The sequence below is a fragment of the Mangrovicoccus ximenensis genome (genome assembly GCF_003056725.1).
Taxonomy (GTDB): domain Bacteria; phylum Pseudomonadota; class Alphaproteobacteria; order Rhodobacterales; family Rhodobacteraceae; genus Mangrovicoccus; species Mangrovicoccus ximenensis.
Window position 1 is genome coordinate 55161 of sequence record NZ_QBKZ01000016.1, and the last position, 111336, is coordinate 166496.

Sequence of the window (111336 nt, forward strand, 5' to 3'; positions counted from 1 at the left end):
CCGCCGATCTGGCCGTCGTCGGCCGGATCATGCTCCGGCGTTCCCGCCAGATGATCGCCAGCCCCGCGGCTGCCAGGATGGCGCCGCCATAGATCGTGCTGCCGTCGGGGATGTCGCCGAAGACGGCGAAGCCGAAGGCGGTGGCGAAGATCAGCGACGTGTATTCGAAGGGCGCGGTGGTCGAGGCCGGGGCGGAGCGCAGGCTTTCGGTCAGCGCCAGCTGCGAGAGCCCGCCGACCAGGCCGATTATTGCCAGGATGGCGGCCTGGCGCGCATCCGGAACGACCCAGCCGAAGGGGATGGTGAAGGCGAGGATGGCCGAGGCGTAGATGCCGAGCCAGATCGCGATGGTCGTGGATTTCTCGGTGCGCACCAGCTGGCCGACCAGCAGAAGCGTCAGCGCCAGCGTCGCAGCGGCGGTCAGCGCGGCGCCGGCGCCGATCAGCTCGGCATCGCTGGCAATGGCGGTGCCGCCGCCGAGCAGCGTCAGCTTCGGCCAGGTGACGACGAGCACGCCGAGGAAGCCGAAGCCCACCGCCGCCCAGCGGAACAGCCGCACCGTCTCGCCCAGGATCAGCGCCGAGAGCGCCACCACGAAGAGCGGCTGGGTGTATTGCAGCGTGACCGCCTCGGGCAGCGGCAGCGACCGCACGGCGAGAAAGGTCAGGCCCATCGTCGTCAGCGACAGCAGCGCACGGGTGAAGTGGCCGAAGGGACGTCGGGTGCGGATCGCATCGCGCAGCTGGCGGCGCAGCGCCAGAATGGCGACGATCGGCAGGATCGCGAGGAGCGAGCGGAAGAACATCAGCTGGGTGACCGGCATGCCCTGGACCAGCTTGACCAGCGTGAGCATCGCAGCGGTCAGGAAGAGATGGAGGATCTTGAAGCCGATCGCGCGGATCGGACTGTAGGGGTCGGCCGTCATTGGCGGGGTTCCGTGGATGGGGCGGAGGGCAGGCGGCTGGGCCGCCGGGAATGCGGCAGGATCGCAAGCGGCTGGGGCCGCCCGGTGCGGAGGCCCCGCCGACCAGAGGGACCGGCAGGGCAGGGGCTCAGCGGTAGACCATGTCCGGCAGCCAGGTGGCGATCTGCGGGAAGGCGATCAGCAGGAGCGCCATGGCCAGCATCGGCACCAGGAAGGGCAGCGCGCCGATGGCGACATCCGCGAACTTGCCGCCGCGCGTTCGCACCCCCTGCGCGACATAGAGATTCATGCCGATGGGCGGCGTGATCAGCCCGGCCTCCATCAGGATCACGGTGAGAATGCCGAACCAGACGCCGGTGAAGTCCTCGGCGCCGAGCTGCACGACGATCGGGAAGATCACCGGCACGGTGGTCAGCATCATCGACAGCGTTTCCATGAACATGCCCAGCACGATGTAGAAAAGCACGATGATCAGCATGGTCTCCACCGGGCTCAACCCGAGGCCGCTGATCACCGCGAGGATCGCCTTGGTCACGCCCATGAAGGCGAAGACGAAGTTCAGGAACAGCGCGGCCAGCACGATGAACAGGATCATCGCAGTGGTCTTCATCGTCCCGAGCGCGGCTTCGGCGATCATCGACAGGGTCAGCGTGCGGTTCACCGCCGCCAGCAGCAGCGCCATGCAGACGCCAACGGCCGCCGCCTCGGTGGGCGTGGCGATGCCTGCATAGATCGAGCCGACGACGGCCAGGAACAGCAGCAACGGCGCGGCCAGGTCCGGCAGGCAGGCGAAGCGTTCCTTCCAGCTGGTCCTGACCCGCGTCCCGCCCCAGGACGGACGCAGCGAGCAGGCGACGAGCACCGCGAGCATGAAGGACAGTGCCAGCAGCAGCCCGGGAATGAAGCCCGCCAGGTAGAGCTCGGGAATCGAGGTCTCGGTCAGCACGCCGAAGAGGATCAGCGAGACCGAGGGCGGGATCAGGATGCCGAGCGTGCCGCCGGCGGCGAGCGAGCCCATGAACAGGCTCTCGTTGTACTTGTGCCGCTCGATCTCGGGATAGGCGGCGACGCCGATCGTCGCCGTGGTCGCAACGCTGGAGCCGGAGGTCGCCGCGAAGAGCGTGCAGGTGCCGATATTCGCATGGATCAGCCCGCCGGGCAGCCAGGTCAGCCATTTGCTAACGGCGTTGTACATCCGGCTGGCGATGCCCGAGCGCAGCATGATCTCGCCGAGCAGGATAAAGAGCGGCGCCGAGACCAGCAGGAAGTCGATGCTTTTCTCCCAGTAGATGTTGCCGATCGCCCGCGAAAGGCGGCCGTTCATGTAGACGTCGTCAAGCCCGAAGCCCAGCAGGCCCAGAACGGCGCCGACCGGAATGGCGGCGACCAGCAGCACGACGATGGCGATGACAATCCAGAGCGCGGCCATTACCGGGCCTCCTTCTTCTGGTGATGGGAGACGTCGATATGGGTTTCCTCCTCGATCGCTTCCTCGATGCTGGGGATGCCCGCGACGCGGTTCACATGGGCGTAGTCGCGGCGCAGCAGCGAGACCACGGCGCAGATTGCCAGGAACAGCGCGGTCAGGAAGAACAGCACATAGCCGAGCATCCAGAAGAACTGCGGCATCCAGAGCGGGATGCTGACCACGCCGACGGTCATCGTGCCCGAATTCCAGGACTTGGAGAACACGCCGTAGATCGATTTCGTCAGGGTCGCGACGAAGATCAGCAGGAGTACCATCGCGACAGCGTCGAGCACGGCGCGGATGCGTGGCGGAAGGTGGGTGTAGACCGGGTCGATACGGATGTTGGCGCGGTCGATCAGGGCATAGGGATAGGCGACGGCGGTGGCGGCGGCGAAGACGAAGCCGGCGATCTCGGTCGCGCCGCCCAGCGTGACGGGCGTGAACTTGCGCAGGATGACGTCGATCGTGATCATGACCGCGACCAGGATCATCCCGAGCCCGCCCGCGATTGCCGCGGCGCGCGCGACCTTCTCGAGCCCGGCATGGGTTTTTCTGAGAGACATGGGGGAACCTGAATGGTGAGTTCGGGGAAGGTGCGCCCCGCGGCGCACCCTGCTGTGGCGCCTGCCGGCCTACGGGGCGGCCGTCAGTCCGAGCGTGCCGCCGACAAGTTCGTTCCATTCCGCCGCGCAGCCGTCGCCGCAGCGCTCGGCCCACCGCTTGAGGACATAGGTCTCCACCGTCGGCTTCAGCGCCTCCTCTTCGGCGGCATCCATGCTGATCAGCGTCATGCCGCCCGGCTCTCCGATTCCGCAGGGGCCGTCGGTCAGGCAGGCGAGCGCTTCCTCGGTGGCGGTGACGGTGAACTCTTTGTAGCGCGCTTCGAGATCGGCGAACTGCTCCGTCATGAAGGCCTGGGTGTCTTCGTTCAGGCTGTTCCAGGTGTCGCCGTTCATCGCGAGGAAATGGGTGGAGTAGCCTGCCGGCAGGTCGACGATGGCGTTGGTGATCTGCTGCATCTTGGCGCCATAGGCCGCGTTCGGCGCGGTGATCGCGCAGTCGAGCACGCCGCGCTCCAGCGCCGGCACGATGTCGGCGAAGGCCATGGTGACCGGGACGCCGCCGAGACCTTCGACAAAATTTGCATAGGCGGTGCTGTGGACCCGCATCTTCTTGCCGCGCAGCGTGTCGAGCGTGAAGCCCTCGGTCTCGGCCTCCGACAGCTTGCAATAGGCCTGCAGCTTGGGCTGGACGTAGAGCACCATGAGCTTGGCGTGGTGGTTCTCTTCGAACTGGGTTTCGAGAAGCGGGCGGTAATCGGCAAGGGCCGCGCGGAACGTCTCGAGATCGTTGGTCAGGCCGGGCAGTTCAAGGCCCTCGACGATCGGGCTGGTGCCGGAAATATAGCCGATCACGCCGAAGCTGATGTCGCTGGTGCCCAGTTCCAGCAGTTCGAGGATCTCGAAGCCGGTCAGTCCGAGTTCGGTATAGGGCACGGCATTGGTGGTGATCTTTCCGCCGGAGCGTTCCGGAAGCTCTTCGTTGAAGAAGGGCAGTTCCAGCGTCGTGACGAAGTTGTTGGTATGCGTTCCGGTCACGATCTCGAAATGCCGCTTCTGAACTTCCGCTTGGGCAGAAGCTGCCCCGAAAAAGGCGAGTCCTGCGCCTGCGAGCGCAAGGCTGCGCAGGATTGGAGATGTGGTCATTTTCTGTCCTCCCTGGGTGCCATGGTGGAAAGGGCACTCCTGTATTTCCGGTGCCTCCGGGGGCCGGCTGGCGGCGGCTTTCCATGCATAACTGATACCATTGCCCGGGGCTCCGGTCATCGGGGACAGCTATAGGTGCACCCCGTCCTGACCATCGCCTGGACCAATGGAGAATTTTCACTCCGCGAAAGAACGCGGCATCGTTCCAATAAATGGACAATGGAGAGGACGGGTTCGGGACGGGGTGAAGCTTCTTTTTTTCCTAATTTCATATTCTTTTGGGCAGAATTCATTCCGTTGTTCAGTTGGCAAGCGGCGCCTTCCTGTCGGTTCCGGATAGGAAAAACCGATAATTTCGACAGGCGGGGCCAACGCGCTCCTGCACGGACCCGCATGCTGGCGGAAGAACTTCGAAAAGCTTGCCTTGATGTTTTCGAGCCGTTACCAAATTCGGAAGGAAGATGCCCCCGGAACCGTGCGAAAAAATTTCCACAATGGAAAATTCTGGGGGCGTGAAAGGGTTCGTCGCGTTTCGCCGGAGAGCTGAAAACGGGGTTGCAGGAATGGTTTCGGCCATTGGGGATTCCTTGGTATGGAGAGCGAAAGGCCAGTCCAGCGCTGCGAACGCGCAGGGCGTGCGGTCGCTTTTCGCCGCGATGGGCGGTTCGGGATTCTACGGGGCACTCACCCGGATGCTGTCGGAACTCGCCGGGGTCGACGATTATCACGTCTTTTCCTTGGATGCCGGAAAACCGGAGCTCATTGCCAAGGGCAGTCTCGACGGCGGCTGCGGGGCCGGGCGCCAGTTCGAGATCTACATGCAGCGCCGTCTCTGGCAGCAGGACAGCACCATCCTCCAGCTCTGTCCCCCGGACGGCGCCGAAACGCTCCTGCTGCGGACCGACGCAGCGACCGTGCCCTGCCGCCGCCTGCGCGAGCATTGGCGGCAGGAACAGTTCGCCGAACGGCTGATGATGTGCTGCTGCGAGGGTGGCAGGCCTCTCGCCATGACCCTTGTCCGCCGGGAAAACCGGCCCTTCGCACGTGACGGGCTGGACCGGCTCGCTTTGGCGGCGCACCTGCTGCTGCCGCTGCTGGCGCGCCACGAGGAGCTGGCCTCCGAGCGGGGCAGCCACATCCGTGCCCTGACCTCGCTGCCCGTGATCGAGGGTATCCTCGCGTCTGCGGACACAGGATTTCCGCCCCGCGAAAGCCAGGTCTGCGCCCGGCTGCTCTACGGGATGAGCGCGGGCGCGATCGCGGCGGATCTCGGTCTCGGCACGGAAACGGTCGTGTCCTACCGCAAACGGATCTACCAGCGGCTTTCGATCGGCAGCCACCGCGAAATGCTGCTGTGGTAGCTGCAGCTCTCCGGCGGGGCTGCCGACCGTTCCCCGCCGCAATGACGCCATGCAGGATGGCAGGGCGGCCGAAGGGCCGCCCCGTCGCTTTCAGGCCATGGCCGGAGCGAAGTCCCGCGAGGGCACGTCGACGCGCACGGCCTGGATCTCGCCCTTCGGGTCGGCGATGCGGCGGCCGGGATCGAAATCGGCCGGGGTGGCGCACAGGAACAGCGTCCGCCCGTCCGCGCCGCCCAGCGTGCAGGCATAGCAGTTCAGCGCGCCGGTAGAGACCTCGTCGAGGATTGCGCCGCCCTCTGCGACGCGCAGGGCGCGCGGCCGCAGGAAGTCGGCGACCCAGATCGCGCCCTCGGCATCCGGGCAGGAGATCCCGTCGGGCGCCACGGCCAGCTCGTCCATCGCCTCGTGAAGGTCATCATGTTCGGCCACCGGGCCGAAGCGGGCCCAGTCGCGGCGTGCGGACAGCGTGCCGTCGGGACGGATGTCGAAGGCCGAGAGGCACTGGCCGAAGGATTCCGCGACGACCAGCGTCGTGCCGTCGATCACGGTCGAGCCGTTCGGGAAATGCAGCGGGTCGCTTGCCGGACGGAAGCTGCCGTCGGGATCGACCCGCAGCACGGCGACCGGCTCGCGCGGGGCGCCGCCCATGATGTCGAAGCCGTGCCCGCCCACCCAGGCGCGGCCCTCGGCATCCACCACCATGTCGTTGAGGTCCCACCGGGTGAAATCCGACGCATCGGCATGGACCGCGAGCGTGCCGTCATGTTCGCGGCGGATGATCTGGCGGTGATGCATCGCGACGACGAGCAGGCGGCCGTCGGGCAGCCAGCCCAGGCCGGAGGGCGGGCAGTCGAGCTGCACCTCGGTCCTCAGATCCGAGCCGTCCTCCAGGCAGGAATGGACGCGGTGGCGGTAGAGGTCGACGAACCAGAAGCGGCCGTCATGCCAGCGGGCATCCTCGGTATGGGTGAAACCGTCGGCGATCGTGACAGGTGTCTTCACATCTCTCTCCCTTTTCCATGTGAATCCGGATGTCAGGCCCGGCCCGTCTCCCCGCGGACCAGATCTGCAGCTTTCTCGGCGATCATCACCGTCGGCGCATGGGTGTTGCCGCCGATGATGCGGGGCATGACCGAGGCGTCGGCGACGCGCAGTCCCGCGATCCCGTGCACCCGCAGCCGGGGATCGACCACGGCCATCGGGTCGCGGCCCATCTTGCAGGTGCCGACCGGATGCCAGGAGGTGCCGCCGCTGCCGCGGATATAGCCCTCCAGCGCCTCGTCGGTTTCGAGCCCCGTGCCGGGGGCCAGCTCCGCCTCGATCCGCGTCGCGATCGGCGCGGCGCCGAGCACCTTGCGCATCAGCCGGATGCCCGAGATCAGCCGCCGGACATCCCCCGGATCGTCCAGGTAGTTCGGATGGAACTCGGGATCGGCCATCGGGTCGGGGCTGGCGGTGCGCAGCTCGCCGCGCGAGTCCGGATGGACCAGCACGCAGGCGCCGCTGATGCCGGGCAGGGGGTCGATCTCGACCTTGCCGCCGGGCAGGAACTGCGAGGTCATCGGCCGGATTGCCAGCTGCAGGTCGGGCTGCGGCCGGTCCGGCGTGCTGCGCACATAGGCGCTGACCGCCGAGGAGCCCATCGCGAGGAAGCCGCCCCGGGTCGCCAGGTAGCGCGCGCCCTCGAGATATTTCCGCCAGCCGCGGAGCCGGTGGTTGAGCGAACTGTCCGGCGTCACGCGCAGCGCGAAGGGCGCGTTCCAGTGATCCTGCAGGTTCCGGCCGACGCCCGGCAGATGGGCGGCGACCGGGATGCCGAGCCGCTGCAGCTGTGCGCCGTCGCCGATGCCCGACAGCGCCAGAAGATGCGGCGAGGCCAGCGCGGTGGGCGCGCCGTTCGTGCTGGGCAGGGCCGGGGTGATCGCCGATCTGGCTCCGCAGCTCTCGCCGGAGGAAGCGCGCGCGCTGGCGTCGAGCGCGCGGCTGCTGAAGGACACGCTGGACGCGGTGCCGGCGGCGCCGCTCTGAGCCCGCGGCTCAGTCGGCCAGGTGATCTTCCTTCTTCTCCTCGACAAGGCCCATCTCGGTCTTCTTGCGGTCGAGGAAGGCCTTGCCGAAGCTGTCATTCTGCTCCTTGCCGATCACCTTGCGGGCGCGGGCGAAGACCTCGTCCTCTTCCTCCTCCATGTGGTGCTCGTAATCGTGCTTCATCGTCTTGAACCGCGTCAGCCAGCCCGGCGAGGCCATGTCCATGCCGTTCAGCTCTTCGAGAATTTCGTCGATCTCGGCATGCTCATGCACCGAATGGCGCGCCGCATCCTGGCCCCAGGTCTCCGACATCAGCTTGGAATAGAAGGTCTCTTCCTCCGCGGCCGAGTGGGACTTGATGTCCGTGTAGAAGGCGGCCCAGGCCTCGCGGCGCTCCGGCGTGTCGCCGGAGGTCTCGGCGATGGTGTCCAGCAGCTTGCGGTGCTTGTCGTGGTCGGCGGCGATGGCGTCGTAGATCGAGGTCATGTCGGTCTCCGTTCTGGCTGTCGGAGCGGCAACGCTTCTCTCGCCGCGCCGGTTCCGCCCATCGGAGGGGCATGTTCCGCCGGCGGTCAGCGGTAGAGGCCGATCTTCAGGGACGGACCGGCGGCAGTCTCCGCCAGGTCGAGCGTGCCAAGGCACAGCGCCGCCTGCCAGACGGCGCCGGGCGGCAGCGTGCCCCGGGCGACCTCGGCGCGGAAGGGCGGGGGCAAGCGCGCCCCGCCGCCCGATGCGGCTCCCCCGCCGCGAGATGGCCGCGCAAGGCATGGACGGTGCGCGCGCGCTGCCGGATCGGGAGCAGCCGGTCCTTGTCGTTCGCACGGAACCGCCTGTTGCCCGGGGGTCTCGATCCCGGCGAAACCCGGTCTGCACCATTGAAAGATCCCACGGTCGTTCCATCCGCCGACGCGGACAGGCTGGAGCCGGAGCGCGTGACCGCCTCGCGGGTCGCTCCGGCGTCGTTCGCCGGCTTTCATGGCCGCAGCGCAGCGACGGCCCGGCTCACCATCTGTCTTCTCCGGTTCGGCGCTTGGCGCGACACAGGCCTGCGGCATGAGCAGCGCATGTCCGGACGCGGCGCGGTCCCGCGACGATGACGGGCCCCGCAGGCTTCCGTGCCGATCCGCAGAGAAGGTCGTCCGGAGTAGAGTACCAGCCGGCCGGCCCGTGGCCGCGTCTTGCACGGAACGACCGTCCCGCCGGTTCTGGCTCCGAGGGCCCGGAACACGTTCGTCGCAATCTCCATTCCGGCTGCTCCTCCTCCGTTGCCGGGCGCTGCAGGAACTGCAACGCTGCGGCCAGGAGGGGACAGGGCGCCAGACAAGGCACATCCACCTGATCAAGCGGACCCGGCCCGCCTTCCCTTCCGCTCCGGCGGGGCCATGCCGGGGTCGTTCGAGCGCTGCCAGGCGGTGCCCCGGATCGCGAAAGACACGCGACAGCGCGGCTCCTGTGGGGGCCCTCGCTGCGGCAGAGCGACCGGTCCCGGCGCCGGGGACAAGCGCGCCGGAGGCGCGGGCCGGACCCCGGACGCAGAGAATGCCGCGTGGCGGCCACACGCGATTTGCCTTGGCCCCGGTCCGGGTGCTAACCTTGCCGCAGCGTAACGGAAAGGGCGAAAGGCAGCAGCGCATGCCACGGAAGCTTGGCGTTCCATTCATCCCGGTGCTCGTGCTGGCCTCGGCTGCGGCAGCCGGGGACGATCCGACGCGGCGCGCCGAACGGCTGGAACCGCTGGAGCTGAACGCCGCCGAGGGGTTCTCGGTCGCGCGCTACGAGATCGAGGCCGGCGTCTATTACCGCTGGCGGATCCGCAGCGACGGCCTGGAAGAGTACAAGATCCTCGCGCCCGGACTGTTCCGCGACAGCTGGATCGACCAGGTCGTCATCGAGGACAAGGAGGTCAAGCCCTACGGGCTGCACGCGGTCGAGTTCGATGACGCGGGCGAGATCGACATCTGGTTCATTCCGCAGCGCCCGGGAGAGTATCCCTTCTTTGCCGAAGGCCTCGACACCCAGGGGTTCCGCGGCGTGTTCGTCGTCCGATGATGCGCGCCGCCGGGTTCGGGGCCGGGATTCTGCTGGCCTGCGCCGCCGCAGCCTCCGCCCAGCCGGCCGCGCAGGCCGGCACCGGTAGGGGCGCAGGCGGAACCTCGGGGAGCGGTGCGGGCGCGGCCTGTTCCGGCGGGGCAACGGGGTCCGGCACCGGCGGGTCCGCGGGCGCGTCGACGGAGCCTTCCTCCTCGACGATGGCCTCGAGCCCGTCCTCGATCTTCGAGGAGGACTTGAACATCCGGTCTTTCATTTTCTTGAAGAACGACATGGAAACGGCTCCGTCTGGGTCCGGGACTGCCTAAACGTCCTTGCGGGCCAAGGGAAGACCCCCGGGACGGAGCAGGCACAGCCCTGCGTTAACCTTTTGGCAAGAATTGACCGCCGACGGCACAACCAAAGGTTTCAAAAAATTTGGATAAACTTATTCACGACTTTTCCACATGAACCAGTTGAAAGAGATATTTCCCATGCGGACCCTCCTTGCAGGCCTTGCCTGCGCCGCCGCGCGGCCGCCCCCGCCTCTGCCGCAACGATCGGCCGGAACAACTTGGCCGTCACGGTGAATGACCGCAGCGGCACCATCTCGGGCTTCCGCTTCGGCGGGACCGAATTCTTCGCGCTCGGTGCCTGGGTGTCGGATTTCGGCTTCCAGATCGGCACCGACACCGCAACCTTCGCCAAGGCAACCGCCACCGGCGGCCTCGTCGGCATGGCAGCGCCGAGCATGTCCTCCGACGGCGGCAGGATCACGGCCAGCGGCACCTATCGCGGCCTGTCCTTCACCCGCAGCTACGAGATTCTGGCGGACGATCCGGTCCTAAAAATCGAGACCATCTTCCGCAACCCGACCGGCAGCAGCGTCTCCCTCCGGGCCTTCGAAAACACCGATCCCGACCAGCAGGGTTTCAGCACCCGCAATGACGTCATCTCGGTCGACGGCCACGCTGCCACGCTGGCAAGCGCGGCAAGCGGACTGAGCGTCGTCATGGGCACCGCCCCGGGCCAGGTTGCCACGGTCCGCGATTTCTCCGTCGACAACGGCCACGAACTGAACGCCTTCTTCGGACCCGCGATCGATCCGAACGGCGCCCATGGCGATACCGGCCACATCATCGGCCTCGACCTGGCCGTCGGAGCGGGCAGCTCGGCGGGCTACACGAGCTATTACGCTGCCGGGTACAGCGCCTCTGCCGCCGCCGGTGCCTTCGCCGATGCCCTGGCCTCGGCCGAAGTGCCGCTTCCCGCCGCGCTGCCGATGCTGCTGGTCGGACTGGGCGGCCTCGCGGCCGCCAAAAGCCGCTTGCGAATGACGGATGCTCGCTCCGCAACGCCCCCCCTAAGCGCTCGGAGGAAAGACAGCGGTCCGGGCGCAGGAGCCCCCCGCCTGAAAGCGGCGGAATGACCGACCGGCAAGCCTGGCGCCGCCGCAAAACTGTCCGGGACATGGCGGCAACCTCACCTCGCGTCCCCGGATCGCGGCAGCGATCCGAAGGGCCCGCCCCCTGCCCCGTGAAAGGAATGCGCGCCGCGCCAGCGGCGCGCTCCGCTGGATCAGGCGCGCACCCGGACCGGCACCGGGTTCTCGATGGTGATCTGAGTCACGTCGCAGACCCCGGCCGCAAAGGAGGAGGCGCAAGAGGTCAGGTAGAAATTCCACATCCGCCGGAACCGCTCGTCGAAGCCGAAGCGCGCGACCTCCTCCCAGGCGCCGTTGAAGCTCTCGTGCCAGCGGCGCAGCGTCTGCGAATAGCTCTCGCCGAATTCGAAGCTGCGCGCCACGCGCAGCCCGGCCCGCTCGGCCTCGGCGCGCAGCACCGACGGGCTCGGCAGCATGCCGCCGGGGAAGATGTATTTCTGGATGAAATCCACGCTCTTGCGGTAGGTCTCGAAGCGGCGGTCCTCCACCGTGATCACCTGCAGCGTCGCCAGCCGTCCGGGCCGCAGCCGCTGGCGCAGCACGTCGAAATAGACCGGCCAGTAGCGCTCGCCGACCGCCTCGAACATCTCGATCGAGGCCACCCCGTCATAGAGCCCGGTCTCGTCGCGGTAGTCCTGCAGCTTGATCTCGACCATGTCCGACAGGCCCGCCCGCGCGATCCGCGCCCGCGCGAACTCCGCCTGGCGTTCCGAGATGGTCAGCCCGGTCACCCGCAGCCCCCGCTCCTTCGCCGCGTATTCGGCGAAGCCGCCCCAGCCGCAGCCGATCTCCAGCACATGGTCGCCGGGCGCGACGCCGATCTGGTCGACGAGATGGGCGTATTTCGCGGTCTGCGCCGCCTCCATGCTTTCCTGGCCGGTCGCGAACAGCGCCGAGGAATAGGTCATGGTGCCGTCGAGCCAGAGCCCGTAGAACTCGTTGCCGAGATCGTAGTGATGGGCGATGTTGCGGCGCGCCTGGCGCCTGGAATTCGCCTGCAGCCGGAAGCGCAGCTGTTCCCAGAGCCGCACCAGCGCCAGCCCCGGGAAGCCGTTGAGCAGCGCGTCGTTGTCGGCATGGATGAAATCCATCAGCGCCTGCAGGTCGGGCGTCGTCCAGCCGCCCTCCATATAGGCCTCGGCAAAGCCGACATCGCCGTCGCGAAGGATGCGCGAGAACAGGTCGGCATCGTGGATCGCCAGCCCGGCGACCGGCCCGGGCGCCGCGCCCTCGACGCGGAACACCCGCCCGTCCGGCAGCTCCACATCCAGCCGTCCGCTGTTGATGCCCTGTGCCTGGCCGAAGACCCGGGCAAAATACCGGGGCAGATCCGCCTGCCCCTCGACACTGGTGTGAACCGCCATCACTGCTCCTCGCTCGGGTATATTGCGTGATACGGACCGGCGCGGCCCGCGGATCACTTTATTTTCGTTAAAACTTCCGGCCTTCATAGGCCCCGAGCGCGCGCTTGCGCCCCGCCTCGGGCGTCACCACCGGATCGGGATAGGGATCGCCCGCCGAAAGCCCCCAGGACAGCGGCGCGGCGTCGAAATAGGCAAGCGCGGTCTCCGACGGGTTGCGCCTGCCCTCGGCAATCCAGGCATCGGCATAGCGGCGGTTGCGGTCGAACTTGTCGAGCTGCGTCACCGGGTTGAACACCCGGAAATAGGGCGTCGCATCGGGGCCGCAGCCCGCAGACCACTGCCAGCCGAGCGCGTTCGACGCCGGATCCCAGTCGGTCAGGCAGTCCTCGAACCATTTCTGGCCGATCCGCCAATGGGTCATCAGGTGCTTTGTCAGATAGCTTGCCACGATCATGCGCCCGCGGTTGTGCATCGTGCCGGTCACCCACATCTCGCGCATCGCCGCATCGACGAAGGGGATGCCGGTGCGGCCCTGCTGCCAGGCCTCGACCTCGGGCGTCACGTCCTCGTTCCAGGGGAAGGCCGCCCATTCCTCGCGCCAGTTGTCCCGGACGATATGCGGCGTGTGCCAGGCGAGGTGATAGCCGAATTCGCGCCAGACCAGCTCCTTCAGGAAGGTCTCGGCGCCTTTCGAGCCCTCCTCGCGGCGGCGCAGCGCGGCATGCCAGCAGGTCAGCGGCCCGATCTCGCCCCAGGCGAGGTGCGGGCTCATCCGCGACGTGCCGTCCTCGCCGGGAATGTCGCGCGCCGAGTCGTAACCCTCCACCGGCCCGTCGAGGAACCAGCCCAGCCGGTCGCGCGCCTCCGCAGCGCCTACCCGCTGGTGGCTTTCGAGGATCGGCAGCGCCCGGCGCATGTCGGCGCCGAGCGCCCAGTCCTCCAGCTTATCCGACCCGGGCCACGCCTCCGGCGCGGGCCATTTCGACGGGGCGCGCTCCGGCTCCGGCAGGTCGGCGCTCCGCACCGCCTTCCACATCGGCGTGAAGACCTTGTAGAAGCCCCCCGTTTTCGTCTTCACCCGCCAGGGCTCGAACAGAAGGTGCCCGGCATGGCTCTTGGCCGTCAGCCCGGCTTCTTCCAGCCCGGATTTGACCTCGGTGTCGCGGGCGATGCAGTCCGGATCGTAATGCCGCGACCAGACCACGGTCCCTGCCCCGGTCTCTCCGGCCAGCGCCCTGAGGATCTCCAGAGGCTTGCCGCGGCGCAGGATCAGCCGTCCGCCGATGCCCGCGAGCGTTTCGGCGAAGCGGCCGAGCCCCAGCCCCCAGCGGAACCGCGGCGCCGCGCCCCAGCTTTCATGCAAGGGATCGAGGATCGCCACCGGGATCACCGGGCCGCCCGCTGCGAGGGCGGCCGCGAGGCAGGGATTGTCCTCCAGCCTCAGATCCTTCCTGACCCACCAGATCACCGCCTTGCCGCTCATCCGCACTCTCCGACATGTCTTGCGACATGTCAGCTAGCGCGCGGAAGCCAAGGTCAAGCGCCGCCGATCAATATCCCCGCGGCCAGCACCAGCCCGCCGCCCAGCACGACCTGCAGCGCGGCGCGCAGGAACGGCGTCTCCATGTATTTCTTCTGGATCCAGGCGATCGCCCAGAGCTCGCAGAACACGACGACGAAGGCGATGATCGTCGCCGTCCAGAAATGCGGGATCAGGTACGGCAGCGCATGGCCGAGACCGCCGATCGTGGTCATCACGCCCGAGGCAATGCCGCGCTTGAACGGCGAGCCGCGCCCGGAAAGCTGGCCGTCATCCGAGGCGGCCTCGGTGAAGCCCATCGAAATGCCCGCGCCGACCGAGGCGGCGAGGCCAACGAGGAAGGTACTCCAGGTGTCGCCGGTGGCGAAGGCCGCGGCGAAGATCGGCGCCAGCGTCGAGACCGAACCGTCCATCAGCCCGGCCAGGCCCGGCTGCACCCAGGTCAGGATGAACTGGCGGCGTTCGGTGTCATCCTCGGCCTCGCGGGTCTCGGGATCGAGATGCTCCTGCTCCAGCGATCCGGCCGCGCGCACATGCCCGGCCTCGGCGGCTGCCAGGTCGCCCATCAGCTTGCGGGTGGAGGCATCCTCGGAGCGGCGCGCCGCCAGCGCATAGAAGCGCTGCGCGTCGCGCTCCATGATCTTCGCCTGCGAGCGGATTTCCTCCAGCGGCATCGCCTCGGCCAGCCAGACGGGCCGCCGGTTGTAGAAGCCGGTGACATGCTCGCGGCGGATCAGCGGGATCACCTCGCCGAAGCGCGACCGGAACAGGTCGATCAGCATCTGCCGGTGCCCGGTCTCTTCCTCGGCCATGCCGTCGAACACCGCCGCCGAGGCCGGATATTCCTGGCGCAGGTAATCCGCGTAGCCGCGGTAGATGCGCTCGTCATCCTCCTCCGAGGAGATGGCGAGCGCGATGATTTCCTTGTCCGAAAGGTCGGCAAAACGCTTCTTGGAGGCGGGTAAGAGTCGCATGGCTGGTCTCCAAACTTTGGAATCGTTCTAAACCAGAGCCCCTGCCCCTGCGCAAGCGCCGCATTGCCGCATTGCCGCCCCGGCGTGCATGGCCCGCCGGGGCGGCATGGCGATCAGGCGTCGTCCTTGGCGTCGGCCCAGGCCGCCTTGTCGATCTGCAGGTCGGGGAAGGCCGCCGGATCGAAGACCGGGGATTTCCCTGCCGCCAGCTGCGCGCGGTAGTCGTTGAGCACGCGCATCGCCGTCGGGAACAGCATCGCCAGCGCGATCAGGTTGACCAGCGCCAGAACACCCATCATCGGGTCGGAGAAGCTGAACACGAAGAGCGCGTTCGGCGCCGTCGCCCCGAGGAAGACAAGGAAGATCACAAGGCCGCGCAGGACGTGCAGCGCCATCGGATTGCCGGTCATGAAGCTCAGCGCGTTTTCCCCGAGATAGTAGTTGTAGATGATCGAGGAGAAGGCGAAGAGCAGAACCGCGATGGTCAGGAAGTAGCTCGACCAGTCGCCGACATGGCTGGCCAGCGCCTGCTGGGTCAGCACCACGCCGTCCATGTCCGCGGCGCCCGGCTGGTAGACATCGCTGAGCAGGATCATGAAGGCCGTGCAGGAGCAGATGATGATCGTGTCGATGAAGACCGAGAAGGACTGCACGATGCCTTGCGTCACCGGGTGCGGCACATAGGCGACGGCGGCGACGTTCGGCGCCGAGCCGAGCCCCGCCTCGTTCGAGAAGAGGCCGCGGCGCAGGCCCTGGGCGATCGCGGCGCCCATGCCGCCCGCCACCGCCTCGCGCAGCCCGAAGGCATTTGCGACGATGTCGATGATCATGCCCGGCACGTGGATGATGTTGATCAGCACCACGACCACCGCCATGCCGAGATAGCCGATGGCCATGATCGGGATGATCACGTCGGCGACCTTGGCAATGCGCCGGATGCCGCCATAGACCACGAGGCCGGCGATTGCCGCGAGCGCGATGCCGGAATAGAGCCGGTCGACGCCCATGCTCTCCTCGAAGGCGCCGGCCACGGTGTTGCCCTGGAAGGCGTTGAAGCCGAGCGCGAAGGCGGCGATCAGGCAGACCGCGTATACCACGGCGAGCCAGCGGAATTCCGGGCCGAGTCCGTGGGTGATGTAGCGCGCAGGGCCGCCGCGATAGGTGCCGTCGGGCTGCGCCTCCTTGTAGGTCTGGGCGAGCACGCATTCGATCAGGCTGGTGGCCATGCCGACGAGCGCGATCATCCACATCCAGAACACCGCGCCGGGGCCGCCGACGGTGATCGCCACGGCGACGCCCGCGATGTTGCCGCCGCCGACGCGGCCGCCGACCGAGACCAAGAGCGCCTCGCGCGAGCTGACATGGCCGTGCTTGCCGGCCTCCTTGTCGCCCTTGAGCACGGCGAACATCTTCTTGAAGTAGCGGATCTGGACGAAATCCGAGACCAGCGTGAAGAACACGCCGAGCACGACGAGAAACGGGATCAGCGCCCACCCCCAGGTGAGGTCGTTGATCAAATTGAAGAAGCTATCCAAAAGACCCATTCGGGATCCTTCCCTGTTCTGAACTGCGCGGAATCCTAGCCCGCAGGGGGCCCGTAACGAGTCATTAACAAGCCCGGCAGGTTGGCGCAGCGGAAATTTCCGCCATCGGCAGCTTTTTTGGGCATTCGCTCCCAGGCAGGGACAATGCCCGCCACACGGGCGCATTGCCGGAGCATCGGGCAGATTGCGGATTGCCACTTGAACCGGACGGAGCACCGCCTTATCTTCAGGATGTCCTTCGGGACTATGGGCATAAACGCGCACGTAATAAACGGATCGGACCCGGGGGCGGTACCCGGCGGCTCCACCAAATATCCCTTGTTGGGGGACAATGGGGCCGAAATAGGATCGACGGACGTCTAAAGGTGTTAGCTTTGTCTCGGTGAGATACCACCGTTATCGGTTCGCTAAGCATAATTGCCAACAACAATCGTGCTCCGGTGGCTCTCGCAGCGTAAGCTGTGCGAAACATCGATCTTTAAGCCCTTGCGCCTAGCAGCGTAAGGCGGGGTTCGCAGGTACCTGGCAACAGAAACCTGCACTCACCCCCTGCTAAGCATCTGTTTTTCCATCACTTCTGCCTTCCATTTTTCAGCGGTTTTACAATCTCGCCCGGCGTTGTTGGATAAATCAGGCGTTGTTGTCCGGCGCGGCAAGGCCCCGATCGCGATCTCCGTCCTGCTGGCGGTGGTCGGGCTCGCCGCCTTCGACTTGGCGCCGATCCTGTCCCTGGCGCTCGTCGGCGCGGCGGCGGTGCTGGCTACCGGCTGCGTCGACGGCGAGGAGGGGCTGGCCTCGGTCGACGGGCGGCTCCTCTTGCTGATCGTGTCGATGCTGGTGATCGGATCGGCGCTGGAGCGCAGCGGCGCGGTCGCGATGATCGTCGACTGGCTGGCGCCGATGCTGGCCTCGGGCCATCCGCTGATCGCGCTGGCGCTGATCTATGTCGTCACCTCGGTGCTGACCGAACTGGTCACCAACAATGCCGTGGCGGTGCTGATGGTGCCGGTGGCGGCAGGGCTGGCCGACCGGCTGGGCGTCGATCCGCGGCCGTTTCTCGTCGCGGTGATGTTCGCCGCCTCGGCGAGCTTCGCGACGCCGATCGGCTACCAGACAAACACGCTGGTCTACAATGCCGGCGGCTACCGGTTCTCGGACTTCCTGCGGGTCGGGCTGCCGATGAACCTGATCGCCGGCGCGGCAACCGTCCTGCTGGTGCCGGTGTTCTGGCCGTTCTGATCCGCGCAAGGCGATTGCAGCGCGGACGGAATTCCGGCATTTTGTGGAAACGGGCGGCCGGATTGACCATATCGTCAGAAGCCGGCCGCCCATGCCCCAAGCCGGAAGGACCCCCATGAAGCCCTCAGCCCGCCGCGACATGATCCTGCAGCTCGTCGAGGAGAGGGGCGAAGTCCAGGTCCTGCATCTCGCCGAGCGCTTCGAGACCTCGCGCGAGACGATCCGGCGCGATCTCAACGAGCTGGATGCCTCCGGTTTGGTGCGCAAGATCCATGGCGGCGCGCGCCGCGCCGCGCCGGTGCCCGAAGGCGCGCCGGTCGAGGGCAGCTTCGACGCCCGGATGACCACGCAATCCGCCGAGAAGGCTGCGATCGCCCGCCGTGCGGCCGAGCTGTTCGAGGAAGGCGCGGTGCTGTTCGTCGATACCGGGTCGACAACCATTGCCTTTGCCCGGGCGCTGGCCCGCCGCCGCGGCCTGACCGTGATCACGAATTCGACCGAGGTGGCGGGGATCCTGTCGCGGGCCGAGGCGCATCACCGTCTGTACCTGCTCGGCGGCGAGATCGCGGCCGAGGGGCGCGAGACGCTGGGCGCGCTGGCCATCGAGCAGCTGTCGCGCTTCAAGGCGGAGCATGCGGTGCTGACCATCGGCGGCATGACACGGTCGGAGATCATGGATTACGACCTGCGCGAGACCGAGATGGCGCGGGCCATGGTGGCGCGGGCGGCCAAGGTCACCGTGCTCGCCGATCACGGCAAGCTCGACCGGGCCGCGGTTTTCGAGGTGGCGCCGCTCTCCTCGATCGACCGGCTGGTGACGGATCGCGAGCCGCCGCCCGAACTCGGTGCCGCGCTGCGCGCCGCCGGGGTTGACATTGTCGTTGCCGGGCCCTGACCGCGGTCAGCTTGCTGAAATATGACGCATCTGCGCCGCGGTTCCGCTCAATCTGTTTGTGGAAGCCGCTGCAATATTGTGGAAACGGTCAAAAAAGTGCACGAGTCAACTTGAGCGGAGTCCCGAAAGGGACCGGAGAAGATGACGGAGGCCGATCGTGGCTGAGGCAGAAGCAGATGTTGCCATCATCGGGGCCGGCGTGGTCGGCTGCGCGATGGCGCGGAGATTTGCGCTGGAAGGCGCGACAGTCGCGGTGCTCGAGGCGGGGTCCGACATCCTGTCGGGGGCCTCCAAGGCCAACAGCGCGATCCTGCATACCGGCTTCGACGCGCCGCCGGGTTCGCTGGAGCTCGCCTGCATGCAGGCGGCCTATGGCGAATACATGGAAATTCGCGGCGCGATGAACCTGCCGGTGCTGGAAACCGGCGCCATGGTCGCGGCCTGGACGCCCGGGGAAGAGGCGCGGCTGCCGGACCTTCTGGCCCAAGCGCATGAAAACGGCGTCACAGATGCCGAAATCATCCCGCGCGAGGCCGTGCTTGCGCGCGAACCCAACATCGCCGCGACGGTGCGCGCCGCCCTTCTGGTGCCGCGCGAGCACCTGATCGATCCCTGGTCGGCGCCGCTGGCCTATGCCACCCAGGCCAAGATGCTGGGCGCGCGCTTCCTGTTCAATGCGCCGCTGAGTTTCGCGGAGCGCCGGGACGGCGTCTGGCACCTTGATGCGGGGGGCGCGACCGTCACCGCCCGCAGCGTGATCAACTGCGCCGGCAACCAGGGCGACCGGATCGAAACGCTGCTCCTCGGCGCGTCGCGCTTCGGGATCCGCCCGAGGAAGGGCCAGTTCGTGGTCTTCGACAAGGCCTCGGGCGCGCTTCTGCGCACGATCCTGCTGCCGGTGCCGAATGACCGGACCAAGGGCGTGGTGCTGACCCGCACCGTCTTCGGCAACCTGCTGGTCGGCCCGACCGCCGAGGAACAGGAAGACCGCGAGCGTCCGGACGTGACCCGCCCCGAGCTGGACATGCTGGTCGCCAAGGCAGCCGAACTGGTCCCGGCACTGGCGGACATGCCGGTGACGGCAGTCTATGCCGGGCTGCGCCCCGCCACCGAGAAAAAGGAATACCGGGTCCATGCCGAGCCGGACCTCGGCTATTACTGCGCGGGCGGCATCCGCTCGACCGGGCTGACCGCCGCGCTCGGGATCGCGCGCCATGTCTTCGCGCTCTGGGACGGCGCGGCCGAACCGCCCGCCGATCCGCCGGTGCCGGTGATGCCGAACCTCGCCGAGCACCTCGCGCCGCGCTCAGTGGCAAGGCCGCCGGTCCCTGCAGTGCGGACGCGGAGGCGGCACTCCGCCCGATCATGGGCACCGGCGACCGGAACGGCATGGCACTGGCCGGAAAGCGCGCGATCGGGACGAATGCCCGCGGCCCGGCGCAATGCAGGCCGGGCAGGATCCGATGCCATGGACAGCGATCCGTCCGCCGGCAACAAGGGCGGACGCCCCCGGCATTTCGCCGTTGGGCATCAGGTCCGGTCAACGGGAACCCAACCCTGAGGATGTTCGGGTTTTCCGGCAAGGCGTCGCCCCCGGGCCCGAGCCGCGGCCGCCTCGGGGTCCGGGAAGGTCTCCCGTGAAAAGGATGGTTCCCGCACCGCTTCGATGGGGGCACCTCGCGGGGACGGCCACGGCCGGACTCCGATCTCCGGCTGCATGCTGTCCCGCCCGGCCTTCAGCCGGAAAACCATCGGGGCGCCTCGGCATCCGCTCCCGGGAGGAAGCCGGGCACATTGACTTGCCGGCCGTCCCCGGACCATCCATCGCGCCCGTGCCTTCCATCCGGGCCGGACCGGCCAAGGCGGAACAAAGGAGCTTCTGGCCGCCGCCCCGGCGCGGTGCGGGACAAGCGCTGTGCTTGCCGGCGCGGGGCTGCATCGGCGGCCTGCCGCGCCGTCATCCCCCGGAAGACCCCGCACCCAATGGCACCTCCATGCGGATTGCCCCACAGCACCTGCACTGCCGCAGATGAAGCAGCCCCGGCGTGTACCCGCGCGCGCGGCCTCCGAGCCTGCAGCCAAGGGCGAAGCGGTCGCCGAAGGTCAGCGGCACCAGGCCGGGGCGGGTGTCCGTGACGGCCAGCCCGAACTGGTCGGCGATCCGGTAGGCGAGGCCGGTGGCGCCGATCTTCGGGATCGACTTGCCCCCCGTCGCCAGCGCCAGCGCGTCGCAGGTGACCTCCATCCCGCGCCCCTCGCGGGCGAGCCTCAGCCGGAACCGCGTGCCGTCATGGGCGACTTCCTCGACCGAGGTCGAGAGCCACAGCTCGGCGCCCGCGGCGGCCATCTCGGCAGTGAGCAGGTCGATGATCTGCCCCGCGCTGTCGTCGCAGAACAGCTGGCCCAGGGTCTTTTCGTGCCAGGCGATGCCGTGGCGCTGCACCAGATCGAGGAAATCCCACTGGGTGTAGCGCTTCAGCGCCGATTTGGCGAAATGCGGGTTGCCGGAGAGGTAGTTCTCCGCCGAGGCATGCATGTTGGTGAAATTGCAGCGCCCGCCGCCGGAGATGCGGATCTTTTCGCCCGGGGTGGCACGGTGCTCGATCACGACGCTGCCCGGACCGGCATGGGCGGCGCACATCATCCCGGCAGCGCCGGCGCCGAGGATCGCGGTGGGGACATGTCGGGTCATGGGGCTCTCCGGATTGCGGCCCCGCTGTAGCGCGATCGGACCGGGACGGAAAGCCGCCCCGCGCGGACTTGACCCGCCGCGGCCGGGCCGCAGATGGTGGCCGGGAAAACGGGAGCAGCATCATGACCGATCTTCGCTGGGGCATCCTCGGGGCCGCCAAATTCGCGCGCGAGCACATGGGGCCCGCCATCGCCATGGCGCCGGGCGGGCAGCTCTGCGCGCTGGCAACCTCGGACCCGGCCAAGGCCGCGCCGTTCAAGGCCTTCGCGCCGGGGCTGCGGGTCCATGACAGCTATGACGCGCTGCTCGCCGATCCGGAGATCGACGCGGTCTACATCCCTCTGCCGAACAGCCTGCATGTCGAGTGGTCGCTGAAGGCGATGGCGGCGGGCAAGCATGTGCTCTGCGAGAAGCCGATGACGATGCAGGCCGACGAGTTCGACCGTCTGATCGCGGCGCGCGACGCGTCAGGCGTGCTGGCCGCCGAGGGCTACATGATCGTGCATCACCCGCAATGGCAGCGGGTGCGCGCGCTCATCGCCGAAGGCGCGCTGGGGGAGCTGTGGCGGATCGACGGGGCGTTCAGCTTCGACAATCCGGACATGGCCAATATCCGCAACCAGGCGGCCGCCGGCGGCGGCGGGCTGCGCGACATCGGGGTCTACACGCTCGGCTGCGCGCGCTTCGCCACCGGGCTGGAGCCGGAGGAGATCGAGGCGCGGCTGCGCTGGGAGAACGGCGTCGATACCTATGCGCGGGTCAATGCGCGCTTCGGCGGCGCGGATTACAGCGTCTTCACCTCGATCCGGCTGTCGCCGCGCCAGGAGATGACCTTCCACGGCACCGAGGGCGTGCTGCGCGTCACCGTGCCCTTCAATGCGCGGGTCTTCGGCGAGCCGCAGCTGCATCTGTCGCGCGGCATGGCCACCACGGTGGAGCGCTTCCCGGCCGATCCGCAATACGAGCTGCAGGTCGCGGCCTTCAACCTCGCGGCGCGGGAGGGCACGCCCTATGCCTGTCCGCTGGAATTCTCGAAGGGCACGCAGGCCGCGATGGACGCGGTCTTCGCCGCCGACCGTCCGTTCTGACGGGAGAGGGGGAGGGGCCGGGTCGAGCCCGGCCCGGGACAGGGCTCAGAGCTCGATGGCGGCCATCACCTCGGGCTCGATCACGTCGACCCCCGGCAGACCGGCCTTCAGCGCGTCGGCCGATTGCTCCAGCAGCGGGAAGGTCTTGTAATGGCAGGGGATCACCGTCTTGAAGTTGAAGAACCGCTTGGCTGCATAGGCCGCGCGTTCCATGTCCATGGTGAAATGCCCGCCCGCGCAGAGGATGCCGATCTCGGGCTGGTGCAGCGCCTCGACCAGCTCCATGTCCATGGTCACGTCGGTATCGCCCGAAACGTAGACCCGGCGGATGCCGTCATCGAGCACGAAGCCCGCCTCGGTGCCCGCAGCGACCGGACCGGCATCGGAGGGCAGGGTGGAGGAATGCACGGCATTGACCATGGTCACCTTGACCGAGCCGAGCGCCACGGTGCCACCCTTGTTGAAGCCGACCGCCTTGATGCCCTCCTTGCCCTCGAGATAGCCGACGAGATCGAAGATGCCGACCACGGGGATGTCGAGTTCCCTGGCGATCGCCGCCACGTCATTGGCGTGGTCGAAATGGCCATGGGTCAGCAGGATATGGGTGGCGCCGGCGATCGCCTCGGCGCGCTTGTCCTCGGGGAACATCGGGTTGCCGGTGAACCAGGGATCGAGCAGCAGGACCTGGTCGCCGATCTCGATGCGGAAGCCGCTATGGCCCAGCCAGGTGAATTTCATGGGACTCTCCATAAGTTTGTCACGGGGCAGACCCTAGTGCGGAGTGCGGAAAATGGAATGGACAAGACAGGTCGATGCCTATTGCGAGCGCATTGACGCATCCTTCTGGTCGGAGCCGGTCAATGCGGCGACCAATCTGGCATTTCTCCTGGCTGCCTGGATCATGTGGCGGCGCTGCCGCGGGCAGGGACCGGCCGAGGCGTTCCTGCTGATTGCCCTGCTGGCGGCGATCGGCATCGGCTCGGGGCTGTTCCACACCTATGCGACGGTCTGGGCGATGCAGGCCGACGTGATCCCGATCGGCTGCTTCATCCTGGCCTATGTCTATGCCGCGAACCGGCATTTCTGGCGGCTGCCGGTGCGGGCGGCCTCGGCGGGGACGATGATGGTCGTGCCCTATGCCTTCCTGGCGGTGCCGGTCTTCGAGGCGCTGCCCTTCTTCCGCATTTCGGCGGCCTACTGGCCGGTGCCGCTCCTGATCGCGGCCTATGCGGTCGCGCTGCGGCGCCGGGCGCCGGCGACGGCGCGGGGCCTCGGGATCGGCGGCCCGACCCGGCAACCGGGGCGCACCGGTCCGGCCTGTCGCGGTCGGGCCGGTTCTGCAGTTCGGGGGGCTGTTCTCAGGCGCGGGCGCGGTTGCGCTCGGACGGGAGGACGGGGCGGGGCAGGCCGGACCGGTCCGCGGAGCCGACTTCGGAGGCCGAAACACAGGGCGGACGATCGGGATTTGTTTCCCGGTAGATTGCCAGCGACTCGCCGACGGCCTTGTCGGGATCGCTGCAGAGAAGGGCCGCCAGATTGGCGACGCTGCGCCGCGACACCGGCTCCGCCGCATTCGGCAGCGCCTCGCCGGTCCGGGCGATGGCATAGGCGATCTCGTCGGCATCGTTCAGCTAGGCCGGGCAGAGCAGCGTATGCGCGATCCCGGCCGCTTCGATCAGCTCGGCGGCCCGCTGGTGCGGCGCGAAGCCCGCGCCGAGCTGCATGCCGGGCACGCCGCCATGCACGCCGAGCGCGGAGGCGAAGATCAGCCTGCGCAGGCCGGTGCGCCGCATCGCGGCCAGGATCGCGGCGGCCTGGCGATCCACATCGCCGGAGAGATTGGCATAGATCAGATCCTGCCCGTCCATGGCCGCTTCCAGCATGATCGGGTCGAGCACGTCGCCTTCATAGACGCGGGTTCCGTCCCCCGCGGTGGCCAGCGCCCGGGTCGCGTCGCGCAGGAACAGCGACATCTGCACTTGGCCGCCGTCGCGCAGCGCCCGCGCCACATGGCGCGCGACCTGTCCGTTCGCTCCGAGAATCAATGCCTTGGTCATGGCCGAAATTCCTTCTTTCCGGGGTCGTCCCGTCCTGCAGGCGCGCGGGCCGCAGCGTTCGGGCAGGGGGAGACGCGCAGAGTGCCTCGCATGCGACCATAGAGGGATCAAGAAGCGGAGGAAACCTCCGCTTAACTGCGGGCCGGACACGTTTGCGGGAGCGCCGACGGGCGGCGGGTCAGCCGGGACTGCCTTCGAAGGCGTGGGGCACGGCCTCGCGGATGGCCGGAAGCTCCTCCAGAACCAGGCGGAGATGCGCGCGCATCAGGGTTTCCGCCGTTGCGGCATCGCCGACCTCGACGGCCTCGGCGATGGCTTCGTGCTGGTCGACCAGCGTGCCGACCGGAAAATGCGTGACCGACAGGTGGCGGATGCGGTCCATCTGGCGGTTGAGCCCTGCCGCCATGTCCCAGGCCTGTCCGCGGCCGACGGCTTCGGCAAGGCTGCGGTGGAACAGGTTGTCGAGCGGCAGGAACTCCGCCGAACTGCCTGCGCCGAGAGCGCGCTGCCCTGCGATCTGGCGGCGCAGCTCGGCACCCAGCCCGGGCGGCCTGCACTCGGCGCAGAGCCGCACCACATCCGCCTCGAGCGCCTCGCGCAGGAAGCGGGCATCGAGCAGCCTGTCGAGGCAGATCGGGCGCACGAAGGTGCCGCGCTGCGGCCGGATGTCCAGAAACCCCTCTTCGGAGAGCTTGATGAAGGCTTCGCGCACGGGCTGCCGCGAGACCCCCATCGCCTTGCCGATCTCGGTTTCCGTCAGCCGGGTTCCGGGCGGCAGCCGGTTGCGGATGATCGCCTCGCGCAGGATATGCGCCAGCTGGGGCACGACGGCCCGTGCCGGATCAAGGGCGGGTGCACCGAGCGTCAAGGGATCCATGTGCAACTCTCCTTCCGGTACCTGCGGGTTGCGGGGCCGCCATGGCCGGAACGCTGCCCGAAACTTGATCGCGCTGCGGGTTTTTCCGCGTGCGGCAGGGCGCTTCATCTGGCACAAGCAGCACATGACCGCAACCCGGAACGAAAGGACCCCCATGACCCCCATCCTGAGGAGCCTGACCGCCGGTCTTCTTCTGGTCCTGGCCGCCGGCTGCGGCGGTCCGCCTGCGTCTCCGGTTCCGACCGGCCCGGTCTCGGCGTCCAACCTGTCCGGAATCCTCGGCATGTCCTACAGCCCGGCCATCGACCAGGTCCGGGCGCTCGGCTACCGGCAGGTGCGCAGCCGCGGGGCGACGAGCTATTGGCAGGAGCCGCGCAGCGGCCGCTGCACCCGCATCGGCAGGGCGCGCGGCCGGCGTGACCCGCCCGGCGGCGCGCAGCGGGCGGCGTCTCCTTGTTTTGGGCCGGGATCGGCATGGGAGCTGGACCGCGCGCCCTGCATCAGCTCGCATCCCCGGCGGATCGGGAGTCCCCGGGACGGACAGTCCCGGATATTGGCCCGTTTCCCGGCGAGCGTCCGGAGCGCCTGGCGCCCGGAACGCCGCTCGAGCGCGGCAGTCCGGGCTTCGCATTCGGCCATCGTTCCCGAACCAATGGCGAACAAGGCCCCGCTCCCCGTCGCGCGCGCCGGCTCCGGCCTGTCCGCTCCGGACACGGATCAGGTTGCGCGACAGGTCGTGGCGGCGGCCGGGCGCTTGAATTCAGTGCCATGGCTCCAACGGCGTCTGGGCATGGGCCTCCTCCTCTGAAAGCCCGCAGGGGATCAATTCAACCGGCCCTCCTGGCCCACCCGCAGGAGCGCGCTCCACTCGCCTGTCAACCAGCAACCCCATGGAACGCCCCGAAGAGCACAGCCCATCGCGGCATCGGAACCGGGTCCGGCAGCGCCCTCGCGGCCAGCACGGCCCCCAAGGCCAGGCGGGCGGCCCGGCTGTGACAGCGCCAGATACGGAAACGGCGGCAGGGAGTTCACCCTGCCGCCGCCGGAACCGGAAGCCCGCATTGCGGGCGGAGCCGGGCTCAGGAGGCCAGCTTCGCGCTTTCCTCGATGTAGATTTCGCGCAGGCGCTTCGCGACCGGGCCCGGCTTGCCGCCGCCGATCTCGGCGCCGTCGATCTTCACCACCGGCATGACGAAGGTCGTGGCCGAGGTGATGAAGGCTTCTGCCGCGTCCTTGGCCTCTTCGATGGTGAAGGGGCGTTCCTCGACCTGCATCTGCGCTTCCTTGGCCATCTTCAGGACGGCGGCGCGGGTGATGCCGTGCAGGATGTCGCTCGACAGCTGGCGGGTTACGATCCGGCCGTCCTTGGTGACGATATAGGCGTTGTTCGATGTGCCCTCGGTGACGAAGCCGTCCTCGACCAGCCAAGCGTCGTCGAAGCCGGCCTTCTTGGCCGCGGTCTTGGCCATCGACGGATAGAGAAGCTGCACCGTCTTGATGTCGCGGCGCGCCCAGCGCTGGTCGTCGGTGACGCCGACCGACATGCCGGTCTCGGCCTTGGGCGACTCGACGAGGTTCATGTGCATGCCGAAGAGCACGACGGTGGGCTTCAGCCCCTCGGGCATCAGGAAGTCGCGGTCGGCGACGCCGCGGGTGATCTGCAGGTAGACGCCGCCTTCGACGATGGCGTTCTTCTCGACCAGTTCCTTGTGGACACCGAGCAGCTCTTCGGCGGACATCGGCATCTCGATGCCGAGCTCGCCCAGCGAGCGCTCCAGCCGCCGCACATGGCCGTCGAAATCGATCAGCCGGCCGCCGAGAACCGAGGTCACCTCGTAGACGCCGTCGCCCATCAGGAAGGCGCGGTCGAAGATCGAGACCTTCGCCTCTTCCGCGGGCAGGAATTCTCCGTTCAGGTAAACGATGCGGGTCATGGATGGGTCCTCTCGGTCAGCCCCAGAGACCGGGCTCTGGCGGATGGATGCCGTCCCCGTCATAGAGGATCGGCGTGTCGCGGTCTTCGGCCAGCAGGAGCGGCGCGTCAAGATCGGTCACGCGGGCGCCCTGCGCCAGCAGCACGCCCGGCGCCATCGCGAGCGACGAACCGACCATGCAGCCGACCATGATGCCGTAGCCTTCGGCCATCGCGGCCTGCTTCAGCTTCAGCGCCTCGGTCAGGCCGCCGGTCTTGTCGAGCTTGATGTTGATGACGTCGTATTTGCCCTTCAGCTTGTGGAGCGAGGCACGGTCATGGGCGCTCTCGTCGGCGCAGACCGGCACCGGGCGGTCGAGCCCGATCAGGGCGTCGTCCTCGCCTGCGGGCAGCGGCTGCTCGACCAGCGTGACGCCGAGCCGGGTCAGATGCGGCGCGAGATCGGCATAGACCTCCGCGCTCCAGCCCTCGTTGGCGTCGACGATGATCTCGGACCCGGGCGCGCCCGCGCGGACGGCTTCGAGCCGCGGCATGTCGTCGGGCGTGCCGAGCTTGATCTTCAGCAGCGGCCGGAAGGCGTTCTTCGCGGCATTGGCCCGCATCGCCTCCGGCTCGTCGAGCCCGAGCGTATAGGCCGTGATCACCGGTCCCGGCGCGGGCAGCCCGGCCAGGTCCCAGGCACGGACACCGGTCCGCTTGGCTTCGAGATCCCAGAAGGCGCAGTCGACGGCATTGCGCGCGGCGCCCGCGGGCAGCAGCTCCTGCAGGCTCTCGCGGGTCACGTCCGGGGCAGGCCGCGGATCAGCCCCGCGACGCTGTCGAGCGACTCGCCGTAGCGGGCATAGGGCACGCATTCGCCGCGCCCGGCATGGGGGCCGTCCCGCAGCGTGACGGTGATCACCTGCGCCTCGGTCTTCGCCCCCCGCGAGATGCGGAAGGCCTGGGCAAGGCGGAAGCTCTCGGCCTGCACCTCGATCTTGAGCGTCATGGCATGTCCTCTCGCGCTGACGCGCGCCGGGCCTGACCCGGCGCCTCCTGGTGGTCGGGTGGGGCCCCGGGTCAAGCCCGGGGCGGGACAGGGCTCAGAGGCCCGCGAGCGCGTCGACCAGACGGCCCGCGCCCTGGCGGAACGGGTCGACTGCCGGCAGGCCCATCTTGGCTTCCAGCTCCGCCAGATAGGCATCGCCCTCTTCCGGCGTCATGCCCGAGGTGTTCACCGAGATGCCCACCACCTTGCAGGCCGGGTTCGCGACCTGCGCCAGCTGCAGCGCGACATCGCGCAGGGCCTCCAGCGAGGGAAGCTGGTAGTCCGGCAGGCCGCGCATGTGCGGGCGGGTCGGCTCGTGGCACAGCACCAGCGCATCCGGCTGGCCGCCATGGACCAGCGCCAGCGTCACGCCGGAATAGGAGACGTGGAACAGGCTGCCCTGCCCCTCGATCAGGTCCCAGTGCTCCGGATCGTTGTCCGGCGTCAGCGCCTCGATCGAGCCCGCCATGAAATCGGCGACCACCGCATCGAGCGGCACGCCGCCGCCGGTGATCAGGATGCCGGTCTGGCCGGTCGCCCGGAAGGTCGCGTCCATGCCGCGCGCGCTCATTTCCTTTTCCATGGCCAGCGCGGTGTACATCTTGCCGACCGAACAGTCGGTGCCGACGGCCAGGCAGCGCTTGCCCGGGCGCTTCACGCCGTTGGCGATCGGATAGGGCCGGTCGGGCAGGCGCACGTCATAGAGCCGGGTCCCGGCCCGCGCCGCCGCATCGACCAGCGGCTGCTGGTCGCGCAGCAGCGTGTGCAGCCCCGAGGCGATGTCGAAGCCCTTTTCCAGCGCCTCGACCAGAATCGCCATCCAGCTGTCGGAAATCACGCCGCCGCGATTCGCCACGCCGATCACCAGCGTCTTGGCGCCGGCCGCCTTGGCCTCGTCCAGCGTCATGTCGGGGATCTTCATGTCGGCATTGCAGCCGGCCAGGCGCAGCTGGCCCACCGCGAAATCCGGCCGCCAGTCGCGGATCCCCTGGGCCACCTTCGCAGCCAGCGGGTCGGGGGCATCGCCGAGGAAAAGCAGATAGGGGTGCTGGATCATCATTCGCTCCGTCATTCGCATTCGCGGCGATCATGCGCCGCCTTCCGTCCGTTTCAACATGAACCCTGCACTGGCCCGATGAAACCGCCCATATGGACCTATCCGCAGGAGAATCTGCCGTTTTTCCGGCAGGGCCTGGCATCTTTCGCTGCAGCTGCGACACCTTGCGCCGCAGCTGCGAAATTCCCGCTTGCAGACAGTCGCGCAAGGATATAACCAGCGGTGGACAAGATGAGCAATAAAATGACCGAGAGGCCCGAATGAGTTTCCGCATCCAGCCCGCGGCCCCTGCCCGTCCCAACCGCTGCCAGCTTTTCGGCCCGGGCTCCCGCCCGGCCATCTTCGAGAAGATGGCAGGATCGGCCGCCGATGTCATCAATCTCGACCTCGAGGACTCGGTCGCACCCGACGACAAGGCCGAAGCCCGCAAGAACATCATCCAGGCGATCGGCGACATCGACTGGGGCAAGAAGACCCTGTCGGTGCGGATCAACGGGCTCGACACGCCCTACTGGTACCGCGACGTGGTCGATCTGCTGGAGCAGGCCTCGGACCGGATCGACCAGATCATGATCCCGAAGGTCGGCTGCGCGGGCGACATCTATGCCGTCGATGCGCTGGTCACCGCGGTGGAGCGCGCCAAGGGCCGCACGAAGCCGATCAAGTTCGAGGTGATCATCGAATCCGCGGCGGGCATCGCCCATGTCGAGGAGATCGCCGCCGCCTCGCCCCGCATGGAGGCGATGAGCCTCGGCGCCGCCGATTTCGCGGCCTCGATGGGGATGCAGACCACCGGCATCGGCGGGACGCAGGAAAACTACTACATGATCCGCGAGGGCGCGAAGCACTGGTCGGATCCGTGGCACTGGGCGCAGGCCGCCATTGTCGCCGCCTGCCGCACCCATGGCGTGCTGCCGGTCGACGGGCCGTTCGGCGATTTCTCGGATGACGAAGGCTATCGCGCGCAGGCGCGCCGCTCGGCGACGCTGGGCATGGTCGGAAAATGGGCGATCCACCCCAAGCAGATCGCCATCGCCAACGAGGTCTTCACCCCCTCCGAGGAAGCCGTGGCCGAGGCACGCGAGATTCTCGCCGCCATGGAGAAGGCCAAGGCCGAAGGCGCCGGGGCCACCGTCTACAAAGGCCGCCTGGTCGACATCGCGTCGATCAAGCAGGCCGAAGTCATCGTGGCGCAAGCCGAGCTGATTGCAAGCAGCTGAGCCAGCGCCCGGGCCGCGCGGCGTTGGGAGGCAACGCGCGGCCCCATTTTCCCGGATCAGTGCCTGCGCGACTGACACCCTCCCGCGGCGCTGCCAGCCTTTCGGCGAACGGACATCGCCCGCAGAGGACAGCACGGAGAGCGGTCCGGCCTGCCGGCGCATCAAGCTGGCCCTCGACTACGTGCCGGTCCGGGCGCTGCCGGCAGCCGCCCTCGCCGCCCAGCGGATACGCCACCCCGGCCGCATCGCGGCGCTGGCGCGCCATGTCGGCAGCGTGAAGATCGGCCAGATGGAGATGAAGCTGCGCCAGGTCGAGACGGAGCTGCGCGAGACCGGACGGCAGCTCTCCGAAGCGAAGACCGAGAATGCCCGGCTCGCGGTGCTCTACACCCGCTTCGATCCGCATGCGCCGGTCCCCAAACTGCAAACGACCCGACAGGCCCTGGCCGAAACGGCCCGGACGCTCGGCGATTTTTCTCCCGCCCCCGAAGGCCTGCAGCCCGGCACAAGTGCCGAGGACGCCCATGCCGCCGCCGCCATGCGGCGGGTCGGCGCGACCCGGCCTGCCTCGGCGCGCTGATCGCCGCGATCGACCCGGCGCAGCGCATCGGCCGCCCCGGCGTGATCGCCATGGCCGTGGGTCAGCACGATGGCCCGGAGGCCGCCCGGCGCCGCCCGCAGGATCGCCTGGACATGCCCGGCATCGTCGGGGCCGGGATCGATCGCCAGGGTGCCCTCCGCCGTCCCGACCAGATAGGAATTCGTCCCGTGATAGGTCATCACGCCCGGATTGGGCGCTACGATGCGCAGGACGCCGTCGGCCACCGGAACCGCCCTGCCGTAATCCGGCACCGGCTCCTGCAGGAAGTCGGCCGACCGGCTCTTCTTGACGAGGTCATGCATGTCTACGGCGCTCCCGTCCCGTCCCGTGCCTCCGCCGCCGCGGCGCCGAGACCGCGCAGGACGGAAATGAAATTGCCGAGGATCGCCTCCGGCGGGCCGGAGGGCCAAACCAGGCGCAGCTCGGTCCGGAAGGTGTCCTGGCGCAGCCGGGCAACGCGGATGTCGCCGGGAAACTGCAGTTGCGACGAGGTGACGATCAGCCCGACGCCCATGCCAACCGAGATCAGGTTGATCTGGGTCGAGATGTTGGAGACCTGCTGGACGATTTTCGGCGTGAACGGGAAGAACGGGTTCACCAGCGAGCGCCCGACGACGATGAAGCCCTCGCCGCTCAGCTCGCCGATGTCGAGCTCCTCCCGTCCGGCCAGCGGATGGTCGACCGGAAGCGCGACGCCGATGTGCCCGGCATCGAGCACCAGCGAATTGAGGTCGCCGATGCTGCCGCTCTCGGGCAGCGACATCGTCCGCCTGCCCTCCTCGCGGGCGACATAGACGAAGCCCGCATCGAGCCGTCCGAGGCGGATCTCATCGAGCTGGAGGCTGCTGGCCTGCTCCTTCAGGACGAGATCGGTCTCGGGATAGAGCACGCCCATCTTCTTGACGCCTTCGCGGAACACCGGATGGCGCAGCCCGAGCGAGCCGTATCCGATCCTGAGGAGGCCGGCCTTGCCCTCGCCGACTCGCCGGGTCGTCTGGGTCGCGGTCTCGACATCCTGGAGGATCGCCAGAGCATGTTTCAGGAAGGTCTCGCCCGCGGCGGTCAGCTGCACCTTGTGCGCCTCGCGCCGGAACAGCTTCACGCCCAGCTCCATCTCGAGATCCGCCACGGTCTGCGAGACCGCAGGGCGCGTCACCGCGAGGATCTCCGCGGCCCGGCCGAAATGCAGCGCCCCGGCGGCGGCGGCGAAATATCTGATATGGCGCAATTCCAACGCAGTTCCCCTCCGCTGCCCTTCAGCCGCTTGCCAACCTGCCGCGGCGCGGCAGCGTCCCGCCCGGGGCCGCGGCAGGCCCGGCGGCAGTTCCCGCCGGACAGGCCCTTTCCCAGCGTCCCGCCCATGCCTTCCGCCGGAACATCCGCGACATGGCGCGGGATCCGGCTTGCGGCGGCCTTGTTGCCCCGTGCCACGCAAATTCCGCGCCAGCCGGAGCCGTCCGGCAGGAGACCCGGCCTGTCCGCGCCGGGTCCCTTGCCACGCGGGTCAGATCGCGATCTCGCGGTTCTGCCTGGCCTTCTCCCAGGGCATTGCGGCATGCGCCAGGACGCTGACCGCCGTGTTCATCAGCACCGACATGGCGATGATCGCGGCCAGCGCGGCGAAGACGCCGGCGGTGTTGAACTGGCTGGAGGCATGGGACAGCAGGTAGCCGAGCCCGCGGTTCGCGGCGATCATCTCGCCGACGATCGCGCCGATCATGGCATAGGGCACCGACAGCCGCAGCCCGGTGAACACCCAGACGATGGCGGAGGGCAGAACGACCTTGCGCAGCGCGTCGCCCTCGTTCGCCCCCATCAGCCGCAGGATGTTGATCAGCTCGGGACTGACGCTGCGCACTCCGGTATAGGTGTTGAGGAACACCAGGAAGAAGACGATGGTGCCGGTCAGCAGGATCTTCATTTCGATGCCGATGCCGAACCAGATGATGAACAGCGGCGCGAGCGCGATCTTGGGGATGCTGTAGAACGCCATGATGAAGGGGTTGAGCAGCTCGGCAAGGCGCTCGGCCCGTCCCAGCACCATGCCCAGGACCATGCCCGCCAGCGCCCCGAGGACGAAGCCCGCCAGCGCCTCGATCGCGGTGATGCCGGCATGGAAGAAGATGCTGCCGTCCATCACCCAGTCGAGGAAGGTCTCCGCGATCTTGCTGGGCTTGCTGACCAGGTATTCCTGGATGAGGCGGCCCGAGGCGATTTCCCAGAACGCCAGGAGCGCCGCGAGAATGGCGAAACGCGAAAGGATCATCATGTGTCAGCCCCCGCACTGCGCTGCGGCCGGCGCCATTTCGTCCCACAGGCGCGCGGTCATCCCGACATAGTCGGCGTTGTGGCGGATGCCGAAGAGGTCGCGCTCGCGCGGCAGCGGGATGTCCAGAACCTCCTTGATCGTGCCCGGACGGCCGGCGAAAACCACGCAGCGGTCGGCCAGCGCCACCGCCTCGTCGAGGTCATGCGTGACGAACAGCACCGTCTTGTTCAGCTTGGCGACGATCCGCCGGATTTCCATCTGCATCTTCAGCCGGAGCTGCGCGTCGAGCGCGGCAAACGGCTCGTCGAAGAGCAGCGTCTCGGGGTCGTAGGCCAGCAGCCGCGCCAGGGCGCAGCGCTTGCGCATGCCGCCCGAAAGCTCGCCGGGATAGCTGGCCCCGAACCCCGCCAGGCCCACCAGTTCCAGGAGCTCCTCCACCCGCGCCCGGATCTGCGGCCGCGGCATCCGCGCGATCTCCAGCGGCACGGCGATGTTGCGCTCCACGGTCCGCCAATGCAGGAGATGGTCGCTCTGGGTCATGTAGCCGACCTTGCGGTTGTAGGGCCGGACCAGCTCTCCGCGATAGGTCACCCGGCCTTCCGTCGGCTCGAACAGCCCCGCGGTCATGTTGAGCAAGGTCGACTTCCCGCAGCCGGACGGGCCGACGAGCGTGATGAATTCGCCTTCGGCGACCGAAAGGGAAACTCCGTGCACCGCCTGCAGGGCGCCGAACGACTTCGACACGCCCTCGAACCGCACCAGCTCCTCCTTCGGCACGGCCTCCGGATGCCGGCTTGCCATGGACATGGCCTCCGCTGACTCAAGCTTCATCTTCGTCATCTCCTCCGATTTGCGTCGCCGTTCCTGTCGGCGATCATGTCATTTTCGGGTGCAACAGCCGTGCCACGCATCCGGAAAACACGGCCGTTCCAGGTATCGCAGTCCCCTCGGGGCAGACCGTGCGGCACGCCCCCAAGTCCTTTTGCATGAAAGGAAAACACGGCCGAAAGGCGGCGCGCTCCGGCGAGGCCTTCCGGCAGCCGGAGAGATCGGGGGGCGGCTCCGGACACCGGCCAGACGCTCCGTCCGGCCGGGCCGCAGCGGCCATGGCCGACCAAGCCACCCGTGCCGCGCAAGGCATCGAACGACGGTGACAATTGCCCTGCACGAGGGGAGACCGCGCCGATGGAGAGCGTCTTCGGATCGCTGGAGACCGGGCTGGTCCACCGCACGAGGTTCCGGCCGCGACAGGAGGCCAAGGCCACGCTGTTCGAATTCATCGCCATCTTCCGCAACCGGCACCGGCGCCACTCCAGCATCGGCGACCGGCCCCCTGCGCAGGCAAGGATCGACATGGCCGCCAAGATGGCCACAGAGTGAATATCGCCCCAGTCAGAGATCCGGGGGGAAACTCAGTCCACGCGCAGGGGCGCACTCCAGAGGGCTCGGGCTGGGCCGTCGGCGCCCGCGACATGGTCCTGCGTCGGCTGCCGGGGCGCGGCTGAGGCGTCAGCGGATCTTCACCGAGACCGTGCCGACGCCCTCGACCATGCCTTCGAGCAGGTCGCCCATCAGCACCGGGCCGACTCCCGAGGGCGTGCCGGTCATGATCAGGTCGCCGGGGCGCAGCGTGAAGCTCTGCGAGATATGGGCGATCATCTCCGGGACGGACCAGATCATCTGGCCGAGATCGCCCTCCTGCTTGAGGTTGCCGTTCACCCTGAGCGCGATGCGCCCGGCGACCGGGTGGCCGGTCCGGGCGACGGGATGGATCGCGCCGATCGGGGCCGAGCCGTCGACGGCCTTGGCGGTTTCCCAAGGGCGGCCCATCGACTTGGCCGTCGCCTGGATGTCGCGCAGCGTCATGTCGAGCCCGACGCCGTAGCCCCAGACATGTGCCAGCGCATGTTCGGCATCGATATGCGACCCGCCGCGGCCGATCGCGGCCACCAGCTCGACCTCGTGATGCACGTCCGAGGAATGGCGCGGATAGGTGAAGTCGGTGCCGGGCGGGCAGACCGCGGTGTTCGGCTTCATGAAGAAGAACGGCGGCTCGCGGCTGGAGTCGTGCCCCATCTCGGCGGCATGGGCGGCGTAGTTGCGGCCGATGCAGAAGATCCTCCCGACCGGAAAGACGGCCTCCTCTCCGGCGACGGGCAGCGTGACGGGCACGGGCGGCGCAACGGCGAAGCTTGGGTCCTGGGTCATGGCGGGTCCTTTCGGGATGGTCTCGGGGCCGCGTGTCCTGGGCGCGGCTGGCCAGAGTGAAACCACATGCGCGGGCCGGACGGTGTGCGGTGCTTCGCCGCGCATGGGGGCTTGCGCCTGCTGCATGGCCGGGCAGGATCGGCGTCGGACCATGGAGGACAGGCAATGGCGGAACGTTGGGTGGGCGCGGTGCTGGCGGCGGGGCGCTCGGCGCGGTTCGGACCGGAAGACAAGCTGGCGGCGCCGCTCGGCGGCCGGGCGCTGGCAGCCCGGCTCGGCGGCATCGCCCAGCGACAGCGCTCCGGCGGCCTCGGCGCCGAAGGCGGCCTCGAAATAATGGTAGGCATCGTGGAAGACGACGAAGGGACGGCCCTCGACCGGTGCCAGCAGCGCAGCCGCCTCCGCGGCAGCCGCCGCGATCTCGGCCTTCCCGGCCTCGGCATTCGCCGCATAGGCCGCGGCATTCTCCGGATCGAGCTCGCCCAGCTCGGCGGCAATCGCGCCGAGCCACAGCGCGGCATTCTCCGGGTCCAGCCAGGCATGCGGATCGGCACCGCCATGATCATGCCCATGCGCGTCGGCATGGGCCTCCTCATGGCCGTGGCCGTCCTCCTCCGCGTGGTCCCCGTCATGGCCGTGCCCGCCGTCATGGCCATGCCCGTCATGCCCGTCCTCTTCGGCATGCTCCTCATGGCCGTCATCGCCATGGCCGTCCTCGCCATGGCCGCCCTCGCCATGATGGTGCGCCTCGAAGGTCGCGCCCTCGCGGAAGGCCAGCAGATGGGTCTCCGGCACCGCCAGCAGCTCCATCACATGCGCGCCGCCCGCGAGGCTGCCGATCGGGCGCTCCAGCCAGGGGGTCAGCGCTTCTCCGACCCAGACCACCAGATCGGCGCGCTCCAGCACCGCCGCCTCGGAGGGGCGCAGCGCGTAGCCATGCGGCGAGGCGCCGGGCGGCACCACCAGATCCGGCGTGCCGAGGCCCTGCATCACCCGCGCCACAAGCCCGTGGACCGGCGGGATGTCCGTCGCCACATGGGGCACTTCGGCGGCAGCCATGCCCGCCCCGCCCAGAAGCAGCCCCGCCGCGATCACCGTCATTCTCGTCCGCATGATGTTACCTTATAACAGATCAGGGCCCCTTGCTATGGCGTATCGTATAACATATCAACCCCCAAACCTGCGAAGGAGATGTCCTGTGCCGGAACCCAGCTTCACCCCCCATGATCACGGTGCCTGCATCTCGCACGGCGTCGATACCGCCATGCGCCAATGCCGCGAGGCCGGGCTGAAGATGACCCCCGTGCGCAAGCGCGTGCTGGAGATCCTGCTGGAGGAGCACCGCGCCATGGGCGCCTACGAGATCCTCGACCGGCTGCGCGAGGAGGGGCTCGGCTCGCAGCCGCCGGTCGCCTACCGGGCGCTCGACTTCCTCACCGCCAACGGCTTCGTCCACCGGATCGAGCGGCTCAACGCCTTCGTCGCCTGCACCCATGGCGGCGACGACCATACGCCCGCCTTCCTGATCTGCCGCGCCTGCAACCGCGTCGCCGAGACCGACAGCACGCTGACCCGCAAGGCGCTGGCCGAGTCGGCCAAGGGCATCGGCTTCTCGGTCGAGCGCGCCGCCGTCGAGGCCGAGGGCCTCTGCCCGGCCTGCCGCGGGGCCGCCGAATGACGCTGGTCTCGATCACCGGGCTCGATGTCCGGATGGACGGGCGGCCGGTGCTGACCGGGGTCGATTTCGAGATTTCCGGCGGCGAGATCGTCACGCTGGTCGGTCCGAACGGCTCGGGCAAGACCACGCTGATGCGCGCGGTGATCGGCGCCGTGACGCCCGCCGCAGGCAAGATCCGGCGCAAGCCGGGGCTCCGGATCGGCTATGTCCCGCAGAAGCTGCATGTCGACCCGACCCTGCCGCTGACCGTCGGGCGCTTCCTGTCGCTGCCGGTGCGGTTCAGCCGGTTCGAGACCCGCGCCGCGCTGGAACAGGCCGGCGCCGCGCTGCTCTATGACCGGCAGATGTCCGAGCTGTCGGGCGGGCAGTTCCAGCGCGTGCTGCTGGCGCGCGCGCTTCTGACCCGGCCCGACCTGCTGATCCTCGACGAGGCGACGCAGGGGCTCGACCAGCCCGGCTCCGCCGCCTTCTACCGCCAGATCGAGACCATCCGCGACGAAACCGGCTGCGCGGTGCTGATGGTCAGCCACGAGCTGCATGTCGTCATGGCCGCCTCCGACCGGGTGGTCTGCCTCAACGGCCATGTCTGCTGCCACGGCACGCCGGAACATGTCTCCTCCGCCCCGGAATACCGCGCGCTTTTCGGCAGCGGCACGCAGGGCGCGCTGGCGCTCTACCGCCACGACCATGACCACAGCCATGAAAGCGCCTGCGGCCACGACCATGCGCGCGAACACAGCCACGGAACCGCCGCCGAATGAGCTTTCTCGACAGTTTCCTGATCCGCGCCGCCCTCGCCGGACTGGGCGTGGCGCTGGCCGCGGCGCCCCTGGGCTGCTTCGTCGTCTGGCGCCGCATGGCCTATTTCGGCGATGCCACCGCCCATGCCGCGATCCTCGGCGTCGCGCTGTCGCTGGCCTTCCAGGGCCCGATCCTCGCGGGCGTGCTGATCTGCTGCCTCGCCATGGCGACGGCGGTCACCGCCCTGTCGGGACGCGGCCACAGCAGCGACACGATCCTCGGCGTCGCAGCGCATTCGTCGCTGGCCTTCGGGCTGGTCGCGGTCTCGCTGATCCCGGGCGCGCGGGTGGATCTGTCGGCCTATCTCTTCGGCGACATCCTCGCCGTCACCCGCGGCGACCTGGCGGTGATCTGGGGCGGCGGCGCGCTGGTGCTGGCTTTGCTCTGGTGGCGCTGGTCGGCGCTGCTGACCACGACGCTGAACGGCGACCTCGCCCGCGCCAGCGGCATCGACCCGGAACGCGAGCAGCGCGTCCTGACCTTCGCGCTGGCGCTGGTCGTCGCCGTCCTGGCTCGGGGCCGCGGCGGCGGGCGGGCATGACCTGTCGAGCCTGCGCAGCATGCTGGTCGGCGGCGCCGCCTTTGCCGAAGCGAGCGCGCGCAAGGTGCCCCAGGTCTTCGGCTGCCGCCTGATCCAAGTCTTCGGCATGGCCGAGGGTCTGGTGAACTACACCCGCGCCGAGGACCCGCCCGGCACCGTCTTTGCCACCCAGGGACGGCCGATCAGCCCGGATGACGAGATCCGCGTGCTCGGCCCCGACGGCCGGGAGGTCCCCGACGGCACGCCGGGCGAACTTGCGGTGCGCGGCCCCTACACGTTCCGCGGCTACTACAAGGCCCCGGGCCACAATCTGGGCGCCTTCGATGCCGACGGCTTCTACCGCAGCGGCGACGTGGTGATCCGCCAGGCTTCGGGCCATCTGCGCGTCGTCGGGCGGGTCAAGGACCAGATAAACCGCGGCGGCGAGAAGATCGCGGCGGAGGAAATCGAGGCGCTGCTGCTGCGCCATCCGCAGATCCGCCAGGCCGCGCTGGTCGCCGTTCCCGACCCGGTGCTGGGCGAGCGGAGCTGCGCGGTGATCGTCGCCGGCCCGGAGCTGCGCCCCGTCGACATCCGCCGCCACCTGATGGCCCAGGGCATCGCCGAATACAAGCTGCCCGACCGCGTCCGCATGGCGGACAGCCTGCCCCTGACCCCTGTCGGCAAGACCGACAAGACGCGCCTGCGCGAAGAGCTCACCGCGCCCGAAACCGCATCCTGAGGAGAGACCAAATGACCGATGCAGCCCCTGCCCCCCTGACCCGCGCCTGGCTGGAGGCCCGCGTGGCCGAGATGGTCGTGGACCCGTCCGGGATCGACCCCGGGGAAAGCCTGCTCTTCTACGGGCTCGACTCGATCATGGTGATGGAATTCTCCGCCGAACTCGGCCGCCACGGCGTCGCGCTCGGCTTCGAGGACCTGGCGACCGAGCCGACGCTCGAGCGCTGGTGGCAGCTGATAGAGGCCCGGCGTGCTGCGGCCTGAACCGGCGCTGGCGCTGCGCCGCTATGGCGGCAGCCCCGAGGCAGGGGTGCCGATCCCCTGCCGCCTTGCCCGGGCGAGTTCGCCCTCGCCCTGACCTTGCCGGCGGCGGTGGCGCTGATCGCCATTCCCGGCCCGCTGGTCTCGGTGCTGTTCCAGCGCGGCGCCTTCGACGCCTCCGACACCGCCGCCACCGCGCTGGCCGTGGCGGTCTATGGCGCGGGCCTGCCGGCCTTCGTGCTGCAGAAGGTGATGCAGCCGCTCTATTTCGCGCGCGAGGACACCGTGCGGCCGTTCCGCTACGCGGTCTGGGCGATGGTCATCAACGCCGCGATCGCCATCGGCTTCGCCCCGGTCTTCGGCTTCATCGCCGCCGCCTGGGGCACAACGCTGGCGGGCTGGGGCATGGTGCTGCTGTTGTGGTGGGGGGCGCGCGACATGGGGCTCGCCGCCCGGTTCGACGACCGGCTGCGCCGCCGCATCCCGCGCCAGATCCTCGCCAGCGTCATCATGGGCGCGGTTCTGATCGGCGCCGCCGCCGCGATGGACGATCTGCTGCATACCGGCGGCTGGCGCTATCTGGCGCTCGCGCTTCTGGTCGGGCTCGGCATGCTGTCCTATGCGGCGGCCTCGCATCTGACCGGCGCCTTCACGCTGCGCGACCTGAAATCGGCCACGCGGCGCGGCTAGGCCCTTGGGTTCCGCGCCAGGCCCGCTAGATCCCCGGGCATGGCGCCGGTCCTGAGCTTCACCGAGCGGGGCATCCACTGTCCCGCGGGCGGTTTCCACATCGACCCCTGGCGGCCCGTCGAGCGGGCCGTCATCACCCATGGCCATTCCGACCACGCGCGGCCCGGCCATGGCAGCTATCTCTGCACGCCCGAGGCCGCGCCGGTGATCCGCCACCGGCTGGGCGGCATCCGGATCGAGACGCTGCGCTACGGCGAGCCGCGCCGCATCGGCGAGGCGACGGTCAGCCTGCATCCGGCAGGCCACCTGCCCGGCTCGGCGCAGGTCCGGGTCGAGGTGGCGGGCGAGGTCTGGGTCGTCTCGGGCGACTACAAGACCGAAGCAGACGGGCTCTGCGAGCCGTTCGAGCCGGTGCGCTGCCACACCTTCATCTCGGAATGCACCTTCGGCCTGCCGGTGTTCCGCTGGGCGCCGCAATCCGAGGTCATGGCGGAGATCGACACCTGGTGGGCGGAGAACCGCGCCGCCGGGCGGATGTCGATCCTCGGCGCCTATTCCCTCGGCAAGGCGCAGAGGCTCCTGGCCGGGATCGACGGCTCGGCGGGGCCGATCCTGACCCATGGCGCGGTGGAGGCGACCAACGAGGTGCTGCGCGCCCAAGGGTATGACCTGCCCGCCACGATCCGCGTCACTCCCGAGACGCAGCCGAAGGATCATCCCGGCGCGCTCGTCATCGCGCCGCCTGCCGCCTTGGGAACGCCCTGGGCACGGCGCTTCGGGCCGTCCTCGGCGGGCTTCGCCTCGGGCTGGATGCGGCTGCGCGGCGTGCGGCGGCGGCGCGGCATGGACCGCGGCTTCGTGCTGTCGGACCATGCCGATTGGGACGGGCTGAACACGGCAATCCGCGCGACCGGAGCGGAGCGGGTCTTCGTCACCCATGGCTACACGTCCGTCTTCCGCCGATGGCTGGAGGATCAGGGCTATGACGCGGGCATCGTCGAGACCGAGTTCGCGGGCGAAGAGACGGAGGAGACCGCGGAATGAAGCGCTTCGCCCGGCTCTTCGCCGCGCTCGACCGCACGACGCGGACCAATGCCAAGGTCGCGGCGCTGGCCGCCTATCTGGCCGAGGCACCCGAAGAGGACCGGCTCTGGGCGATCGCGCTGCTGTCGGGGCGGCGGCCGCGGCGCGCGGTGCCCTCGGGGGTGGCGATCACCGCGGCGGGATCGGCAACGCAGGCGCCCTCCGCAGCCATGCCGGCACCGGCAGAGGCCAGCACGGCGGCAAAGCCGGCCAGGAGCGGGAACGGGAACGTGGGGCGGTACGCAGTCACTTGCAGGGTCCTCTCGGCATGGGGCGGATATCCGCAGGCGCGGCGGCCGGCGGCGGCGGCCGGCAAAGCTTGCGCCGGGGAAAGTTATGCAGGTCCCGCCAAATAATTAAAGTCTGTTAACGGTTCAATTTCGGTATAACCGCCGCAGGCGGATGCCCCTGGATTGTCAAATGGATCCACGGTTCGCGCAGAGCGGGAAAATCCGCCCGGCGCGGCAGGCGGGCGCAAACCGCCCGCCAGGCCCCGCGCGCTATTCGGAGCGGGTGAACAGGCCCAGGCCTTCGCCGTCCAGATGCTCGATCCGCATCGTCGCGCGGCCCGTGCCGAGCGCGAAATCGACGCGCGAGACCGAGCCCCCGGGCTGGTTTTCCGTCACCGGGCGGAGGACGAAGCTGTCGCCGTCCCAATGCTCAAGCGGCAGCTCCCGGCCCTCCGGCCCGAGCCGCAGCACCAGCCCGTCGGCCGTGGCCGCGACCGTGGCCGGCCCGAAATAGCCGTTGCCATAGGTCCCGGCATAGGCCTCGCCGGGCTGCGCCGCGGCGGGGGATTGCGGCGGCTCGGCGCCGACTGCGGGCGGCCGCGCCGCGCGCTAGCCCCGCCCGGCAGGCGGGGCGCACAGGACCGCCCCGCCTGTGTCGGCCACTCAGTTATCGGCCGCTGCGGAAGCAGGCGCGCCGAGCGCCAGGGGAAAGTGCTTTTCCAGTTGCCTTGCCATGCGGGCATCGCGCAGCGCGTCCAGACAGGTCTCGGTGCTGTGGTCCTGGCCATCATACATCCCTTTCGGGGCAAGCGGTGCATCGCCTCCCCAGATTCGATCTTTTGCGAAACGAGCTAGCGGATAGATCCGTTCTGCTCGCAACAGCGCCCCGCCTGACAGCCAAGTTGTGGCAAATCTCGCAATCCAGTTCTGGCAATATCAATTACTTATCGATTTTGACGTCGAACTTGGGACCTCCGGGGGAACGGTGCGGGGCTGCCGATGCGCAGCGAGATCACCGGCGACGAGACGGCCGATGTGAAGGGGTTCGACCTGGTCATGACGCAGGATCTGCCAGAGCCTGAATACTTCCTCGCCGACAAGGGCTATGATGCTGACAAGGTACGGGAAAAGCTCGAGGAACGTGGTATCGTGGCGGTCATCCCGATGCGGCGGAACCGCAAGGAATGGCGCGCTGTCGACCGCGACTTCTACCGCTGGCGCAACCTGGTCGAACGTTGCTTCTCCAAGCTCAAGCAGTGCCGTCGGGTGGCAACGCGCTATGACAAGACCGCCCTGAGTTTCCTCGGCTTCATTGACATTGCGTCCGTCCGAGTCTGGCTACGCCTTTTGTCAACATGACCTAAGTATGGAGTGCGCCCCTGCGGGCGGACATTATCAGGCCGCCCGGCACGCGGTCCGGCGCGGCGGGGTTCAGCGGCGTGCCGTAATGCGCGTTCTCGCCCATCAGCGAATAGGCCAGCTCGTCCATCTGGGTCTTGCCCACGATCCGCGCGCCGGCCGCCGCCAGCATCCGCACCACCGGCGCGGTCGAGGCGGCAGGTTCCCGGAGCGCGGCCCAGCCGGGATGGCCTGAGCCGGTGACGTATCCGGCAATGTCGAGATTGTCCTTCACCGCCAGCCGCAGCCCCGAGAGCACGCCGTCGCCTTGCGGGAAAGTCCCCTCGGGGAAGGTTGTCACGAAGGGGTCGGTACTCATCTCAGCTCTCCATGGCGCGGGTCAGCAGCCCGCTCACATCCCGGCAATGCGCCGCGTAATCCTGGGTCAGCCGGAAGCTTGCATCGCGCGGATAGGGCGCGTCCACCCCGATTTCGCCGATGATCCGCCCGGGCCGCGCCGCCATCACCACGATGCGGTTCGACAGGAAGACGCTCTCGAAGACCGAATGCGTGACGAAGATCACCGTCGATCCGGTGGCCTGCCACAGTTCCAGAAGGTCCTGCGAAATCTTGTTGCGGGTGATTTCGTCGAGCGCGGCGAAAGGCTCGTCCATCAGCAGGAGCTTCGGCTTCGTCACCAGCGCGCGGGCGATCGAGACGCGCATCTTCATGCCGCCCGACAGCTCGCGCGGATAGCTGTCATGGAAGCCTGCCAGCCCCACGGTCTCGAGGATCGCGGCAACATCGGCGGCCGCATCGGTGCGGGACAGGCCCGCGAGCTTCAGCGGCAGGTAGACGTTGTCGAAGACCGACAGCCAGGGCATCAGGTTCGGCTCCTGGAAGACGAAGCCGATCTCGCCCGCACGGGCGCGGATGCCCTTGGCCTCGTCCTCGCCGGGGCGCTGGATGCGCCCGGCGGAATGCTCGGCCAGCCCGGCGGCGATCTTCAGCGCGGTGGACTTGCCGCAGCCCGAGGGGCCGAGGAGCGAGACGAACTCGCCGGGATGGACGTCGAGAAACAGGTTCTTCAGCGCGACGGTGCCGTTGGGATAGACCTTGTCGAGGTTCTGCATCCGCATCACGGGCTGCAGCTTGGGGCTCATGTCGGTCATCTCAGCGCTCTCCGCCCAGTTCGCTTTCGTGCCAGCGGCTCAGCAGCCGCGCCTGCACCATCGAGGTCAGCCACCAGATCGCCAAACCGAAGATCGACAGGATGAAGAGCGCGGCGAACATCCGCGGCACGTCGAGCATGGTGCCCGATTCAACGATCACCCAGGCAAGGCCGGTGGAAGAGCCGGAGCCCGCGACGAACTCGGCCACGACCCCGCCGATCACCGCGAGCGACGAGGAAATCCGCGCGCCCGTCAGGATATAGGGCAGCGCGGCCGGCAGCTGGAGGTGGCGGAAGCGCTGCCAGCGCGACGCCTGGTAGAGGGTCATCACGTCCTGCAGGCCCCGGTCCGCCGATTTCAGCCCCTGCACGGTATTGGCGAGCATCGGGAAGAAGGCCACCAGCCAGGCGAGGATCATCAGCCCCAGCCAGACCCGGTCGAGCCCGACCCAGATGATCACGAGGGGCGCGATCGCCACCATCGGCGTCACCTGCAGCGCGATCGCATAGGGCCAGAGCATCCGCTCGACATCCTTGTGCTGGGTCAGCAGCAGCCCGCCGAGGATGCCCGAGACCACCGCGGCGGCGAAGGCCGCGACGGTGATGCCGGCGGTATAGGCCAGCGCCTTCATCAGGTAGGGGAAGTCGCCGACCATCGAGACCACGATCATCGAAGGCGGCGGCAGGACGAATTTCGACACGCCGAGCGCGTGGACCGAGATCTCCCAGATCAGGACGAAGGCGAGGCCGGCGGCGACGGTCGGGCCGGTCTCGCGCAGGACCGTGGTCAGGCGGCTCGGCCGCTCGACCAGCCGCTTCTGCGGCGTCTCGGGCAGGGCGGCGGTTTCATCTGCCAAGTCGGAACTCCTCGGTTCGGGCATCAGCGGAGCTGCAGCGCGCCGCCCGCAAGCGGCAGGTCGAGGCGGCTGTCTTCTCCGCAGGAAAGATGCAGGGTGGTGATCAGCGCCGAGGCGAGCGGCGCGGAAACGGGATCGGCGCCGGTTCCGGGATTGACCGGATGGGCCGGGAAGTCGGAGGCGGCGATTGACAGGCGCAGCGCCTCGCCGGGAGCCAGCGTGACGCAGAGCGCGCCGAGATCGAGCGCGACCGGGGCTTCGGGTCGGCTGCGCAGATGCAGGTAGCCCGCGGCGACCGCATGGGCCTTGCCGTCGGCGCGCAGGATCGACAGCGTTGCGGACACGTCGAAGCTCGGCCGGTCGGCGGAGAGGGCTCCGAGACGGCGGGGGCGGAGACTGCCGCCGCCGGGGCCGTCCGGTCAGCAGGACTGGCGGGCGGTGTCGAGCCAGCCGCGCAGGTCGGACAGCACGCAGGCGGCACCCGCGAAATCCTCGCCCGCGGTATAGGCCGAAGGCGTCACCACCACGTCGAGCCCCGCGCCCCGCGCAGAGAGAAGACCGTTGCGGCTGTCCTCGAAGGCGACGGCCTGCCCGGGCTCCAGACCCAGCCGCGAGAGCGCCAGCAGGTAGACATCCGGGGCAGGCTTCTTCTCCGCCACTTCGTCTCCGGCGGCGATCACCTCGAAGATATCGCCCGCGGCTCGTCCGGTGGCAGCGCGGACCAGCACGTCGACATTGGGCCGCGCGGTCGTCGTCGCGACTGCCAGCCGAAGCCCCACCGCCCGCGCCCCGCGCAGGAGACCGGCCACGCCCGGGCGCAACGGCACCTCGCCGCACGCGATGATCCGGCCATAGCGCCGGGTCTTCTGCCGGTGCAGCTCCGCGATTCCGTCCTCATCCGGCCCCGAGCCGATGCCGTCGCGCCAGGCGCGCATCCGCTCCTTGCCGCCGGTGATCTTCAGGAGCCGCCGGTAATCCGTGGCCGTCCAGTGCCAGCAGAGCCCGGCGGCGGCGAAGGTCTCGTTGAAGGCGCGGCGGTGGGCCTCTTCGGTCTCCGCCAGCGTGCCGTCCACGTCGAAGATGAGCGCGCGCAGCATCAGGCGGCCTCCCGCGCGGCGCGGATCAGGCCGGGCAGCGCGTCGAACCGGCCGAAGGCCGCGTCATGGGCGAGCTCCTCCACCGGCCGTTTGCGGTAGCCCCCGGTGAAGAGCAGGAAGGGCACGCCGGCCGCTTCTGCCGTGGCGCGGCCTGCTTCGGCACGGTCGAGCCCGAGCCTTCGGTGCCCAACCTGATGGCCGCGGTCGCCGCCGCGTCGGAAGCGGAGGCCGATCTGGTGATCGGCTTCGGCGGCGGCTCGGCGATGGATCTGGCCAAGCTGGTGGCGGTGATGGCAGGCCGCAATGTCAGCCTCGCGGAGATCTCGGGACCGAACCGCGCGCCGCCGCGCCAGGCTGCGCTCGCGCAGATCCCCACGACCGCCGGCACCGGATCCGAGGTCGGCACGCGGGCGCTGGTCACCGATCCCGACAGCCTCGCCAAGATCGCCACCGAAAGCCGCCACATGCTGGCCGACATCGCCATCGTCGATCCCCAGCTGACCCATAGCGTGCCGCCGCATGTCACCGCCGCGACCGGGGTGGATGCGATGGCCCATTGCGTCGAGGCGCTGACCTCGAAGCGCGCCCATCCGGTGATCGATGCCTATGCGCTGCAGGGGATCGAGCTGGTCGGCAAGTACCTGGCCCGCGCGGTGGCGGATGGCAGCGATGCCGAGGCGCGGGCCGGGATGGCGCTGGCCGCGCTCTATGGCGGGGTCTGCCTCGGCCCGGTCAACACCACCGCCGGCCATGCCGTGTCCTATCCGCTGGGCACGCGCTACAAGATCGCCCACGGGCTCGCCAATGCGCTGATCTTCCCGCATGCGCTTGCCGCCAACGCCCCGGCGGAGCCCGCGAAGACCGCAGCGGTCGGGGAGCCGCCCGCGCCCTCGGGCGAAACGGTCGAGATGACCTTTCGCGAGGCGGCCCGCGACGGCCTGCGCGCGGCGCTGGCGGCAGATGACCGGGTCTTCCTGATGGGCGAGGATGTCGGCGCCTATGGCGGCTGCTACGCGGTCTCGCAGGGGCTGATGGCGGAATTCGGGCCGGAGCGCATCCGCGACACGCCGCTGTCGGAAAGCGGCTTCACCGGCGCGGGGATCGGCGCGGCTGTGGCGGGGATGCGGCCGGTCGTCGAGTTGATGACGGTGAATTTCTCGCTGCTCGCGCTCGACCAGATCCTGAACACCGCCGCCACCTTGCGCCACATGTCGGGCGGCCAGTTCGGCGTGCCCTTGGTGATCCGCATGGCGACCGGCGCGGGCAAGCAGCTGGCGGCACAGCATTCGCACAGCCTCGAGGGCTGGTACGCGCATATCCCGGGGCTGAAGGTGCTGGCGCCGGCGACGCTCGAGGATGCCCGCGGCATGCTGGCCTCTGCGCTCGCGGATCCGGACCCGGTGCTGATCTTCGAGAATGTCATGCTCTACAACCGCAGCGGCCGGATCGACCGGGCGGCCGGGCCGGTCGACATCGCCCGCGCCGCCATCCGGCGGCCGGGCCGCGACATGACGCTGCTCACCTATGGCGGCTCGCTCCACAAGACGCTGGAGGCGGCGGCGGCGCTGGAGGCCGAGGGCCTTTCGGCCGAGGTGATCGACCTGCGGGTGCTGCGGCCGCTCGACGATGCCACGGTCATGGCTTCGGTCGCGCGCACGCGGCGGGCGCTGATCGTCGACGAGGGCTGGCGCAGCGGGTCGCTGTCGGCCGAGATCTCGGCGCGGATCATGGAACAGGCCTTCTGGTCGCTCGACATGCCGGTGGCGCGGGTCTGCGCGGCGGAAGTGCCGATCCCCTATGCCCGCCATCTCGAGGAGGCCGCGATCCCGCAGGTGCCGCAGATCGTGGCGGCGGCGCGGGCGCTGGCGGGGAAGGGCTGATGGGGATCGTGGCGATGCCGTCCCTGGGCGCCGACATGGAGGCGGGTCGGCTGGTCGAATGGCTGGCGGCGCCCGGCGATACGGTGGCGCGCGGCGATGCGGTGCCGCATCGTCGGCGCGGCGGACCGCAACGCGCTGCTCTACCATCTGGGCGTGCCGGGGCTGCGCGGACTGGCCCATGCGGGCCTCGCCCTGGGCGAACGCGCGCGGCCGGGGCTCGCCCTGTCGCAGTTCGACTGGATCTACCGCCACGACGTCACGCGCGGCTGAGCACAGACGGATCAAAATTCCGTCATGTGTTCAGATCCGGGGCCGTTGCGCCGCGGGGGCCGACCATGTGACTAGTCCCCGGGCCTTGTTGCCGCGGGCGCCATGGCCTAAGGAAACGGGCAATTCCAGCGAGGAGCAGCCATGGCACGCCGCCCGAACAATTCCAGCGAGGATCGCGCGAAGTCGAAGAAGATCGGGGCGCTGAGGGGGCTCTTTCCCTTCCTGAAGCCCTATCGCGGCCTGCTGGTCGCCTCGCTTCTTGCGCTGATCTTCACGGCCACCGTGTCGCTGATCCTGCCCGTTGCGGTGCGCCGGGTGGTCGACGGCTTCCTGACCGGCGAGACTGCGCTGCTCGACAAGTATTTCGTCGCCGCGCTCGGCATTGCCGGGCTGCTCGCGCTCGGCACGGCGCTGCGCTACTACCTCGTGACCCGGCTGGGCGAGCGGACGGTCGCGGATATCCGCAAGGCCGTCTTCGACCGGATGATCTCGATGAGCCCGGCCTTCTACGAGAAGATCATGACCGGCGAGGTACTGTCGCGGATCACCACCGACACGACGCTGATCCTGTCGGTCGTCGGATCCTCGGTGTCGTGGTTCCTGCGCAACCTGCTGCTGTTCGGCGGCGGCCTCGTGATGATGCTGCTGACCTCGGCCAAGCTGACCGGCCTCGTGCTCCTGCTGGTGCCGGTGGTGCTGATCCCGATCCTCGGTCTGGGACGGCGGCTGCGCGGGCTGGCGCGCGACAACCAGGACTGGATCGCGCAGGGCTCCGGCAAGGCTTCCGAGGCGCTCCTCTCGGCGCAGGCCGTGCAGGCCTTCACCGCCGAAGGTCCGAGCCGCGCGATGTTTGCCGACGTCACCGAGAAGTCCTTCGACTCGGCCAAGCGGCGCATGGCGGTGCGTGCGGCGCTGACCGCGATCGTCATCTTCATTGTCTTCGGCGGCATCATCTCGGTCCTCTGGGTCGGCGTCACCGACGTGCGCTCGGACGCGATGTCGATCGGCGAGCTGGTTCAGTTCGTCATCTATGCCGGCATCATGGCGGGCTCGGTTGCGGCGCTGTCCGAAATCTGGGGCGAGCTGCAGCGCGCGGCCGGCGCCACCGAGCGGCTGGTCGAGCTGCTCCATGCCGAGGACACCGTCTCGGACCCCGAGACCCCGCGCGCCCCGGCCGAGCCCGCAAAGGGCGAGATCGAGTTCCGCGACGTGCGCTTCCATTATCCGACCCGTCCCGACGACGCGGCGCTCGAAGGCCTCAGCTTCCGCGTCGCGCCGGGCGAGACGGTCGCGCTGGTCGGGCCTTCGGGGGCGGGCAAGTCGACGGTGCTGCAGCTTCTGCTGCGCTTCTACGATCCGCAATCCGGCGAGGTGCTGCTCGACGGCGTGCCGCTTCCGGCAATGGCGCGCGACGCGTTCCGCCGCAACCTGGCGCTGGTCCCGCAGGAGCCGGTGATCTTCGCCGACACCGCCCGCGCCAATATCCGCTTCGGCCGTCCCGACGCGACCGATGCCGAGGTCGAGGCCGCCGCCAAGGCTGCCGCGGCGCATGGCTTCGTCTCCGAGCTGCCCGACGGCTACGACACCTATCTGGGCGAGCGCGGCGTGATGCTCTCGGGCGGCCAGAAGCAGCGCATCGCCATTGCCCGCGCGATCCTGCGCGACGCCCCGGTGCTGCTCCTTGACGAGGCCACCTCGGCGCTCGACGCGGAAAGCGAGGCGGCTGTGCAGAAGGCGGTCGACGAGATGTCCCGCGACTGCACCACGCTGGTCGTCGCGCATCGCCTCGCCACGGTGAAGAAGGCCGACCGCATCCTCGTCTTCGACAAGGGACGGATCGTGGCGCAGGGCACCCATGACAGCCTGGTGGCCGAGGGCGGCCTCTATGCCCGCCTGGCGCGGCTGCAATTCACCGAGGCCATGGCAGCCGAATGACCTGCCGGAGCGCGGCGCAGCGTTACGCTTGCGCTGCCGCCCCGCCCGGGTCCATCCTCGCAAGACGCGGCCCGCATCCCATATAACAACGAATTGGGGCCGCGATCCTGGGGAGGAGACTCGGATGCACATGTTCACGGACCTGTCTTCCGCGCGGCTGATCGAGGGGGAAGCCCCCTGGGATGCGCGCGACGTGCCGAAAACCGTTCACGCGGCGCTGGCCGCCACCGCGGCGCGCCATGGCAGCCGCCCTGCGGTCACGTTCCAGATGTTCTCGGATCCGAAGGCGCCCGCCGAGACATTGAGCTGGTCCGATCTCCTGGGCCAGGTCACGCAGGCCGCGAACCTCTTCCGCTCGCTCGGCATCGGCGAGAAGGATGTCGTCGCCTATCTGCTGCCGAACTGCAACGAGACCATCCTGGCGCTGTTGGGCGGGATGACCGCGGGCAAGGTGCTTCCGGTCAATCCGCTGCTCGATACCGAGCAGATCGCGGGCATCCTCAACGATGCCGGGGCCAAGGTGCTGGTCACGCTGAAATCCTTCCCCAAGGCCGATGTCGCGCAGAAGGCCGAGGCCGCTGTCGCCTTCGCGCCGACGGTCAAGACCGTGCTGGAAGTCGACCTGAAGCGCTATCTGGCGCCGCCGAAATCCTGGCTGGTGCCGTTCCTGCGGCCGCAGATGTCGGGGCGCCACCATGCGCGGGTGCTCGATTTCCGCGTCGAGCTGGCGCGCCAGCCTGCCGACCGGCTGGCATTTCCGGCGGATGGCGGCGACCGGGTGGCCGCCTATTTCCACACCGGCGGCACCACCGGCACGCCGAAAGTGGCGCAGCACAAGTTCTCGGGGATGATCTACAACGGCTGGCTCGGCAAGGAGCTGCTGTTCGACGAAAGCGACGTGCTGATCTGCCCGCTGCCGCTGTTCCATTGCTTCGCCTGCTACCCGGTGCTGATGTCGGCGGTGCAGTCCGGCGCGCATGTCGTCTTCCCGACGCCTGCGGGGTACCGCGGCGAGGGGGTCTTCGACAATTTCTGGAAGCTGATCGAGCGCTACCGCGTCACCTTCCTGATCACCGTGCCGACCGCGTTGGCGGCGCTGATGCAGCGCAAGGTCGATGCCGATGTCTCAACGCTGAAGATCGCGATTTCGGGCTCGGCGCCCCTGCCGCTGGAGCTCTACCGCCGCTTCGAGGAGGCGACCGGCGTGCAGGTGGCCGAGGGCTACGGGCTGACCGAGGCGACCTGCCTCGTCTCGGTGAACCCGATCGACGGCAAGAAGAAGGTCGGCTCCGTCGGCGTGCCCTTGCCCTATACCGACGTGCGCATCCTCGACTGCGAGGATTGCGGGACGATCCGCCATGAATGCGGCACCGACGAGGTCGGCGAGATCTGCATCGCCAATCCCGGCGTCTTCGAGGGCTCGACCTATACCGAGGCCGGCAAGAATCTCGGGCTTTTCGCGGACCGGCGCTACCTGCGGACCGGCGATCTCGGCCGGATCGACGCCGACGGCTATCTTTGGATCACCGGCCGCAAGAAGGACATGATCATCCGCGGCGGCCACAATATCGACCCGGCCGAGATCGAGGAGGCGCTGATGGGCCATCCGGCGGTGGCGACGGTCGGCGCGATCGGCCAGCCCGATGCCCATGCCGGCGAGCTGCCCTGCGCCTATGTCGAGCTGGTGGCGGGGGCCAAGGTGCTGACCGGCGACCTGATGGACTTCGGCCGCCAGCGCATCCATGAACGCGCCGCCGTGCCGAAGCATGTCGAGATCCTCGACGAGCTGCCCAAGACCGCGGTCGGCAAGGTGTTCAAGCCGGCGCTCCGCAAGATGGCGATCCGCCGGGTGTTCGACGGCGTGCTGTCGGCGCAGGGCTTCCCGGTGACGGTCGCCGAGGTGGTCGAGGACCGCAAGCGCGGGCTGACCGCCGTGCTCGAGGCGCATGGCGATGTCGACATGGCGGCTCTGGAGCGGCTGATGGGCCACTACACCACGCCCTGGCGCTGGAAGGACGGCGGCTAGGCCCGGCCTTTCCGGCGCCGTCCCTTCCGGGATGTGCCGCGGAAGCGATGCGGCGGCCGGGGCAGGGCGTGCGTGTCCCTGCCGGGGCCCCGAGGCCCGGGGACGGCGCTGCGGGGGACTTGACCGGCATGTGCCGGTGGTCGTGCAGGACCCGATGCCCGGCTGCCGGAAGGGGCTAGAGGAGCGCCCGTCCGCCGAGCCGCCGGAACAGCGACTCCTCGTCGTCATTGTCGAAGAACGGCACCGGCCCCGGCTGCGCGCCCCGCCGCAGCATCGCGGCCAGTTCGGCCAGAACCACCTCGGTGATGAAGGGCAGGTCGAAGCCGCGCGCCTCGGCAAGCGGGATCCATTGCAGCGCCGACAGCTCGTCGGAAGCGCGCGAGAAATCCTCGCCGCCGAGTCCCGCCGCATCGGCATCGGCAAGGAAGAACCGCGCATCGAAGCGGCGCGGCCGTCCCGGCGGCGTGATCGCGCGGAAGAAGAAGCGCAGCCCCTCGCCCGAAGGCACATGCCCGGTCCCGGCAAAGTCCGCCCATGCCTCGGGCGGGTTTTCCCAGTGCCCGGCCCGGCCGAGCACCAGCCCGGTTTCCTCCCAAGTCTCGCGGATCGCGGCGGCGATCAGCGCGCGCGGCAGATCCGGCATCACGCCTTCGCCGAGCCGCTCCAGGCAGACCGGATCGGGCAGGCCCGCCAGCGGAACGGCGGCATCGCCGGGATCGACGGCGCCGCCCGGGAAAACGAATTTCGACGGCATGAACACGGCCTTGGCGCCGCGCTGTCCCATCAGCACCTCGGGGCCGCCGCGGTCGCGCAGCAGGATGACGGTGGCGGCGTCGCGGATTGCGGGCTCAGGCATCGGCCACCGGCCGGTCTGCGCCGCCGAAGCCGTGCATCCGCTTCGACCATTGGATGGCGATCAGCGCGCCCTTGATCCGCGGCAGCAGCCACAGCGCCAGCCCGACGGTCAGCAGCGACAGGCTGCCGGCCATCACCAGCGGCGCGGGCCGCCACAGCTCCCAGACCGCCAGCATGACCGGGGCCAGCACGTGGCCGACGATCAGGATCGTCAGATAGGCCGGGCCGTCATCGGCGCGGTGGTGGTGCAGATCCTCGCCGCAGGCCGGGCAGGCGGCATTCACCTTGAGATAGCCGTGGAGGATGCGGCCCTCGCCGCAGGCCGGGCAGCGGCGGCGCCCGAGACCGGCATTCATCGCCCGGCGGACCGCCGGATCGGAGGTGACCGCGTTGCCGACCCTCTGCCCGTCCCGCTCCTGCGGCGGCAGGACAGGCAGGCTGAGCCCGCGGTTGTCGACCGTCCGCACCCGCACCGCATGGAAGCCCTCGGGCAGCGCATGGGCCATCTGCGCGGGCACGGAAACCAGATCGACCGCCCCGGCCCGCGCTGCCGCCAGCCCGGCATCCTCGCCGGTGAAGAGGAAGGTGATCTGCCCGAAGGGCGCCGCCTTGCCGTAATAGGCCTCGTTCGGCGCGACGATCAGCTGCTCGCCCTCCTGCCAGGACACCAGCCGGTAGGGACCGGAGCCCACCGGATGGCGGCCGTAATCCGGGCCATAGCTGTCGGCGGGCACGATGCCGAGCGTGTAGAAGGCCTCGGCAAAGGTGATCCAGGGGCGTTTCAGCGTGATCTCGAGGGTGCGTTCGTCCAGCGCCTCGGCGCGCTCCATCACCTGCAGGTCGAGGCCCCCCGCCGCCTCGCGGGCGGCATTGAAGGTGAAGGCCACGTCCCGCGCGGTCAGGGCCGTGCCGTCGGAGAACCGCGCATCGCCGCGGATCGTCACGGTCCAGGTCAGCCGGTCTTCCGAGAGCTGCCAGTCCGTGGCCAGGTCGGGCGCGGTCTCCAGCGCGGCATCGCGCTTGAGCAGCGTGGACTGGAACAGCGGATTGCCGTAGCTGCCCCATCCCAGCAGCGGATCGAATCCGGTCTCGGGCTCGCCGCCGATCGCCAGCACCAGATCCGGCCCCTCGGCCTGCGCCATGGCGGCCGTCGCGAGAAGAAGGGCAAGGCTGCTGCGCAACAGGGTCATCGGCTCGGATCCTCGGTATGACGTTTGTTAACTTTTCGCTTACGACTCGCTGGCGCGGGATGCAAGCCGTGCCCCTTGCGCAGGATCCCCCTGCGGGGCATTTTCCGCCCGAGCGGCAGCCCGGATGTTGGACCTGCCCGGTTTCCGGACGGAAGGAACAGCCCATGCAGCGCGTGACGGTCACCCTTGACGATGATCTGATGGCGGAACTCGACAGCCTGATGGAGGCGCGCGGCTACGCCAACCGTTCCGAGGCGATCCGCGACATGGCGCGGGCCGGCATCGCCCGCAGCCGCACGGAGGCCGCGCCCGAGGCGCCATGCGTGGCGGCGATGGTCTACACGTTCGACCATCAGGCCCGCGAAGTGTCGCGCAAGGTGACGGCGGCGCATCACGACCACCACGACCTGACCGTGTCCTCGCTGCATGTCCATCTGGACCACGACCAGTGCCTCGAAGTGTCGATCCTGAAAGGCAGCGTCGGCGAGGTCCGCCATTTCGCCGACCACCTTGTGGCGCAGCGCAAGATCCGCAACGGCGAGGTGGTGATCATCCCGACCTCCGCCGCGGCCGAGCCGGGCTGAGCGGCCCGGAGGCCGGCCCGCGCCGCACGGCATTTCCGGCGGGTGCAGAGCGGTACGGGCAGACATGCAGCACCGGCAGGCCAGCCGCTTTGAAAGCCGAGCCGCACGGACCCCGGCCGCCGGTGCCTGTTCAAGCGGCGGCACGGCATTCCCCAGCGGTCCTGCCGCGGCGCCGTCCCGGAAGCAGCCGTTGGCTGCCGTCGGCAAAGCTTGGTGATAATATAACGTAACCATTTGATGACAAACAACATTCACGCAACCGTCATGTCCTTGTCATGTTCCGGGCATAGCCGCCGCGCATAATAAATTCGCGAGGGACCACCCGATGAACAAGATGCTCGCCGCTTCGGCACTGGCCATGGCCGCCTCCGGCGCCTTTGCACAGGAAATCGCCCAGTCGGACAGCGACTGGTTCACTGCCGGCCAGGACCGCGTGCAGGCCGAGCTGGCCAAGCAGCCCAACACCAATGCCGCGAAGAACGTGATCCTGTTCGTCGCCGACGGCCAGGGCGTCGCCACCAACTACATGATCCGCCTGTGGTCGGGCCAGCAGGAAGGCGGCTATGGCGACGAATATGTCCAGCCGCAGGAAGCCTTCCCGCATCTCGCGCTGGTCAAGACCTACAACATCAACGCCCAGACCCCGGATTCCGCGCCGACCGCGGGGGCGATGAACACCGGCGTCAAGCAGCGCTTCAACCTGATCAACCTCGGCGAGGACGCGATCCACGGCGATTGTGCCACCGAGGCGGACAACAGGCTGACGCTGTTCTCGGAGCTGATGTCCGAGGCCGGCAAGTCGGTCGGCGCCGTGTCCACCGCGCGCCTGACCCACGCCACCCCCGCCGCCGTCTATGCCAAGACCGCCAACCGCAACTGGGAATACGAAGTCCCGGCAGACTGCGCCGGCTCCAAGGACATCGCCACCCAGATGATCGACGCGATGGAAGCCGGCACGCTTGACGTCGCGCTCGGCGGCGGCGCCCGCGGCTTCGCCCCGGCCGATGTCGCCACCCCGAACGGCGGCACCGGCCCGCCTGGCCGGTCACCGTGACCGTGGCGGTCGCTGTGGCGCTCAGCCCCGAGGCGTCGGAGACCGTGTAGCCGAAGCGCGTCTCGGCGGTCTCGCCCTCGGCCAGCCAGGCGAAGGCCCCGGCGCTGTCCCAGGTCACCGTGCCGTCCGCGTTCCGCGTGACGGTGCCGCGCATGCCCGACGTGTCGATCCCGGTCAGGGCCATCGCATCGCCGTTCGGCTCGGCGTCATTGGCCAGCAGATCCAGCCGCACCGATGACCGCGACCCCGCCTCTGCCGCATCCTTCGCGGCCTCGGGCGCCGCATTCAGCACGACCTCGTCGAGCGAGACATTGTCGATCGCCCACCACCAGTCATTGCCTGCCTCCGCCAGCGCGAAGCCGATCTGCGCCGTCGCGGCACCAACCGGAAGGTCGATGTAGTGGAGAACCTGCTCATCCGTCGCGGTGTTGCGGAAATCGGCGCTCTCCGGATCGGACGACCAGACATCCAGCACCTGCGCCGCGCCGCCGTCGAAGGCGACGGTCACCTGCGCCTGCTTCCCGCCCGCGGGGCGCCAGGAACTGTCGAAGCTCAGCCGCAGCCGCCCCGAGGCGACGCCAGAGACATCGATGTCCGGGCTGAGCAGCGTCGAGGCGTAGCGGCCGTCCGCCGGGCTTGCCGCGCCGTCGAAATACTCGTCCGGATCAGCCACGGCGACGATGCCATGCCCGTCGGCGAAATCGCTGCGCAGCTGGTCCCAGGCGGTGCGGCTCCAGGAGCTTGCATCGAGAAAGGTCCAGCCCGCGAATTCCGCGGCGCCGCCTGCGGGAATGTCGGTCACGACGCTCCAGCCTTCGGCTGAGGCGGCCCAGTCCGAGCCGTCGCCGCGCATCTCTGTCGGGCTCCGGAACCCGCCGAGCGTCACGCCCTGCCAGTCCTCGGCAAACAGGTTGGACAGCTCGTCCTCGGCCCAGGTAGTGAAATCCCAGGCGTCCTTGTCCGAGAGCCCGGGAAACTTGTCGGCTTCGGCGACCGGGTAGCTCAGCACCCGGACATTGTCGATCGCCCACCACCAGTCATTGCCGGCGGCGGGCATGTCGAAGCTGAAGACCAGCTGGGACGCGCCCTCGGGCACGGCCAGGTCGAGCCGCACGGTCTCGCTCGTGGCGTCCGGCTTGTAATCGGCGCTTTCCTCGTCGGACGAATAATGCAGAAGGCTGACCGGCGCGCCGCCGTCGAAGGACGCCCGGACATGGGCCTCCTGCGCATCCTCGGGGCGCCAGGACGAGGCGAATTCCAGCACGATCCTGCCGTCGCCGATGCCCGAGACGTCGATGGCGGGCATGAAGAGTTCGGCATTGAACCCATCCGTCCCCAGCGAGATGTCGCCGTCGTCATATTCGTCGCCGTCGGCCACGGCGACCACGCCCGACGCGGCGGCGAACTGGCTGCGGTCCTGGTCGCCCGCAGTCGCGATCCAGGAGCCGAGGTCGTGGAAGGTCCAGCCGTAGAACTCGGCCGGGCCACCCGGCAGGGAGCGGTTGTCCTGGCTCCAGCCGCCGGGCAGGACTGCGGTCCAGTCGGTGCCGTCGCCGCCGCCTTCGGTGGGGCTGGCATAGGGACCGAGCGCCTCTGCCAGCGACTCGAAATCCTCCGAGAAAAGCAGCGCCGCCTCGGCCTCCGACTGCGCCCGGACCAGCGCGCCCCTGTCGATGGCCACGTAGTAATGCGTGCCCTGCTCCAGCGCCCCCGGCAGGGTAACGGTCAGCCTCGTGCCGTCGATCTCGACGAGATCCGAGGCGATGTCGATCTGCATGGCGACGGCGTCGTCATTGTAGGACCGCAGGGTGACATGGCCGGCACCGGCCGCGACCGGCAGCGAGAATTCGGCTTTGATCTGGGTGGCGACATCTGCCGAGACGGCATTGTCGGCTGGCAGCTGGATGGAGACCAGCCGGGGCGTGGCGTCGGACATTGGCGGGATTCCGGAATTCTGTTTGAGCTGGGCCGCAAGAACGCCGGAAAGGTGACAGCCGCTTGGCGGGACAGTCACGGCGACGTGAAGTTTCGGTGAAACATTGCCCGCCCGGGTCCCGGCCGCGTCCCGCGGACCGGCGCAGGAGGCCGGGGTGGAGCGGCCGCGCCCTATCTGCTTTCAAAACGCCGCCAGACCAACTAGGGAACCCCATCCTGGCGAGCGAGGGACCCGGTCATGGCGCTGAAATCCACCATCTACAAAGTCGAACTTTCCGTTTCGGACATGGATCGTCACTATTACGAGACCCACAAGCTGACCGTTGCCAAGCATCCCTCGGAAACGGACGAGAGGCTGATGGTCCGGCTCCTCGCCTTCGCCCTGAATGCCGGCGAGAACCTGGAACTGACCAAGGGCCTGTCGACGGATGACGAGCCCGACATCTGGCGCAAGAGCCTCAGCGGAGAGCTGGAGCTCTGGGTGGCGCTGGGACTTCCCAGCGAGAAGGTCGTCCGCCAGTCCTGTGCGAAATCCGGCGAGGTGATCGTCTATTCCTATGGCGGCCGGACGGCCGATCTGTGGTGGGACAAGATCGGGAACGGCACCAGCCGGTTCGGCAATCTCCAGGTCATCAATCTTCCGGAACAGGCAACCAAGGAGCTGGCGGAGCTGGCAAACCGCTCGATGAAGCTGCAGGTGAACATCCAGGACGGCGACGTGATGGTCAGTGCCGATGACCGCATCGTCTACGTGACCCCGGTCGTCCGCAAGGGCGCCGCCTGACCCGTCCTGCGCGGGAGGGGCCGGTTCGGGGGGCGGCAGGCCCCGCGCGCGGGAGCTGCTGCCCGTAGGCGAGGCCCGGACAGCACCATGGCAGCGGGGATCGATCCGTCCGGCAAGGCCGCTACCGCAGCCTCTGCCCCTGGGACCTCGCCCCCGGCGGACCGCTCTTCCGCGGCGCCAAGGGCGGCACGCTGAGCCAGAGCGCGATCCAGAAGGTGATCCGCGCGACCCGGCTGCAGCTCGGCCTGCCCGCCACGGCGACGCCGCATGCGTTGCGCCACAGCTTCGCCAGCCACCTGCTGAACCGCGGCGGCGATCTCAGGACGATCCAGGAACTGCTCGGCCATGCCAACCTGTCGACCACCGAGGCCTATACCTCGCTCGACGCGGCGCGACTGATGGATGTCTATCACGGCGCCCATCCGCGCGGCTGAAAACCGGTGCAGGGCATTGCGATGCCCTGCGAAATCGCGCTTGACGGCCCCTGTCCGGCCTTGTATCCGGTTGCTCCGAGGCGGGTGTAGCTCAATGGTAGAGCAGCAGCTTCCCAAGCTGACGACGAGGGTTCGATTCCCTTCACCCGCTCCAGCCTCTCCCCCGAACATCGCGACAGACATGCAGACCGGCGCGGATCATCCGTGCCGTGAATTGCCGTGCTTTTCCGTCAGGATCGTCCCGTCTCCAGCGGGCTGCGGGTGCCGTCCCGCTGCGCAGCGCAGCGGAACGGCGGCGTCTCAGGCGATGCTGCTGATCAGCCAGAAGACGGCGGCCGACAGCAGCGCGGCTGCGGGCACGGTCACGACCCAGGCCGCGCCGATGGTCAGCACATGCGAGCGGCGCACCAGCTTGCGGCGGCGGCGTTCCTCGCGCGGGATGGCCGGACGCTCGGGGTCGGAATTGCGGGCGGCGCGGAACCGCCGCTCGGCATCCCATTCGCGGAAGAAGCCGACGCCGAAAACGCCGCCCACCGCGATATGGGTGGAGCTGACCGGCAGGCCGAACCAGCTGGCAACGATCACCGTGATCGCCGCCGACAGCGCCACGCAATAGGCGCGCATCGGGTTGAGCTTGGTGATCTCGCTGCCGACCACCCGGATCAGCCGCGGGCCGAACAGGAACAGGCCGAAGGAGATCCCGAAGGCACCGATCAGCATCACCCAGAACGGGATGGCGAAGGCCTGGTCGAAGCTGCCGGTCATCACCGCCTGGACGATGGCCGCCAGCGGCCCGATCGCATTGGCGACGTCATTGGCGCCATGGGCGAAGCTCAGGAGCGCCGCCGAGACGATCAGCGGGATGCCGAACAGCACCTTGAGCGATTTCGAGCGGTTCTCCAGCCCGCGCGACTGGCGGCGCACCACCGGGATCATCACCAGCCAGATCGCCACGCCGAGGACCGCGCCGATCGCCAGCGCGGTGCCGAAGCTGATCGACAGGACATGCTTCAGCCCCTTCATCGACAGATAGGCGGCAAAGGTCCCGCCCATGATGCCGACCAGCACCGGCACCCAGCGGCGCGCGGCGGCGATCTTGTCGTCGCGGTAGATGATCTGGGACTTGATCACCCAGAGGAAGCCCGCGGCGATCAGCCCGCCCAGCACCGGCGAGATCACCCAGCTGGCGGCGATCGCGCCGATCTTGCCCCAGCTGACCGCGCCGAGCCCGGCCGCGGCGATGCCCGCGCCCATCACGCCGCCGACCACCGAATGGGTGGTCGAGACCGGCGCGCCGATCCAGGTCGCCAGGTTCACCCAGAGCGCCGAGGACAGCAGCGCCGCCATCATCGCCCAGACGAAGACGTCGACCGAGCCGAGGCTCGACGGCGCGATGATGCCCTTGGCGATGGTCGAGACCACGTCGCCGCCCGCCAGGAGCGCGCCCGCGCTTTCGAACACGGCCGCGATGGCGATGGCGCCGCCCATGGTCAGCGCATTCGCGCCCACCGCCGGGCCCATGTTGTTGGCCACGTCATTGGCGCCGATGTTCAGCGCCATGTAGGCGCCGAAGGCCGAGGCGATGACGATCACCGTGGCATGGCCGCTGCCGCCGAGGATCAGCCCGGCCAGCAGCGCCGCCGCGGCGACGAAGAGGAAGGCAATGCCCTTCCCGGCCACCGGACGCCCGACATAGGCGGCCGCCTGCTCCAGCGCGTTCAGGCGCCCGAGGTCGCGGTCAAGCGTCTCGGATGCCGCGGTTCGAAGTCTCTGTGCGCCATCTGTCTGCGCTCCGTTGTCAGCTGGGTCCCGGAAGGACCCCGGCGGAATAGCCGGCGGGCGCGCAAAGCTCAACCGCCGGTTGCGCCGGTCTCAGGTGTTGAACAGGAAATGCAGGACGTCGCCATCCTTGACGATGTAGCTCTTGCCCTCGACGCGCAGCTTGCCCGCGTCGCGCGCCTTGGACTCGCCGCCCAGCGTCACGTAGTCGTCGAAGGCGATGGTCTCGGCCCGGATGAAGCCGCGCTCGAAATCGCCGTGGATCACGCCGGCCGCCTGCGGTGCCGGGGTGCCCTTGTAGATCGTCCAGGCGCGCGCCTCCTTCGGACCGACGGTGAAATAGGTCTCGAGGCCCAAGAGGTCGTAGCCCGCGCGGATCAGCCGGTCGAGGCCGGCCTCTTCGAGGCCCATCTCCTCGAGGAAGACCTGCGCCTCCTCGTCGTCGAGCTGGGAGATCTCCTCTTCGATCGCCGCCGAGATCAGCACCACGCCCGCGCCCTCTGCCGCCGCCATTTCTGCGACCTTGGCGGAAAGCGCGTTGCCGGTGGCCGAGGCGCTTTCCTCGACATTGCAGACATAGAGGATCGGCTTCTGGGTCAGGAGCTGCAGCATCCGCCACTGCTTCTGGTCCTCGGCCGCCACGTCGAGGAGCCGCGCGGGCTTGCCCGCTTCCAGGAGCTCCAGCGCGCCCTTCAGCAGGCGTTCCTGCAGGATCGCCTCCTTGTCGCCGCCGCGCACCTTGCGCGACAGGTTCTGCAGGCGCTTCTCGACCGACTCCATGTCGGCGATGATCAGCTCCATGTTGATCGTCTCGGCATCGGAGACCGGGTCCACGCGGCCGTCGACATGGGTGATGTCGTCATCCTCGAAGCAGCGCAGCACCTGGGCGATGGCGTCGGTCTCGCGGATGTTGGTGAGGAACTGGTTGCCCATGCCCTCGCCCTTCGAGGCGCCCTTCACCAGGCCCGCGATGTCGACGAAGGTCATCCGCGCCGGAATGATCTCCTTCGACCCGGCGATTTCCGCCAGCTTGAACAGCCGCTTGTCCGGCACGGCCACGTCGCCGACATTCGGCTCGATGGTGCAGAACGGAAAGTTGGCGGCCTGCGCGGCGGCGGTCCGGGTCAGCGCGTTGAACAGGGTCGATTTGCCCACGTTCGGCAGACCGACAATCCCCATCTTGAAGCCCATGGTGCGAAATCCCTCTTTGGTCGGGCCGCTCATAAGGCCCAAGGGACCTGCGTGCAAGCTCAGCCGCGGCGTCCCAGCGCCAGCGGGATCAGGAAGGACAGCGCGAAAATCCGCACCACATGGTGCAGCGCCACATAGGCCGGATCGACATGCAGCAGCAGCGCCATCGCCGCCATGGTCTCCACCCCGCCGGGCGCGAACGCAATCAGCGCGGCAGAGAGGGGAAAGCCGAAGGCCAGCGCCGTGCCGAAGGCCGCCGCCGACGAAATCGCCACCGCCATCCCGGTGAGCATCGAGGCCGCCCCGAGCGCGCGCAGGACCATCCGCAGGTCGATCCCCGTGAAGCGCGTGCCGATCGTGCTGCCCATAAGCACGAAGCCCGGGACGGCCAGCCATTGCGGCACCGTCCCCCAGACCCAGCCCGCGCCATGGCCGAGCGAAGAGGCCACCATCGCCCCCATCAGCATCGCCGCCGGCACCCGCAGCCTGAGAAACGCGAGGCCGAGCGCCAGCGGGCCGCCGCGACAGGAGCGGCACGCAAGGCGCAGGCGCTGCCGGCAAGCTCCTGCGGCGCGGCGAAGCGCGAGGCTGCGCCCGGCCTCGGCCACTGGTTGCAGAAGGGCCTCAACAACCGGGCCGCCAACAGCCATCTGCCATTCCGGAAGCGGCGCACCATGCAGGGATGTCGATCTCCCGGTGCCGTGCACCGGTTCGCCTCCGTCCGCTCCGCCATCTGCGACAGCTTCTCCGTTCCGGCAGGCCGCAGGAATGCACTGGCCATCCGCTTCCAGCCATCGACGCGTGGACATCGGACGTCGGCATCGCCTGAACCGATCTGCCAGACCCTCGTGCCAACGCGCACGAGTTGGCGTTGCAACGCCCCTGCCACCGCTGATCCACGGGCTGTGAATGGAGGACGAAGGTTGCATTTCGGCGTTGCCCGCGACTGGGACGGGATCGACACGTACCCCGCGCGCGTCGTATCGCCCGCCCGGACCGCGGCGCGCCCTGCAAAGGCAAGCGGACCGGAACACCACGGGCCGCGATCCGCCTTGCGTCACCTGAAATCGCACCGGCTCGACACGCAGCGGGACAACGCTGCCCGCGGCCTGGCGGGCGGAAATGCGACTCGATCCGGCGGTTGGACACGGCGCACCCTACGGCGGCGGCTTGGTTTCCATTCTGCCTAACTTGCGCCCATCCGGCCACGAACCGCCAGCGCGAAGGGCAGTTGCAATCAGCGGAACGAACAGCGGCTGCGGGCACCCATACCCTTCCGAAACCAAGCAGAAATAGCCTTACAGTCTTGATTTGCGGGCAATTCATCAGCACCTCCCATAGCCCATGGGTACGGTGCTCTTCGGTATTTTGTATAATCTCAGATTATATTTTTAATCCCGCTATAAGTTGGAATTCTATTGCCCCTCGGCGGGCTAGCGGACTTCTGGGGTCTGCAAGCATCCGAAGATGCCAAGAAACAATGACCAACATGGAGCCCCTCATGACGCCGTCCCGCATCCTGCCCCTAGCGCTTGCCGCCGCCCTTCCCTTCGCTGCCGAAGCCGACGGCTACAAGGTCGCGCTCGACGGCACCTTCGCGCCGCACGCCATGCCCAGCCTCTCCGGCGGGGTCGAGGGCTTCAACGTCGACCTCGCCGCCGCCATCGGCGAGGCGCTCGGCGTCGAAATGGAGGTCGTTGCCGCGCAGTTCTCGGGCCTGATCCCGGCGCTGCAAGCCGGCACCTACGACTTCCTCGTCGCGCCGACCACGGTCACGGCCGAGCGCGCCGCCAACCTGCTCTTCTCCGAAGGCTTCATGGACACCAATTTCGCCTTCACCGTGCCTGCGGGCAGCGCGGCGATGGACGGGCTGGAGGCCTTCGAGGGCAAGACCATCGCGGTGAACAAGGGGTCGGTCTACGAGAGCTTCCTCAACGACCGCGCCGGAGAGTATGGCTGGACCGTCGTCTCCTACGGCACCAACACTGACGCGGTCGAGGCCGTCGCCACGGGCCGCGCGGACGCAAACCTTGCCGGAGCGACCGCCTCTGCCTGGGCGGCCAAGCAGAACCCCCGGATCGACCTCAGCTACGAATACCCGACCGGCCTGGTCTGGGCCTTCCCCTTCCGCAAGGACGACACCGAGACCCGCGACAAGATCGACGCGGTGCTGGAATGCCTGAAGACCGACGGCACCACCGCCGCGCTTTCGGAGAAATGGTTCGGCGTCACCCCGACCGAGGGCACGACCATCGTCACGCCGACCCCGGGCTACGGCACGCCGGGCTTCGAGGGCCATGACGACACCGCCCACGAGGTTTCCTGCACGTTCTGAGCCGAAGCTGCCGGGCGGGTCCGCCGCCCGGCCATGAAGGACCCGAGATGACCGCTCCCTCCCCCGTCCACCGCCGCCCGATGCTGGAGATCAACCGCCTGGAAAAGCGCTTCGGCGAGACCCGGGTGCTGACATCCATCGACCTCTCCGTTGCCCCCGGCGAGCTGGTCTTCGTGATCGGCCCCTCGGGCTCGGGCAAGTCGACCATGCTGCGCTGCTGCAACCGGCTGGAGGAACCCAGCTCCGGCACGATCCTGCTCGACGGCGAACATGTCACCGACTGCCGCGGCGCCGCGCTCGACCGGATGCGGCTGAAGATCGGCATGGTCTTCCAAGGCTTCCACCTCTACCCGCACAAATCCGTTCTGGGCAATGTCATGCTCGCCCAGATCCGCGCGCTGAAGCGGCCGAAGGCCGAGGCGAAGGCGCGCGCGATGGAGATGCTCGAGCATGTCGGGCTGGCCCACAAGGCCGATGCCATGCCCGCCGAGCTGTCGGGCGGCCAGCAGCAGCGCGTCGCCACCGCCCGCGCGCTGGCGCTCGATCCCAAGGTCATGCTCTTCGACGAGCCGACCTCGGCGCTCGACCCGGAACTCGTCGGCTCGGTGCTGAAGGTGATGCGCCGCCTGCGCGACGAGGGCATGACCATGCTGGTCGTCAGCCACGAGATGGGCTTTGCCCGCGAGGCCGCAGACCGCGTGGTCTTCATGGATGGCGGCGTCGTGGTCGAGGCCGGCCCGCCCGAAGCGATCTTCGGTAATCCGCAATCCGACCGGCTGAAAAGCTTCCTCGCCCGCGTCTCGAAAGACGAAGAATGAAGTTTCTGGAGACCTTCTTCAACGGCGCGGTGATGGCGAAATACTTGCCGGATCTGCTGGGCGCCATCGTCACGACGCTGTGGCTGAGCGCGGTAATCCTCGCGCTCGGCCTGTCGCTCGGGCTGGTGCTGGCTTGCCTGCGCTGCCTCGGCCGCTGGTACCTGACCCTGCCGATCGTCGCCTTCGCCGATATCGGCCGCGCGCTGCCGCCGCTGGTCGTCATCCTGATCTGCTATTTCGGCCTTCCGGGGCTGGGCATCAGCCTTTCCGGCCCGGCCGTTCTGATCCTCGTCCTTGCCGGTGTTCTGGCCGCCTTCGCCGAGGAGATTTTCTGGGCGGGGCTTACCGCCGTGCCGAAGGGCCAGTGGGAGGCCGGGCGCGCCACCGGGCTCAGCTTCGCGCGCACGCTCTTCGAGATCGCGCTGCCGCAAGCGGTGCGGCTGGGCATCCCGCCGCTCGTGAACCGCGCGCTGGCCATCACCAAGATGACCGCGCTCGGCTCGGTGATCGGGGTCAAGGAAATCCTTTCGGTGTCGTCCTCGGCGCAGAGCTTTTCCGGCTCCGCCACGCCGCTGACCATGGCGGCGCTCGCCTATCTGGCGATCTTCCTGCCGGCAGTGATCCTCTCCCGCGCGCTCGAGCGGCGCTTTTCCTGGGCGGTGTGACATGGGCGATTTCCTCGACCTCTTCCTGAATTTCGAGATCATGGCGAAGTCCTGGCCGCTGCTGGCCAAGGGGCTCGGCATCACCGCCAAGCTCTGCGCCGCCGTGATCGGGCTGGGTCTGGCAGGCGGGCTGATGCTGGCACTCGGCGCGCTCTCGCCGCGCCGCTGGCTGAAATGGCCCGCCATCGCCTTCATCGACCTCTTCCGCGCGATCCCGCCGCTTGTCCTGCTGGTCTTCGTCTTCTCCGGCCTGCCCTTCGCCGGTCTCGACCTGACGCCCTTCCTAGCCGTGGTGATCGCCTTCTTCCTCAACAACTCCGCCTATTACGCCGAGGTGTTCCGCGCAGGCATCCAGTCGGTGCCGAAGGGCCAGGCCGAGGCCGCCCGCGCCACCGGGCTTTCCCAGCCGCAGGCGATGCTCCACGTGATCCTGCCGCAGGCGGTGCGCAACGTGCTGCCCGACCTGCTGTCCAATACCGTCGAGGTGGTGAAGCTCACCTCGCTGGCTTCCGTCGTCTCGCTGGCGGAGCTTCTCTATTCGGCCAACATGGCCCGCTCCGTCACCTACAATTCCTCGCCGCTCGTGCTTGCCGCGCTGATCTATCTCGCGATCCTCTGGCCTCTGGTCCGGCTGATCTCGCGCTACCAGCGCGGCCTCGCGGCGCACTGATCCCCGAAAGGAAAGACCCATGTCCAAGATGATCATCGGCGGCGCCCAGATCGGCGGCATCCAGAAGGACGAGACCCGCGAAGAGGTCGTCGCCCGGATGATTGCCCTGATGGACGAGGCGCACGGCAAAGGCGTGAAATACCTCGCCTATCCCGAGATGACCCTGACCACCTTCTTCCCGCGTTTCTACGTGGAGGACCGCGCCGAATTCGACCACTGGTTCGAGACCGAGATGCCCAATGCGGCGACCCGGCCACTCTTCGACCGGGCGCGCGAATACGGCATGGGCTTCACCTTCGGCTATTGCGAGCTGACGCCCGAAGGACAGCATTTCAACACCTCGGTGATCGTCTCGCCCGAGGGCGAGATCATCCTGAAATACCGCAAGACCCACCTGCCCGGCCATTCCGAATACGAGCCAGAACGCACCCACCAGCACCTGGAAAAGCGCTATTTCCTGCCCGGCGACACCGGCTTCAATGTCGTGCGGAACCAGGGCGTGATCATGGGCATGTCGATCTGCAACGACCGCCGCTGGCCGGAAAGCTGGCGGGTGATGGGGCTGCAGGGGGTCGAGCTGGTCACCATCGGCTACAACACCCCCTCGCAGAACAACCTCTCGGCCGAGGAAGGCATCGAGCGGCGGGTCTATCACCACGAACTGTCGGTCTGCGCCGGGGCGTACCAGAACTCCACCTATGCCGTGGCGGTGGCCAAATGCGGGATGGAGGACGGCAACCACATGTTCGCGGGCTCGATCATCGTCGATCCCGACGGCTTCGTGGTGGCCCGCGCCGAGGGCGAAGGCGACGAGCTGATCACGCATGAGGCGGATTTCGCAAAATGCGCCTTCGGCAAGTCGACCGTCTTCAACTTCGCCGCACACCGCCGGACCGAGCATTACGGCTTGATCTGCGAGCGCACCGGCGTGCAGATCGACGTCTGAGACAGGGGAACGGACAGATGGACTTCGACACCGTCATCCATGGCGGCACGATCGCGACCGCCTCGGAGATCTACGCGGGCGACATAGGGATCAAGGACGGGCGCATCGCCGCCGTGGCCGAGCGGCTGCCGGGCGGCGACAGGCGCATCGATGCGGGCGGGCGGATCGTCATGCCGGGCGGCATCGAGGCCCATGCGCATATCGCGCAGGAAAGCTCATCCGGCGTGATGACCGCCGACGACTACCTTTCCGGGTCGATCTCGGCGGCTTTCGGCGGCAATTCGTCCTTCATCCCCTTCGCCGCCCAGCATCGTGGCCAGTCGGTCGACGAGGTGATCGCCACCTATGGCGACCGGGCAAAGCGGTCGGTGATCGACTATTCCTGGCACCTGATCATCTCCGACCCGCAGCCGGAGGTGCTGGAGGACCAGCTGCCGCGCGCCTTCGCCTCGGGCATCACGTCGTTCAAGGTCTTCATGACCTATGACCTGATGAACCTCGGCGACGGCGGCATGCTCGATATCCTGAGCGTCGCGCGCGAGCACGGCGCCGTCACCATGGTCCATGCCGAGAATAACGACATGGTCAAATGGATGAACCGGCAGCTCGCCGCCAAGGGGCTGACCGCGCCGAAATACCATGCGATCTCGCGGCCCGAACTGGCCGAGGAAGAGGCGATCAACCGCGCGATCCAGCTGGCCAAGCTCGTCGATGCGCCCCTCTTCATCGTCCATGTCTCCACCGCGGGCGGCGCGGCCATCGTCCAGCGCGAGAAGCTCGCGGGCGCGAAGCTCTATGCCGAGACCTGCCCGCAATACCTGGCGCTGACCCGCGACGATCTCGACCGTCCGGGGATGGAAGGCGCGAAATACATCTGCTCGCCCCCCTTGCGGGACCATGCCACGCAGGACGCGCTCTGGCGCCATATCGCGTCGGGCACCTTCGAGAGCGTTAGCTCCGACCACGCGCCCTACCGCGCTGACCAGTCCGGCAAGTTCCTCAACGGCTTCGACGTGCCCTATCCGAAGATCGCCAACGGCATGCCCGGCATCGCCGCGCGTCTGCCATGGCTCTTCTCCGAGGGCGTCGCAAAGGGCCGGATCACGCTGGAGCAGTTCGTGGCGCTCTCATCAACCAACGCGGCGAAAACCTTCGGCTGCGACCGCAAGGGCCGGATCGCTCCCGGCATGGATGCCGACATCGCCATCTGGAATCCCGAGACCCGCCGGACCGTGACGGTGGCCGACCAGCATGACAACATGGATTACACGCCCTTCGAGGGGCTGGAGCTGACCGGCGTGCCGGAAACCGTCCTCACCCGCGGCGAAACCATCGTCGCGCATGGTGAGCTGAAGGCCTCCGAGGGACAGGGCCGCTTCGTCGCGCGGAAACCGGCCGATCTGCGCGGCCGCTCCGGCTGGCAGGCCAAGGAGTTCGACCCGGCGCAGAATTTCGGCGCGGTGCTGCGCTGATGCGGGGGCCGGTCCTCGTCGTGAACCCGAATTCCTCGCCCGCGGTGACGCAGGGCATCCGCGACGCCATCGCCCACCTGTCCCCGGTGCAGGGCGCGGGCTTCGAGGTGACCGACCTGCCCGAGAGCCCGGCGACGATCCTGACCAACGAGGACGTCGCGCGCGCGGGCCTCGGCGTCGCCGCGCTGGCGCAATCCCGCCCGGATGCCGCCGCCTTCGTGATCGGCTGCTTCTCCGATCCGGGGCTGGAGCTTGCCCGGTCGCTCGTGCCGCAGCCGGTGATCGGCTGCCACGCCGCCGCATGCGGAAGCGCTGCATGCGGCCCCGGCGCGGCATCCGGCGCTTGCCGATCGCGGCCTTGGACCATGGCGCCACGCGCGGCGGCGATCCTGGCGAACGCCGACCGGACCTTCGAAATCATGCGGAGGCACAAGGATGCGGTCGGTCCCGTCGGCCGCATTGACCGGACCGGCGCAATCAGAAGTGGCCGGGGCATTTCGCGCCAGGCAGCCAGCTTCGGCGCCTGTCGAACTCCGCCCCGGGACAACGCGGCAACGCCAGTCAGCGGAGTTCAAGGCACGAGGCGGATCAGACATTGATCCAGGAAGGCGATGTCCCGCCGATTGATCGGCGCTCGATGCCTTCCGCAAGCTACTGACGATGGCCGGACTGGCCGGGACTTGACCGGCGACCGGCGATCCATCGCGGCACCATCCATCCGGCAGAGCGGGTCAACCGGTATCCGCGCCACACCGATCAGCGCCGGATGCGGACCGCGATCGTGACCATGGCCCAGGCGGCATCCGAACCGGCCATGACGGCCGCGGAAATCGGCTGCGCGCCCGTCCCCGCCCCCGGTTCGAGCGGAGCGCCCGTACGCAGGAGAAGATCGGCCAGGTGGTCGCGGAGCCGAAGTTTTGGTCCGCGGCCTCGTGTTCACCCCCGGCACCGGAGGCCGAAAGCGGCGAGCAAGGATCATCCCGGTCCCGGCCTTCGGCGGCAGCGGGCATGTTGCACATACCGGTGAGAGGGAGTCAGGTCCGGGACCCACATGGGCCAGATCGGCCGCATGCCGAAGCCTGGCCCGCCGCGCTGCCGCACGGCGAACCGGTCCGCACAGCGAGCCGCTTTTGCGCCATTGGTCCGAGCTGTTTCCAGCGGCAAGCGCCACCATCCGCGCGCCGCTGGCGACGGCAGGCGCCTCCGGAGAGGCCGCGCATCCGGGCCTCGTTGGCCCGGCCGGACCTGCCGGAGCCATTCAGCCGCCGCCGCGGCGGGTGCCGCTTCGGCGCAGGGCATGTTGCCCGGCCGGGGCCGGGCAGTCCCAAGTCACCAGGGCAGCGGGCCGCGGTCGTTGGAGAAGCTGCCATTCGGCCCGTCCTCGCCGGTCAGCGCCATCTCGACCGCGACGACAGCCGCCTCTTCCGGCGTCCGGTCGGGCAGGAAATTCGTCGCGGCGGTCGCCGTGAAGCCGGGGCAGATCGCGTTCACCTTGAAGCCCTGCGGCCCGAGCTGCGCAGCGTAGCTGACGGTCAGCGCGTTGAGCGCTGCCTTCGACGCGGCATAGGTCGGCAGGATCTTGTCGGCATGTTCCCACTCCGGATCGTGGCGCAGCCCGAAGGAGGCAAGCTCGGAGGAGACGTTGACGATCCGGGGCTGGCTGCTCTGCGACAGCAGCGGCAGCATGGCCTCGGTCAGGCGCAGCGTGCCGATGACGTTGATTTCGAGGGTCTGCGCCATTTTCTCGGGCACCGACAGATCCGGCACGAAATCAAGGCCCACCCCGGCATTGTTCACCAGGATGTCGATATGGCCGAAGCTGTCCGCAAGCTGCTGCGCCAGAGCGGCGACGCTGGCCGCATCGGTGATGTCGAGCTGCACGGGGGTCACGGCGAGGCCCGCCGCGACGAAGGGGGCGGCGGCCTCCTTGCCCTTCTCCAGATCCCGGCAGCCCATCAGGACATGCACGCCCTCATTGGCCAGACCGGCGGTGATCGCCTCGCCGATGCCGCGGTTTGCGCCGCTGACCAGCGCGATCCTTGCATTTTCTTCCATGCGTCGCCCCAACTCCGTTCGAACTGGAACCGGGCGCCATGGGCTGGGCGGGACCGGCTCCGCAACCACCCCCGCCGCGGCGGGGGGACTTGCACCTGCAAGCCGGTGCCCTTATAAAACCTCAACATAACTTGAGGTCAAGGAATTGATGGCCGAGGAGAACGCGGCAAATCCGCCCAAATTCCTGAGCGTCGGCCAGGTCGCGCGGCGCAGCGGCGTCGCGGTCTCGACGCTGCATTTCTACGAGGCCAAGGGGCTGATCACGTCGCTGCGCACCGCCGGCAACCAGCGCCGCTATGCGCGCGACATCCTGCGGCGGATAGCGATCATCAAGGTCGCGCAGGATCTGGGCTTCCCGCTGGCCGAGATCCTCGAGCTGCTGAAGCCGGTCCCCTCCGGGCAGATGGCAGGCACGGACGAGGTCAGCGCCATGGTCGACCGCTGGCAGCAGGCGATCCAGGCCCGGATCGACGGGCTGACCGAGCTGCGCGACAAGATGGAGGGCTGCATCGGCTGCGGCTGCCTGTCGAAAACCGACTGCCCGCTGCGCAATCCCGATGACCGGCTGGGCCGGACGGCGAGCGGGCCGCTCCTCTTGCAGACTGCGCGGCGCTGATCCCGGCCCGGCGGCCGGCCGACGGGCCGGACGGGGCATCCTGCCTGCTTGCGTCCGGGCGGAACCGCGCCTATCTGCGGAGCAACCGCAGCAGCGTGCCCAGGCCTTGCATTCCATCCCCGGCGCGCCGCAGTTCCCAACACATCCGAGTATCCGCCATGTCCACGGCTTCCCCTTCCCTCGACTCTGCCGTCCTGCCCGCGGCGGAGGATCACACGGGCCGCAACCGGCTGGTGATCCTGCTGCTTCTGGTCTCGGCCTTCACGGTGATCCTGAACGAGACCATCATGGGCGTGGCGCTGCCGCGGCTGATGACCGATCTCGGCATCACCGCCGCCGCCGCGCAATGGCTGACCACCGCGTTCCTGCTGGCCATGGCGGTGGTCATTCCGGTGACCGGCTTTCTGATCCAGCGGTTCCACACGCGGCAGGTCTTCACCGCGGCGATGGGGCTCTTCAGCCTCGGCACGCTGGTCTGCGCCACGGCGCCGGGACTGGGCACGCTGATCGCGGGGCGGATCGTGCAGGCCTCGGGCACCGCGATCATGATGCCTCTCCTGATGACCACGGTGATGACGCTGGTGCCGCCGGAAAGCCGCGGGCGCACCATGGGCAACATTTCGATCGTGATCTCGGTGGCGCCGGCGATCGGGCCGACGATCTCGGGGATCATCCTCAACCTGCTCGACTGGCGCTGGATGTTCTGGCTGGTGCTGCCGATCGGGCTGGCGGCTCTGGCGCTGGGACAGGCGCGGCTGCAGAACGTGACCGAGCCGAGGAAGGCGCCGCTCGATCTGGTCTCGGTGCCGCTTTCGGCGCTCGGCTTCGGCGGGCTCGTCTACGGGCTGTCGATCATCGGCGAGGGCCATGGCGGGGCGGCGATGCCGCTCTGGCTGCCGCTCGCGATCGGCGCGGCGGCGCTGGCGGCCTTCGTGCCGGGTGCGCTCGCGCTTCATCCCCGCGCCGGCGGCGGCCAATCCCGCCCGGCTGCCGCGGCTACCGGCCATCTGAAGACCGCGGCCGCTGCGCCACCTGCGCCGAGAGGCCAGGAATGGCGGGTGGATCGCGCCACCGCGACCAGCAAGACGGAAATCCATTCCGGCAGCCCGACTATTTCAGCAGCCTGCTAGGCGGCGCGGGGCGCTTCTGGTCCGGCCGACCGGGACATGGCCTGGCTTCCGACGAAAGGCGGCCAGCCAGGACGCCCGCCCGTCTGTTCCGAATGAGGAGGATCAGCAGACCGGTCCGGCGGAGTCCGGGCCGGTCTGCGGCGGCGGCAGAACTCGCGGCAGGGCAGTTGAGGACCGGACGGGCGGCCCCCCCTGATGGCGAAGAGCCTGTTTGGCCTGCCGCTTCGACACACCTCCGGCATTGTTTCCGGCATCCTCGGGTTGGCAGAGTCCGGACGTCTCCGCGCTCAGTCGGCGCCGGAGAGAGAGGGAGGTGTGGCCACTGCGGAGCCGCGAAAGCCCGCCGGACGATTGCCGTCCGGCTCTCGTCCCCGGGCTCTTGGTCCCTTCCCGGGCCTTGCCGTGCAACGCCCTGCGGGGCAGCTGACAGCACCGGCATCAAGCGCCCCGGCGCATGGAGAGCGACCGTGATGCGGCGAAAGTCCGATGAATGACTGGCTGGCCGGAACGTACGGAACACACCGCCGCCGCCAGTGCCGCAAAGTCCTCTGGCAATGGAGACGGCGGAGGACAGCATCCGGGCGATGGATGTCACCTCCGGACGCGGGGGCGGCCGCCCCATTCGCCGGAGAAACAGCCCCCCGGATCGTTTCCTGGCCCTGCTCCTCCCGGAGCTTCTCGACCGGATCCCGGCGGAAGAGAAGATCGGCACCGTCACCGGCGCGTTGCCAGAGGATGCCCCACCGGTCCAAGCACCGCTGCCACCCGGCGTTTCCGGCGCGCGGAGGCGCGGGCATTCCTTCGGACCGGCGGCAGCCATGCCTTCGCTCCAGCTCTGCAGGAACGGACGCCTCTCGAAGCAAGACTGCCCGGCTGCGCGGGCGCGGACGGGCGCCGAACGCGCCGTCGGCAGTCCCCATGGCAATTTTATCCTTCCGCTTCGTCCGCCGGGTTCCGGGCAAGCAGTTCCGGCAGCAGCTGGGCATCGCCGGCAGTGCCGGCGGCAAGCGCGACCGCCAGGTTCTCCGGCGTTTTCCCGGTCGATCCGACGGGGCTTCCGCCAAGAGCGGGCCGCGCCACCGGTCCGGGCGGCCGACGGATGCGGCGGCTCGAAGCGCCATGCTGGCGGCTGTGCCGCGCGCCTTCCCCGACGGCCTTGATGCCGGCGCTGTCCACGTTAGGCGACAACGGCGCCTTGGAAGCGCGTTGCGGAATGGCAACGCGGTCTCTCCGACCGGCCTGCGCGGTGACACTGGCGCCATCGACCCATCTGCCCTGCGGCCGGAAACGGTGCAGGAGTCCGGCACCGGGCATACCGCCCGGACAGCTCCGGCAGGCTCGTCCCGAAACGCCCCGCCATGCACGATCGGCCCCGTGGCATTCCAAGGCCCCGGCCCGGCGGAACGGCAAGCCGAGGAACACCTTGCGGGGCGGGCATGCCTGAATGGGCTTCGCCGGACACCGCCCGTCCGGCCCTCAAATCGTCCCCCCGAAGGATTTGCCGCTGGCGCGGACCGGCCCGGGCTCCGCCGGATCAAGTCCTTATCCGCCTTGCGCTGCGAGCCTGCTGACGGCAGCGGCGCCCGAACCGCCTGTGCGCCGATGGCACCCCGGGACCGGGAACCGGCCAGCGTCCCGCGCTGCTGCAGCGCCTGCCCATATGCGCGCATTCGGGCGGCTTCGTGCGCCGCCTTGGGAGGTCTTCCCATGCCGGCCTCACAAGATGACCCCCATGGATTTGCGCGGGACCGGCCGGGCAGGACCGCCGCGCCGGGAGAGACGAAGGGCAGCGCCGCCAGCTGCAGGAGGCAGGCAGCCAGCGCCGCCCCGACAATGCGCCGCGCCCGCACCCCCAGCGTGTCCCGCCCGCAGCGCAGCACCGCCAGATAGCCGAACGCCGCCGCCGCCAGGATCATCGGCAGCGTGGCATTGAGGTTGAAGAGCGGCGCGCCGGGCCAGAGCCAGCGGAAGAACTGCCCCTCGCTCTGCGCCACCACGGCGAGGTTCGCCAGCAGGAGCGCGCCGAACCACAGTCCGGTCGCATGGCGCATGGCCAGGCAGAACCCGAGGAAGCAGGCGATGACCGCGAGCGTGCCCGTGTAGAACGCTGCGTCGCCTGCCGCGGTGGCGGCGATCCGCGCTGCGGCGCCTTCCGGTCCGGAGAGCCAGAGCGGCAGCTGGCCGAAGCCCAGCGGGCGGTAGCCGACTGCGAGCCATACGGTCTCGCCCGGCGCGACGGCCAGAGGCGTCGAGACCAGCTTGCGGCTGTCGACAGGGCGGGTGCCGAAGCCATGCCGGAACGAGGCTTCGAGCAGTGTCTCGGCCTGCCCGCCCGCGCGGACCGCCAGGATTTCCAGCTCGCCCGCCGCTGCCAGAGGCGTGCCGATCCGCCATACCGCCGGGCCGGGGCCGGTGTTCTCCAGCGCCGCGGCCGCCCAGAATTTCTGCCAGGTCATGCCGGGATCGAGCACATCGCCCGCAGGCTCCCGGCCGCGCCAGCCACGGCAGCGTGCCGCACGGGCCCATGCGCGGGGACCGGCGGCGCCGCGGAAGAGGAGGAAACATGCTCACGCGACTAAAGACGGGGATCGAGAAGACCCTGCTCGCCATTGCGTCCGCCATGCTGGTGGCGATGGTCGGCCTGATGCTCTGGCAGGTCTTCACCCGCTACGTGCTGCAGGCACCGGCGCTCTATGCCGAGGAGCTGCTGCGCTTCATGATGATCTGGATGGCCTTCCTCGGCACGGCCCATGCCTTCGGCGTGCGCCGCCACCTGTCGCTGGTCTTTCTCACCGGCCGCCTGCAGGGCCGCCGCCGCCTGGCGCTGCTGCTGGCCAACGACGCGGTGACCATGCTCTTCGCCGGCGTCATCATGTTCCTCGGCGGGCTGAAGGCGATGGGCTCCTCGATGGAGCAGTTCTCGCCGATCCTGCGGCTGCCGATCGGGCAGGTCTACCTGATCATGCCGCTGACCGCCGTGCTGATCCTGGTGCTGCAGGGCCTGAAGATGACCGAACTCGTCCGTGACTACCACGCGGGCCGCGACCTGCCGGAGTACTGAGATGGACTGGATTTTCGACTACGTGGACGAGACCGTCTTCGCCGCGGTGCTGCTCTTCGGGCTGTTCTTCGGGATGCTGGCCCAGGGCGTCGCCATCGCCGTGGCAATCGCCGTCTCCTCGATCCTGACCGGGCTGTTCTTCCTGCCGCCGGACGTGGCCTTCTTCGTCGCCGCCCAGAAGATGTTCGCCGGGCTCGACAGCTTCACGCTGCTGGCGATCCCCTTCTTCATCCTGGCCGGCAACATCATGAACAAGGGCGGGATCGCGATCCGGCTGGTCAACCTCGCCAAGCTCCTGGGCGGCCGCCTGCCCGGCGCGCTGGCCCATACCAACGTCATCGCCAACATGCTGTTCGGCTCGATCTCGGGCTCGGCCATCGCCGCGGCGGCGGCAGTCGGCGGCACCATGGCGCCGCTGCAGAAGAAGGAAGGCTACGATCCGGGCTTCGCCGCGGCGGTCAACATCGCCTCCGCGCCCTCGGGCATCCTGATCCCGCCGAGCGGCCCGCTCATCCTGTTCTCGCTGGTCTCCGGCGGCACCTCGATCTCGGCGCTGTTCGTCGGCGGCTACATTCCGGGCCTGCTGATGGGGCTCGCAGTGATCATCGTCGCCGGGATCATCGCCAAGCGCCGCGGCATGCCGGTCGAACCGCGTCCCGGCGGCCGCGAAGCGCTCGACACCGTGCTGCAGGCACTGCCCTCGCTGATGATGGTGGTCGTGGTGATCGGCGGCATCGTGATCGGCGCCTTCACCGCGACCGAGGGGGCGGCCGTGGCCGTGCTCTACTGCTTCGCGCTCTCGCTGGCCTACCGGCTGGCGACCTGGCGCGAATATGTCGAGGTCGTCCAGGAATCGGTGGTGATGAGCGCCTCGATCCTGTTCCTGATCGCCGCCTCGGGCATCATGTCCTACGTGATGGCGATCACCGGCGTGCCGGACGCGATCGCCGATGCGCTGCTCTACTTCCAGAACCCGTTCGCGATCCTGCTGATCATGAACGTCTGCCTGCTGGTGATCGGTTTCTTCATGGACCTCACCCCGGCCGTGCTGATCTTCACGCCGATCTTCCTGCCGATCGCGCAGGAGGTCGGCATGGATCCGGTGCAGTTCGGGCTGATGATGATCTTCAACCTCGGGATCGGCTCGATGACGCCGCCGGTGGGCTCGGTGCTCTTCGTCGGCTGCGGCGTGGCCGGGCTGTCGATCGAGCGCGTGTCGCGGCCGCTTATGCCGTTCTTCGTCACGCTGATCCTGGCCCTGCTGCTGGTGACCTATGTCCCGGCGCTGACGCTGGGCCTGCCGCGCCTCTTCGGCCTGATGTAGCCCGCCGCCTGCCCCGGTCCCGGGCAGGCGCGCCCCTCCGCCGGTCCGGCACGGCAAAGCGGCCGGGACTGCCGGAGCCGGTGCAGGACGGATCAAGGCAACATGGCCGCCGCCCGTGCGAGAAGCCATGCGGACCCGGTCGATCCCGGCCGTCGCGGCAATGGCATCATCATGGCCTCCGGCCGGATGACATCCGGGAAGCAGACCATCCCGGCGCCGCGTCCCATGCCCACGGGCGGCACCCCGTTGACCGGCGCGGCGATGTTTGCCTGCGCCGACCCTGCACGGGAGAAACGGGACCCGGGCGGCCCAAGCTGCCAGCCGTCCTGCGGCGCGCGCTGCAAGTGCTCATCCGTCATCTCGGGAACCGGAGGCGGCAGATCCTGCGGCCGCGCCGCGCGCGGGCGCAAGGATCTCCGCCGCGTCGGGATGCGCCGCGGGGGCGGCCTGGCCCGGCTTCTGCAGCATGATCGGCGCGGTCAGGTCCTGCACCCGGGCGAAGGTGCCGCGCATCTCCGCCTTCAGCGCCTCGCCCTCCGGCAGGCCGAGGAAGGCGGCCATCCGCTCCCAGCCTTCGGCATCCTTGGGCAGGTCATGGCTCTGGGCGTCCTGCACCATCTGGACGCGGTGCTCCCAGGTGCGCAGCTTGGCGTAATGCTCCGCCAGCTCGGCGGCTTCGGGCTTCGGGATCCAGCCCGCCGCCGCCAGCCGCGACAGCCCCTCGCAGGTGCCCCGCACCCGCAGAGACGGATCGCGCCCCCCTATTACGAGAGCCTCGGGCGCACCTGGGAGCGGGCCGCCTTCATCAAGGCGCGGCCGTCTTCTGGGGACATTGCGGCCGGACGGCGCTTCCTCAAGGAGATCCGCCCCTTCATCTGGCGCCGCCATCTCGATTTCGCGACGATCGAGGAAACCCAGGCGATGCAGGCCAAGATCCGCGCCCAGAAGAACACCTGGGACGATGCCCGGCTTGACNGGGCGCAACCTGAAGCTGGGGCCGGGCGGCATCCGCGAGATCGAGTTCTTCACCCAGACCCGCCAGATGATCGCCGAGCGCGTGTCATGCAGCGACACGTCCTTGCGGTCGATCAGGTCCAGAAGGCGTCCCGGCGTGGCGACCAGCAGGTGGACGCCGCGCGACAGCTTCTGGGCCTGGCGGTTGACCGAGGCGCCGCCGGTGACGATGGCCAGGCGCAGATGCGCGCCGTCGGTGATCATCGAAAGGTTCTCGAAGATCTGCTGCGCCAGCTCGCGGGTCGGCGCGAGGATCAGCGCCTGGGCGCTGCGCAGCTTGCACTTCTGCTGGTCGTGCATCAGCTTCTGGGCGAGCGGCAGGCCGAAGGCCATGGTCTTGCCGGTTCCGGTCTGGGCGAGGCCCATGACGTCGCGGCCTTCCAGCGCGTGCGGGATGGCCTTTTCCTGGATCGGGGTCGGGTCGGTGATCTTGGCGGCGGCAAGCGCCTCCAGCAGGCGGGGCTTAAGCCCCATCTGGTCGAAACTCATGAAAGGATATGTCCTGTCGTGGCGGCTCGAAGCCGCGAAATGGGTCCGGCGAAGTCCGGGGAGGTGCTGCGGGCACCGCCGCATCTTCGGGAGCGGCGGGCGTAACCGCAGACCGGGACGGCCGCAACGAAGGGACATCCGGGCATCCGGCGCGTGCTGGGCAGGGGCGCGGGCGATTACGAGACCAGCACTTGGGGGCAGCGCGGCATAAAGTCAACCGGAAACCCGGGCGGACGGGAAATTGAGGCAGTGTTGCAGAAGTCGTCTGTCGTGGGAATTCACGTCGTGAATCCCATGAGGTAAGCCCGCATCAGGACCAAGCCAGAAGCTGCCCGCGACGGCCCGGCGACCTGGAAATTTTTGATATCCTTTGAGACCTGACCCTGGCAGCCGGGACATTTCCGTTGAGAACCGACCCATGTGCGACCTCGCCCCCGGCTTGATCATCCGTGGCCGGCGGCGTGGCCGGCATGGCATTTCCGGATGTGATCCGGGGCTCGGGCATTGCGGGACCGGCTGCCGGTCCGGGAGAGCTGCCCATTGGGGCGCCGTCGCCAGCGGTGCTCGGACCGGTGGCGCATCCGATGGCAGTTCCGGGCCCGATGGGCGGCCCGGCGGACGGGGCGGTGCCGGAGCGCGGCGCGTTAGCCGGTAAGGCGGTACAAACCGAGTGCTTACAGTCTTGGAATGTTTTTCCTCGATTTTGGGGCCTGCGAACGTGTGCGCGAGTTTCTCAACACAATCGTCCTGAAGCCGCTTTCTGCAACAATGTCCTTCTGATCTCCCGTCTGGACGGCGCTTGGCGCCGTGCATCGCTTCGCGGCCGCCTTGCTGGGAGGCGCGCGGCCAGTTCCTTCCCCCTTGCCGACAATCCGCCCTTGCCGCACCGGCGTCCCGAAGTCCGGGACGTGACCGGGAACCTACCAGGTTGACGCCGCGTAGGATTTGCCACTGTGTCATTTGTCACAGAACCGCGCAGGGCAGATTGCTAGCGTCTTCCGGAACTTGCCCCGTCCGGGGCGCGAGGGAGACACCAGCACATGCTCAGCCCCGGCAACCGGCAGGCGAGCAGCCCCTTGGCCGGGGCTGTCGCGCGAACCTTGGCCGTGCCTTCCCTTGCCGCCGCCATGCGGCGTGTCCGCATGGCGGCGCGCTTTTCGGACCTGTCCCTGCTGATGCCGCCGCACGGAATGCGGGCGGCTGCGCCTGGTCGGCAGACCGCGTGGCCGCCTTTGCCGTGCGCATGGCGATGGCGGCCTGACCGGGAGCGCAGCTCTGAATGACAGACCAGTCCCGTTCCCCGATGGCTCCCGAATCCCGTCTGCCGGACCTGCTGAGGGCCGGCAGCGTCATTCCCTATGCGCCCCCGGCGGCCTGTGCCGCCGCGCCGCGTGATGCGCCGCCGTGCTCTGCCGGGGCGCAGCCGGAAATGGCGCCGGAAACCTGGCCATGCGGCGGCGCCCCGGACCTGGACCCGCCAGCGGTTTCCGATGCCGCTCCCCGATCCGCCATGCCCGTCCGGGCATGCCCCGTCACCTTGCATCCGAGGACTTTGCCATGACCCCCGGCCTCATCCGAGCCAACCAGCGCGCCGACGGCGCTTTCCTGTCCGAAGTGCTGCTCGAAAACGGCCGCCTCGCAGAAAGCAACGGCACCGTGACGGCGCTTTGCCTCGACGCGATTTGGCCAAGCCGCGAAGATCCGCTGCTTGCCGAAGGCATCGCGGCGGCGCTCGGCTATCTCGAAAGCTGCGAAACGCCCGGCCGTCCCGGCCATTTCGGGCTGCATCCTGCCGGGACGCGCCCCGTCTGGAGCGGCGCAAGCCGTTCGCCCGAACTGGACGCCACCGCGCTGATCGCGGTCACGCTGCACCGCTACGGACGCCGCAGCCTCGCGGATCTGCAGGCGATCTACCGCGAGGCGCTGGTGCCGGTCCGTGTCGACCAGCTCACTGCCGCATCCGAGCCCTGGCATGACTATGATGTCTTCGGCAGCTGGCTGGTGCCCGACTTGCTCGGGAACCCGGTCGATGTGACCGCGAATGTCAACACGCTCGTGCTGCTTGAGCTGCTCGGCCAGCCGATGGCCGAGATCCCCGCGATCCGTCTGATGCTCGCCCGTGCGCTGGAATGGGCCGGAGGCTCGAAGGCGCGGGTGCAGCGGCTTTCGCCCTGGCATCCCGAGCCGGTCGAACTGGTGCGGGCGCTTGAGCGGGCGGAGAGGCTGGGCGTCGGCGGGCTGTCGCACATGATTGCGGAGCTGCGCAAGCTGTGCTGGGTCCGGAAGGATCTCGAATCCGAAGCGCCGCTGCCGCTGCGCGGTGCCGGCGATGGGCATCCGGCCTGGTGCTGCAAGCTCCTGCACGAATTGCGCCGGTCCGATCCGGCCCCTGTCCGGCGGCTCCGCAGCGTTCAGTAATCCCGGGGCCGTCGCGGTCGCGACAGTGCTGCGGGCGCACCTGCCGCAGCGGGGCAGGCGAAGCGGTGCGGGGGCTGCGGCGCCGCGGCTGAGCGCCTCCAGTCCCAGCGCCCCGGTCCCGGCAAAGAGGTCGAGCACCCGCGCGCCGTCGACCGGATCGCCGAACCGACCGCCCTCGATGACGTTGAACAGGCTCTCGCGCACCCGGTCGGTGGTGGGGCGCAGCTGGTGGCCGGGATCGCCCTTGCCGACCGGGGTCAGGGCGCGGCCGCGCCAGCGTCCGGCAATGATGCGCATGGGTCTCGCCTTTTCTCTGGCCGCGCGGGAAAGGATCTGGCGCGGGCGGTTTGCGCCCCTATAACTGTCCGCGGACAGGACGCAAACATGAGAAGGATGCGCACCATGACCATCGAAGCCGGACAGGCCCTTCCCGCGGGCACGCTCGTCAAAATGGGGGACGCCGGTCCCGAGGCGGTCGAGATCGGCACGCTGACCAAGGGCCGCAAGGTGGTGATCTTCGCGGTTCCGGGCGCCTACACCCCGACCTGCAGCTCGGCGCATGTGCCGTCGTTCATCCGCACCAAGGACGGGTTCGCGGAAAAGGGCGTCGACGAGATCATCTGCGTCTCGGTCAACGACCCGTTCGTGATGAAGGCCTGGGGCGAGGCGACCGGCGCAGAAGCCGCCGGGATCACCATGCTGGGCGATGCCGACGGCAGCTTCACCAAGGCGCTCGGCCTCGACTTCACCGCACCGCCGGCCGGGCTGATCGGCCGCTCGAAGCGCTACGCGATGCTGGTCGAGGACGGGGTGGTCACCACGCTGCACCTCGAGGAAAGCCCCGGCACCTGCGAGATCTCGGCCGGCGAGGGCCTGCTGGCGGCCATCTGAGCCGCGGGGGCGCCGGCGGCGCTCCGCAAAGAGCTGCCCGGCGGTTGACGCACTTTGCCGGGCAGCACCGGACCCGGGCGGGGACGCTCCGGGTCCGGAAAGGCGATCCTCACGGACCGCTGAAACCGTCGCCCCGCCGGGAGGGAAAGGTAGCCGGGCGGAGCTGCGGCCTCATTCCGCGGTGATGACCGTCATCACCAGCTCGCCGCCGGGCTTGATCGGACCGTCCTCGGCCGCGCCCAGCGTGTATTCGAAATCTCCGGTCGCCATGCCGCCCGCCTCGGAATGCACCATCAGCATCAGCATCTCGCCCGGCGCGACCTCTTCGGTGAGGATCGCGGCCACATCGATGTTGTCGCCGCCCCGGAGCGGCGCATGCCCGACCACCGGGCCGGGCTTCATGGCGGCGTCGGTGCGGTGCACCACCAACCAGCCGTTCTCCGGCGCCATCACATGCGAGGCGCTGACCACGCCGTTGGCGACGCTCTGGTCTTCGGCCATGACGCCCGCGGCCATCCCGTGGGACTCGGCGAAGGCGGCGGGAGCGGCAAGCAGCAGGGCGGCGGCGGTGATTTTCAGCATCGGTGGTCTCCTCGTTTGCAGCGCCGTGGCGCCGTTACGGGCAAGGATACGGAGACGGAGATGCAGACGGATGCAGGCTCACGGATGCGTGAAGGGAAAATTATGGTCCGAAGGCCGAGGCGCCCGAACGCAAGAGATGCCGCTCAAGAACGAAGAAGACGCCCTTCGTCGCGCCTAAGATAGGCTAGCGAATAAGCGTACGCACTTTGGCCAAACGATCAAGCCTCGCGCACTTCTGTCCAAGCACGCGCGGTGGCTACCAAGAGCCTTTGCTCTTTCTCCGAGAACATCGAAAAGTAACGCAACAAATCGTCCAGTTCGCGTGCGGCAGTCGGTAACGTGACCAAACTGAATATGGTAACTTCACAAGCCACGGCGATCTTCTCGAGAGTATCAATACGCGGGTTTTTGGCTCTTCCTTTCAAGATATCGGTCAGCGACCGGCCATCACCCTCGTTGCTTGACGCGTTCAAGATGAATCCCCTCGATTTGCGCAACAAGGCCACAGAACCCCAAGGCAAAACCAAAAAGGTCTTTTCGCGTTTGCAGCCGAAGGAGAAGCTGCCTCTCACGACCTCTCATCGGGCGACCGAATAGGGGCTCGCTCCGGCCTTGCGGCGGCGCGGCAGCTTGGCCATCGTGCCGATGGTTCACAGCTGTCACCATGCCGGGCCGAAAGGGCGGAACCTGCCGGTCGCGCCTGACGCCCCGAGCGCCCCCTGGCAGCCCTTTCCGACCTGTCGCGTCAGCGCCGGGCTGGCGCGGCCCACTGCGACCGGCCTAGTGAAGCGGACTTGCGGCACCGCGGCGAAGCCCAAGCGTTGGAACTGCGAAAGCGGTCGGTCACGGCGGGCAGAGCGTGGTGGGCGCCGACCTGGCCGCGCCGATCAAGTCCGGCCGTTCATCGTTGCCGCCCTTGCTGGCGAAGAGCGCATAAAACGGTCGCTCGCCTGCCACTGGAAATTCGGGCTTCACGCAGGGAATGCCGTCGCTGGACTTCATGACTTCGATCTCCGTGCCGCGGCGGATTTCCGGATTTCGACATTCACTCAGCAGAGCAATTTGGTCCCGTTCCGATCGGCAATTGCCGACTCTGCTTTCTGTCTGCCGATTTGCATGCGGCTTTCACCGCTCACGGGCAGCTGCGGGATCCGGTGGCCTTCTCGCGCCTGTCGCGGATCTCCTGCACGGTGTCGTCCAAGGCCGTGCGGGTCTCAGCCGCGTCCGCGGGATCGACGAATTCACGCGCATTCCATGCGTTCAGCGCCGCCTCCGCCTGTACCGTGCGGCCAGCCTCCTGAAGGATCGCGACCTTCTCCAGCGCCGCGAATTCCGCAGCCATGCCGCCGGACGCTTCGGCTCTGGCGAGTTCCGCCAGAGCGGCATCCGGGCGGCAGGCAACCGCAAGCTCGCCTGCCTTGCGGACCGCACCGGTATCTCCGGTGACGCCGCAGGCGGCCAGTGGCAGGAGGATGGCGGCAAGTCCGGCGATGCGCCCGCGGCGGCGGGTCTGGGTGCTGCGGATCAAGGCAAGCTCCTTTGAGTCCGTTGAATGAACAAATCCAGCATAGATCGCCACATTTCAATTCAAACTGGAACATGTGTCGCATTAACGCTTCACAATGTTTCTTCCATCCTCCGGGCCGGGAGTGAGCACGGCTGTGAGGGATCGACCGGCAAGCCGAGAGCCTCGTTTGGATTGGCGCAAGGAGATGTCCATGACCCGTTGCTTCAGGCCTGCCGCCGTGGCTGCGTTGCTGTCACCCGACGCCGCTTGCCGGATCGGCCGGGAGACCGGCACATGTGCGCGGATCGGCGCCCCGGACAGCCGCCTTTCCGGCGCCGCCCTGCCGCCCGCGGAGGGCTGCTGATGTTGCATTCCCTGATCCGGCTCGTGCCGCTCGCGCTGGTCCTCGCTGCTTGCGTCGCCGGGGAACCGGGTCCCGGCAGTTCCGGCCTCTCGGGGACGCCCGGGGAATTCGCGGCGATGCGCGCGCCCTGCATCGCGCAAACTGCGCGGCTGACCGGGCTGCCGCAATCGCGCATCCCGGTGGCCGACAGCCTGCAGACCGGCGGCGGGCCGATCCTGATCCTCGACGCGGGCGGTGCGCGCCATACCTGCCGGTCCGAACCGGATGGCAGCGTCACCGTCTTCAGCGAATATGCCAACTAGCCCCGGTCCGGCACCGGGCCCTGCCAAGCGGAGCTGCCCCATGCGCCATCTGACAGCCCTCCTTCCAGCCTTGCTCGCCGCGCTGCCTGCCTCCGGCGAGACCTCGGCCCCCGCGGGCAGCCTGCGCGTCGCGGCTGCGGCCGAGCTCCTTTCCTATCCCGATCCGCAGGCCCCGGCCGTCACCCGCTTGGCGGCGGCAACTCAGCGGCGTCGAAATTACACCAGCACCTCGGACATTATCGCTGGCGCCTGAATGCGCCACGCCAAGCGTATCTCCTCGATGGTCGGGACGTGATCCCGCTGGCCGCCGTGTTGCAGCTTCACGTTCTGCAACACGCCGTCGGGCGCCAAGTCGCGGGTTGCCGCCCAGCGGAGCATGGCGGGCAGGTCACGCAGAGTTCGGCTGGCGTTGCCACGCGCAGGAGGCTTGTCGGCCACCCTAAGGCAGCCGGGCGCATTCAGCATGCTTGCGTCCTTCTCCAGCAGCGGCCTGAAGACGTATCGCACGCCTGAATCCCTCTGGCTGGTGGGCCGCAGGTGCCCATGGGCTTGCTCTCTTCCTTCCAGCATCGCACGAATGCTAGGGACCGGAACCGCAGCGATTGCGGCGCGCGCCTGGTCCCGCGCTTCTCCGGCGCCCATGCCGGGCCAAGTGCCGACGGCGGTGCATTTGGGGGGGGGCGCACGGCAGCACGCGCCGGATCCCCCATCCGGCTTCCCTCCGGTATCGAAGGATCGCAAGCCCCTTCACCTCGTCGTCCGACAGCTCCACCCGCTCGGGGGAGTTTGGCGCGCAGTGTCCGTTCCGTCGGTCTCATGCGTCCATCCTCCGGCCTTGCGGGCAAGCCGGGGCCGCTCTGGCTTCAATTCGCCGTGGCGGCTGGTGGGGCCCAATGGGCGAGAATGGGAGGCTGGAACGTTTGGCGCAACTTCCATGGTTCTGTAGTCCAAAGACTAATCTGGCCGGGGTGTGGGCCGGAGCCAGATTGCGTGAGCCAGTGGAAGCGTTCGCATTTCCGCGCGGAACCGTCCCCCGGATCGTTTGCCGACTCTCCGGTCCCCCGAAGTTGGGCGGCTGTCGGCGGGTCGATGGCCGGGGCGTGCGTGGCGGCATTGTCCTGATCGATCGCAAAGCTTGCGCTGGCGCGACGCGCCCGCAGAGCATCGCCCGGGCAGGACCTTGCACACCCCCTGGCGCCGGATCGGCGTCCTGGCCCGGATCATGGACGGCCCGGCCCGGAAGGCCAATATGCGAAGACTGTCAGGATGCGGGCGATCTTTCTCCGGGCCCGCCGGTCGGCATGGGCTCGAAACGGCATGCCGCCACAGGCCTTCTCGGGAGGCCGCTCAGCTTCTGCCTGGCGCTGCCCTCCTCTCGGGACAGTGCTGCGCGCGGCCCTGCCGGCAGAAGATGAATGGCGGCAAGGCCGCTGCCCCGGCGCAGGGCGGCGGATCACGGCCCGTGAGCCATGCGGCCGATCGGTCCGGGGGCATGGCGAAGGCCGGCTGGACCCGCAACGTCTTGGACGCGCCCGCCATTCGGACCTGCATCCCGTCGCGGCGGTGCCGCAAGGCGGCAGTTCCGGACGGACAGGCGCGGACAGCGGATCGGCTGCATGTTCGGCGGCCTCGAGGGCTGGCGCTGCGCTGCAAACCGATGCGATCGGTGCCCGCTTGTGTCTGCTCCGCTCTCGCTGGCACCCTTTCTTTTGGATGTGGCCCTTGGCCCGGGCTGAAGGTCTCCGGGGGAGGGCATGGCCCCTCGCGAGGTTGGCTGGGCGTCATCGCATCGCCGCTGCATCCGCGCCGGTCGTCGTTCTGCCGCGCCGGGGCGCCATGACGTGCAGTTGCCTGTTTCCGGTCTCCGGCGGGGGAGGCCCGTGCGGGCCGGAGCATGATTGCAGACAGACGGGAGCGTGGCGAAGGCTGCTGTCCGGGCATGCCGGTCCGGTGCGGGCGGCTGGGCGGGCCGGTGATCGGGCCGTGAGGCGCGTTCTTCCGGATGGGCTTGTGATCCGGGAGGCGGACTGGCTGCCGCACTCGCGCGGTGCCATGCCGCGGAGGGCGGAGCGGGCATCTGCGGCGGTTTGCGGGGCCCTGGGCGGGCAAGCGCCGCTACCTGCAGCTCGAGCCCGCGCCAATTCCGGAGGCCGCGCGCCGCCGACCTTTCGTCCTGGCGGACCGGACCCCGCTCGCCGGGCCGCAGGACCTCGTCATCCGGATCGCCGAGGCCGCGGCCCGCCTGGTCGGCGAGGCGGATTTCCGCCATGTCAGGAATTGCGAAGGGCCGTCCTGCACGCTGTACTTCCTGGATGTCAGCAAGAACCACAGGCGCCGGTGGTGCTCGATGGAGGTCTGCGGGAACCGGGCCAAGGCGGCCGCCTTCCGCAAGCGCTGAGCCCGCTTGCGCCCCCGCAGGCCGCCGCTGCCTGGGACAGGAGTGCCGGCATGCCGCAGCAGGTCCGGTGCAGGCGTCGCTGCCGGGCAAAAAACGGCCGCGGAGCCGGACGGAGATTGCCGTGCCGCCGCGGCGAAGGTGGGTAACCCGGGCTGTAGCATATCTGACGGCCATGTAATTCCGCGTCATTTGAGATTGCAGCCCCGGCCCGGTACGACCGATGCATCGGTTCGCCGACACGCGGTCCCGCAAGTCCGCCGCATCGCCCGGCCTGCCAGCCTCGGCCGTGCGCCGGACCTCCGGGACCCGCAGCCCGAAAACTCCCGATCCCGGCACGCGGTGCCGGGGCGCGGCCACCTGCCCTGAGCCAGGGCCGCCCGCTCCGGTCCTCCGGACCGGCCCGCAAGGAATGCGCGAATGACGAAGCCTTTTCTCCTTCTCCTGCTCGCCGGGAGCGTTGCCGTCCTGCTCTGGCTCCTGCGCGGGCAGGAGCTTGATCTCGCGACCCTGCGGGCGCAGCTCGACGGAATCGCCGCCCTCCGCGCGGCCCGCCCGGGGGCGACGGCAGCATTGTTCGCGCTGGCCTATGTGGCAGTCACCGCGCTTTCGCTGCCGCTTGCGGTCTGGATGACGCTCGCCGCCGGGGCGCTCTTCGGTTTCTGGCAGGGGCTGGTGCTCGTCTCCTTCGCCTCGGCCGCCGGTGCCACGCTGGCTTTCCTGGCGGCGCGCTACCTGGCCCGGGACTGGGTGCGCGCCAAGCTCGGCGGACGCGCGGCCGGGCTCGAGGCCGGGCTGGCGCGCGACGGCGCCTTCTACCTCTTCTCGCTGAGATTGATCCCGGTCGTGCCGTTCTTCGCGCTGAACCTGCTGATGGGGCTGGCGCCGGTCCGGGCCTGGACCTTCTACTGGGTCAGCCAGGCCGGGATGCTGGCGGGGACGGCGGTCTACGTCAATGCGGGCACGCAGCTGGCCGCGCTCGACAGCCTTTCGGGCATCGTCTCCGCCCCGGTGCTGGCCTCCTTCGCCGCTCTGGCGCTGTTTCCCTGGGCCGCGCGCGGGGCCCTCGGCCTCTGGCGCCGGCGCCGGATCTATGCGGGCTGGACCCGGCCGAAGCGGTTCGACCGCAACCTGGTCGTGATCGGCGCGGGGGCGGCGGGGCTGGTCTCGGCCTATGTCGCGGCTGCCGTCAAGGCGCGGGTCACGCTGGTCGAGGCCGGCGACATGGGCGGCGATTGCCTGAATTACGGCTGCGTTCCGTCGAAGGCCCTGATCCGCAGCGCGGCCCTGGCCCGCCAGATGCGCCACGCGTCGGAGTGGGGGCTGTCCGACACGCCGCCGGCCATTCCCTTCGACCGGGTGATGGAGCGGGTGCATGGCGCCATCGCCGCCATCGCGCCGCATGACAGCGCCGAACGCTACGAGGGCCTGGGGGTCGAGGTGATCAAGGGGCATGCCCGGATCGCCGATCCCTGGACGGTCGAGATTGCGGGCCATGACGGCACGTCCCGGCGCCTGGCCAGCCGCGCGATCATCATCGCAACGGGCGCCGCGCCGGTCCTGCCGCCGCTGCCCGGGCTCGGCGAGGTGGATCCGCTGACCTCCGACACGCTCTGGACCCGGCTGCGCAACCGGCCGGAGGCCGGCCGTCAGGAACACTCGCCTCATCTCTCCTCCTTTGAAATGGCAGCGGAACCCTGATCCGGCAGGGCATTTGCCTTTCCGGGCCGTTCCGGATCACTCGGCGCGGCGGCCAGTTTCGTTGAGCTCCTTGTCGAGCATGATGTCGAACTGGTTGCCGCCCTCGCAGATCACGTCGTCGAGGTCGTAGCCCTCGTCCTCCATCTCGATGTCACTGGCGTCCATCTGGCAGTTCATTTCCGCCAGCTTTGCCATGATCGCATCGACCGTTTCCTGCGGCACGTCCTCGGCCAGGGCCGGACCGGCGGCAAGCGCCGCTGCCGCGGCCAGGATCAGGTGTTTCATCGGGTTTCTCCTCCTCGGATGTGGCCTGTCGGGTGGTGCGGAATGACCGGGAGCGGCCCCGGCCGGCCTGGGAGCTGCCGGGACCGGGGCCGCCGCTGTCTGCAGGAGGGGCGCTTGAGGAGGCCCGTCCTGCGAGCTGTCGATCCGCAACCGGAGGAGGTCCGTCGACCGGTGCCGTGCCGCAATTCCTGCAGCAGGGGGGCAGCTGTCCCATGTTCCGTCCTCCTCCCGCGGGCTTGCGGCCCGCCTTGCAGGAGCCACACTAGCGGGACTTTCTGAGACCCGCCTGAGCGGAACCTGAGAGAACTCTGAGAGTGTCCTAGACCTTGGTCTTAACCCCGGCGCTCAAACGCCGGCGGCGATCCGGAAGCCGAAACCGCGCACCGTGCGCAGGAGGTCCGGCGCCCCCGCCGCCGCCAGCTTGCGGCGCAGGTATCCGGCGTAGACATCGACCACATTGGTCGTGTGCGTACCGTCGTCGTTCCAGACCTGCGCCAGCAACTCGTCGCGGCTGACGGCGCGGCGGGCATTGCGCACGAGATAGGCGAGCAGCTCGAATTCCCGCTGGGTCAGCGACAGTTCCCTGCCGTTGCAGGCCGCGCTCCGCGCCCCGAGGTCCAGCAAAACCGGCCCCGCCGCCAGCGGCGCCGCGCGCGCATAGCTGCCCGCCCGCCGGATCAGCGCGTCGATCCGCGCCAGGAATTCCGCCGTCGAGAAGGGCTTGGCCATGTAGTCGTCGGCGCCGAGCCGCAGCCCGCGCACGATGTCGGCCTCGCCATCGCGGCAGGTCAGCATCATCACCGGCGTCGTGACTGCCTGTTCGCGCAGCCGCTGGCAGATCTCGAAACCGCTGAAGCCCGGCAGCATGACGTCGAGCACCACTGCCGCCCGGCCGGGCTCGGCCGCGGCCTCGAGCCCGCTCTCGCCGTCGCGGCAGAGCTGCACTTCATGCCCCGCGCCACGCAGCGTGTCGCACAGCAGGTCCCCCAGATCCGGGTCGTCCTCGACCACCAAGATGTCCATCCTGTCCTCCCTCCGCAGGCAGCCGGATCGTCACGCTGAGACCGCCCTCCCCGCGATCGGCCAGCGCGATGCTGCCGCCCATCTCCTCGGCAATCTGCCGCGCCATGGCAAGCCCGATCCCGCGCCCGCCGGTCCCGCGGCCGAGCGGCAGGCTGCCTGCCAGACCCGGGCCGCGATCGGCGACGGTGACTACCGCCATCCCGTCCTCCTGCGCCAGATGCACTTCCACCGGTCCGGCATCGGCGGCATGTTCCAGCGCGTTTTCCAGCACAGCGTCCATCAGCCGTTCCAGTTCCTCGCGGTCGCAGGCCAGTTCCAGCGGCGCCTCCAGATCCGACGCCAGCCGGAAACGCTCGCCGCCGGGCAGGATGCGCAGTGCCGCGATCCGGCCATCGAGGAATTCCGACAGCTCGACCTGTTCGCGCCGCCCCAACAGACGCCCATCCTCCGACTGCGCCAGCTTGGATAGCGCCGAGAGCCGCTCGGTCACGGCATCGAGCGCCGACAGTGCACGGGCAAGCCGCGGATCGGGCGGGCTGCCGGGCGGGGCCAGCACCTCGACGCTGCCGCGCGCCACCGCGAGCGGGGTCTTCAGCGCATGGCCGATATCTTCGAGAAAGCGAGTTTCTCGATGCGCCGGTCTCGGGCGGCCCGGCGGGCGCGGCAAGCGGCAAGCTGGCGATCTGGATCGGCGGCGACCGCGCGGCCTTCGACGCAGCCCAGCCGGTTCTGTCGGCGATCGCCGACCAGGCCCGCCATGTCGGGGAAATCGGCGCCGGATCGATAGCCAAGCTCGTGCACAACCTGGTCTCGACGGTGATGATGCAGTCGATCGCGGAAGGCATGACCATCGGCGTCAAGGCCGGGATGGACCCGCTCGACCTCTACGAAGCGCTGCGCGCCGGGGCGACAGGGCGGGCGCGGTCCTTCGACAGCATCCAGCGCCGCTGGCTGCCCGAGAACCTCGACCCGCCGCATTTCCAGCTGCAGCTCCTGCACAAGGACGTCAAGCTGGCCGTCGAGATGGCCCGCGAGGCCGGCGTGCCCGCGCGGCTGTCGCAGATGGCGCTGGAAGACATGACCGAGGCGCTGAACCGCGGCTGGGGCGGGCGCGATGCGCAATCGGTGCTGATGCTGCAGCAGGAGCGCGCGGGGCTCGAGCCATTCGGCCTGTCGCTGGAGGATGTCGCGGCGGTGATGGACCGCAGCTGAGCGCACCGCCGCCCTGGATCCGGGGCGGCGGGACATCGGTCAGGAGCGTTTGAGGAGCTCTTCGTTATGCTCGCCCAGAAGCGGCGGCAGGCTGCGCGGCAGCGCGGGCTGGCCGTCGATCTGGATGCCGAGCCCGATCTGCGGCACCACGCGGCCCGCCTCGTCCTCGGCGGCATAGAACAGCCCCCGCGCCTGCAGCTCGGGATCGCCCGCCACCTCGTCGACCCGGTTGATCGGACCGGCCGGCACCCGCGCAGCGGCAAAGATCTCCAGCCATTCCGCCCGGGTCTTCGTCCGCAACAGCTCCTGGATATGCGCCACGATTTCGGCGCGAGCCTCCCGGCGCGTGGCATTGGTCGCGAATTCGGGCCGCGCGGCATAGTCCGGATCGCCCATCGCCTGCCAGAACCGGGCCCAGATCGCATCCGAGCCGAGCCCGAGATTGATCGGCGCATCCGCCGTGTCGAAAGGCTGGTAGATCGCGATGACGCTGTCGGTCCCGCCCGAGCGCACCGGCACTTCGCCCGAGCCCAGATAGGAGGAAATCCGGCAAGTCAGGAAACGCGTCATGCTCTCGACCAGGCTGATGTCGATCTCGTGGCCCTTGCCGCTTTTCTGCCGGTCCATCAGCGCCGCCATCGTGGCCATCGCCGCGTCCTGGCCGGCCAGCATGTCCGCGGCCGGCGCGCCGATCTTCTGCGGCGCTCCCCCCGCGGCGCCGGTGATGTCCATGATGCCGGAATAGCCCTCGGCGATCAGGTCGTAGCAGGTCAGCTCCGCCCGCGGACCGCGCAGGCCGAAGCCGGTGATCGACACGAAAACGATGTCCTCGCGCATCGCCCGGACGTGGGCGTAGTCGAGCTTCAGCTTGCGCTGCACGTCCGGCGGCTGGTTGGTGACGAAGACATCCGCCCCTGCGACCAGCTCTTCGAGCGCTGCGCGATCCTCCTCGCGGCGCAGATCCATCGTGACGCTCTTCTTGTTGCGGTTCACCGATGTGAACCAAAGTGCCTGCCCGTCGAGAAAGGGCGGGCCCCATTGCCGCGCATCGTCCCCGGCCGGGCGCTCGATCTTGATCACCTCTGCCCCGAAATCGGAAAGCAGCATGGTGGCGTAGGGGCCTGCGACCGAGGTGGTCAGGTCGACCACCCGCAGCCCCGACAGGAAGCCGAAGCCCTGCCCCGTCTTCACCCGCGGCAGCTCATGCCCCGGCACCGTGTTTCCGTCCTGGAATTCCTGGCTGTGCCCACTGTCCATGGCGTTCTGTCACCTCCTCTTTCTGCGGGATGACGCAACATCCGTGCCAGTGCTCCGCACCGTTTCCCGACATGGAAAAGGCCCCCGGAGGGGCCTTTTGGGGTCATCGGCTTGCGGGCGGCTCAGAGCTTTGCGGTCAGCTCCGCTGGCCGGTCCGCAGCTGCCCGCCGGAACGGGTTGGCAAGCACAAGAGCGCGCCGGTCCGTTCCCAGCGTCTGCCGGACGGCGCCAGGCGCCGCGGCGAGCCGGGCCTGTCACCCTCCCCGCCCGGGCTTCCTTGAGAGAACGTCGGCGAGGCGGGTGACGGTGCTTCCGCCCAACTGCGGATGCGGGCAACACAGGGCCATTCACGGACTGGCGTTCCGACCTTGCGGCGCAGTGCCTCGAGGAGAGCGGGGCGCTGTCGCCCGGCGCCGGTCATCGGCACCTGCCTTGCGCTCCGCATCCGGCGGCTCCGGACAGTGAGTTGCGTGACGCGGCGCGGGCGGCTGTGCAGAGAGCGCCGCCCATTTTTCGCCTGCCGCGCCGGATCCGCCGTGAACCGCGCCAGGGTGCGCTTTCGCGGGGAAGGAGCGCGATGCTGCAGCGGAGGCTCCCCGCCAACGGCGCATGGCGGCGCGGGAGAGCGGCAAGCACTGATTTCCAGCCTGAGGCACAGCTCCTTTTCGACCGGGATGCGGGCATCTGCCCAGCCGGTCCGGATCGGCCTGCCGGCATGCGCGGGCGACTTCCGGGCTCGGCTTGAAATGACCCACGGCTGGACAGGGCGGCGTCACGGGGCGCATCGTGGCCGCCGGCGGCTTTTTTGGGGACGATCAGGGCAGCCACCGGCCAAGGCGACGGTCGGCGGGCGATCCCCGGTTCGGTGCCGACGCGCAGCTTGCGGGCGCCGCGCCAGCTGCGCGCAAGGTTGCAGCCGATGGGGTCTGCCGATGCCGCGCTGACGCTTGGCGTGCCGGGCAACGGTCCAGGCTGAAAGCGAAGCGGAGGGGCTGCCGCTGCCGGACGGAGACATGCCCCGAGCGGCGGACGGGATCTCCTCCGCAGCTTGATCGGCGCATGGGGCAAACAGGCAGGGGAAGTGTCGAAGTCCCTGTCCGGGCACGGAACGGGCACGGCCCGCGCCCGGCCGCTGGCGGAGGCCGGACATGTCGCAGCCTCCGTCCCGGACCGAACGGGCGCCGCCGGAAAAGGCGGCCCGGCAGAACCTGCGGCACCCGCAGGGCAAAGCCCGGCCATGGGACGGCACTGCCGGCAAACCTGCACTTCAGCGGCCGCAGTGCAAGACCGCATGTCTTTTCCGAGCGGCGCGCTGCCGGGGGCTGAGCCTGTATCCTGATCGCGTCGGGGCACTTGCCGCTGTCTTGCCCCTGTCCGGTCCCGCCGGTTCCGGCTATGTATCCCGGGGCAGGAGGGCGGCAGGCCATGATCCGGATCGAGGAAAGCGATGCGCTGCGGGTTCTGGCCCGCGACCCGCCGGATTCCGGCCAGAAGCGGATCCTGCTTTCCTTCACCGGCATCGGCAACCAGATGGGCGGAATGCAGGTCCAGGAACCGGAATTCTTCACGGCCGGCAATGCCTTCGACAACATCTTCTTCATCAGCGACCTGATGCGCAGCTGGGGCAATGCCTACGATTTCGCGGCGCTCTGCGACCGGCTCGGGCCGCATCTGGCGGGGCGCGAAGTCTGCGCCCTGGGCAATTCGATGGGCGGCTTCCTCGCGATCCTCGCCGCGGCCCATCTGGACATCGAGGCGGTGGCGGCCTTCGTGCCGCAATTCAGCGTCGCGCCGCATGTCGTCCCGGAGGAAACCCGCTGGCGCGAGCATGTCGGCGCGATCCGCGACTGGCGGGTGCCGTCGCTCGACGGCCGCTTCAACCGCCGCACCCGCTATCACGTCTTCTCGGGAAATACCGGCGAGGAGCGCGTCCATTCCCGGCTGTTCCCGGTGCAGCCGAACCTGTTCCACGCGGTGCCGCGCCGCTCGGGCCACAGGCTGGCCAAGAAGCTCAAGGAGCGCGGCGTGCTGCGCGACGTGATCTCCGCCGCCTGGGAAGGCAGCCTGACCGGGCCGCGCCTGGCCCGCATGGCGGGATGCGCGGTCGAGATGCTCTCGGGCGGCAGCCCGGCCCGGCCCTCGTGCGTGGGCGCAGGCTGGAGCACGCCGCCCGGGCGGCACTGCCCGGCCTCGCGCCCGAGCCGCAGCAAGAGCCCGCAGAGCCGGGTCTCGACATCATGCATCACCAGCCCGAAGACCTGGTCGTTGAGCACCCGCGTCCGCCGCGCCAGCTCCGTCGCCAGGTCGAGCGCGATCACCGGCTCGGCCAGCAGCAGCGCCCGGAATTCCGGGGTCGGCATGTGCAGCAGCAGGCAATCGGTCTCGGCATGGACCGTCAGCGAGCGCGGCTCGTGATCGAGCACCGCCATCTCGCCGAACAGCGTGCCCGGACGGATCGTGCTGAGCACGAGGTCGCGCCCGCCCGGCGAGCTGTCGCGGCCAATGAGGCGGCCCGCCACCAGCACGAAGACCCGGTCGCCGGCATCGCCCTTCTCGAACAGCGTCTGCCCGGCCGCCAGGGCCTGCCTGCGGAACCCGGCCTGCACCCGGGCAAGCGCGGCGCCGCCGAGCCCGGCAAAGATCGGCACCCGGTGCAGGATCTCGCGGATCCGCTCCGCTCCGGGGCTACCGCCGGGATCGCTGGGCATCGGCATTTCCGGGATCCTTCCTGCCTGCCGGACGGATCGTAGCCGCGGCGCAAGTTTCCGCAAGGGCGCAGAATCGACGGCCCGCCTAGCCCGCCCGCGGCAAATTTCCAGTGAGGACGCTGCAGGGCACCGAGAAAGCGATGTTCATTTGCAACAGCCTGCCGGCAAAATCGGCATACATCTTGAGGGGACAGACTGGGCGTCCCCCAAGATGCCCGATTCGTTAAAGCCCGGTAAACAGCATCGGAATGAAAACCGAGCTGCAAGCAACTAAATGCTCTGACATGACATTAGGGCTGTGCTAGCGTTTTTGCCGTAGGCAGGAGCCGACCGGAAAACCGGCGGCAGAAAAATCAGGCAGGTGACGTCAATGAAACGTCTGGGGCAGCGGACAGGCTGGGCCGCCGTGATTGCGGCGCTCCCCCTCGTCATACTCGCATCCTTATCCACTCCCGCAGCCGCCCGGCAATATGCGGACCTCGTCATGGACGCAAGAACCGGGAAAGTGTTGCATTCGCAGAACGCGGACACGCGGCTGCATCCGGCATCGCTCACGAAGATGATGACGCTCTACGTCGCCTTCGAAGCGGTGGAGCGCGGCGAAATCTCGCTCGACACCAAGGTGCGGATTTCCAAGGCGGCCGCGGCCGAACCGGCATCGAAGCTCTATCTCAAGGCCGGAAGCTCCATCGAGCTGCGCTACCTGATCCGCGCGGCGGCGGTGAAATCCGCCAATGACGCGGCCCATGCCATCGCGGATGCGGTGGGCGGCTCGGTTCCGGGCTTCGCGGCGCGGATGAACCGCACCGCCAAGGCGCTGGGAATGAGGAACACCACCTTCAAGAACCCGCACGGGCTGACCCAGTCCGGCCACCTCTCGACCGCGCGCGACATGTCGGTCCTAGGGCGCCACCTGTTCTATGACTATCCCGAGTACTACAACCTGTTCTCGCGGATCACCACGGATGCCAAGGTGACCACGGTGGCCAATACCAACCGCCGCCTGCTCAGCTCCTACCGCGGCGCCGACGGGATCAAGACCGGCTACACCAACGCCGCCGGCTCGAACCTCGTGGCCTCGGCGGAGCGCGGCGATGTGCGGATCATCGCCACCGTTTTCGGCGGCTCCTCGGCCGCGGCGCGCAACAAGCGCGTGGCGGAGCTGCTGGATCTCGGTTTCCGCAAGGCGCCGAAATACGCCAAGGTCGACAAGCCGCGGAAGCCCAATTACGCCGTCGCCAGCGCCCGCACCGTCGTGCGATCCAGCGCCGTGCCGCAGGCCCGCCCGGCCCATGTCATCGCGCTGGCCGCCGCGCGCAGCAACATCGTGATCGCCGAGGCCGACATCCAGCAGGCGCTGGAAGAGGCCCAGGAAGCCCCGGCGGCCGAAAGCGGCCTGCCCGAGGAACTGGTCGCGCGCTCCTTGAGGCCGTCGAGGCGCCCGAGACCGCGGCGAAGCCCGCCGAGGCGAAGATCGTCGCCGTCGCCAGCCCGCCCGGCGCCCGGCCGACCCATTTGCGCGCCGCGTCATAGGCCGCCGTGGTGATCCCGGCATGCATCGCCAGGAAGCCGATGGTGATGAAGAGCGGCAGCACGCTCAGCGCGTAATGCCCGGAATTGGCATGGGGCACGATGCCCGCCAGCCCGGTCGCGACCGTCGGGTTGCGCAGGATCATCATCCCCGCGATCCCGGTGAAGGCCGAGGCATAGGCCACCGGCACGCCGATGACGACCAGCAGGACCAGCACGAGGATGCCGATCACGCCGAGGGTAATGGGGTCCATGTCCGGCTCCTCACTCGTAGGGGGTTGTCTCGATCGCGTCGGCGGGATGGCCGAACAGCCGCGACCCGTCCCGGTCCGCCACCATCAGCCGCGCCGCCTCCGCCCATTGCAGCGCCAGCCGCAGCGCCAGCAGCCCCAGCGACAGCGTCACCAGCAGGATCCCCGGCCAGAGCGGCAGCCCCAGCTCCGGCGTGTCCCCGCCATTCGTCCAGGCGCGCTGGAAATTCAGCCAGCTGCCCTTGACCAGCACCACCGTCACGAACAGCGCGACCGACAGCGCGAACAGCTCCGACAGCCATTTCGCCGTGCCGCTGCAGCGGTCGCTGACCAGCGTCATGCGGACATTGCCGAAATGGCTCTGGCAATAGGCCACGCCCAGCGTCACCAGCGCGACCATCATCTGCTCCACCAGGTCGATCGAGCCGCGGATCGCGTGGTTGAAGAGGCCGCGCCCCAGCACCTCGGCGCAGACCAGCGCCATCAGCCCGAGGATCAGCACCCCGGCCACCAGCGCCGCCGCGCGCTCGACCCGGCCGAGCAGCCGGTCCGCCGTTTCTATCATCTGCCGCATCGGGCCTCCCTCCGTTCTGGCGCCGGACCGCGCGCCCCGCGCGGCCCGGGGACCGGGTCACTGGCCGGGCTGCGCATCGGCCGCTTCGGCGATCATCAGGTCGAAGAGCTCCTGCCCGGGATAGCCGCGCGCGGTGATGTCCTCGATCCACTCCTGCCAGCTCGGCTGCGCCGCGCCATCCAGCACCGCGCGGATCTCGGGCGTCACCGGAATGCGGGCGAGGCCGCGCTCGGCGAAGATTTCCTCGTTGGCGGCATCGGCCTCGGCATAGGCTTCGATCTGGTGGGCATAGGCCGCCGGGACCGCCTCGCGCAGCAGCTCCTGGTATTGCGGCGGCAGCGCGGTCCAGGCGTCGAGGCTTGCCGCCACGGTGCATTGAATCGTGCCGAGGTTCCAGCCATCCGTGACCCAGTCCGACAGCTCGTGGAACCGGTAGGAGACGAAGGCATAGGTATAGGGATAGGCCACCCCGTCGATCACGCCGCGTTCGAGCGAATTGTAGAGATCGGGGGCGGGCATGGTCGAGGGCACCGCGCCGAGCGCCTCCATCAGCACCGCATGCCCGGCCGAGGCGTTGATCCTCAGCCCCTCCCAGTCGGCGGCGGTCGCGGGCGCCGTGCCGCGGCCCATCACCTCGTAATTCGGCATCAGCGCCGACATCAGCGGCACCGCGTTCCACTTCGCCCATTCGCCATGGATCGCCGGATGCGCCAGGAAGGCGTCATAGGCGGCGACCTGCGCCTCGAAGCTCGGCAGCGGCAGGAAGGCCAGGCTCATCCCCATCGAGGCAGGCGTCTTGTCGGGGTGGTAATAGGGGCAGATCGTCGCCGCCTCGAAGGCGCCGAGCTGCAGCCCGTCGATATTCTCCTTCGGATCCGACAGCACCGCGCCGTATTCCAGCGACAGCTCGAAGCGGCCGTCGGTCTTCTCCGCCAGGTAGTCCTTCAGCCCCTCGACGCCCTCGGTGAAGCCGCGCCGCGCGCCCCAGAGCGAGACCAGCCAGCGGACCTGCGGTCCCTCCACCTCGGCAGCGGCGGCCGGGCCCGGCCATGTCCCCGCCACGGCGGCGCTCAGTTAACCCGCTTGACGGGCACGAGGATCTTCATCGGCCTACTCCTGTTCTTCCCCCGGTTCGAACCCGGGCTCGCCGGAGACGTGTTATAGGCCCGGTTCGCGGAGAAACAGCGCAAATTCGTCGTGGAAGGACCGCAAAACGTCACGCCAGCGCCCCGGACGGCATAATTCCGCAAGGCTTCTGAAAGGTTCCGGCGGGATTGCGCTAACGGAAAAGCGGCGCCCGGGCGGGGCGCCGCAGCTTGATTCCCCGGGCGCGGCCTCAGCGGTTGGCGCCGGGAACCCACAGCACGTCTTCGGCACCATTGGCATTGGCAACGCGCGAGGCGACGAAGAACCAGTCGGACAGCCGGTTGAGATACTTGAGCGCGGCCGGATTCACCTCGTCTTCCGCGGCCAGCGCGGCGGTCAGGCGCTCGGCACGGCGCGATACGGTGCGGCACAGGTGCAGATGCGCGGCCAGCGCCGATCCGCCCGGCAGCACGAACGACCTCAACGGCGCCAGCGCTCCGTTCATCGCGTCGATCTCGGCTTCTAGCCGGTCGACCTGGGCGGCCACCATGCGCAGCGGCGGGTAGTCCGCCTCGGCATCCTTCGCCATGCCGGGACGGCAGAGATCGGCGCCGAGGTCGAACAGGTCGTTCTGGATGGCAGAGAGCCGCGCGGCGATCTCGCCTTCGGCATGCAGCCGCGCCATTCCGATCGTGGCATTGGTCTCGTCGACCGTGCCATAGGCCTCGACCCGCAGCGCATGCTTCGGCACCCGGCTGCCATTGCCGAGCGCGGTATCCCCGCCATCGCCGGTGCGGGTGTAAATCTTGTTGAGAACGACCATCAGCCTCCGATGCCTCCACGGATTGCCACGAAAAGGAGGATCAGAAGCACTGCCACGAATTGAGCGATCAGCCGGTAGCGCATCAGCCGGTTGCCGTGCTTGCGGTTGAATTCGCCGCCTCGCGAGAACCCGCCGACCCCGATCATCAGGATGACGAGCACGGCCAGGCAGGCCGCGGCGGCAAGCAGGAACAGCGGATCATTGGCCATCGGACCCTCCCGGAACTGGTACAGGATCTAGCCGGATCGGGCCGGAAAGCGAATGGCAAACTGGCCCGGAACGGAAAAAGGCGGGCCAACTGCCCGCCTTTCCTCAAACTGCCGGACCGGGTCCGGTCCGCAGATGGCGCTGCCTCAGGCGGCCGTCGCGCGCTTGGCGCGGTAGTGCAGCTCGCGCATCAGCGCCTTGGCGGCAAGGGTCATCCCGGAGTTGTTCAGCTCTTCGATACGGCGTTCGAGCTCTTCGTCGCTCATGGGCATGGGTGTCTCCTTTCAACTATCGTACGCCAGACAGGAAAGAAACGCGCCCCGGAGCTGGCTTGCGCCTGCCGGTGAACGAGTCTGGCCTGACTGATTTCGAACCGGAGACACGCGCGCATGAAGCGCGGACCAGCCCCGGCGACCGTCCCGCCCGCTGGAAGCGCGCCCGGACCGTCTCTGTGGGGCTTATATAGGGGCTGAGTCGGTGGTCTGGCAACCCCTGTGACCTTTTTTGCCCGGTCAGCCGGTCCAGAACCGCTTCAGGTTGACCGCCATGTCGGCCAGATCGCCGGCCCGCGCCATGCCGTGTTCGGGGGCGGCGAGCTGGCCGCCGGGCGTCGAAAGCGCCCGCACCAGCCGCCGCAGCCGCCAGCAGTGGATGCCGAGAAGCGATTGCAGCGGATCGGTGATCAGCCCGGCAAAGGTGGAAACGAGCGCGAAGACGGTGATCAGCGCCACCGCGCAGAGCGCGATCAGCTGCGGGTCGGGCCGCGCCGGAAATACGCCGTACCACCACGCTCCGGCCATGCCGCCGAGCGGGAAGGCGGCGATCGCGGCCGATTGCGCGACCACCCCGGCGATCAGCGGCGCCAGGGAAATCACGCCGGGCGTCAGGGTCTTGAAGGCCGCGCCGGTGCCGATCGCGCTGGCGGTAGCGGTCATTTCGCCGGTCGCCGCGCGCACCTCGGCATAGCTGCGGGAACTGGCGCGCCAGGCCGCCGATGCCGGTCCCGTGGCCGAGCTGCGCGCCCAGGTGGAGGCCGATCCGGCGAACCACCAGGCCCGGTTCGACCTGGCGACCGCGCTGCATGCCTCGGGCGACGTGCAGGGCGCCGTCGACGAGCTGCTGGATCTGTTCCGCCGCGACCGCGAATGGAATGACGGCGCGGCCAAGGCCCAGCTCTTCACCATCTTCGAGGCGCTGAAGCCGACCGATCCGATCGCCCAGAAGGGCCGCCGGAAACTTTCCTCGATGATATTTGCCTGATCGCGGCTGGGGACTATCATCAGATGATGTTCTCCGCTGCCGATCTGCCTTCGACCCTTCCGGTCTTCCCGCTGCCCGGGGCTCTGCTGCTGCCCCGGGCACGCCTTCCGCTCCATATCTTCGAGCCGCGCTACCTCGCGATGCTCGACGACACGCTGAAAACCTCGCACCGGCTGATCGGCATGATCCAGCCCAGCGAGGCACCGGGCGGCAAGGAGAAGGGGCTGCACGCGATCGGCTGTGCCGGGCGCGTGACCGGCTTCTCCGAGACCGAGGACGGACGCTACATGATCACCCTCTCGGGCATTTCGCGCTTCCGCATCCGCTCCGAGGCCTCGGGCTTCACCGCCTACCGGCGCATGGATGTCAGCTGGGAGGGCTTCGGCCGCGACCTGGGGGCCGTCGAGACCGATCCCGGTTTCGACCGCGGCTGTTTCCTCGACCTCCTCGGCCGCTATTTCGAGCAGTCCGGCCTGTCGACCGACTGGGACAGCCTGAAGGAGGCCGAGAACGAATTGCTGATCAATTCGCTGTCGATGCTGTGTCCCTTCGATCCGGAGGACAAGCAGGCCCTGCTGGAGGCGCCCTCGCTGCAGACCCGGCGCGAGACGCTGGTGACGCTGATCGAATTCGCGCTGCGCGGCGGCGGCCAGGGCGAGGGGGCGATGCAGTGAGCGGCGCGCCTTCCGAGCCGCAGGCGATGGTCGACCGCCGGATGCTGGAGGCGCTGGTCTGCCCCTGCACCCAAGGCACGCTGTCCTATGATGCCGAGCGCCAGGAGCTGGTGTCGCGGGGCGCGGGGCTGGCCTTTCCGATCCGCAACGGCATACCGATCATGCTGATCGACGAGGCCCGGCCGCTGGATTGAATGAGGTCCGGCAGAACCGGACATCGCGCCATGGCGCTTGCGGCGCAGGCTGCGCATCCCCGAACATTGATTGCCGGGCTTCGCTTCATGCGGGGCCTGGTGCATTCGGCCAGTCACGTGCCAGAGGCGCCCGTTCCAGCTTGGGCCCGCCCCAGATTGCACGGCAGTGATGCAAATCCCGGGGGTCATCACTCAGGCAACGCCGTAACTGTCCGTCGATATTCGGACTGACATATGGCTGCGGCGACATGTGCCGCTCTGGAACGCATTCTCCAATCGCCATGGCAGGGCTTTGCCCGTGGTTTTCCGGTTGGCCGGACCTGGCGGAACCGGCCCGAACCTGTTGGGTTGGCTGGCTCCTGCTCCGACCGGCGCCGCAATAGGTGCCGTGACTGCCATGGGAGGAGCCACCCAATGCAGGTTGCAACAGTTGGCGCAGCTCGGGCCAAGAGCGTTTCCCAGGTCCATGGGATCACTGCGCCCGGAAAGGTCGCTTCCAATCGGACGATCAGGCGCGCGCAGCGTCCGGCCTTCTTCGAGGACCTGCCAGCGTGTCTTGCCGGGATGGAGGCGTGTGGGTCCAGCCCTTGCCGGGCGCGGCAACGTCCTGCCCTTGGCCACGATTGTCGTTTGATCCCGGCCAGTTGCGTGAAGCCGCATGTCAAACAGGGCGTCCGATGCGGCTGATGCCGAAGCCATCTGCGAAGCCGTGGCACGTCCCGGTTCAAAGGCGCGGAACGCGGTTCGCCGCGATCAAGTCGGAAGGGCAGCAGGGCGTGCCGTTCCTGCACCGTGCCCGTGACCTGATCGTTCGCCAGCGCACCCGGCTCGGCAACATGGCGCTGTTGCGCAAATCAACTGACGCGACTGGAACAGCGCGGGCGGCGCGCCGGACCGGCCCCAGGCACCGCGCAGCAGCCGCCCGGCACGGCCGGACGATCCGAGGACCAGGACGGGCGCTTGCGTCACTTGCTGTCTCTCTGGTTGGACTTGTGGATCGCCAGCCCCTCTTCGACGTCGTCGAAGAGCGTCAGCTGGCCGTCATGCAGCACCGCCGCCATGTCGCACATGCTCTTGACCTGGGACAGGTTGTGCGTGGCCATGATCGCGCTGGAATCCCGCAGCCGGGTATGGAAGGCCTCGGCGCATTTCTCGCGGAACCGCTTGTCGCCGACCGAAGTGACCTCGTCGACGAGATAGCAGTCGAACGGCACGCCCATCGAGACCCCGAAGGCCAGCCGCGAGCGCATGCCCGAGGAATAGGTGCGGAACGGCATGTGCAGGTAATCCCCGAGCTCGCTGAACTCGCTGACGAAATCCACCATGCCGTCGGTATCCACGCCATGCACGCGGGCGACGAAACGGGCATTCTGCGCGCCGGTCAGGTCCGCGTGGAAGGCGCCGCTGAAGCCGATCAGCCAGGAGATCGCGCCGTTGCGGATGATCTCCCCGGAGTCGTAGTCCTGCGCCCCGGAGATCATCCGCATCATCGTCGACTTGCCGGTGCCGTTATGGCCGAGGAGCGCCACCTTGCGCCCGGCGGGAAACAGCACCGAGCTGTTGCGGATGATGTATTTCCGCGCGCCATGCCCGGTCGGATAGCTCTTGGACAGCGACACGAAGCGCACCGAACCGCGCCCGGACGGCGAGCGCGTCCCGGGCTTGCGCGCGGCGGGCTTCGCCGGTGTCCGGCCGGAGAGAAGGCGGGCGAACATCCTTCGGCCCTTCTCAGCGCCGGTCGCGGATCGACATGAGCACCAGCATGGAGATGCCCCAGACCACGGTGAAGAAGGCCAGGCAGGTCAGCCCCAGCGTGATGCGCTGCGGATAGACCGAGCTGGCCGCCATGGTCGGCTCGATATGCACGGCCAAGTAGCGGCTCTTGCGGCGGGCTTCGGCCACGGCCGCGTCATAGGCGCCGAGCGCCGCGGTATAGGCCTGCTCGGCGAATTGCCGGTCGACCAGCAGCTCCTCGTAGGTGCCGACCGCCGGGGCCTGGTCGCTGCCGACATTGGCGCGCTCTTCCGCGATCCGCTGGCGGATCGCCGCGATCATCCGGTCGGCGCGCTCGAGCCGCGGGTCATCCTCGCGGGTGGTCGTGCCGACAAGCGCGTCGCGCGCGATCATCTCTTCGGCGAGGCGGGATTCCAGCGCGGAGATCACGCCTTCCTGGCCGGCAACGACCGCCGAAGGATCGACGAACTGGCTGCTGCCGCGGAACTCGGCCACGGCGACCCGCGCTTCGCGCAGCCGCTCTTCGGCAATGCCGAGATCCTGCTGCGCCTCGTCGATGGAGTCGCCCTCGGAGATCCGGCTGAGCTCGTTGATCAGGTCGGCACTGGCATCGAGGATCACCTGCGACAGGGCCTGCGCATCCTCCGGCGAGAAGGCCTGCACCTCGAGCGTGATCAGCCCGGAATCCCCCTCGTGGATCAGGCTCACCATCCGGCCCCAGTAGTCGATCATGTCCTCGAGCATCGCGTCCGGATCGAGCGCGAAGATCGGGTCGACATCGTGGGGCGGGCTGAACATGGCCCGCAGGTCGAGTTCCCGGTCGGCGATCTCGACCATGCGCTGCGACTGGATGAACTGGTAGAGCACGTCCGCATCCGGCGTGGTCCCCGTCCCGCCGCCGAGCGCCGAGAGCCCGAAGGCGGTCTCGATCGACGAGGAGGTGTCCTCGCGGTGGACGAAGAAGGCCGAGTTCGAGGCGTAGCGGTCCTGCGCATGCTCGAAGAGGTAGTAGAACGCGGCCGCGGTAGGCAGCACCACCATGAACAGGAAGGTGTAGAACAGGTAGCGGTGGCGATGGCGCAGCCGCGCCCGCGGCACCGGATCGAGGCTGACGCGGCTCAGCGGCGGCTTGCGGCCTCCGCCCCCGCCGCCCTTGACATCGCCCGGCCGATCGCGGCTTCCTCCATGTGAGGTTTTCCAACGCGGATCACCGGACCGCCCGGCACCCCGGCCGGTCACCGACGCATCGAAAAACCTTAAACAAGGAAGACCGATCAACCCTTTGACTTTCCGAGGCCAGCCCGCGCGAACACGCCAATTTCCGGTTTCCATCTGTCGAAGTTCGGGGGGATGCGCTTGCCATTTGGTGGTCTTGTAGGTCGGCTTCGACGGTCTGCTCATCGCCGCCCGCTATCATGTTGGATTCGCGCAGAGAATCCGCAGCCGCATTTACGCAACACGGTCGCAGCACGGCTTTCGGACGTGGTCTTCGTGGCGCGCTGGGTCGAGAACCTTACTATCAGACATCCAATGAAGCATGAGCCGGGTTTCACTGCGGTGGTTCATCTCCGTCCAGCGCGTCGGCGATGCGAAGCGCCAGGCGGCGGGCGACGGAGTCCTTGCCCATGCGCGGCCAGTCCTCGGCGCCTGCGGCGGTGATCAGCGTCACCGCGTTTTCGGTGCCGCCCATGATGCCGGTGGAAGGCGAGACGTCGTTGGCGAGGATCCAGTCGCACCCCTTGCGCAGCCGCTTGGCCGTGGCATGGGACACCACGTCGTCGGTCTCCGCAGCGAAACCGACCACCAGCCGGGGACGGTCCTCGGCCAGCTGCGAAACCGTTTTCAGGATGTCCGGGTTCTCGGCGAAGCTCAGCGCCGGGGCGCGGCCGGAGCCATCCTTCTTCATCTTCGAGCTGCTGGCATTCTCGACCCGCCAATCGGCCACCGCGGCGGCGAAGACCGCGGCATCGGCGGGAAGCGCGGCCAGGGCGGCATCGCGCATTTCGCGCGCGGTTTCGACGCGGATCGTTTCGACCATGTGCGGGGGCGGGACTTCGCCCGGCCCGGTCACGAAGCGCACATGGGCGCCGAGTCCCGCCAGCGCCGCGGCAATCGCGACACCCTGCGCGCCGGAAGACCGGTTGGCGATGTAGCGCACCGGGTCGATCGGCTCATGGGTCGGCCCCGACGTGACCAGCACGGTCTTGCCCGCAAGCGGCTTCGGTCCGAGCGCGTCGGAGATCGCGGCGAGGATCGCGCCGGGCTCCGCCATCCGGCCGGGGCCGAATTCGCCGCAGGCCATCTCGCCCGCGTCCGGTCCTGCCACGCGGATGCCGTCAGCCTCCAGCGCCGCGAGGTTGCGCTGCGTTGCGGGGTGCTCCCACATCCGGACATTCATGGCGGGCGCGATCAGCACGGGCGTATCGGTGGCCAGGAGCAGGGTCGTGGCCAGATCGTTGGCCATGCCATGGGCCATCCGCGCCATCAGGTTCGCCGTGGCCGGAGCCACGACCACCAGATCGGCCACCCGGCTGAGCTGGATGTGGCCCATCTCGGCTTCGGAGGTGAGGTCGAAAAGCTCGGAATGGACGGCTTCGCCGGCCAGCGCGGAAACCGAAAGCGGCGTCACGAATTCCGCTGCGGCGCCGGTCATCACGGGCGTCACGGCGGCGCCCGCCTTGCGGCACAGCCGGATCAGCTCCAGCACCTTGTAGGCGGCGATGCCGCCGCCGATGATCAGGAGAATGCGCTTGCCTGCCAGCATCTTGAGAATGTCCCCCGGGAGTTGGTTCCCGGGGGCATCTAAGGGCAGGACGGAGCCGGATACAATGGCCGCCTCTGCCGCGGATACTCGTCAGGAGTGACTCCGCAGAGCCTCTCCACACTCGTTACAGGTAGTATGGTAGGGTAAGGTGTCTCTAAGTCACCACTTCAGATTGCATATCGGAATTGCATATTTTGCATACCTACTGGAAGGCGGCGCAGGGGTCGTCCCGTGGCGCCGGGTCCGTGGCGATCTGCTGGTCGAAGCGGTCCGAGGGCTCCTCCGCGCCCTTTTCGGATAGCGCGATGGCCGCCACTCGGAGCTCCGGCGCTGCGCTCGCCAGTGCGGCGGGGATGCCCCAGTCCCTGCGCACATGGCCCCGTCCGGCAATCACCACGACCGGCGGCCCGTAGCGGTCCAGCGCCTCGAGGGCGGTCCGGGCGAAGGCCGACGCGGAGCGGTCCGCCCGGCCCGGCCTCGACGCCCAGCAGGGCGCCGGGGAGGTTGTCCGCCAGCGCCGCGAGCTGCGCGACCGCCCGGTCCCGGTCATCTTCGGCATGGCGCTGCGCGGTGACATCCCGGAAGATTCCGGCAATGCGGACCACCTCGCCGCGTTCCCAGACCGGCTCTCCATAGCTGCAAACCCGGCGCAGCCGGCCATCTGCCGCCCGCAGCCGCGTCTCGATCTCGAAGGGCTCGCCATCGCGGACCGCCCGGTCGAGGAGCCGCTGAAGCTCGGCGCGCTCTGCCGGATCGGCGTGAAATTCCAGCGCCCCGGCCAGATCCGGGGCGGCCCCCTGCGGCAGGCCATGCAGCGAAAAGACCCGGTCCGACCAGCGCAGCACGCCATCGGCGGGGGCGTAGGTCCAGGCCCCGATCCCGGACAAGGCCTCGATCTGTTCGAGCCAGGCCAGCCGCGCCTCGGCCCCGCGCAGCTTCTCCGACAGCGCGCGTTCATGGCGCAGCCGGTCCGCGGCAGGCAGGAACGCCAACCAGGCGGTGCCGCTTTCGGACGCGAATGTCCCGCACAGGAGGACGTCGACCGGCGGATCGGCGGCAATGGCAAGCGCCGTGGCCCCGACGCTGCCGGCCACCAGGAGCTGCGGCAGGATGAAGGTCCGGAAATAGAGGCGCCCGCCGCCCTGGAAAAGCCCGTCAAGGGCACGCCCGGCCAGCTCGTCCGGGCTGCAGCCGGCCCAGTCCGCGAACCGGACGCTGGCCGAAAGGATCGTGCCCGCCGCATCGGTGGAAACCAGCGCGCAGGGGGCTTGGGGCGGCAGGTCGGCGGCAGCAGTCATCCTCCGGTCCCGGTCACCTCCGGCCGGCCCGACGCTTCTGCGGGCCCGAGAATGTCCGCGAGCAGCGCCACGAGCTCCGCCGGATGGGTGACATGCGGGCAATGCCCCGTGGCCTGCATCCGGTGCAGCGTGCTCTGCGGCAGGTTCTCGTGGACATGGCGCACCGCGGCCTCCGGCGAGATCAGGTCGTCGCGGGTCTGCACCACATGGACCGGCACCGGCACCTCGCCGAGGATCGCGCGGCAGTCGGACATCATCGTGGTGCGCGCGAAGATGCTGGCGATTTCGGGGTCGTTGCGGCTGAGCGTCCGGGAAAAGCCGCGGGTCACCTCGGCCTCGATCGGCTGACCGGTGGCCAGCGGCGCGAAACTGTTGGCCCAGCCGACGAAATTGGCCTCGAGGCAGGACAGCAGCTCTTCGACCGCCTCGCGCTCGAACCCTCCGTCATAGCCCTCCTTGTTGAGATAGCAGGCCGAGGGGCCGATCATGACGAGCTGGCGGAAGAGCTCCGGCTGCCGGATCGAGGCCAGCGCCCCGATCATCGAGCTAACCGAATGGGCCACCAGATGGACCGGACCGAGCGCCAGCGCCTGCAGGAGCGAGACGAGGTCCTCGGCATAGCCATCGAGCCGCGCGTGCCTGTGGCGGTCGTAGAGCGTCCGGTCGGCCTGTCCGCAGCCAGCATGGTCGAACAGCACGACGCGCCAGCGGCCGGCGAAGGCGGGCGCGACATCCTTCCAGATGTGCTGGTCACAGCCGAAGCCATGGGCGAAGACCACGGTTCCGGAACGGTCCGTGCCTCCGGCGATCGTGGCATTCCAGCGCCGCGCGGCGTCTTCCTGCTGCATCAGGCGCGCATTTTCCATCCGTCCAGTGCCCCCGGCGATATCCTAGCCGACATGGCCGGAGAATTTGCGGCCAGAGGATTAAAATTCGGAAAATGCTTCAGCCATGAATCATTTCCCCGGGGTCCGGAGCGGCAGGGGCGCGGAAAACGCCTGCGGCGGCATCCGGCTTCACCTTATCGCAGGACCTCGCGGATATCCGTGACGGACCGGGACGAGGAGGCCGGTCGAGATGTGCGATCCGAACGCGGCATTCCGCCTAGCCGCCCTGCTGTCCGTCCTGGCCTGGTCCGGCCTGTCCGCCCTGGCCGGGCCGGTCATCACCGAACTGCCCGTGGCCGAACCGCCCGCGCGTTCGACTGCCTTGGTGCTGCTGCCGCCGGGCGGCTGGGCGGAGGCGCGGCCCCGACGGGGACGCGGCGCTGCGGGCCTTCCTCGAAGGGGCGGGCATGGACGCCGCGGCCATCCCGGGCGCGGACGCTCCGGCGGTGATGGGGCGGGTCGGGCGGGTGTTCCGCAGCCTCGTCGAAGGCCTGCGCGAGACGCTGATGGCGCGCACCATGCTGAAGAGCGAGTTCCGCATCGAGACCACGATGATCGCTGCCAAGGGCAACAACCCGCTGAAATTCTCGGTCACGCCGGAGACCGCGGTCGAGGGGATGATCCGTCCCTCCCGCGGCTTCCTTGACCCGGAAGAGGCGGCGCGCGAGGCGATCGACGATCTCGCCGCCCACCAGGTCGCGATGGTCACCGGCATGGAGGCGGCGCTGAAGGGCGTTCTGGCCGAACTGTCGCCTGCGCAGCTCGAGGGCAAGATCGCCGCCTCGGGCGGGCTCGGCTCGATGTTCAAGGGAAAGAAGGCGCGGTACTGGGAGGCTTACGAGCAGCTCTATGCCGGGATCGCCGGCCAGGCGGAGAGCGATTTCCACGACCTCTTCGCCCGGGAATTCGCGAAGGCCTACCAGGCGCAGCTGAGGCGGCTGAAAGAAGACAGGAGCGGGGGAAACTAGATGTCCTGGGACAGCAGGGTTCTGTGGAGCGAGGGGCTGTTCCTGCAGCCGCAGCATTTCCAGCAGCAGGACCGCCATACCGCGGCGCTGGTCGCCGGGCTGGCGCAGCGGATCGCGCCCTATGCCTGGGGGGTCTCGTCGGTCGAGATCGACCGCGAGGCGCTGAAGATCGGCCAGGTCGCGGTGAAATCCTGCGCCGGGATAACCCCGGATGGCAGCCTGTTCCGCGTGCCCGATGCCGAGGACCATCCGCCGGCGCTGGATGTGCCCGCGCAGGTCAAGGATTGCATCGTCTACCTGACCGTGCCGTCGCGGCGCCAGGGCGCGATGGAGGTCGACATGTCGGGCGCGGAACTCAGCCCGGCGCGGCTGCGCCCCGGCGAGCAGCAGGTGACCGACACGATGGGCGCCTCGCGCGCGCCGGTGACGCTCGGGATCGGCAAGCTGCGGCTGCAATTCGGGCTGGCGGTCGACGACCTGTCCGACAAGGTCCGCATCCCGGTCGCGCGGATCATCGAGGTCCGCCCGGACAGCGAGGTGCTTCTGGACGGCAGCTTCGTGCCCTCGGTGATGGATTGCCGCGCCTCCTCGGTGCTCTCGGGCTTCCTGACCGAACTCGAGGGGCTGCTGACCCACCGCATGACCGCACTGTCTGGACGGCTGAGCCAGTCGGGCACGGTGAAGGCCACCGCCGAAATCCAGGACTTCCTGCTCCTGCAGGCGATCAACCGCGCGCTGCCGGTGGTCCGGCATTTCACGCAGGTCGAGAACCTGCACCCGGAGAGGCTCTATGCCTTCCTCGTCTCTCTGGCGGGAGAGCTGTCCACCTTCATGGCGCGCGACCGCCATCCGCCGCAATTCCTGGCCTACCAGCATCACGACCTGACCGCCTGCTATGCCGCGGTGATCCGCGAGCTGCGCAGCTATCTGTCGGCGGTGCTCGAGGCCAATGCGGTCTCGATCCCGCTCGATCCGCGCAAATACGGCATCTCGGTCGGGCTGATCGCCGACCGCAAGCTGATCGGCGCGGCGGGCTTCGTTCTGTCGGTCGGGGCCGACATGGCCGAGGAGACGCTGCGGCGGCATTTCGCGGGCCAGGCCAAGATCGGCCCGGTCGAGGAGATCCGCACGCTGGTCAATTCCGCGCTGCCGGGGATCGAGCTGACGGCGCTGCCGGTGGTGCCGCGCCAGATCCCCTACGAGGCGGGGCGGGTCTATTTCCAGCTCGACGCGGCCAGTCCCTACTGGGGCAAGATGACGACCTCGGGGGGCATCGCGGTGCATGTCTCGGGCGAATATCCGGGGCTGAACATGGAACTTTGGGCGATCCGGCAGGGCTAGGCCCGCGCGGAGGAGGGAGGCACAGATGTCAGACGACGACCCGTTCGCGGAGCCCGGCGACGACCTCGACCGACGGTGATCCGCCCCAATCCGGGCGGCCGCCGCCCGTCGCTGGCGCCGCAGCATCCTTCGGCGCGCCCGTCCCCGGAGCCGCGTGCGCACCGCGAAGCTGCCCGGCACCTGCTCGATCCCCGCCTCGCCGGTGACGAAGGCCATGTCGAGCGCGCCCGCCGAGACCTGGGCCATCAGCTCCATGTTCGAGCCGACGTGGAACTCGGCCACCAGCTCGGGCAGCGCCTCGGCCAGCTCGCGGCGCAGCACCGCCCCCCAGGTCAGTGCGGCCGGGCCGACAATGCCGATGGCGAAGCGGCTCCGGTGCTTCTGCGCCAGCCGCGCCAGCATCGCCTCCTGCATGTTCATGAAGCGCTCGGCGAATTCGGCGACCTCGTGGCCCGGCCCGGTCAGGCAGAACCGCGCCGCGTCGCGGTCGATCAGCTTGACGCCGAATTCCTCCTCGAGTCCGCCGATCCGCGCCGAAACGGCCGGCTGGGTCAGGCCGATCCGGTCCGCCACCGC

At 68.8% G+C, this 111336-nt stretch carries 102 protein-coding genes, 1 tRNA gene, 1 other RNA gene and 21 pseudogenes (2 of these 125 running past the window's edge); 58 read left to right on the forward strand and 67 right to left on the reverse strand.

Annotated features, from left to right (window positions below):
• The 4 genes from C7T91_RS20495 to dctP (C7T91_RS20510) form a co-directional block, all read right to left on the reverse strand.
• On the reverse strand, nt 1–925 hold the 5' portion of the coding sequence (locus tag C7T91_RS20495) for a DMT family transporter (RefSeq protein ID WP_108260877.1). 17 nt of this gene lie to the left of the window's left edge; the window shows 925 of its 942 coding nt (coding positions 1–925); it begins with the start codon at nt 923–925; its stop codon lies off the left edge, out of view.
• 127 nt (nt 926–1052) lie between these two features.
• A complete protein-coding gene (locus tag C7T91_RS20500) occupies nt 1053–2354 on the reverse strand; it encodes a TRAP transporter large permease (protein ID WP_108260878.1) in 1302 nt (433 codons plus the stop codon).
• Nucleotides 2354–2956, reverse strand: a complete 603-nt coding sequence (locus C7T91_RS20505; RefSeq protein WP_108260879.1) for a TRAP transporter small permease subunit — start codon at nt 2954–2956, stop codon at nt 2354–2356. The genes C7T91_RS20500 and C7T91_RS20505 overlap by 1 nt, the downstream gene beginning before the upstream one ends.
• A 69-nt stretch (nt 2957–3025) precedes the next feature.
• Complete coding sequence (gene dctP / locus C7T91_RS20510) at nt 3026–4099, reverse strand: TRAP transporter substrate-binding protein DctP (RefSeq protein ID WP_161556024.1); 1074 nt, start codon at nt 4097–4099, stop codon at nt 3026–3028.
• Nucleotides 4100–4734: 635 nt separating this feature from the next.
• On the opposite strand from dctP (C7T91_RS20510), the gene C7T91_RS20515 reads away from it, so the two are divergent.
• Nucleotides 4735–5460: a helix-turn-helix transcriptional regulator gene (locus tag C7T91_RS20515; protein WP_161556026.1), complete on the forward strand. Its 726-nt coding sequence runs from the start codon at nt 4735–4737 to the stop codon at nt 5458–5460.
• 90 nt (nt 5461–5550) lie between these two features.
• Here the strand turns inward: C7T91_RS20515 and C7T91_RS20520 are convergent, their stop codons facing one another.
• From C7T91_RS20520 to C7T91_RS32790, 4 genes are all read right to left on the reverse strand, one after another.
• Nucleotides 5551–6462, reverse strand: a complete 912-nt coding sequence (locus tag C7T91_RS20520) for an SMP-30/gluconolactonase/LRE family protein (RefSeq protein ID WP_108260882.1) — start codon at nt 6460–6462, stop codon at nt 5551–5553.
• A gap of 32 nt (nt 6463–6494) precedes the next feature.
• Nucleotides 6495–7457 carry a GMC family oxidoreductase gene (locus C7T91_RS38605; protein ID WP_161556027.1) on the reverse strand — a complete coding sequence of 321 codons (963 nt, stop codon included), beginning with the start codon at nt 7455–7457 and terminating at the stop codon, nt 6495–6497.
• Between the two features lie 40 nt (nt 7458–7497).
• Nucleotides 7498–7974 (reverse strand): hemerythrin domain-containing protein, encoded by a 477-nt coding sequence (locus tag C7T91_RS20530; protein WP_108260884.1) that lies wholly within the window; start codon nt 7972–7974, stop codon nt 7498–7500.
• An 86-nt stretch (nt 7975–8060) separates the two neighbouring features.
• The gene (locus C7T91_RS32790; protein ID WP_161556028.1) at nt 8061–8201 is read right to left on the reverse strand and encodes a hypothetical protein; all 141 of its coding nucleotides are present in this window, start codon (nt 8199–8201) and stop codon (nt 8061–8063) included.
• 919 nt (nt 8202–9120) lie between these two features.
• Between C7T91_RS32790 and C7T91_RS20535 the strand changes: the two genes are divergently transcribed.
• Together C7T91_RS20535 and C7T91_RS20545 are read left to right on the forward strand one after the other, a co-directional pair.
• A complete protein-coding gene (locus C7T91_RS20535) occupies nt 9121–9537 on the forward strand; it encodes a cupredoxin domain-containing protein (protein ID WP_145962958.1) in 417 nt (138 codons plus the stop codon).
• Between the two features lie 553 nt (nt 9538–10090).
• Complete coding sequence (locus C7T91_RS20545) at nt 10091–10945, forward strand: VPLPA-CTERM sorting domain-containing protein (RefSeq protein WP_108260886.1); 855 nt, start codon at nt 10091–10093, stop codon at nt 10943–10945.
• A 149-nt stretch (nt 10946–11094) separates the two neighbouring features.
• On the opposite strand, the gene C7T91_RS20550 is transcribed toward C7T91_RS20545, so the two are convergent.
• From C7T91_RS20550 to C7T91_RS20565, 4 genes are all read right to left on the reverse strand, one after another.
• Nucleotides 11095–12324: an SAM-dependent methyltransferase gene (locus tag C7T91_RS20550; protein WP_108260887.1), complete on the reverse strand. Its 1230-nt coding sequence runs from the start codon at nt 12322–12324 to the stop codon at nt 11095–11097.
• Between the two features lie 67 nt (nt 12325–12391).
• Nucleotides 12392–13807, reverse strand: a complete 1416-nt coding sequence (locus C7T91_RS20555; protein WP_108260888.1) for a cryptochrome/photolyase family protein — start codon at nt 13805–13807, stop codon at nt 12392–12394.
• Nucleotides 13808–13860: 53 nt separating this feature from the next.
• Nucleotides 13861–14838 carry an iron exporter MbfA gene (gene mbfA / locus C7T91_RS20560; protein WP_108260889.1) on the reverse strand — a complete coding sequence of 326 codons (978 nt, stop codon included), beginning with the start codon at nt 14836–14838 and terminating at the stop codon, nt 13861–13863.
• Between the two features lie 113 nt (nt 14839–14951).
• Nucleotides 14952–16382 (reverse strand): alanine/glycine:cation symporter family protein, encoded by a 1431-nt coding sequence (locus C7T91_RS20565; protein WP_108260890.1) that lies wholly within the window; start codon nt 16380–16382, stop codon nt 14952–14954.
• A gap of 194 nt (nt 16383–16576) precedes the next feature.
• Between C7T91_RS20565 and ssrA the strand changes: the two genes are divergently transcribed.
• The 4 genes from ssrA (at nt 16577) to C7T91_RS20585 (ending at nt 20077) form a co-directional block, all read left to right on the forward strand.
• Nucleotides 16577–16925, forward strand: a transfer-messenger RNA (tmRNA) gene (gene ssrA / locus C7T91_RS31260).
• 78 nt (nt 16926–17003) lie between these two features.
• The gene (locus tag C7T91_RS20575; RefSeq protein ID WP_236638381.1) at nt 17004–17621 is read left to right on the forward strand and encodes an SLC13 family permease; all 618 of its coding nucleotides are present in this window, start codon (nt 17004–17006) and stop codon (nt 17619–17621) included.
• 115 nt (nt 17622–17736) lie between these two features.
• Nucleotides 17737–18516 (forward strand): DeoR/GlpR family DNA-binding transcription regulator, encoded by a 780-nt coding sequence (locus C7T91_RS20580; protein ID WP_108260893.1) that lies wholly within the window; start codon nt 17737–17739, stop codon nt 18514–18516.
• A 157-nt stretch (nt 18517–18673) separates the two neighbouring features.
• A complete protein-coding gene (locus tag C7T91_RS20585) occupies nt 18674–20077 on the forward strand; it encodes an NAD(P)/FAD-dependent oxidoreductase (RefSeq protein WP_236638382.1) in 1404 nt (467 codons plus the stop codon).
• Nucleotides 20078–20569: 492 nt separating this feature from the next.
• Here C7T91_RS20585 and C7T91_RS20590 read toward each other — a convergent pair.
• A pseudogene (locus C7T91_RS20590) lies at nt 20570–21208 on the reverse strand (NAD(P)/FAD-dependent oxidoreductase); the annotation flags it as partial.
• A 122-nt stretch (nt 21209–21330) separates the two neighbouring features.
• Here C7T91_RS20590 and C7T91_RS20595 point away from each other — a divergent pair.
• Entirely contained in the window at nt 21331–22296 is a 966-nt protein-coding gene (locus tag C7T91_RS20595) for a Gfo/Idh/MocA family protein (RefSeq protein WP_201742178.1), read from the forward strand.
• A gap of 45 nt (nt 22297–22341) precedes the next feature.
• Here the strand turns inward: C7T91_RS20595 and C7T91_RS20600 are convergent, their stop codons facing one another.
• A complete protein-coding gene (locus C7T91_RS20600) occupies nt 22342–23034 on the reverse strand; it encodes a metal-dependent hydrolase (RefSeq protein WP_108260895.1) in 693 nt (230 codons plus the stop codon).
• A 52-nt stretch (nt 23035–23086) separates the two neighbouring features.
• Here C7T91_RS20600 and C7T91_RS39745 point away from each other — a divergent pair.
• Nucleotides 23087–23470, forward strand: a pseudogene (locus C7T91_RS39745) (ceramidase domain-containing protein); the annotation flags it as partial.
• Nucleotides 23471–23927: 457 nt separating this feature from the next.
• Here the strand turns inward: C7T91_RS39745 and C7T91_RS20615 are convergent.
• Together C7T91_RS20615 and C7T91_RS20620 are read right to left on the reverse strand one after the other, a co-directional pair.
• Nucleotides 23928–24353, reverse strand: a complete 426-nt coding sequence (locus C7T91_RS20615) for an NAD(P)H-binding protein (protein WP_108260897.1) — start codon at nt 24351–24353, stop codon at nt 23928–23930.
• Nucleotides 24354–24531: 178 nt separating this feature from the next.
• The gene (locus C7T91_RS20620; RefSeq protein WP_108260898.1) at nt 24532–25230 is read right to left on the reverse strand and encodes a GntR family transcriptional regulator; all 699 of its coding nucleotides are present in this window, start codon (nt 25228–25230) and stop codon (nt 24532–24534) included.
• A gap of 154 nt (nt 25231–25384) precedes the next feature.
• Here C7T91_RS20620 and C7T91_RS20625 point away from each other — a divergent pair, with 154 nt between their 5' ends.
• Nucleotides 25385–26038 carry a hypothetical protein gene (locus C7T91_RS20625; RefSeq protein ID WP_145962959.1) on the forward strand — a complete coding sequence of 218 codons (654 nt, stop codon included), beginning with the start codon at nt 25385–25387 and terminating at the stop codon, nt 26036–26038.
• Nucleotides 26039–26309: 271 nt separating this feature from the next.
• Here C7T91_RS20625 and C7T91_RS20630 read toward each other — a convergent pair whose 3' ends face one another.
• From C7T91_RS20630 to dgcN, 3 genes and pseudogenes are all read right to left on the reverse strand, one after another.
• Nucleotides 26310–27164 (reverse strand): D-amino-acid transaminase, encoded by an 855-nt coding sequence (locus C7T91_RS20630; RefSeq protein ID WP_108260900.1) that lies wholly within the window; start codon nt 27162–27164, stop codon nt 26310–26312.
• Between the two features lie 16 nt (nt 27165–27180).
• A pseudogene (dgcA, locus tag C7T91_RS20635) lies at nt 27181–28151 on the reverse strand (N-acetyl-D-Glu racemase DgcA).
• A gap of 94 nt (nt 28152–28245) precedes the next feature.
• Nucleotides 28246–29247 carry an N-acetyltransferase DgcN gene (gene dgcN / locus C7T91_RS20640; protein ID WP_108261652.1) on the reverse strand — a complete coding sequence of 334 codons (1002 nt, stop codon included), beginning with the start codon at nt 29245–29247 and terminating at the stop codon, nt 28246–28248.
• Between the two features lie 260 nt (nt 29248–29507).
• On the opposite strand from dgcN, the gene C7T91_RS20645 reads away from it, so the two are divergent.
• Nucleotides 29508–30467: an L-malyl-CoA/beta-methylmalyl-CoA lyase gene (locus C7T91_RS20645; RefSeq protein ID WP_108260901.1), complete on the forward strand. Its 960-nt coding sequence runs from the start codon at nt 29508–29510 to the stop codon at nt 30465–30467.
• Nucleotides 30468–30648: 181 nt separating this feature from the next.
• Nucleotides 30649–31047: a hypothetical protein gene (locus C7T91_RS36410; RefSeq protein WP_236638383.1), complete on the forward strand. Its 399-nt coding sequence runs from the start codon at nt 30649–30651 to the stop codon at nt 31045–31047.
• A 23-nt stretch (nt 31048–31070) separates the two neighbouring features.
• Here the strand turns inward: C7T91_RS36410 and C7T91_RS39750 are convergent.
• From C7T91_RS39750 to C7T91_RS20665, 4 genes and pseudogenes are all read right to left on the reverse strand, one after another.
• Nucleotides 31071–31370, reverse strand: a pseudogene (locus tag C7T91_RS39750) (MBL fold metallo-hydrolase); the annotation flags it as partial.
• A 2-nt stretch (nt 31371–31372) separates the two neighbouring features.
• Nucleotides 31373–32302, reverse strand: coding sequence for a LysR family transcriptional regulator (locus C7T91_RS20655; RefSeq protein WP_145962960.1), 930 nt, complete (start codon nt 32300–32302; stop codon nt 31373–31375).
• Between the two features lie 270 nt (nt 32303–32572).
• Nucleotides 32573–33337, reverse strand: a complete 765-nt coding sequence (locus C7T91_RS20660; protein ID WP_108260904.1) for an ABC transporter permease — start codon at nt 33335–33337, stop codon at nt 32573–32575.
• A gap of 3 nt (nt 33338–33340) precedes the next feature.
• Nucleotides 33341–34168, reverse strand: a complete 828-nt coding sequence (locus C7T91_RS20665) for an ABC transporter ATP-binding protein (protein ID WP_201742179.1) — start codon at nt 34166–34168, stop codon at nt 33341–33343.
• A 354-nt stretch (nt 34169–34522) separates the two neighbouring features.
• Here C7T91_RS20665 and C7T91_RS20670 point away from each other — a divergent pair, with 354 nt between their 5' ends.
• Nucleotides 34523–34717 carry an IS3 family transposase gene (locus tag C7T91_RS20670; RefSeq protein WP_108260905.1) on the forward strand — a complete coding sequence of 65 codons (195 nt, stop codon included), beginning with the start codon at nt 34523–34525 and terminating at the stop codon, nt 34715–34717.
• A gap of 129 nt (nt 34718–34846) precedes the next feature.
• Here C7T91_RS20670 and C7T91_RS20675 read toward each other — a convergent pair whose 3' ends face one another.
• Both C7T91_RS20675 and C7T91_RS20680 read right to left on the reverse strand, forming a co-directional pair.
• Nucleotides 34847–35545: a fumarylacetoacetate hydrolase family protein gene (locus tag C7T91_RS20675; RefSeq protein WP_108261656.1), complete on the reverse strand. Its 699-nt coding sequence runs from the start codon at nt 35543–35545 to the stop codon at nt 34847–34849.
• Nucleotides 35546–35815: 270 nt separating this feature from the next.
• Nucleotides 35816–36658 (reverse strand): annotated as a pseudogene (locus C7T91_RS20680) (metal ABC transporter solute-binding protein, Zn/Mn family); the annotation flags it as partial.
• A gap of 85 nt (nt 36659–36743) precedes the next feature.
• On the opposite strand from C7T91_RS20680, the gene C7T91_RS20685 reads away from it, so the two are divergent.
• From C7T91_RS20685 to C7T91_RS39755, 8 genes and pseudogenes are all read left to right on the forward strand, one after another.
• Nucleotides 36744–37223 carry a Fur family transcriptional regulator gene (locus C7T91_RS20685; protein WP_236638384.1) on the forward strand — a complete coding sequence of 160 codons (480 nt, stop codon included), beginning with the start codon at nt 36744–36746 and terminating at the stop codon, nt 37221–37223.
• Nucleotides 37220–37984, forward strand: coding sequence for an ATP-binding cassette domain-containing protein (locus C7T91_RS20690; RefSeq protein WP_108260907.1), 765 nt, complete (start codon nt 37220–37222; stop codon nt 37982–37984). Before C7T91_RS20685 ends, C7T91_RS20690 begins: the two co-directional genes overlap by 4 nt.
• Nucleotides 37981–38532 (forward strand): annotated as a pseudogene (locus C7T91_RS20695) (metal ABC transporter permease); the annotation flags it as partial. The gene C7T91_RS20690 and the pseudogene C7T91_RS20695, both read left to right, overlap by 4 nt.
• 52 nt (nt 38533–38584) lie before the next feature.
• On the forward strand, nt 38585–39286 hold the full coding sequence (locus C7T91_RS20700) for an AMP-binding protein (RefSeq protein WP_108260909.1): 702 nt from the start codon (nt 38585–38587) through the stop codon (nt 39284–39286).
• Between the two features lie 11 nt (nt 39287–39297).
• Nucleotides 39298–39549 carry a phosphopantetheine-binding protein gene (locus tag C7T91_RS20705; protein WP_108260910.1) on the forward strand — a complete coding sequence of 84 codons (252 nt, stop codon included), beginning with the start codon at nt 39298–39300 and terminating at the stop codon, nt 39547–39549.
• A gap of 108 nt (nt 39550–39657) precedes the next feature.
• Complete coding sequence (locus tag C7T91_RS20710) at nt 39658–40236, forward strand: lipid II flippase MurJ (RefSeq protein ID WP_330848869.1); 579 nt, start codon at nt 39658–39660, stop codon at nt 40234–40236.
• A 39-nt stretch (nt 40237–40275) separates the two neighbouring features.
• Nucleotides 40276–41280, forward strand: coding sequence for a ligase-associated DNA damage response exonuclease (locus C7T91_RS20715; protein WP_108260912.1), 1005 nt, complete (start codon nt 40276–40278; stop codon nt 41278–41280).
• Nucleotides 41277–41480: pseudogene (locus tag C7T91_RS39755) on the forward strand (ATP-dependent DNA ligase); the annotation flags it as partial. The gene C7T91_RS20715 and the pseudogene C7T91_RS39755, both read left to right, overlap by 4 nt.
• A 339-nt stretch (nt 41481–41819) precedes the next feature.
• Here C7T91_RS39755 and C7T91_RS20725 read toward each other — a convergent pair.
• Nucleotides 41820–42113 (reverse strand): annotated as a pseudogene (locus C7T91_RS20725) (DUF3471 domain-containing protein); the annotation flags it as partial.
• 99 nt (nt 42114–42212) lie between these two features.
• Complete coding sequence (locus C7T91_RS31765; RefSeq protein ID WP_145962961.1) at nt 42213–42428, reverse strand: hypothetical protein; 216 nt, start codon at nt 42426–42428, stop codon at nt 42213–42215.
• 93 nt (nt 42429–42521) lie between these two features.
• Between C7T91_RS31765 and C7T91_RS20730 the strand changes: the two are divergent.
• A pseudogene (locus tag C7T91_RS20730) lies at nt 42522–42908 on the forward strand (IS5 family transposase); the annotation flags it as partial.
• Between the two features lies 1 nt (nt 42909).
• Here the strand turns inward: C7T91_RS20730 and C7T91_RS20735 are convergent.
• The 6 genes and pseudogenes from C7T91_RS20735 to C7T91_RS36415 all read right to left on the reverse strand — a co-directional run bounded on the left by C7T91_RS20735 (nt 42910) and on the right by C7T91_RS36415 (nt 46137).
• Nucleotides 42910–43266, reverse strand: coding sequence for an amidase family protein (locus C7T91_RS20735; RefSeq protein WP_108260915.1), 357 nt, complete (start codon nt 43264–43266; stop codon nt 42910–42912).
• Nucleotide 43267: 1 nt separating this feature from the next.
• On the reverse strand, nt 43268–44059 hold the full coding sequence (locus tag C7T91_RS20740) for an ABC transporter ATP-binding protein (protein WP_108260916.1): 792 nt from the start codon (nt 44057–44059) through the stop codon (nt 43268–43270).
• Nucleotide 44060: 1 nt separating this feature from the next.
• Nucleotides 44061–44915, reverse strand: coding sequence for an ABC transporter permease (locus C7T91_RS20745; protein WP_201742181.1), 855 nt, complete (start codon nt 44913–44915; stop codon nt 44061–44063).
• A 23-nt stretch (nt 44916–44938) separates the two neighbouring features.
• Nucleotides 44939–45274: pseudogene (locus C7T91_RS20750) on the reverse strand (CocE/NonD family hydrolase C-terminal non-catalytic domain-containing protein); the annotation flags it as partial.
• 60 nt (nt 45275–45334) lie between these two features.
• Nucleotides 45335–46012 (reverse strand): HAD family hydrolase, encoded by a 678-nt coding sequence (locus C7T91_RS20755; RefSeq protein WP_201742182.1) that lies wholly within the window; start codon nt 46010–46012, stop codon nt 45335–45337.
• Entirely contained in the window at nt 46012–46137 is a 126-nt protein-coding gene (locus tag C7T91_RS36415; RefSeq protein WP_407943321.1) for a hypothetical protein, read from the reverse strand. The genes C7T91_RS20755 and C7T91_RS36415 overlap by 1 nt, the downstream gene beginning before the upstream one ends.
• 57 nt (nt 46138–46194) lie before the next feature.
• On the opposite strand from C7T91_RS36415, the gene C7T91_RS39760 reads away from it, so the two are divergent.
• The 4 genes from C7T91_RS39760 (at nt 46195) to C7T91_RS20770 (ending at nt 52123) form a co-directional block, all read left to right on the forward strand.
• Nucleotides 46195–47892 (forward strand): pyruvate dehydrogenase complex E1 component subunit beta, encoded by a 1698-nt coding sequence (locus C7T91_RS39760; RefSeq protein WP_236638446.1) that lies wholly within the window; start codon nt 46195–46197, stop codon nt 47890–47892.
• A 96-nt stretch (nt 47893–47988) separates the two neighbouring features.
• Complete coding sequence (locus C7T91_RS32795) at nt 47989–48162, forward strand: hypothetical protein (RefSeq protein WP_161556030.1); 174 nt, start codon at nt 47989–47991, stop codon at nt 48160–48162.
• A 141-nt stretch (nt 48163–48303) separates the two neighbouring features.
• Nucleotides 48304–50097, forward strand: coding sequence for an ABC transporter transmembrane domain-containing protein (locus tag C7T91_RS20765; protein ID WP_108260921.1), 1794 nt, complete (start codon nt 48304–48306; stop codon nt 50095–50097).
• Nucleotides 50098–50221: 124 nt separating this feature from the next.
• On the forward strand, nt 50222–52123 hold the full coding sequence (locus tag C7T91_RS20770; RefSeq protein ID WP_108260922.1) for an acyl-CoA synthetase: 1902 nt from the start codon (nt 50222–50224) through the stop codon (nt 52121–52123).
• A gap of 175 nt (nt 52124–52298) precedes the next feature.
• Here the strand turns inward: C7T91_RS20770 and C7T91_RS20775 are convergent, their stop codons facing one another.
• Nucleotides 52299–52979: an NUDIX hydrolase gene (locus C7T91_RS20775; protein WP_108260923.1), complete on the reverse strand. Its 681-nt coding sequence runs from the start codon at nt 52977–52979 to the stop codon at nt 52299–52301.
• Nucleotides 52972–54168 carry an ABC transporter substrate-binding protein gene (locus C7T91_RS20780; protein ID WP_108260924.1) on the reverse strand — a complete coding sequence of 399 codons (1197 nt, stop codon included), beginning with the start codon at nt 54166–54168 and terminating at the stop codon, nt 52972–52974. Before C7T91_RS20780 ends, C7T91_RS20775 begins: the two co-directional genes overlap by 8 nt.
• Nucleotides 54169–54332: 164 nt before the next feature.
• On the opposite strand from C7T91_RS20780, the gene nikR reads away from it, so the two are divergent.
• Nucleotides 54333–54752 carry a nickel-responsive transcriptional regulator NikR gene (gene nikR, locus C7T91_RS20785; protein ID WP_108260925.1) on the forward strand — a complete coding sequence of 140 codons (420 nt, stop codon included), beginning with the start codon at nt 54333–54335 and terminating at the stop codon, nt 54750–54752.
• A 325-nt stretch (nt 54753–55077) separates the two neighbouring features.
• Nucleotides 55078–55806 (forward strand): alkaline phosphatase, encoded by a 729-nt coding sequence (locus C7T91_RS36425; RefSeq protein ID WP_108260926.1) that lies wholly within the window; start codon nt 55078–55080, stop codon nt 55804–55806.
• A 49-nt stretch (nt 55807–55855) separates the two neighbouring features.
• Here C7T91_RS36425 and C7T91_RS20795 read toward each other — a convergent pair.
• Nucleotides 55856–57742, reverse strand: a pseudogene (locus C7T91_RS20795) (Ig-like domain-containing protein); the annotation flags it as partial.
• 237 nt (nt 57743–57979) lie between these two features.
• Here C7T91_RS20795 and C7T91_RS20800 point away from each other — a divergent pair.
• From C7T91_RS20800 to C7T91_RS20810, 3 genes and pseudogenes are all read left to right on the forward strand, one after another.
• Nucleotides 57980–58525 (forward strand): YaeQ family protein, encoded by a 546-nt coding sequence (locus tag C7T91_RS20800; protein WP_108260928.1) that lies wholly within the window; start codon nt 57980–57982, stop codon nt 58523–58525.
• Nucleotides 58526–58644: 119 nt separating this feature from the next.
• Nucleotides 58645–58959: pseudogene (locus C7T91_RS20805) on the forward strand (tyrosine-type recombinase/integrase); the annotation flags it as partial.
• Between the two features lie 80 nt (nt 58960–59039).
• Nucleotides 59040–59113, forward strand: a tRNA-Gly gene (locus C7T91_RS20810).
• Nucleotides 59114–59259: 146 nt separating this feature from the next.
• Here the strand turns inward: C7T91_RS20810 and C7T91_RS20815 are convergent.
• The 3 genes and pseudogenes from C7T91_RS20815 to C7T91_RS20825 all read right to left on the reverse strand — a co-directional run bounded on the left by C7T91_RS20815 (nt 59260) and on the right by C7T91_RS20825 (nt 62579).
• A pseudogene (locus C7T91_RS20815) lies at nt 59260–60740 on the reverse strand (inorganic phosphate transporter).
• A 91-nt stretch (nt 60741–60831) separates the two neighbouring features.
• Nucleotides 60832–61929, reverse strand: a complete 1098-nt coding sequence (ychF, locus tag C7T91_RS20820) for a redox-regulated ATPase YchF (RefSeq protein ID WP_108260930.1) — start codon at nt 61927–61929, stop codon at nt 60832–60834.
• A 59-nt stretch (nt 61930–61988) separates the two neighbouring features.
• Nucleotides 61989–62579: an AbrB family transcriptional regulator gene (locus tag C7T91_RS20825; RefSeq protein ID WP_108260931.1), complete on the reverse strand. Its 591-nt coding sequence runs from the start codon at nt 62577–62579 to the stop codon at nt 61989–61991.
• Here C7T91_RS20825 and C7T91_RS40440 point away from each other — a divergent pair.
• From C7T91_RS40440 to C7T91_RS20860, 8 genes and pseudogenes are all read left to right on the forward strand, one after another.
• Nucleotides 62493–62717, forward strand: a pseudogene (locus C7T91_RS40440) (IS6 family transposase); the annotation flags it as partial. The gene C7T91_RS20825 and the pseudogene C7T91_RS40440 overlap by 87 nt on opposite strands.
• 713 nt (nt 62718–63430) lie before the next feature.
• Complete coding sequence (locus C7T91_RS20830; protein ID WP_108261658.1) at nt 63431–64264, forward strand: transporter substrate-binding domain-containing protein; 834 nt, start codon at nt 63431–63433, stop codon at nt 64262–64264.
• An 80-nt stretch (nt 64265–64344) separates the two neighbouring features.
• A complete protein-coding gene (locus C7T91_RS20835; protein ID WP_108261660.1) occupies nt 64345–65082 on the forward strand; it encodes an amino acid ABC transporter ATP-binding protein in 738 nt (245 codons plus the stop codon).
• Nucleotides 65079–65747, forward strand: coding sequence for an amino acid ABC transporter permease (locus tag C7T91_RS20840; RefSeq protein WP_108260932.1), 669 nt, complete (start codon nt 65079–65081; stop codon nt 65745–65747). The genes C7T91_RS20835 and C7T91_RS20840 overlap by 4 nt, the downstream gene beginning before the upstream one ends.
• A gap of 1 nt (nt 65748) precedes the next feature.
• Nucleotides 65749–66417, forward strand: a complete 669-nt coding sequence (locus C7T91_RS20845; protein WP_108260933.1) for an amino acid ABC transporter permease — start codon at nt 65749–65751, stop codon at nt 66415–66417.
• A 19-nt stretch (nt 66418–66436) separates the two neighbouring features.
• On the forward strand, nt 66437–67363 hold the full coding sequence (locus C7T91_RS20850) for an N-carbamoyl-D-amino-acid hydrolase (RefSeq protein WP_108260934.1): 927 nt from the start codon (nt 66437–66439) through the stop codon (nt 67361–67363).
• 17 nt (nt 67364–67380) lie between these two features.
• Nucleotides 67381–68835, forward strand: a complete 1455-nt coding sequence (gene hydA / locus C7T91_RS20855) for a dihydropyrimidinase (protein WP_108260935.1) — start codon at nt 67381–67383, stop codon at nt 68833–68835.
• Nucleotides 68835–69434 carry an aspartate/glutamate racemase family protein gene (locus C7T91_RS20860; RefSeq protein WP_108260936.1) on the forward strand — a complete coding sequence of 200 codons (600 nt, stop codon included), beginning with the start codon at nt 68835–68837 and terminating at the stop codon, nt 69432–69434. The genes hydA and C7T91_RS20860 overlap by 1 nt, the downstream gene beginning before the upstream one ends.
• A 730-nt stretch (nt 69435–70164) precedes the next feature.
• Here C7T91_RS20860 and C7T91_RS20865 read toward each other — a convergent pair.
• On the reverse strand, nt 70165–70890 hold the full coding sequence (locus C7T91_RS20865) for an SDR family oxidoreductase (protein ID WP_108260937.1): 726 nt from the start codon (nt 70888–70890) through the stop codon (nt 70165–70167).
• A gap of 148 nt (nt 70891–71038) precedes the next feature.
• Here C7T91_RS20865 and soxR point away from each other — a divergent pair, with 148 nt between their 5' ends.
• Together soxR and C7T91_RS20875 are read left to right on the forward strand one after the other, a co-directional pair.
• Nucleotides 71039–71506, forward strand: coding sequence for a redox-sensitive transcriptional activator SoxR (gene soxR, locus C7T91_RS20870; RefSeq protein ID WP_108260938.1), 468 nt, complete (start codon nt 71039–71041; stop codon nt 71504–71506).
• A gap of 158 nt (nt 71507–71664) precedes the next feature.
• Nucleotides 71665–72636: an MFS transporter gene (locus tag C7T91_RS20875; RefSeq protein WP_108260939.1), complete on the forward strand. Its 972-nt coding sequence runs from the start codon at nt 71665–71667 to the stop codon at nt 72634–72636.
• 287 nt (nt 72637–72923) lie between these two features.
• Here C7T91_RS20875 and C7T91_RS39765 read toward each other — a convergent pair whose 3' ends face one another.
• Nucleotides 72924–75107, reverse strand: coding sequence for a hypothetical protein (locus C7T91_RS39765; RefSeq protein ID WP_145962962.1), 2184 nt, complete (start codon nt 75105–75107; stop codon nt 72924–72926).
• Nucleotides 75108–75199: 92 nt separating this feature from the next.
• On the opposite strand from C7T91_RS39765, the gene C7T91_RS20890 reads away from it, so the two are divergent.
• Together C7T91_RS20890 and C7T91_RS20895 are read left to right on the forward strand one after the other, a co-directional pair.
• Nucleotides 75200–75697 carry a TRAP transporter small permease gene (locus C7T91_RS20890; protein WP_161556031.1) on the forward strand — a complete coding sequence of 166 codons (498 nt, stop codon included), beginning with the start codon at nt 75200–75202 and terminating at the stop codon, nt 75695–75697.
• Nucleotide 75698: 1 nt separating this feature from the next.
• On the forward strand, nt 75699–77021 hold the full coding sequence (locus C7T91_RS20895) for a TRAP transporter large permease (RefSeq protein ID WP_108260943.1): 1323 nt from the start codon (nt 75699–75701) through the stop codon (nt 77019–77021).
• Nucleotides 77022–77369: 348 nt separating this feature from the next.
• Here C7T91_RS20895 and C7T91_RS36445 read toward each other — a convergent pair whose 3' ends face one another.
• Complete coding sequence (locus tag C7T91_RS36445) at nt 77370–77759, reverse strand: [protein-PII] uridylyltransferase family protein (protein ID WP_236638386.1); 390 nt, start codon at nt 77757–77759, stop codon at nt 77370–77372.
• 15 nt (nt 77760–77774) lie between these two features.
• On the opposite strand from C7T91_RS36445, the pseudogene C7T91_RS36450 reads away from it, so the two are divergent.
• A pseudogene (locus tag C7T91_RS36450) lies at nt 77775–78072 on the forward strand ([protein-PII] uridylyltransferase family protein); the annotation flags it as partial.
• A gap of 59 nt (nt 78073–78131) precedes the next feature.
• On the opposite strand, the pseudogene C7T91_RS38610 reads toward C7T91_RS36450, so the two are convergent.
• Nucleotides 78132–78662 (reverse strand): annotated as a pseudogene (locus tag C7T91_RS38610) (DEAD/DEAH box helicase); the annotation flags it as partial.
• A 1419-nt stretch (nt 78663–80081) separates the two neighbouring features.
• On the opposite strand from C7T91_RS38610, the gene C7T91_RS33730 reads away from it, so the two are divergent.
• Complete coding sequence (locus tag C7T91_RS33730; protein ID WP_201742235.1) at nt 80082–80942, forward strand: hypothetical protein; 861 nt, start codon at nt 80082–80084, stop codon at nt 80940–80942.
• 75 nt (nt 80943–81017) lie between these two features.
• Here C7T91_RS33730 and C7T91_RS20905 read toward each other — a convergent pair.
• Nucleotides 81018–81239, reverse strand: a pseudogene (locus C7T91_RS20905) (RsmD family RNA methyltransferase); the annotation flags it as partial.
• A gap of 105 nt (nt 81240–81344) precedes the next feature.
• Here C7T91_RS20905 and C7T91_RS20910 point away from each other — a divergent pair.
• The gene (locus C7T91_RS20910) at nt 81345–81833 is read left to right on the forward strand and encodes a peroxiredoxin (RefSeq protein WP_108260944.1); all 489 of its coding nucleotides are present in this window, start codon (nt 81345–81347) and stop codon (nt 81831–81833) included.
• Nucleotides 81834–82004: 171 nt separating this feature from the next.
• Here the strand turns inward: C7T91_RS20910 and C7T91_RS20915 are convergent, their stop codons facing one another.
• From C7T91_RS20915 to C7T91_RS20920, 4 genes are all read right to left on the reverse strand, one after another.
• Entirely contained in the window at nt 82005–82415 is a 411-nt protein-coding gene (locus tag C7T91_RS20915) for a DUF7282 domain-containing protein (RefSeq protein ID WP_108260945.1), read from the reverse strand.
• Between the two features lie 218 nt (nt 82416–82633).
• Entirely contained in the window at nt 82634–82987 is a 354-nt protein-coding gene (locus C7T91_RS31780; RefSeq protein ID WP_145962963.1) for a hypothetical protein, read from the reverse strand.
• Between the two features lie 271 nt (nt 82988–83258).
• Nucleotides 83259–83417: a hypothetical protein gene (locus C7T91_RS32800; protein ID WP_161556032.1), complete on the reverse strand. Its 159-nt coding sequence runs from the start codon at nt 83415–83417 to the stop codon at nt 83259–83261.
• Between the two features lie 130 nt (nt 83418–83547).
• Nucleotides 83548–83943: a hypothetical protein gene (locus C7T91_RS20920; protein ID WP_108260946.1), complete on the reverse strand. Its 396-nt coding sequence runs from the start codon at nt 83941–83943 to the stop codon at nt 83548–83550.
• A 342-nt stretch (nt 83944–84285) separates the two neighbouring features.
• Between C7T91_RS20920 and C7T91_RS20925 the strand changes: the two genes are divergently transcribed.
• Entirely contained in the window at nt 84286–84588 is a 303-nt protein-coding gene (locus C7T91_RS20925; RefSeq protein ID WP_108260947.1) for a hypothetical protein, read from the forward strand.
• 40 nt (nt 84589–84628) lie between these two features.
• Nucleotides 84629–84841 carry a hypothetical protein gene (locus C7T91_RS31785; RefSeq protein WP_145962964.1) on the forward strand — a complete coding sequence of 71 codons (213 nt, stop codon included), beginning with the start codon at nt 84629–84631 and terminating at the stop codon, nt 84839–84841.
• Here C7T91_RS31785 and C7T91_RS31790 read toward each other — a convergent pair.
• The gene (locus tag C7T91_RS31790; RefSeq protein ID WP_161556033.1) at nt 84805–85095 is read right to left on the reverse strand and encodes a hypothetical protein; all 291 of its coding nucleotides are present in this window, start codon (nt 85093–85095) and stop codon (nt 84805–84807) included. The genes C7T91_RS31785 and C7T91_RS31790 overlap by 37 nt on opposite strands.
• Before the next feature lie 1540 nt (nt 85096–86635).
• Between C7T91_RS31790 and C7T91_RS20935 the strand changes: the two genes are divergently transcribed.
• On the forward strand, nt 86636–86986 hold the full coding sequence (locus C7T91_RS20935; RefSeq protein WP_108260949.1) for a CGNR zinc finger domain-containing protein: 351 nt from the start codon (nt 86636–86638) through the stop codon (nt 86984–86986).
• Nucleotides 86987–87403: 417 nt separating this feature from the next.
• Nucleotides 87404–88684 (forward strand): bifunctional TVP38/TMEM64 family protein/FAD-dependent oxidoreductase, encoded by a 1281-nt coding sequence (locus C7T91_RS20940; RefSeq protein ID WP_108260950.1) that lies wholly within the window; start codon nt 87404–87406, stop codon nt 88682–88684.
• Between the two features lie 36 nt (nt 88685–88720).
• Here C7T91_RS20940 and C7T91_RS20945 read toward each other — a convergent pair whose 3' ends face one another.
• The 3 genes from C7T91_RS20945 to C7T91_RS20955 form a co-directional block, all read right to left on the reverse strand.
• Nucleotides 88721–88969, reverse strand: a complete 249-nt coding sequence (locus C7T91_RS20945) for a PepSY domain-containing protein (RefSeq protein ID WP_108260951.1) — start codon at nt 88967–88969, stop codon at nt 88721–88723.
• Between the two features lie 345 nt (nt 88970–89314).
• Entirely contained in the window at nt 89315–89992 is a 678-nt protein-coding gene (locus tag C7T91_RS20950) for a response regulator transcription factor (RefSeq protein WP_108260952.1), read from the reverse strand.
• Nucleotides 89916–90569: a sensor histidine kinase gene (locus C7T91_RS20955; RefSeq protein WP_330848870.1), complete on the reverse strand. Its 654-nt coding sequence runs from the start codon at nt 90567–90569 to the stop codon at nt 89916–89918. Before C7T91_RS20955 ends, C7T91_RS20950 begins: the two co-directional genes overlap by 77 nt.
• Between C7T91_RS20955 and C7T91_RS20960 the strand changes: the two genes are divergently transcribed.
• Complete coding sequence (locus C7T91_RS20960) at nt 90500–91204, forward strand: NAD(P)-dependent oxidoreductase (protein WP_201742184.1); 705 nt, start codon at nt 90500–90502, stop codon at nt 91202–91204. The two genes, C7T91_RS20955 and C7T91_RS20960, sit on opposite strands and share 70 nt — an antisense overlap.
• A gap of 39 nt (nt 91205–91243) precedes the next feature.
• On the opposite strand, the gene C7T91_RS20965 is transcribed toward C7T91_RS20960, so the two are convergent.
• Complete coding sequence (locus C7T91_RS20965) at nt 91244–92461, reverse strand: CaiB/BaiF CoA transferase family protein (protein WP_108260955.1); 1218 nt, start codon at nt 92459–92461, stop codon at nt 91244–91246.
• Between the two features lie 1895 nt (nt 92462–94356).
• Nucleotides 94357–94986, reverse strand: a complete 630-nt coding sequence (locus C7T91_RS39770; RefSeq protein WP_407943327.1) for a Crp/Fnr family transcriptional regulator — start codon at nt 94984–94986, stop codon at nt 94357–94359.
• Between C7T91_RS39770 and C7T91_RS36465 the strand changes: the two genes are divergently transcribed.
• Both C7T91_RS36465 and C7T91_RS20975 read left to right on the forward strand, forming a co-directional pair.
• The gene (locus C7T91_RS36465; protein ID WP_236638388.1) at nt 94873–95211 is read left to right on the forward strand and encodes a hypothetical protein; all 339 of its coding nucleotides are present in this window, start codon (nt 94873–94875) and stop codon (nt 95209–95211) included. The genes C7T91_RS39770 and C7T91_RS36465 overlap by 114 nt on opposite strands.
• Before the next feature lie 328 nt (nt 95212–95539).
• Nucleotides 95540–96613: pseudogene (locus C7T91_RS20975) on the forward strand (D-alanyl-D-alanine carboxypeptidase family protein); the annotation flags it as partial.
• Between the two features lie 37 nt (nt 96614–96650).
• Here C7T91_RS20975 and C7T91_RS39775 read toward each other — a convergent pair.
• The 7 genes and pseudogenes from C7T91_RS39775 to C7T91_RS21005 form a co-directional block, all read right to left on the reverse strand.
• Nucleotides 96651–96953 (reverse strand): annotated as a pseudogene (locus tag C7T91_RS39775) (TRAP transporter large permease subunit); the annotation flags it as partial.
• Nucleotides 96954–96963: 10 nt separating this feature from the next.
• The gene (locus tag C7T91_RS20985) at nt 96964–97524 is read right to left on the reverse strand and encodes a TRAP transporter small permease (RefSeq protein WP_108260959.1); all 561 of its coding nucleotides are present in this window, start codon (nt 97522–97524) and stop codon (nt 96964–96966) included.
• A gap of 57 nt (nt 97525–97581) precedes the next feature.
• The gene (gene dctP / locus C7T91_RS20990; RefSeq protein WP_161556034.1) at nt 97582–98586 is read right to left on the reverse strand and encodes a TRAP transporter substrate-binding protein DctP; all 1005 of its coding nucleotides are present in this window, start codon (nt 98584–98586) and stop codon (nt 97582–97584) included.
• Nucleotides 98587–98860: 274 nt separating this feature from the next.
• A complete protein-coding gene (locus C7T91_RS20995) occupies nt 98861–99433 on the reverse strand; it encodes a cob(I)yrinic acid a,c-diamide adenosyltransferase (RefSeq protein WP_108260961.1) in 573 nt (190 codons plus the stop codon).
• Nucleotides 99433–99642 carry a twin transmembrane helix small protein gene (locus C7T91_RS21000; RefSeq protein WP_108260962.1) on the reverse strand — a complete coding sequence of 70 codons (210 nt, stop codon included), beginning with the start codon at nt 99640–99642 and terminating at the stop codon, nt 99433–99435. The genes C7T91_RS20995 and C7T91_RS21000 overlap by 1 nt, the downstream gene beginning before the upstream one ends.
• Before the next feature lie 144 nt (nt 99643–99786).
• Nucleotides 99787–99912, reverse strand: a complete 126-nt coding sequence (locus C7T91_RS38055) for a hypothetical protein (RefSeq protein ID WP_269102301.1) — start codon at nt 99910–99912, stop codon at nt 99787–99789.
• A 240-nt stretch (nt 99913–100152) separates the two neighbouring features.
• Complete coding sequence (locus C7T91_RS21005) at nt 100153–100575, reverse strand: DUF6635 family protein (RefSeq protein ID WP_145962967.1); 423 nt, start codon at nt 100573–100575, stop codon at nt 100153–100155.
• A gap of 37 nt (nt 100576–100612) precedes the next feature.
• On the opposite strand from C7T91_RS21005, the pseudogene C7T91_RS21010 reads away from it, so the two are divergent.
• From C7T91_RS21010 to C7T91_RS21020, 3 genes and pseudogenes are all read left to right on the forward strand, one after another.
• Nucleotides 100613–100900: pseudogene (locus tag C7T91_RS21010) on the forward strand (tetratricopeptide repeat protein); the annotation flags it as partial.
• Between the two features lie 26 nt (nt 100901–100926).
• Nucleotides 100927–101574, forward strand: a complete 648-nt coding sequence (locus C7T91_RS21015) for an LON peptidase substrate-binding domain-containing protein (protein WP_108261662.1) — start codon at nt 100927–100929, stop codon at nt 101572–101574.
• Between the two features lie 26 nt (nt 101575–101600).
• The gene (locus tag C7T91_RS21020; protein ID WP_108261664.1) at nt 101601–101768 is read left to right on the forward strand and encodes a Trm112 family protein; all 168 of its coding nucleotides are present in this window, start codon (nt 101601–101603) and stop codon (nt 101766–101768) included.
• A gap of 965 nt (nt 101769–102733) precedes the next feature.
• Here C7T91_RS21020 and C7T91_RS21025 read toward each other — a convergent pair.
• The 5 genes from C7T91_RS21025 to C7T91_RS21045 all read right to left on the reverse strand — a co-directional run bounded on the left by C7T91_RS21025 (nt 102734) and on the right by C7T91_RS21045 (nt 108412).
• Nucleotides 102734–103483: an ABC transporter ATP-binding protein gene (locus C7T91_RS21025; protein ID WP_108260964.1), complete on the reverse strand. Its 750-nt coding sequence runs from the start codon at nt 103481–103483 to the stop codon at nt 102734–102736.
• 13 nt (nt 103484–103496) lie between these two features.
• The gene (locus C7T91_RS21030) at nt 103497–104600 is read right to left on the reverse strand and encodes a hypothetical protein (protein WP_108260965.1); all 1104 of its coding nucleotides are present in this window, start codon (nt 104598–104600) and stop codon (nt 103497–103499) included.
• A gap of 451 nt (nt 104601–105051) precedes the next feature.
• Complete coding sequence (gene coaBC / locus C7T91_RS21035) at nt 105052–106266, reverse strand: bifunctional phosphopantothenoylcysteine decarboxylase/phosphopantothenate--cysteine ligase CoaBC (RefSeq protein WP_108260966.1); 1215 nt, start codon at nt 106264–106266, stop codon at nt 105052–105054.
• A gap of 167 nt (nt 106267–106433) precedes the next feature.
• Nucleotides 106434–107564: a PAS domain-containing protein gene (locus C7T91_RS21040; protein WP_108260967.1), complete on the reverse strand. Its 1131-nt coding sequence runs from the start codon at nt 107562–107564 to the stop codon at nt 106434–106436.
• The gene (locus tag C7T91_RS21045) at nt 107561–108412 is read right to left on the reverse strand and encodes an alpha/beta fold hydrolase (RefSeq protein ID WP_108261666.1); all 852 of its coding nucleotides are present in this window, start codon (nt 108410–108412) and stop codon (nt 107561–107563) included. The genes C7T91_RS21040 and C7T91_RS21045 overlap by 4 nt, the downstream gene beginning before the upstream one ends.
• A 419-nt stretch (nt 108413–108831) precedes the next feature.
• Between C7T91_RS21045 and tagH the strand changes: the two genes are divergently transcribed.
• Complete coding sequence (gene tagH / locus C7T91_RS21050; protein ID WP_269102424.1) at nt 108832–109419, forward strand: type VI secretion system-associated FHA domain protein TagH; 588 nt, start codon at nt 108832–108834, stop codon at nt 109417–109419.
• Entirely contained in the window at nt 109420–110760 is a 1341-nt protein-coding gene (gene tssK, locus C7T91_RS21055; RefSeq protein ID WP_108260969.1) for a type VI secretion system baseplate subunit TssK, read from the forward strand. It abuts the gene before it with no gap.
• A gap of 510 nt (nt 110761–111270) precedes the next feature.
• Here tssK and C7T91_RS39780 read toward each other — a convergent pair.
• Nucleotides 111271–111336 (reverse strand): annotated as a pseudogene (locus C7T91_RS39780) (LysR family transcriptional regulator); its annotated part runs 75 nt beyond the window's last position; the annotation flags it as partial.

Bases quoted from the DNA above. Each gene is read 5' to 3' on its own strand.
- mbfA (WP_108260889.1), bottom strand. From the start codon at position 14,838: ATGCGACTCTTACCCGCCTCCAAGAAGCGTTTTGCCGACCTTTCGGAC.
- C7T91_RS20850 (WP_108260934.1), top strand. From the start codon at position 66,437: ATGTCCAAGATGATCATCGGCGGCGCCCAGATCGGCGGCATCCAGAAG.
- C7T91_RS20875 (WP_108260939.1), top strand. From the start codon at position 71,665: ATGTCCACGGCTTCCCCTTCCCTCGACTCTGCCGTCCTGCCCGCGGCG.
- C7T91_RS20835 (WP_108261660.1), top strand. From the start codon at position 64,345: ATGCTGGAGATCAACCGCCTGGAAAAGCGCTTCGGCGAGACCCGGGTG.
- C7T91_RS20995 (WP_108260961.1), bottom strand. From the start codon at position 99,433: ATGGTCGTTCTCAACAAGATTTACACCCGCACCGGCGATGGCGGGGAT.
- C7T91_RS20665 (WP_201742179.1), bottom strand. From the start codon at position 34,168: ATGAAGCTTGAGTCAGCGGAGGCCATGTCCATGGCAAGCCGGCATCCG.
- C7T91_RS20840 (WP_108260932.1), top strand. From the start codon at position 65,079: ATGAAGTTTCTGGAGACCTTCTTCAACGGCGCGGTGATGGCGAAATAC.
- C7T91_RS20755 (WP_201742182.1), bottom strand. From the start codon at position 46,012: ATGCTGCGCGCGCTCATCTTCGACGTGGACGGCACGCTGGCGGAGACC.
- tssK (WP_108260969.1), top strand. From the start codon at position 109,420: ATGTCCTGGGACAGCAGGGTTCTGTGGAGCGAGGGGCTGTTCCTGCAG.
- C7T91_RS32800 (WP_161556032.1), bottom strand. From the start codon at position 83,417: ATGAAGTCCAGCGACGGCATTCCCTGCGTGAAGCCCGAATTTCCAGTG.
- C7T91_RS20800 (WP_108260928.1), top strand. From the start codon at position 57,980: ATGGCGCTGAAATCCACCATCTACAAAGTCGAACTTTCCGTTTCGGAC.
- C7T91_RS20555 (WP_108260888.1), bottom strand. From the start codon at position 13,807: ATGAGCGGCAAGGCGGTGATCTGGTGGGTCAGGAAGGATCTGAGGCTG.
- C7T91_RS21015 (WP_108261662.1), top strand. From the start codon at position 100,927: ATGTTCTCCGCTGCCGATCTGCCTTCGACCCTTCCGGTCTTCCCGCTG.
- C7T91_RS20505 (WP_108260879.1), bottom strand. From the start codon at position 2,956: ATGTCTCTCAGAAAAACCCATGCCGGGCTCGAGAAGGTCGCGCGCGCC.
- C7T91_RS20645 (WP_108260901.1), top strand. From the start codon at position 29,508: ATGAGTTTCCGCATCCAGCCCGCGGCCCCTGCCCGTCCCAACCGCTGC.
- C7T91_RS20780 (WP_108260924.1), bottom strand. From the start codon at position 54,168: ATGACCCTGTTGCGCAGCAGCCTTGCCCTTCTTCTCGCGACGGCCGCC.
- C7T91_RS20600 (WP_108260895.1), bottom strand. From the start codon at position 23,034: ATGAAATTCACCTGGCTGGGCCATAGCGGCTTCCGCATCGAGATCGGC.
- C7T91_RS20530 (WP_108260884.1), bottom strand. From the start codon at position 7,974: ATGACCTCGATCTACGACGCCATCGCCGCCGACCACGACAAGCACCGC.
- C7T91_RS20985 (WP_108260959.1), bottom strand. From the start codon at position 97,524: ATGCGGCAGATGATAGAAACGGCGGACCGGCTGCTCGGCCGGGTCGAG.
- C7T91_RS20910 (WP_108260944.1), top strand. From the start codon at position 81,345: ATGACCATCGAAGCCGGACAGGCCCTTCCCGCGGGCACGCTCGTCAAA.
- C7T91_RS36425 (WP_108260926.1), top strand. From the start codon at position 55,078: ATGAACAAGATGCTCGCCGCTTCGGCACTGGCCATGGCCGCCTCCGGC.
- C7T91_RS21000 (WP_108260962.1), bottom strand. From the start codon at position 99,642: ATGGCCAATGATCCGCTGTTCCTGCTTGCCGCCGCGGCCTGCCTGGCC.
- C7T91_RS20775 (WP_108260923.1), bottom strand. From the start codon at position 52,979: ATGCCTGAGCCCGCAATCCGCGACGCCGCCACCGTCATCCTGCTGCGC.
- C7T91_RS20550 (WP_108260887.1), bottom strand. From the start codon at position 12,324: ATGGCGGTTCACACCAGTGTCGAGGGGCAGGCGGATCTGCCCCGGTAT.
- C7T91_RS20690 (WP_108260907.1), top strand. From the start codon at position 37,220: ATGACGCTGGTCTCGATCACCGGGCTCGATGTCCGGATGGACGGGCGG.
- C7T91_RS20950 (WP_108260952.1), bottom strand. From the start codon at position 89,992: ATGGACATCTTGGTGGTCGAGGACGACCCGGATCTGGGGGACCTGCTG.
- C7T91_RS20670 (WP_108260905.1), top strand. From the start codon at position 34,523: ATGGAGAGCGTCTTCGGATCGCTGGAGACCGGGCTGGTCCACCGCACG.
- C7T91_RS32795 (WP_161556030.1), top strand. From the start codon at position 47,989: ATGCGGTGCCGCATCGTCGGCGCGGCGGACCGCAACGCGCTGCTCTAC.
- C7T91_RS20965 (WP_108260955.1), bottom strand. From the start codon at position 92,461: ATGGACAGTGGGCACAGCCAGGAATTCCAGGACGGAAACACGGTGCCG.
- C7T91_RS20925 (WP_108260947.1), top strand. From the start codon at position 84,286: ATGTTGCATTCCCTGATCCGGCTCGTGCCGCTCGCGCTGGTCCTCGCT.
- C7T91_RS20825 (WP_108260931.1), bottom strand. From the start codon at position 62,579: ATGGCTGTTGGCGGCCCGGTTGTTGAGGCCCTTCTGCAACCAGTGGCC.
- C7T91_RS20565 (WP_108260890.1), bottom strand. From the start codon at position 16,382: ATGGGTCTTTTGGATAGCTTCTTCAATTTGATCAACGACCTCACCTGG.
- C7T91_RS20675 (WP_108261656.1), bottom strand. From the start codon at position 35,545: ATGACCCAGGACCCAAGCTTCGCCGTTGCGCCGCCCGTGCCCGTCACG.
- ychF (WP_108260930.1), bottom strand. From the start codon at position 61,929: ATGGGCTTCAAGATGGGGATTGTCGGTCTGCCGAACGTGGGCAAATCG.
- C7T91_RS20865 (WP_108260937.1), bottom strand. From the start codon at position 70,890: ATGGAAGAAAATGCAAGGATCGCGCTGGTCAGCGGCGCAAACCGCGGC.
- C7T91_RS21040 (WP_108260967.1), bottom strand. From the start codon at position 107,564: ATGACTGCTGCCGCCGACCTGCCGCCCCAAGCCCCCTGCGCGCTGGTT.
- hydA (WP_108260935.1), top strand. From the start codon at position 67,381: ATGGACTTCGACACCGTCATCCATGGCGGCACGATCGCGACCGCCTCG.
- C7T91_RS21005 (WP_145962967.1), bottom strand. From the start codon at position 100,575: ATGACCGCTACCGCCAGCGCGATCGGCACCGGCGCGGCCTTCAAGACC.
- C7T91_RS31785 (WP_145962964.1), top strand. From the start codon at position 84,629: ATGCGCCATCTGACAGCCCTCCTTCCAGCCTTGCTCGCCGCGCTGCCT.
- C7T91_RS20615 (WP_108260897.1), bottom strand. From the start codon at position 24,353: ATGACCAAGGCATTGATTCTCGGAGCGAACGGACAGGTCGCGCGCCAT.
- C7T91_RS20770 (WP_108260922.1), top strand. From the start codon at position 50,222: ATGCACATGTTCACGGACCTGTCTTCCGCGCGGCTGATCGAGGGGGAA.
- C7T91_RS20700 (WP_108260909.1), top strand. From the start codon at position 38,585: ATGCTGGTCGGCGGCGCCGCCTTTGCCGAAGCGAGCGCGCGCAAGGTG.
- C7T91_RS20705 (WP_108260910.1), top strand. From the start codon at position 39,298: ATGACCGATGCAGCCCCTGCCCCCCTGACCCGCGCCTGGCTGGAGGCC.
- C7T91_RS20945 (WP_108260951.1), bottom strand. From the start codon at position 88,969: ATGAAACACCTGATCCTGGCCGCGGCAGCGGCGCTTGCCGCCGGTCCG.
- C7T91_RS20740 (WP_108260916.1), bottom strand. From the start codon at position 44,059: ATGACCGACATGAGCCCCAAGCTGCAGCCCGTGATGCGGATGCAGAAC.
- C7T91_RS20735 (WP_108260915.1), bottom strand. From the start codon at position 43,266: ATGAGTACCGACCCCTTCGTGACAACCTTCCCCGAGGGGACTTTCCCG.
- C7T91_RS20500 (WP_108260878.1), bottom strand. From the start codon at position 2,354: ATGGCCGCGCTCTGGATTGTCATCGCCATCGTCGTGCTGCTGGTCGCC.
- C7T91_RS20630 (WP_108260900.1), bottom strand. From the start codon at position 27,164: ATGACCCGCATCGTTTACCTGAACGGAGAATTCCTGCCCGCGGAAGAG.
- C7T91_RS20845 (WP_108260933.1), top strand. From the start codon at position 65,749: ATGGGCGATTTCCTCGACCTCTTCCTGAATTTCGAGATCATGGCGAAG.
- dgcN (WP_108261652.1), bottom strand. From the start codon at position 29,247: ATGATCCAGCACCCCTATCTGCTTTTCCTCGGCGATGCCCCCGACCCG.
- C7T91_RS20890 (WP_161556031.1), top strand. From the start codon at position 75,200: ATGCTCACGCGACTAAAGACGGGGATCGAGAAGACCCTGCTCGCCATT.
- C7T91_RS21045 (WP_108261666.1), bottom strand. From the start codon at position 108,412: ATGCAGCAGGAAGACGCCGCGCGGCGCTGGAATGCCACGATCGCCGGA.
- C7T91_RS20915 (WP_108260945.1), bottom strand. From the start codon at position 82,415: ATGCTGAAAATCACCGCCGCCGCCCTGCTGCTTGCCGCTCCCGCCGCC.
- C7T91_RS20715 (WP_108260912.1), top strand. From the start codon at position 40,276: ATGGCGCCGGTCCTGAGCTTCACCGAGCGGGGCATCCACTGTCCCGCG.
- C7T91_RS20595 (WP_201742178.1), top strand. From the start codon at position 21,331: ATGACCGATCTTCGCTGGGGCATCCTCGGGGCCGCCAAATTCGCGCGC.
- C7T91_RS20940 (WP_108260950.1), top strand. From the start codon at position 87,404: ATGACGAAGCCTTTTCTCCTTCTCCTGCTCGCCGGGAGCGTTGCCGTC.
- C7T91_RS20620 (WP_108260898.1), bottom strand. From the start codon at position 25,230: ATGGATCCCTTGACGCTCGGTGCACCCGCCCTTGATCCGGCACGGGCC.
- C7T91_RS20625 (WP_145962959.1), top strand. From the start codon at position 25,385: ATGACCCCCATCCTGAGGAGCCTGACCGCCGGTCTTCTTCTGGTCCTG.
- coaBC (WP_108260966.1), bottom strand. From the start codon at position 106,266: ATGCTGGCAGGCAAGCGCATTCTCCTGATCATCGGCGGCGGCATCGCC.
- C7T91_RS20660 (WP_108260904.1), bottom strand. From the start codon at position 33,337: ATGATGATCCTTTCGCGTTTCGCCATTCTCGCGGCGCTCCTGGCGTTC.
- C7T91_RS20535 (WP_145962958.1), top strand. From the start codon at position 9,121: ATGCCACGGAAGCTTGGCGTTCCATTCATCCCGGTGCTCGTGCTGGCC.
- C7T91_RS20830 (WP_108261658.1), top strand. From the start codon at position 63,431: ATGACGCCGTCCCGCATCCTGCCCCTAGCGCTTGCCGCCGCCCTTCCC.
- dctP (WP_161556024.1), bottom strand. From the start codon at position 4,099: ATGACCACATCTCCAATCCTGCGCAGCCTTGCGCTCGCAGGCGCAGGA.
- C7T91_RS38055 (WP_269102301.1), bottom strand. From the start codon at position 99,912: ATGCCCATGAGCGACGAAGAGCTCGAACGCCGTATCGAAGAGCTGAAC.
- C7T91_RS21020 (WP_108261664.1), top strand. From the start codon at position 101,601: ATGGTCGACCGCCGGATGCTGGAGGCGCTGGTCTGCCCCTGCACCCAA.
- C7T91_RS20580 (WP_108260893.1), top strand. From the start codon at position 17,737: ATGAAGCCCTCAGCCCGCCGCGACATGATCCTGCAGCTCGTCGAGGAG.
- C7T91_RS20860 (WP_108260936.1), top strand. From the start codon at position 68,835: ATGCGGGGGCCGGTCCTCGTCGTGAACCCGAATTCCTCGCCCGCGGTG.
- C7T91_RS20895 (WP_108260943.1), top strand. From the start codon at position 75,699: ATGGACTGGATTTTCGACTACGTGGACGAGACCGTCTTCGCCGCGGTG.
- nikR (WP_108260925.1), top strand. From the start codon at position 54,333: ATGCAGCGCGTGACGGTCACCCTTGACGATGATCTGATGGCGGAACTC.
- soxR (WP_108260938.1), top strand. From the start codon at position 71,039: ATGGCCGAGGAGAACGCGGCAAATCCGCCCAAATTCCTGAGCGTCGGC.
- C7T91_RS20765 (WP_108260921.1), top strand. From the start codon at position 48,304: ATGGCACGCCGCCCGAACAATTCCAGCGAGGATCGCGCGAAGTCGAAG.
- C7T91_RS21025 (WP_108260964.1), bottom strand. From the start codon at position 103,483: ATGTTCGCCCGCCTTCTCTCCGGCCGGACACCGGCGAAGCCCGCCGCG.
- C7T91_RS33730 (WP_201742235.1), top strand. From the start codon at position 80,082: ATGACCCCCGGCCTCATCCGAGCCAACCAGCGCGCCGACGGCGCTTTC.